Raw genomic sequence first — 115,343 nt, 5'->3', positions numbered from 1 at the left:
ATTCTGAAGCTCCTTCCCAAAATAATTTTCCTTATAATGCGGCCGAGGTTGCTCCCAGCACTGCGACGGATGTGGAGGCACCCTACACCAATGCCAGCCGCATCCACGTTGACAAGCTCAACCTCACGGTGCTGCCCTACATACCCCTCGAAGCCCGCGCGGGCTTAGCCGAGTTCTACGCCGACGACGTGACCAAATACCCTTGGGAGAATGCCGAAACCCTGGCCGTCATTGACGTGCCCAACACGTCCGAATACAAGGAAGCCATCGTGGTAGCCATCAACGGCGACAGCATGGACCCCACCATTAAAAACGGCTCGAAAGTGGTGGTAACCCCCGTGCAACGCGGCAACTGGCAGTACCTCAACCCCGGTGTTTACTGCATCATCTTCCTCAACAACTTCGTGGTGAAGCGGGTGAAGGATAACACGCTACTCGAAAATGGCCTGTTGCGCCTGCACTCCGACAATCCGGCCGGGGGCACTTTCCAGATTAAAGGCGAAGACATTCGCGCCGTGTGGCGGGTGCGGTGGGCTGCCTATACTCCTATAGAATAGAAGGACTCACGAATCCATTCTTCCACCTTAGCAATCAGCATATGCGCAAACTCTTACTACTTGCCTTACTGCCATTGTTTTCGGCCTGCGCCGTTTCCCAGCAACCGCAGTTTGACGAACAAGAAGCGTTTTTTATTCAGAATAGCCAGTCTATTAATCAGGAGTACACGTTTCGTGAAGCACCGCGCTACTACGCACGGATGGACTCCACAGGAGCACCCGAAGCGGTGGAACAGCCGCGCGATGCAGGCTACAAACCGGAGCCGTTTGATTACAAAGTGCGCACCGCCTACGTGTTGGGCCGGGTGGGGCCTTGGTACCGCGTACGCCGCCTGCACTACCGCTCGTATTATGTGCTGGCCTCGTCCATGTGGCCAGCAGGCCGAACTGGGCCAATCACTGCACCCACCCTTGATTCAAGCACCCCCGCTTCGCATAATTATCAGACCGGCCCGCGTGGCGGGGTGTACTACATTAATAAGAACGGAAACAAGACCTATCGAAAGCGTTAGCCTAATCTCATGCCCGCCACCTTCAAGCTCACCTTGGCGCCCCGTGCCGACAGCGACGGCCTGCACGACGTGTATCATTAAGTAACGCAGCGTATACCCCATGGCCAACGAGTCCATCCGCTTCTACCTGCACAACAAAGCCAACGCCGAAGGCCGCCAGCCCATCAACATGGAGGTGCGCTGGGCCAAGCACGTGGCCGCGCCCGCCGGTACCACGCCGGCCGTGCGGCTGAGCACGGGCAAGGTGTGCCACCCCAAGCACTGGAAAAACGAGCAGGCCACCAGCAAAGAGCCCGGCAGCACCGGCATCAACGACCGCCTGGCCGCGATGCGAAAGGCCGCGGGCAAGCTGCTCGACAAAGCCGCGAACGAGGAAACCACCGTCACGCCCGACCAGATGAAGGCCGAGCTGCTTGCCGTCACCCAGCGCAAGCCCGCGGCCCCCGCCGGCGCCGCGAAGAAGCCCAAGGCCGTCACCATCGCCGGCGTCGCTGCCGAATACGAGGCCTACCACACGCCCCGGCGCGGGGAGTTTGCGCTGCGCAAGTACAAATCGTTCGTGGCCAGCTGGGAGGCCTACCGGCCCGGCACCCTGCTGGCCGACCTGCTGCCCGACGAAGACGGCCAAACCGAAATCGTGGAGGGCTGGCTGGCCTATCTTTCCAATGAGCACGTGCTGCCCAACGGCCAAATCGGCATGAGCGACAACAGCGTGGGCAGCCACATCAGCCGGCTCAAGCAGCTGCTCAAGTTTCGCGGGCTGCGCACCGACTGGCTCACCAACGACTACAGCTACGAGCCCGACATCGAGCCGCTGCTTTTCGAGGAGGTGTTGCAGCTGGCTCAGCAGTGGTTGCCCGACCCGTACCCGCCCATCCGCGACTGCTTCGTCTTCAACTGCCTGACCGGGCCCCGCTACGCCAACCTGAGCCGCCTGGCCCGCGAAGCCGTGCGGCAGGACAGCAACGGCACCTGGATTATGGAGTACGCCCCCGTCAAGGCCAGCCGCAACACCAAAAACGTGCGCGTGGCCTTGGACCCGCTGGCCGTGGAAATCTGGCAGCGCTACGAGGGCCAGCTGCCCGTGCCCGCCAACCAGACGATGAACGACTACATCAAGGAAGCGGGCCGCCTGGCGGGGCTGAACCGCTCGGTGCTGAAGGTGGTGCGCAAAAACCGCATCAGCCACGAAGTGCGCGGCCCGCTCTGGCAGTTTTTGACCTGCCACGTGGCCCGCCACACCTTCGGCACGCTGCTGCTCGACGGCGGGGCCGCCCTCACCGACGCCCAGGACGGGCTCGGGCACGTCAACATTCAGAACACCCGCCGCTACGCCAAGACCCGGGACGCGCGCCGCCACGGGACCACGCTCACCGCCTTCAGCAACCTGCGCGGCACCTCCACGGCCGAATCCGGTTCGCACACTTCGCCCGAAGATTCGCACACTCAGCCCGAAAGTGTGCGAGAAACGGCGGCAGTACCCGGCACTTTACGGCAAGCCAAACGCATCAAACCTGCCACCTGAGGCTTGCGGCGGCACTTCGCCCGCCGTAAAGCGCCGTAAATAATCAGAACGATGGGTACAAGTGGGCCCACGAAAAACCTCCCTGCCTTGTGCGGAGAGGTTTTTTTATTGCCGAACTACAAAAGGCAACTATACTGAATCAGCCAAACGCCAAGTCTGCTCGGCGGAGCCTTTCTTGCCCATTTCTTCTTTGCGTTCCTGAAATCTGATTACTGCCGGTAATAGCGCCTGTGGCTAAACGGCTTTTCGGATTGCCTCCCTGGCGGTGGCAGTCCCGGGGCCACACTATCTTGCGGCCATGTCCACCAACCGCATTCTCGCCCTCGGCGCCGTGGCCCTGCTGCTCTATCTTGGCTTTTCTTACGGCCTGCGGGCTGCCTTCCCCTGCACCGAAGTGGGGTGTGATACGGCAGTTTCGGGCCGCATAACCGGTGCCTTTCAGCGAAAAAAATCCCGCACGTTTTTCCTGGACGGGAAACTCGACCGCCGTTACGACTTCGATGCCTTTGCACCCGCCACCGGGCCCGCAGAAGAAGACAACCCCCTCAGCCAGTACCTGCGCAAAGGCGACCTTGTCAGCAAGTCGGGCCGGGCCGCTCTGCTTACGGTGCAACGCGGCGACACCCTCACCCGGTGGGTGTGTTCTCCATCGCCGGCTGTTCCTTAGCTGCCGATACACGTAGCAGAAGAGTAGCGGCCGGGGCTAACGCCGCTTGCGCAAAATGCTGCGGGTAGGCCGGGCTCCGGGCTGGGCCTGGTTGGCGCGGGGCTGGTCGGCGCGGCTGGTGCCGTTATCGAGGTTGCGCTCGGGCAGGCCGTTGGGGAAGGTGGGACTGGTAGTGCCGCCCAAATGCTTGTCGGTGTAGCCCTTGGGGTAGGCGGGCACGGCCGCCGCGGGCGCGGCCCCGGATTGTGCGGGCAGGCCGGTGGTTTGCGGCACGGGCGCCGGGGCGGTTCGGCGGGGCACCTGCGCGCCAGCGGAGCCGGCTGTTAGGGCAAACAGGGAAGCGAGCAGCAGGAGGGGGCGCATTGGGAAGGCGTGAGGAGTGTGGGGATTGCGCTTGTACGGCAAAAGGGCCACGACGGCCACCGGGGCCCCAGTAAGAGAAAGCCCAAAATGAGCTTAACCGTCATAGAAAAGGTGGCCCTGGCTTACCAGACCATACTCCTCAGCTACGTTCAAAACGACAGGCAGGCGCCGGGAAAGGCACTAATGAGCAGGTCGCTATTTTTAGGCGTCTTTTTACCTTGCTTTTCACTGCTTCAGCCCCACCTAAGCGTATGCAAGACCACCGCCCCACCGAAACGCCGGTGTTAGATGCCGGCCCCTTTTACCACGGCACAAAAGCAGATTTGCCCGTGGGGGCCCTGCTACGGGCCGGCTTCCGGTCGAACTACCACCCCGAGGTGGTGATGAACCACATTTACTTCACGGCCTTGCCCAACGGGGCGGGCCTGGCAGCGGCCCTGGCCCCTGGCACCGGCCCGGAGCGAGTGTACCGCGTGGAGCCAACAGGCCCCTACGAAAACGACCCGAACGTGACAGACAAAAAGTTTCCGGGCAACCCGACACGCTCCTATCGCAGCCGGGCCCCCTTAAAAATAGTGGGCGAAGTAACCGATTGGGTGCGCCAAACGCCGGAGCAAATCCAGCAGTGGCGCGAACGGCTGGAGGCCATGCGAAGGGATTCCGGCGCGAAGATTATCAACTAGCGTTTCGATGGAGGCACTAGACTAGGGTTTGCTCACGGCCCAGCTACATAGGTTGGCGGAAATGAAACCGAGAGGGCCTTGCCCGAGGGCAGCACGCACCGGAAAGACCCGCTCACCATGCGCGAACCGGGGTCGTACACCGACCGGCCCGTGGCCTGGGTGGCGTCTCCGGCCTCAGTGCTCACCGTCACTGTGTTGGTTTCGTTGGGGGTAGCAAAGCCGGGGCTGGCCGCAAAACGGGCCCGTAGCCGGCCCTCCACCGATAAGTCGCCCGATACCACCAGCCGGGGGGCTGCGTCGTAGCTAGCCTCCTCGATGCGGCCGCGGCCCAGCCGAAACGGTTGGATGCCAGGCTCCTGTGCCATGAGTTGAATAGGGGGCTGGTGGCGCTCGGTTTCGGCTTCCTGCTGGGCATGCTCCCGCCGATGGCCCCGCCAGCCGAAGGCGCCCGCGAGCAGCAGCGCCAGCACGCCCAGCGTCCAGCCCACTACTTCCTTAAGCTCGCGCGGAACCCAAGTGCTGCGAAAGAACAGCCGCAGAAACAAGCCGGGGACAACCACATACTGCATCAATAACACGGCTGCCACCACCGCCATGATTAGCAGAATGAAAAACCAGTAGAGCAGTCCTATCACGAAAGCTGCGGAATAAGTGGAGCCGAAATGGACGGCAAACTACGACAAAGCTCGTCGCGGTTTCCGCTGCCTTGCCACCAGTGAAACGGCGGCTCATCACAGTCAAGTCCTTGTTGTCCCGGTTAGCACTGGCCGTTGCACCGGGCGCCGTTGGCCCGGTTGCCGCTGGGGTTCGTCATCACGCTGGCTTTCCACACTCGCTCAAGAAATAGCCTGCGAGAGGGGCAGAGGAGGGCAAAGTTGCTATTCTGGTTAGCCGACGATTAATTTAGCTAAAAAATTTGCTAAGCTGTCGCTATGCCCACCGCCCCCAAGGTCTACTACGAAGCCGAAGAGCCGGCCACTGAATTCACCCCCGACGCCCCATCTGAGGCCCAGGAACAGCATCCGGAATACGGCGAGGTGTTCAGCCAGGACGAAGAAACCGCCCCCGTTATTGTAGTAGCCGCCCCGGCCGCCACGTTTGCTTACGCCGTGGGCCACCGGGTGCAACCCGCGCCTGAGGCGCCGGCGCGCGAAATCATTTGGCGGGGGCAACTGCGAGAACGCCGACCCGAAACCGGGCTCATCCACCGCACCAACGTGTATCGGCTCAACGACGGCTTCTGGGACTGCTACCGCGAAGACGAGCTGCGGGCCGCCTAGGGCAGCAGGCGAAATTTATGGCTCGGGTGGCCCGCCTTTTTGGCGTAATTGCCCCTGTTCCGGGTGCATCCTTTGCTTCACCTTTGTGCCCGCGCCCACCCATTCGCATCGCACATGAGAAAGCTCCGCATCATCGAACACACCTCGCTGGACGGCGTCATTCAGCACGACAACAGCGACGGCTTCGCCCACGGCAACTGGACGACTCCCTACCGCACCCCCGCGGGCCTGGCGGCCGTGGTCGAAATCTACGGTAGCCGCTTCGACTTGCTGCTGGGCCGCCGCACCTACGACGCCTGGGCCACGTTCTGGCCGCAGGCGGGCGACAGCCCGATGGCCAACGGCCTAAACGCGGCCACCAAATACGTGGCCACCCACCGGCCCGAGAGCCTCGACTGGGGGCCGGCCCAGGACTTGGGCACCGACGTTCTGGCCCACATTCGCCTCCTCAAAGCCACCGCCGGGCCCGACCTGCTGGTGTGCGGGAGCTCCACGCTTACGACCCTGCTCCTGGAGCAGGGCTTGGCCGACGAGCTGGTGCTGCTGGTGTACCCGGTGTTGCTGGGGCAGGGCAAGCGCTTTTTTGCGAACCAGGCCACTCCCTGCGAGCTGGCGTTCGTCAGCTCGCAAGCCACGTCCACGGGCGTGCTCCTGAACACTTACCGCTACGTGGGGCCGCTACGGGCTTGAGGAGGCCGTTGAAGAACAACAAACACGCGGCCTTACAGCCCCAGCATGTGGTGTTTCCACAAGGCCCACACGAGGCCCACGACGGCGGCCAGCCCCATCAGCACGTACACCACCCGCGCCTGCCGCGAGCGGAGGTATTCGATACGGGGGCGGAGGGTGGCAAAGCGCATGGCAGGAGGGTGTATTTCAGCCCAATACTCCAATAAGCCCCAGGAAGTTGCGGCAACATCATTACTTAATTGTTGCATTTGTAGCCATGCAATACGCAAGGTGCGCGAAGTTCACCCGCGGCGCGCAAGGGGCATGAGGCGGCTGGACCACAGGAAAGGGTAAGACCCGGTGAAGGCGGCCCGGAAAAGTAACAATTGACGGCCTGGGTGTATGAATACATGCATGTTGGGCTATCTTTGGTCGTACTTCATAATTTGCTGCCCATGGCCTTAAACTTTGATGAATTCCAGAAAGTCGTAGAAACGGCTCAACAAGCTGACGCGGTAAAAGCCGATTTGAAACGCGCCCTGCGCAAAGTGACCACCACGCTGGGGGCCCTGCAAGCGGCTCTGAGCGAGATGGAAACCGTGCTGGCCGACGACTACGTATCGGCGCCCCGCACGCGCAAGCCCCGCACTCCCCGCGCTGAGCAGGAAGGTGGCGCCCCAGCAAAGAAGCCCGGCCGACCCAAGAAAAACGCATAACGGTTCGGCCATTTCGCACTGCCTGAAGGGCGCTTACCCACCGGTAAGCGCCCTTTTTTATGTGGCGGCGCCTTCCTTGCCGTAATTTAGTCTCATGGAATTTCAGAAGAGAAAATATGTATTCCGGGGCATGGACGGCTTTGCCGGTTTTCGCAACGGGCAGGAGTACGAATTAGAAATTCGGGCCACCGAGGCCACCGACGAGCAACCTAGTGAAATCGTGATAATTAACCCGGTTTCGCGGCTGCACACCTACTGCAGCAAGCAGGAGTTCAGCCAGCGCTGGGAGAAAGCCTAACGCTTGGGCGGTGGCAATGCAGCCCCCGCCGGGCTACCTTTGCGGCCGCTATGGCGCTTGGTAAACTTCGCGTACACTTTCGGAATGCCGCCGGGCAGGTGCTGGAACAGCCCACCGGCCGCTACATCATCATCCGCTACACCAATGGGCCGCGCCGCTTTGCCGACCTGCAAACGCTGCTCGGGCACGGCAAGCAGCTGCTGGCGCTGCGGCAGTGGCACAAGGTGGTGGGCGACCACCGGCGTATGACGCCCTTCACGCCGGCCGAGTCGGCCTGGGTCACCGACTGCTGGCTGAGTATGCCCCGCACGCGCATGCGCGAGTTCTTCGGCGCGGTGCTGCTGCCCGCCGACGTGCTGGGCCGCATCCCAACTGAGCAAGCCGAAGGCGAAGCTATAGCTAATGCATTGACTTACCGTTTGTTTGCTGAGGAGTCCGAAGCAGCGGCGTGGCTGGAGCAGCTGCCATAACGGCGGCCTCTATTGTTGCTTCCGGTATACGGGTAACGGCTGATTATATCTTCTCCGACGGCCTCACCCTGTGCCCGAGGCTGGCCCTATGCCGCTGCTCGACGGTGAAGCAGGCCCCGCTGTTCACGCCCGTCAACTGGCTGATGATTCAAGTATAATCAGCCTAAAGGCAGCTTTTTATTTACTTCCGGTATGGAAGCCGTTGGCTGGGGATTGGTAAGCGCAGTGGAAAGGTATTGGCCTTCATAATCAGTGTTAACTCAACTGTTGAGCCGGAATAATGGATGCTGATGCAGCGCGCTGCCGGACTCTTTGCGGCTAGTGCCAGGCACTAAAAAGCACTTTTTTCATCGACCAAACATGTCACTTTGCGTAGTTTGGCGGTATGAATACGCAACTACTGACCAAATACCGCATCTTCAAGCTGCAACACGAAACCCCCATGCCGGGCCACAGCGCTACCTGGACGTTTAAGTCTCTGGCCGGCGAGGAAAGCCACGAGTTTGACTCCGAAGCCCAAGCCCACGAGTGGGTGGCTGAAAACCCTGAAATCATGATTAGGTGCCGGGAATTCGTCATCGTGCCCGTGTACCATCTGGTGCTGGCTTAGCTTCTTCGTCAAAAGCAAATCAAAACGGGTAGTTAAAAAGCACGTCCTGCTGAGCGCCGTCGAAGCCTCTCTACTGCATTAGTAAATGATTACTTAAGTGGTAGAGAGGCTTCGACGGCGCTCAGCAGGACGTGCACTTGTGCCTGACTGCTTGGTATTGAGCTATTCCACGCGCCGCAGTCCTAATACTCCAATGATAATCAGGCTGGTGAAGAAAATACTTTGCCAGGAAAGCGGCTGCTTGAGGTACACGGTATCGACCAGCTTAATGCCGACTACGGCCAGCGCCATCCAGGCCGAATAGGCCGTGGCAGTGGGGATGTCTTTCATTGCCAGCGAGAGGAAATACACGTTGGCCAGCCCAAAGCCCACGTAGGCCAGCAGCGGCAGCACCGGCAGCAGCAGCGTGGGCTGGACCACACTGTGCGCCCAGGCTATTTCCTTGATGCGCTGCATGCTCAGCGCCTTGAGGCTATACGTCCAGCATACCTCCATGAAGGAGGCCAAAAACAGCGAAAACCAGGGATTAATCAACGGGACGAAACGGCAGTGGGGGTGTGAGAAGAGGCAGCCGGAGCCGGAATTTGGCCAAAATTACCGCCTGGGCGCTGCGCTGGAATGGTTTCGGAATAGGGTTCGGGCACGGGCCAGCCGTGTAGGGGCTTCAAGGCCGGCACCCGGTCCGTCAGCTTGGTGAGCAGGCGCCCGCGGATGCCGTGGTAGGCCCGAAAAAGGCGCGACCGTTTGGCCAGTTCCTCCTCGCTGAACCGGGCCACCGAAAAAACGTGCTGGCTGAAATAATCCTTTGGGAAAACGTAGGGCAAGCCCCACTTCTGCGGCTTGCGGCCGTCGGGCAGATAGGCGGTGCCAAAAATCCAGTCCCAGAAGGCGAATTTGGTGGAGAAGTTGGCGTAAAACACTTCCTCGTGGTCGGCGTGGTGCCAGAGGTGCATCTCGGGGCCGTTGATGAAATATTGCAGGCGGCCCGAGCGCACGTCCACGTTGCAGTGAATCCAGATGCCCCACACGGCGTCGATGCAGGCCTTGATGGGCACCACCATGGGGTCGGCTCCGAGCAGGACGATGGGCGCAAACTCGATGGTCTGGTTAATCAGAATCTCGACGGCGTGGGAGCGGGAGCCCGCCAGCCAGTCTACCTGCTTGCCCGAGTGGTGCGCCTCGTGGGTGCGCCAGAAAAACGGGCTGCTGTGCTGAAACCGGTGAAACCAGTAGATGTAAAAGTCGTGCGTAATCACGAAAAACAGCACCTGCACCCAGATTGGCCAGCCCGTCACAAAATGCAGCTTCGAGAACCCAAAATGCTGGTCGAGCGGCTGAATGATGTAGTCGAAAATAATAATTTTCAGGGCGTAGCTCTGCACGAAAGTGTAGAGCACGAGGTCCGTCCAGAAGCCTTCGCGGAAAAACGGCAGCCCCTTGCGGTAGGGGATGACGCGTTCCAGCGTAATCACGATGGCCACCCAAATCAGCAGAATGGCCGTGGTGATGAGTTCGACGTGGTGCATGGGTATTGGGGTTGTATAAGAACGTCATGCTGAGCGAAGTCGAAGTATCTCGCGTGCAGCAGTAAACCAATTGTTAGGATTTACTACGGCACGCAAGATGCCTCGGCTACGCTCGGCATGACGTTCTATAATCAGCTCAGTGTTACTAACCCGAACTGCTTACGCGTTGTTCGGCGTCAGCTCGCGGCGCAGGCGGGCACGGGGCTCCAACTCGGAGTCGTACACGCGCTTCACGCCGTCGCCGAGGCCCTCTTCTACGTCGCGGATGTCGCGCACGAGCTTGGCCATGCCACCGGGCTCAACGGAGGCGGCGTGGTCGGAGCCCCACATGGCGCGGTCGAGGGTGAAGTGGCGCTCCACGAAGGAGGCGCCCAGCGTCACGGCGGCCACGGTGGTGGCCAGGCCGGTTTCGTGGCCTGAGTAGCCGATGGGCGTGTTCGGGAACATGCCTTGCAGCACGGGCACCATGCGCAGGTTCAGCTCGGCCGGCGGGCAGGGGTAGGAGGAAGTGGAGTGCGCAATCATGAGCTTGTCGAGCCCTACCCACTTCACGGCCTGGTGGATTTCGTCCAGGGTGCTCATGCCGGTGCTCAGCATCAGCGGGCGGCCGGTGGCGCGCACGCGGTCGAGCAGGGGCTTGTCGGTAAGCGAGGCCGAGGCCATTTTGTACATCACGGGCTCAAATTGCTCCATGAAATCTACCGACGGCTCGTCCCAGCACGAGGCAAACCAATCGATGCCCAGTGCGCGGCAATAGTCGTCGATGGCCGTGTATTCGACCTGGCCGAACTCGGTTTTGCGTTTGTAATCGATGTAGCTCATGCGGCCCCAGGGGGTGTCGCGCTGCTTTTCCCACTGGTCTTTGGGCACGCACAGCTCGGGCGTGCGCTTCTGAAACTTCACGGCATCGCAGCCGGCCTTGGCGGCTTCTGAAATGAGCTGCTTGGCCAGGTCGAGCGAGCCATTGTGGTTGATGCCGATTTCGGCAATGATGTAGGCCGGGTGGCCCGCGCCAATGAATCGGTTTTTGCGAATTTCAACAGCTTGCATAAGATGAAGCGTTAAGTTGGTAATCAGTAAGAAAAAACACAGGCAGCCGATCGATTGACAGCTGAAAAAAGTGTTGGATTAAATAGCCGTCCAGCCGCCATCTACCACCAGGTTGGCCCCGGTCATGTAGGCCGACGCATCGGAGGCCAGAAAGACCACCGCGCCCTGGTAATCAGTAGCGGCTGCCATGCGGCCCAGCGGCGTTTTGGCGCTGTATTGCTTGATGAAAAACTCGTCCTGGCTGTTCTCGACGCCGCCCGGCGAGAGGGTGTTTACGCGCACGCCGTCCTTGCCCCAGTAGGCGGCCAGGTAGCGGGTGAAGTTCACCACCGCGCCCTTGGTCATGGGGTAGGAGGGCGATTTGTAAAAGGTTTGCTCGCCGGCCTCGTTGCGGTAGATGCTCTGGTCGGGGCCCACGAGGCCGTAGGTGCTGGCCACGTTAATGATGGAGCCGTGGCCCTGCTGCGCCATGGGCGTGCCAAACACCTGTGCCGCCAGAAACACCCCCGTCACGTTCACCTCCAGCACTTGCTGAAACGTGGCCAATGGGAAGTTCTCGAACTTGCTGAGGTCGGCCGCCAGGGCCGGGTTCTCAAACATGTCGTTGATGGCCGCGTTGTTCACCAGCACGTCGATGTGGCCGAATTGGGCCAGAATCTGGTCGCGCGCCGAGGCCAGCGAAGCCGGGTCGGTCACGTTCACGGCCAGCGGCAGGTGAATGCCACCGGGAAGCTCCGCAGCTACAGCGGCGCAAGCTTCGGCGTTGAGGTCGGCCACCACCACGTTGGCGCCGGCCTGGGCCAGCGCCTCGCAATGCTTGCGGCCGATGAGTCCGCAGGCGCCCGTGACGATGGCAGTTTTGCCAGTCAAATCAAATAAGCTCATCTACGTTACTTGGCTTTGACCGGCGCGGCGTTGGTTACTTTGCGGAATACGGCTTCCACCGGCTCGCCCAGCAGGCGCGAGGCCACGTCGCCGGCTTTGATGGCTTCTTTGAGCAGCGGCAGCACTTCGCGGTAAGCCGACAGGGTGTAGGCCACGTCCTCATCCGTGTGCGAGAAGCACATGTTGTGGAAGCCGCCCCACATGATGCCGCGCTTAAACATTTCCTGCTGCACGAAAGCCTTAATCTCCATGCCGTTGCCGGCCGAAGGGTCGAAGGTTACGATGGTGCGGCAGTCGTAGCCGTAGCACTTGGTGTATTGGCCGATGCCCAGCCCGGTGGCAATTTCGTTGTAGCCGTCCTTGAGCTTCTTGCCCTGCTCGGCGAGGCGGGCGGGCACGTTCTTCTCGCGCATCTCCGTAATGGTGGCCACGGCCGCGGCTAGGCTCAGCGCTTCGCCGCCGAAGGTGGTGAAGAAAAACACGTCCTGCTCAAAGAGTTGCATCACGTCGCGCCGGCCGGTGAGCAGCGCGATGGGCATGCCGTTGGCGAAAGCCTTGGAATACACCGCCAAATCGGGCGTGATGCCGAAGTACTCCTGCGCCCCGCCCACGGCCACGCGGAAGCCGGTCCACATTTCGTCAAAAATCAGTAGCGTGCCGTTCTCTTGGCACAGGCGGGCCACTTCGTGCAGGAAGTTGTCCTTGGGCGCGTCGAAAATGAAGGGCTCCAGGATGACGCAGGCCACGTCGTCATCGAGCAGCGCTTTCAGCGAATCGATGTTGTTGTACTCGAAAGCGGCCACCAGGTCCTTGCTTTCCTGCGGGATGCCCTTGTCGCGGCTGGTGGTGCCGATGTACCAGTCGTGCCAGCCGTGGTAGCCGCAGCACAGCACCTTGTTGCGCCCCGTGAAGGCCCGCGACACGCGCACCGCCGCCGAGCACACGTCGGCCCCGGTCTTGCTGATGCGGATGCTCTCGGCGTTCGGAATAATCTCGTGAATCAGCTCAGCCAGCTCCACTTCCAGCTCGTGCATCATCGAGAAGGTGATGCCGTCTTCGAGCTGGGCTTTGATGGCTTCGTCAACTTTCGGGTAAGCATAGCCCAGCGAGATGGGGCCAATACCCATCTGGAAATCAATGTACTCGTTGCCATCCGCGTCCCAGATGTGGGAGCCTTTGGCACGCTTCACATACTTGGGGCTCACGCCTTTGGTGTACTGGCCCGGGCCCTTGGCAAGGGTCTGGGTCACGGGCGTCATGATGCGCTGGGCGCGGGCGTAGAGCTCGTCCGACTTCGAGATGTCGGGATAGTTTTCGTTAGAAGAAACGGTGTTGGGCATGGGGTTTTGTGTCATCCTGAGCGCAGCGAAGGACCTTATCACGTCCTTGCCGCATGTGTTAGTGATTCTGACGAAAGCCAACGTGATAAGATGCTTCCTTCGTCAGCATGACAGGCGATTTAGTTACTCCGCAAACTCGTTTTCGAGCACGGCCGGGCCTTCGGCAATGGCCTGGGCCGACTCGCCCAGGTGCTCCGTGATGCGACGGGCAATGTGGTGGCCGGTGAAGCCTTCGTATTCCAGCACCGCGCTCAGGCAGCCGGGGCGGTACCAACGTTCCTCCAGTGCCAGCGGCAGCACGCGGGCCGTGAGCTGGTGGCGCAGCAGGATTTCGGCCAGAATGGAATACAAGCCGCCGGTGATGAAATGGTCCTCCACCGTGACGATGAGCGAGCCGCGGCGCACTACGTCGAGCAGGGCCGCCTCGTCGATGGGCTTGAGGCTGCGCAGGTTGATGAGGCCCACCGACTTGCCTTGGGCCTGCAGCAGCTCGCGGGCCACCAGCGTTTGCTCGAAGAGCATGCCGTAGGTGATGATGGTGATATCGGTGCCCTCTGCCACAATTTCGGCTTTGCCGATTTCAAACGGGGCATGCTCGTAGGTGCCGGGCCGGGTGTTCACGCGCAGGTAGGCCGGCTGGGGCGAGGCCCAGATGGCGGGCAGCATGGCCACCATGTCGGCCTCGTCGGCCGGGGCGAAAACCGTCATGCCCGGAATGCCGCGCATGAGGCTCACGTCCTCAATGGCTTGGTGCGTGGGTCCGTTGCCATCGGATAGAAAGCCGGGCACGAAGCCGCTGAGCTTCACCGGCAGCTTGCCAATGCCCACATCGGTGCGGATGAATTCGAACGCCCGCAGCGTGAGGAAGGTGGCCAGCGCGTGCACCACCGGCACCCGGCCGCGCAGGGCCAGCCCGGCAGCGGCGCCGATGAGCGTTTGTTCGGTGATGCCCGTGTCGATGAAGCGGGGGCCGAGCACGGCGGGCAGGTTGCGGATGAGGGCGCGGTTTTCGGCCGTCATCACCACGATGCGCTCATCGGCGAGGGCAGTTTGCTTGATTAATTCTTCGTAGTTCATAGTCTGGTTTGCCTGAGTTGTCAAACGGTCATGCAGAGCGCAGCGAAGCATCTCGCGGGCTTCGTTGCATTCATTATTGATTACTGCCACAAGCGAGATGCTTCGCTGCGCTCTGCATGACGTGCTTGAGTATTATCGTACCGTCAGCGTTTCGCTCGTGAGCGTGGTGGCTACCTGGCTGTGCAGCTCCTTCAACAACTCTTCAATCTCGTCCGCCGAGAAGTTGCAGAACCAACGGTCGGCGCGGGCTTCGATGCTGGGCAGGCCGCGGCCGCGCACCGTGTCGCAGATGATGACTGAGGGCTTCGAGTCGGAGAAGGGGAGGGCGGCGAAGGCGTCTTCCAGCTGCGCGAAATCGTGGCCGTCGATGCGGCGCACTTCGCAGCCAAAGGCTTCGAACTTGGGCGCCATGGGTTCCAGCGGAATCAGGTCTTCGGTGGCCACGTTGGCCTGGAAGTGGTTGCGGTCGACTACCAGCGTGAGGTTGTTGATTTTGTGGGCGCTGGCTACCAGCAGGCTTTCCCACACGGTGCCCTCGTTCAGCTCGCCGTCGCCGGTGATGACAATGATTTTATTGTCCTGGCCCCGCATCTTGCAATCCATGGCCACGCCCAGGGCCACACTGGGCAGGTGGCCCAGCGAGCCCGAATGGAACTCCACGCCCGGTACGTTGCGGTTGGGGTGCCAGTAGATGTGGTCGTCGGTGCTCAGGTGCTGGTCGAGGCGCGCTTTGTCGATAAAGCCCAGCTCCACGAAGGTGCCGTAGAGGGCCGGCACGTCGTGGCCCTTGCTCAGAAACAGGTAGTCACGGTTGGGGTCCTGCAGGTTGTCGGGCCGCACGTTCAGCAGCTCGCTGTAGAGGTACACCAGCAAATCGGCGCAGCTCAGCGAGGCGCCGGTGAAGCAGCCGCCGTCGGTGCTCAGGCGCACGATGTGCTCGCGCACCTTCAGGGCCATTTTTTCTAGTTTCTGTTGGTTCTCTGAGGTCATGAAGGGCTTGGTTTTTCGTTTTTGGTCGTTGGTTTTTGGTTGCTTGTTTTCAGAAGCCAAAAACAAGCAACCAAAAACTAAAAACCAGTTTTGGTTTGCGACGAATCCACAGTTTTAAGTTCGTCAAGGTGGTTGCGGTACCAGTTCACGCCGGCCAGGTGGGCATTGAGTTGGGCAATGTCGGGCCGCTCCGCGGTCAGGCGTAGGATGTCGTTGATGCCGAAAGCAGGGTTTTGGTGGTACAGCGCGTCATAAACGGCGCTGATGAATTGATAGTCTTCGGGGTAGTCGATGGTCCAGCGGTGGCTCATCGAAAAGTCCTTGCAAGTGTCCCAGGTCACGTTGCCGATGGCAAACCGCTCGGGATTTTCCCAGAAAAAGGGCGTGGTGTGCTCGCGCTCCAGCGGCCGCTTCGCCTCGCGCCAAGCTGTTTCCAACAGCGCGAAGGGCATTACCTCCACGTCGTTGCCATCGGGGAAGGTGGCAGGGTGCAGGTTGCTCACGAAGTCGTAACGCTCGGCGAAGTCGAGGTAGAAACGCACCACTTCATCAATGATGGCTGGGTCGATGAGCGGGCAGTCGGAGGGGATTTTCAGCACCACATCGGCAGCGTAGTGGCGGGCGGCTTGGTAGTGGCGGTCCAGCAGGTCCAGCGCGTCGCCACGGAAGCAGTTCAGGCCGTGGGTGGCGCACAGTTCCGCAATGGCGTCATCGGCGGGGTCAGTGGTGGTGGCTACTACCACGGTGCCGGCCAGCGGGGCGCGCTGCACCCGCTCCACCATGCGCACCAGCAGTGGCTGGCCCGCCAGCGGCAGCAGCACCTTGCCCGGCAGGCGCGAGGAGCCCATGCGGGCCTGCACAACGGTCAGAATCTTGGGAACGGCCATAGGGGGCGGTTGGCAATATCCGGAAGTCGAAGACCGGCCCGGAATACTCTTAAATATTAGGAAAATGCCCTGAAATAAACGGTATCTCCCTTACAGCGAACAACAAAAAATGCGCTAGTGCACGGCCAGCGGGCCGCCCACCGGCTCGGTTTGGGCGAAGGTTTCCGGGTCGTACTGCTTCAGGAAGGCCGGTCCGCTGCCTTCGAAGTGGCTGAACTCCCGGCACACCGCCGCAATGCGCCGGGCCGAGGTGCCGCCGTTCTGCCAGGGCAGCTTGCGCTTGAGGTCGTCCACGTCGAAATAGGAGTGCACCGGCTTGCCCAGCGCCAGACCCACGTAGACCACGGTGGAGTATTGGGTGATGAGCTCCACGCAGTTGGCAATCATGTGGTCGGTGTTGCCTTCGGTGAAAATGAGGGTATCGGCCGGGGCGTTGGCCCGGATTTCGTCCACCGCCCGGGGCAGGGTTTCGTTGGGGTGCAGCTTGAAGGCCAGCGGACGGCCGTTGGCAATGCGCACGCACTCCCGGATGAACTTGGGCCGGTTTTCGGGCGTGAAGGTTTCGCGTAGGTCCGAAGTGGCCACCAGCACGTAGCCACGGTGCGGGAAGTCGTTGTGGCGCACCTGCTCGATGTTGTCGAAGTTGGGAATGCCCGTCACCAGCAGCTTGTCGGCATCCACGCCCACGCGGGCGAAGTGCTCGGCGTAGCCTTTCGAGGCCACGCAGTAGATGTCGCAGCAGTTGTTCATGCCATTGAGGGCCGTGCCGATGGCCAGGATGGGGTAGCGCGTGAAGCGCTTCACCATGCGGGCCCAAAGGTTGAGCGGGTCGGTCATGCCCTCCTGCACAAACACGGTTTTGGTGCTTCTAACCAGGGGCCAGGGCACAATCACGTCGGAGCAGCATACGATGAGGTCGTAGGTGTTGCCGTAGACGCGGGCCTCAAAGTCGTTTTTCAGGTTGTGCTCGGCCAGGTACTTGTCGGCTTTCTGCTTGATTTTGCCGGTGACGATGGTTTTGTCGAGCCCGCCCGTCCAGACCAGAAACTCGTAGAATTTGCGCTGCCAGCCGTCGTAGTAAAGCTGGCTGAAATATGGCTCGAACTCGTCTTCCAGCAGCTGCGCAATCTGGTGCATCTGCGTGGTTTGATTGGGCGAGCCGATGAGAAACAAGGCCTTTTTGCGGGACATGCAGAAGAATAAGTTGAAGCTGGCAAACCACAGGCAGCGGGCCCGTTTTCGTCTCAACTGCCGAGGCAGGTAAAGGTTGGCGGCCCCGCGGCGGGGCACCCACCCGAAAACGGGGCTTGGGGCAAGGTACAGCACAAAGGGCGAAGTAAAGAATGGCGCCAGTGGCTACTGTTAGGCTTGGGTTTGCTTATTGTGAAGGTTTCCCGAAGCAGGCTCAGCCGTGGGCGCTCGGCGGCAGAATAATACTGCCGGACCTTGCGGCTCTGGCCGCCAGGAGGCATCAGGTGGCGGATAAGGTGGGCTGCCGAAACTGCCGGGCCGCGAAAAGCACCGCCACGGCAAACACGGCCGCCGCCACCACAAACTCCAACCGGTTGCCTAAGTGATAAAAGAACGTGCCCACCATGGGCCCGGCCGCCATGCCCAGAAAGCGGAAGAAATTGTAGAGGCCCATGGCCGTGGCCCGGTTCTGCGGAAAGTCGTTGGCCAGCAGCGTGGTTTGGACCGGCAGCGACAGTCCCAGGCACAGCCCAAACAGCGCCATGCACGCCAGCAGCACCGGCAGCCCCACCGGTACCGCCGCCGCAAAAGCCAGCGTAGCCCCCACGTTCAGCGAAGCCGCCACCACCAGAAATTGCCGGGCCGAAAACCGCTCCTGCACCCGGCCGCCCACCAGGCTGCCCAGCACCACGCCCAGCGACAGCGGCAAGAAAGCCAGCCCGTTCTGGCTGGGCGTCAGCTGATAATAGGCCACCAGCAAGGCCGGCAAAAACACCAGAAACGTGTAGAACGTGAAGTACTGAAAGAAGCCCAGCGCGATGACGGCCCGCCCCACCGGCTGCGCCAGAATGGCTCCGAAATCGCGCAGGCTGAACCGCCGCCCCGGCGCCTCGGGCCGCGTTTCCACTACGTACACCCAACTCAGCAGGAGCAGCAGCAAGCCAGCCGAAGCCAGCACCCAGAACACCCCACGTAAGCCAAAATACTGCCCCACAAACCCGCCTATCACCGGTCCCACCGCCGGCCCCAGCGCCACCAGCATCTGAAACGTGCCCATGGCCCGGCCCCGCTCGGCGCCCCCAAACAAGTCGCCAATAACCGTAGTGGCCACCACCGACCCCACTGCAATGCCACCGGCCTGCAACACCCGCAGGGCCAGCAGCACCGGCATGGTAGTGGCATAGGCGGCACCCACCGAGGCCAGCACGTACAGCAGCACGCCCGGCAGCAGCATCTTCTTGCGGCCCACATTGTCGACCAGCGGGCCATACACCACCTGCATCAGGGCCATTACCACCGTGAAAATGGAAATGGTGAGGTTGACCAGGTATTCCGAGGCCTGAAACTGCTGCTTCACCTGGGGCAGCAGCGGCGTATAGATGGACTGCGTAAACGGCCCAAAAAAGGCCGCAAACGACACCAGATAAGTAATAAGCTTCTTGTTTATTTTCATGGAGGGAGTAGGGTAGGTGAGGCCACGACCTGGCCAGCGCTTTACGGCTTCCCGCCGGCAGGGGTATTGTGCCAGCTTACTTTTTGCTTCCCTGCCCGCTTTTGCAAAAGCAACCTCGTGGGTAAGGCTGGACCCTGCAAAGGCGCTCCGCCAGCGTACCAAAATGCCACCTCGGCAAGTATTTTTTTGCTGGTTCGAAACCTGCAAAGCAGGGATGGAGCGTTACTTTTGGGGTTGCCATGAACGACCCGGAAATCCGTGCCCTGCTCTACCCATTGCTAGCGGGCGGTGTGCACATCAACGAGTTGCCCACCGGCACCACGCGGGCCGACGTGGTGCACATCACCGAGCACTTCATGCACGGCTACGAGGTGAAGGGCGACGGCGACACCCTGCAGCGCGTGGCCAACCAGCTGCGCTGCTACGGCGAGGTCTACGACTTCGTCACCTTCGTCGTGACGGAAAAGCACCTGACCAAGCTCCTGCCGCTGCTGCCGGAGTGGGTGGGCGTGCAAGTGGCCTCGGCCGAGGGCCTGCGCCTGCACCGAGCCGCGGCTTACAACGCTACGGTGGCCCCTGCGCCCCTGTCCCGACTGATTTTGCTGGAAGAAGTGAAGCAGTTTTTGCTGGCGCGGGGCCTGGCCGGGGCCAGCACGCTGCGCGGGGCCGAAATCGGCCGCTTCCTGCGCACCACCAACGTGGTGCCGCTGTCGGCGCTGGCGCAGTTTGTGCGCGAGCGCCTCATTGCCCGCCTGCCCGAGCGCCTGCTTGTGCGCGCCGAGCGCAAGGCCGAGCGCGAGCGCCTGCCGCCCCGCCGCAAAAAGGCCCGGCCGAAAGCGAAGAAGAAACCGGCCGTTCGTAAAAAAGCCCGCGCCGTGTAGCAGCGCAGGCTTTTTTAGCGGCGTACATTTCTAGTTACTTCCTTTTGAGAGCAGCGGCCACGGCCTGGTTCAGCAAGGGTTCCATCACGCGGTAGCCGGCCAGGTTGGGGTGCACGCCGTCTTCGCCGTAAGCTTTGCGTAGGCCGTTTTGCTCGTCTTTGAGGGCGGTGTGCATGTCGTAGTAGGCAAAGTGCTGCCGGTTGGCGTAGGCCTGTAGCTGCTGGTTGAGGGCCAGGATTTTGGGGGCCGGGTGCAGGCCCTTGCGCCACCAAAAATCCGTGGCCGGTGCTATCGAGCCCAGCACCACCCGCACGCCGTGCGCCTGCGCCAGCTCGCACATGCTCATAACGTTGTTCAGGGTGGTTTGTGGGTTGAAGGGGCCGCTGTTTTCGGCAATGTCGTTAGTGCCGGCCAGGATGACTACCACGGCCGGGTGCAAGTCCAGCACATCGGCGCGGAAGCGTACCAGCATCTTGCCCGAGGTTTGCCCGCTGATGCCACGCCCCACATATTCGTAAGCTTTGCCCCGGAAAAAGGCCGAATCGGCCTTCACCCAGCCCTCGGTGATGGAATTGCCGATGATGACCACGCGGGGCCGCCCGGGCTGGGGCGCGGGCAGGCGCTGGTTGGCGGCAGCGTAGCGTTCGAGGTAGGCCCAGTCGTTGTGCAGCAGGTATTCCTGGCGCTGGCGGTAGGCGTCGTCGGCCGCTTTCTTGGCAGCTTCGGCTTCGGCCGAGGTGGGCTGCTGGGCGCGGGCGGCAGGGCTTAGCAGCAACGCCGCGGCCAGCAGGGCAAAGGCAGTGTTCATGCGGCCAATTTACGTCAGCACCAGGGGTTAGAAGTAAGGTGGTGTGGTCGCAGTTTTAGCGCTCCGACCGCCCTTGGTCAAGCCGCTTGGCTAAAATCTGGCTTTTCCTGAAGACGGGTGTGAATACAAGCCTTTTGCGTCTGGGTAACCGTAGTTCATCCTGAACCAAAGCAGCCAAGCCAAGTATCCCCGGCGGCATAGGGAATTCTTTAGGTAGCAGTCAGTTTTCGGCGTTTTCTTCAAACGTTTGCGGTCATTCTTTGCAAACGTTTGGTATAATTCACCCAAGCCAATCGATACCTCAATTGTTTCAACTTATAGAATCAAAAAATATGCCCTCAGACGCTGTAATCTGCGGAAATGCTTGGTCTCAGCCTGCTTACACAGGTAGCTGAAAACGCAATAGGGGCGGGGAGAAAACCTATTTCACACCGTAGTCAGCTAATTTATAATTATTCCTTGTTTTAGGGATTTGAATAGGGGCGCTGATTTGCAAGAAGGAGCGGTAATTGTTTTCGATGCGGGCCAATGCTGTACGACTCCTGCAGCGCCCGGAAAAGGGTTTCTAAAAGTTCACAAACGTTTCCGGAAATAAAGGGAGCGTACTCGTAGCTATTTTCGCTGGATATTCCAAGCGCTCTGGTAGTCAGCTTTTAAACTGTTAAAACCCCCTTAGCTTGAAACAAACAAAAGCAAAAAATCCCGGCCGCAGGAGCAGTCGGGATTTATGCTGTAGAGAGAGGACTCGAACCTCTAATTGTACTAGCGAGATAGGCTAGCGCGTCTGCCAATTCCGCCACCCCACATAGTTTGGTAACTCAAAAATACGTAATAGAATTATGAATAAAAAGAGAATGGTTGAAAAAGTTGCTCAGCTGACGCTTCTAAGATGTGGCAGGCCGGTGTGCGAAAACGAATGGCTGAGAATGACAACTCTGCTCTAAGCGCTGCAAACAAAGATTTAGACCTCTTGGGGCTGCATTTATCTTTGTTGGAATAAAGAATAAACACAGTGGCGCCCGATTCCATCCGCAAAATCATCCATTTAGATATGGATGCATTTTATGCTTCTGTCGAGCAGCGCGACAATCCTGAGCTGCGCGGGCGGCCCGTAGCGGTGGGGGGCGCCCGGGAGCGGGGCGTGGTGGCAGCGGCCAGCTACGAAGCCCGGGAGTACGGAGTGCGCTCGGCCATGCCGTCGGTGACGGCCTTGCGCAAGTGCCCGGAGCTGGTGTTTGTGCCGCCGCGCTTTGCCGTGTACAAGGAAATATCGCGGCAAATTCGGGCCATTTTTGCCGAGTATACGCCGCTGATTGAGCCGCTGTCGCTGGATGAGGCCTACCTCGACGTGACGCACAACCTCAAGCAGTTGGAGTCGGCCACTCAGATTGCGCGGGAAATCCGGGCTAAAATCCTGCAAGAAACCCAGCTCACGGCCTCGGCGGGCATTTCCTACAATAAGTTTTTGGCCAAGCTGGCGTCGGACTACCGCAAGCCCAACGGGCAGTTTGTGGTGCGGCCCGAGCATGGACTGGCCTTTGTGGCAGGGCTGGCGGTGGGGCAGTTCCACGGCATCGGGCCCGTGACGGCGGCGCGCATGAACCAACTGGGCATCTTCACCGGGGCCGATTTGCGGGACCAGCCGGTGGAGTTTTTGCAGCAGCACTTTGGCAAAGCGGGGCGCTACTACCACGCCATTGCCCGGGCCGAAGACCACCGACCCGTGGAGGCCGACCGCCTGCGCAAGTCGGTGGGTTCCGAAACCACGTTTGCGCAGGACTTAACGGCTTTTACCGACTTGCTCGACGGGCTGCGGCCGTCCATTGAAGAGGTGTGGGAGTATTGCCAGCGCTCCGGCATCCTGGGCCGCACCGTGACGGTGAAAGTGAAATTTGCCGACTTCCAGCAGATTACGCGCAGCCGCAGCAGCGTGGGGGCCATTCCGAGTCAGGCGGTGCTGGAGCGCCTCTGCCGGGAGCTGGTGGAGGGGCTGTTTCCGCTGGAAAAGGGCGTCCGCCTGCTGGGCGTCACCCTTTCGAACCTGAATACGGGGCAGCCGATGGCGGGCCGGCAGCTGACGCTGGGCTTTTGAGGTAGGGGAGGGTACTCAGGAAGCGTAGCAGAACGTCATGCAGCGCGCAGCGAAGCATCTTGCGTGCTTCAACTAATCAATGACTGCAAGCGAGATGCTACGCTGCGCTCGGCAGGACGTTCAATAGACCACTTTGCGACTGCGCCAAAAACGTTGCAAAAACTGACCTAAAACTGCCAAAAAATTGTAGTGGAAAATATAGCCAGCCTTTCGTGGGTCGGCGTGCAGATTTCCGCAACCCCAGCCGTTACCTTGCCGACTTTAAACGGAATTTTTGGCAAGGTTCTGGCCAACCTTCCCGCTCGGGGCCGGTATAAAACCCGGGCCAGGCAACCGTTCCTGACTTCTAATCATCTTCCTCGCATGAAATTTTCCCGCATTAAGCTGGGGGTGACCTCGGCCTCCTTGCTGGCCCTGCTGGGGCTGGCGTCGTTTTCGGTGTACCAGGGCACGCCCCCGCGCGACCAAGTGGTGCTGGGCGTGATGCTGCAAGGCTTGTCGCAGCTGCACTACCAGCCCGAGAAAATTGACGACCAGTTTTCGCAGCGCGTGTACGACCTGTACCTCAAGCGCGTCGACGTGAACAAGCAGCTGCTGCTGGCGCCCGAAGTGGCCGCCCTGCAGCCCTACCGCACCAAGATTGACGACGAGCTGCGCGGCGGCACCCACGAGTTTCTGGACGTAACGAGCCAGTTGCTGAGCAAGCGCATGCTCGAAATCCAGGCGCTCTACCGCCAGATTCTGGCCCAGCCCTTCGACTTTTCGGTGCAGGAAAGCTGGGAAACCGACCCCGCCAAGGCCGCTTACGCCGCCACGCCGGCCGAGCAGCGCGAGCAGTGGCGCAAGATGCTGAAGTACCAGACGCTGGCCCGCATGTCGGAAATCATGGACGACGAGGCCAAGAAGAAGGACAAGCCGCTGGCCGCCGCCAAGGTGGGCGCCTCGCCCGTCACCACCTCCGACGCGCTGCGCACGCCCGCCCAGATTGAGGCCGAGGCCCGCAAGCGCGTGCTTAAGTACTACGACGAGGCCTTTGCCGACCGTCTGAAAATCGACGACAACGACCGGCTGGCCGACTTTGCCGAGGCCATTGCCAACAGCTACGACCCGCACACCGACTACTTTGCCCCCATTGCCCGCGACAATTTCGACATTGCCATGTCGGGCCGGCTGGAGGGCACCGGCGCGCTGCTGCAGGAAGAGGAGGGCCACTTGAAGGTGGCCGACATCACGCCCGGTTCGGCCTCGGCCCGGCAGGGCGAGCTGAAAGTGGGCGACATCATCCTGCGCGTGGCCCAGGGCGCCGCCGAGCCGGTGAGCGTGGAAGGCATGCGCTTCGACAAGGCGGTGAAGCTGATTCGCGGCCCCAAGGGCACGGAAGTGCGCCTGACCGTGCGCAAGCCCGATGGCGCAACGCTGGTGATTCCCATCATCCGCGACGTGGTGGTGATTGAGGAAACCTACGCGCAGTCGGCCGTCATCAAGCAAAACGGCAAGAACTACGGCTACATCCACCTGCCCAGCTTCTACGCCGACTTCAGCGGCAAGGGCGGCCGCAACAGCGGGGCCGACGTGAAGGCCGAGCTGGCCAAGCTGGCCAAGGAAAACGTGGCCGGCGTGGTGCTCGACCTGCGCTACAACGGCGGCGGCTCGCTGCGCGACGCCGTGGACATGGGCGGCCTGTTTGTGCCCAGCGGCCCCATGGTGCAGGTGAAAACCAACCGCGGCAAGCCCCAGCCCGTGGCCGACGAAGACCCGCAGGTGCAGTACGCCGGCCCGCTGGTGGTGCTGGTGAACAAGTACAGCGCCTCGGCCTCCGAGATTCTGGCCGCCGCCATGCAGGACTACGGCCGCGCCGTGGTGATGGGCAGCACCACCTACGGCAAGGGCACGGTGCAACAGGTGTTCGACCTGGACAACGCCGTGTCGCCGGAAGTGGCGGCGCTCAAGCCGCTGGGCTCGGTGAAGCTCACCATCCAGAAATTCTACCGCGTGAACGGCGGCTCGACGCAGTTTAAGGGCGTGACGCCTGACATTACGCTGCCCGACGCGCTGACTTCCTACGCCAAGGGCGAGAAGGACGCCGACTACGCCCTGCAGTGGGACGAGATTGCGCCCGCCACCTACCAGCCCACCAACTCGGTGCCGAAGCTGGAGCAGCTGCGCGCCGCCAGCGCTGCCCGCGTGGCTGCCAGCCCCGGCTTCCGCCTCATTACCGATGCCGCTCAGCGCGCCACCGAGCAGCGCAAGAAAACCAACCTCTCGCTGAATCTGGCCGCTTACCGCGCCCAGCAGCAACAGGCCCGCGACATTAACAAGCAGCAAACCACGGCCCAGAACGCGCTGCCCTCGCTCGACGTGGCCGCCCTGGCCGCCGACGCCCGCCCGGCCAGCGACTCGACCGCTGCCAAGCGCGTGGCCCGCTTCCTGAAGCCGCTGCGCAAAGACGCTGCCCTGGCCGAAGCCGTGGCCGTGCTCGGCGACGAGGCGAAGTAGGGTTTAGGTCATTATTAATAATTGAAACGCCCCCGTTGCTAGCGAGCAGCGGGGGCGTTTTTATGAGAACGGTAAGTAGGTGTTGCTCGCTTAGAAATAAGCGTTGCTGAAAGTACCGCTGAAGGATTTGCTTACGCCCGTGGCGCGGGAAGTGGCCGTGAAGCTGTAAGTACCCGAAATGGAACGCGGAAAGGGTGCAGTGTTTTCGACTGCGGTGATGGTGAGCGTGCCGCCCGAGGGAACCGTGGCGGGATTAAGGCGAGAATCAAAGGTTTCATTGTTGGCGTTCGCAAAAACGGCGTAGGTCTGAGCTGCGTTTAAGGGGTAGGTGCCAACCGTCACGGAATAGGGCATGGTCAGGTAAAGCGAAAAAGTGGGGCTGATTTGTTTTTCGCTCAGAACCAGGGAAAAGGTCTGGCTACCAATGTTTACATCGACGTAACCAGGCGCGAAAGGCACCCCATCGGCCGTGAAGGAAGCGGTGGAACGCGCCGCAGTGAGAAGCGGTATGACGGTGGTTTGTCCGGCCACGACGGTGGCCGTTTGCTGGCGGGGCGGAATGTAGTTGTTGTTTCGCTGGTAGAGCAATTCGTATGCTCCGGCCGGAACCGCATCGAAACGATATGCGCCCTGGGCGTCCACCGCGGCGTAAGTAATGGCTTGGTGGGTGTTTTTATCGGACAAGGTGACGGCCCGAACGGCATCGGCCGGCTGAATGGAACCGATGATGGCGGGCCCGGTCACGACGGGTGTGGGTGCCGGAACGGGCGTATCGGCAGACTTTTTGGTGCAGGAACCACCCGCTAACGTGGCGCATAGAGCCATCAGGTACAGCTTGTTATTCATGGCGCGGGAAGGAGGTGAAAGAATTAATACCTAATGTACACCAAAGAGCTGGCATTTTTGCAGGCCTTTTCACAAGACATCAACGCAAGCATGACAGCTTTTATTTTCGACCTCAACGGGACCATGATTCACGACATGGACTACCACACCCGCGCCTGGCAGCACCTGTTCAACCACGACATTGGCGGTGAATTCACCTACGAGCAAGTGAAGCCCCAGATGTACGGCAAAAACCAGGAGGTGCTGGTGCGCGTGTTCGGCCCCGACCGGTTCAGCAGCGAGGAGATGGACCGCCTTTCATTGGAAAAGGAGCGGCGCTACCAGCAGGAATACCGGCCCAGCCTGGCCCTGCTGCCCGGACTGCCGGAGTTTCTGGAAGCCGCCTATCAGGCCGGCATTCCCATGGCCATTGGCTCGGCAGCCATTCCGTTCAACATCGATTTTGTGCTCGACAACCTGAACATCCGGCACTACTTCCAGGCTATCGTGAGTGCCGACGACGTGACGCTGAGCAAGCCCCACCCAGAAACATTCCTCAAAGCCGCCGCCCAACTCGGCGCAGCGCCGGCCGACTGCCTCGTGTTCGAGGACGTGCCCAAGGGTGCCGAAGCGGCCCTGAACGCGGGCATGAAGGCCATGGTGCTCACCACCACGCACGAAGTAGCCGAGTTTGCTCACCTGCCCAACGTGCTGCACTTCGCGCCGGACTTTACCGATGCCTTTGTGCGCGGGCTGGTGGAGGCTTAGGCGTGACTGCGTACAAATAAAAACGCCTGTCATCCTGAGCGCAGCGAAGGACCTTGTCAAGTTAGAACAATTAGTTCGGGCGTGATAAGGTCCTTCGCTGCGCTCAGGACGACAGACGGTGCGGTGTAGCCGCTTAGGCCTACATCTTCATCTTCGACTTGCCTTTTTCGGCGCGCTTGGCCTCGCGGTGGGCACGTTTCTCGGCGTCGGTGCGGGTGCGGACGGGGGTGCCGGTGCCGGGCGACAGCACGTCGCGGTTGTTGGCGATGTTGGAGCCGTCCATGGCCGTGCCCACGCGGGGTTGGTTGTTGGAAGGTGCGGTGGGGTTAGTGTTGTTGTCGGCTGGGGCGTTGCTGGCCGGGGTGGTTTGGGCGAAAGCGGTGGTGCTGAGGCCCAGCGCGAGCAGCAAGGTGAGGAGTTTCATAAAGCAGTGGAAAGCGGGTGGATGATGGCCTTCCTACGTGCTACGGTTGGGCTGGGGTTGCGCGCGGGCCTGCTAGGGCAGTACCGGCACCCGCAGCGCCGACGGGTGCGAAGCGTCGTGGTAGAGGCGGATGGTAGCCTTCTGGAAGTCCTTAGCGTCGGCCTGCGCAATGTTGACAAAGGTCTGCGGGTTGCGGTCGACGAGCGGAAACCAGGTGCTTTGCACCTGCACCATGAGGCGATGCCCTTTTTGGAAGGTGTGGAGCACGTCGGGCAACTCGTATTTCACCTCGGTGGGCTGGTTGGGCTTGAAGGCTTCAGGATTGGAGAAACTGTTGCGGAAGCGGCCACGCATCACCTCGGCGCGCACCAAGCGCTGGGTGCCATCGGGCAGTTCATCGATGACTTTCACCACAAAATCGGCGTCGGTGCCGGAGGTGCTCACCCACAAATCGGCGTTGATGGGGCCGGCCACGGTGAGGTCCTGGGGCAGCGCCTCGGTGCGGAAGCTGAGCACATCGGGCCGCTTGGCGGCGAAGCGCTGGTCTTCTATCATGTACTCGTTGTTGCGGTCGCCGCGCACGCCGGCGGTGTAGGGTACGGGGTTGGCCGGGTCGCTGAGGTACTGGCTTGGGGGAACTAGTTTATTGACTGTCGGCAACCGGGTGATATGCGGATTATTTGAATCCTTGAGGGCCTTGGATACTTTGGTTTCAACTGCTGGCTCGATGACAGCCAAGTGGCCGTTTTCCTGAATAAGTATGGTGCGTGCCTCCGTAGCCACCGGCGGCCAAGCCGCATACGTTTTCCACTCATTCGTGCCGGTATTGAACACCGTGGCCTCGGCCGGGTTGAAGCTGCCTTTGTCTTTCAGGTAGAAGTTGAAAAACGGCGTTTCCAGCGTTTGGTGGAAGGTTTCGGCGGTGTTGCTGCCGAAGCTGAGGGGGCCGAAGCGGCTCCAGTCGGGGCGCGCCCAGGCGCCGTGGGTCCAGGGCCCCATCACGAGGCGGTTGGTGGCGCCGGGGTTCTGCTTCTCGATGACCTTGTAGGTGTTCAGGGCGCCGTACAGGTCTTCGGCGTCGAACCAGCCGCCCACCACCAGCACGGCCGGCTTCACGCCGGTGAGGGCGGGGCGAATGTTGCGCTGCTGCCAGTAGGCATCGTAGGTATCGTGCTGCTGGTACTCGTTCCAGATGCGGGCGCGGTTGTTGAAATACTTGGGCCCGTTGGCATTTTTGAGCGGGCCCAGCTCGAGGAAAAACTTGTAGGCGTCCTTGGTTTCGAAGTCAAACAGTGGCTTGTAGTTGGCCACAGGCTGGGGCCGGGGCACGTCGAAATAATTGGTGAAGCTGAAGTTGTCGAGCAGAAAGAACGCGCCCTTGTGCCGCGCGTCGTCCCCGATGAATTCATCCGTGACGGGCGCCTGGGGCGATACTGCTTTCAGGGCGGGGTGGGCGTTGGGGAGTGCCGCCGAGGCATAGAAACCGGGGTAGCTGATGCCCACCATGCCCACGCGGCCGTTGTTGCCCGGCACGTTTTTCAGCAGCCACTCAATGGTGTCGTAGGTGTCGGTGCTTTCGTCGTGGGCCGTGGGCTGGGCTTTGCTGGCGGGCAGGGCTGGCGTCATTTCCTCAAACTGGCCCTCGCTCATGTAGCGCCCGCGCACGTCCTGGTACACAAAAATGTATTTCTCTTCCGACAACTCCCGGCTGGGTCCCGGCCCCCGTTGGCGGTACTTATTCTCCCCGTACGGCCCGGCCGAGTAGGGCGTGCGCGTCATCAAAAACGGGTAGGGCGTGGCCGCCGAGGCCTCCTTAGGTACGTAAATGGTAGTGTAAAGCTTCACCCCATCGCGCATAGTTATCTGGCGGTCGAGCTTAGTGTAATGCTGCCGCACAAAAGCGGAGTCCTGCGCGCGGGTTTGGGCCTGGGCGAACGGTGCGGCGGCAAGTAGGAGGATGGCGGTAAGGTAGTGGCGCGTCATAGGTAATTGAATGGTAGGCAAAGGAACGGCCCAAAAGACCGTCATGCAGAGCGCAGCGAAGCATCTCGCTTGGGGGAGTAACTTATTCGATGGGGTTGCGCTGCGCAAGCGAGATGCTTCGCTGCGCTCTGCATGACGGTTTGCTTTCCGGAATTAAGAGCAGCTTACCGCAGTAGCCGCACCGTTGTATCGAGGCGCTGGGTGGTGAGGTAGTCTCGGTATTGCTGGCGCAGTCGCGTCATGGCCTCGCGCTGCTCGTCGCGCTGAAACAAGCGGACTTTGTATTTCTCTTTCGGGGCGGTGCGGCGCAAGTTCACGTAGGTGAGCTTGCCGTTATCGGAGTGGCTTACCTGCTCGCCGCGCTGAATGCGCTCGATGCGCTTGTCGTTGTTGCCGAAGAGCGCCTGCAGGGGCTTAAGGCCGATAAACAGGTTGGTAGCGCCTTCCAAGCCGTAATGCCCGCTGATTTCGAGGTTACTTAGGTTGCTATCCAGCCGCAGGCCGGGGATGATGAGCTGGCCCTGCGTAAGCAAGAACTCGCCCGTCACGGGCTCAAAGTAGAGGTGGCCCGTGCGCTCGGCTTTCATAAATTTCAGGGCCTCCATCAGCGCCTCCACGTTGATGAGCTCCAGGTTGCGGAAATCCACCTTCAGGTAGCCGTCCGTCTTCATAAAATTGGGCAGAAACTTCCGGCCGAGGTCGGTGCGAATGTCGGCCACGCCGCGCAGGCTGCCCCGGATATTTTCGCCATTTAATACGTTCAGACCCATGCTGCTGGCCCCGGCAAACAGGGCCGGCAGCTCCACGTCCTGGAGGCGCATTTGCAGTTGGGTGGGGTGGTGGCCGCGGTTAGCCGTGCTGCGCATGGAGCCGCTGAGCTGAATGTTGCCCTGCAATACCTCCACCGAGCAATTATCGAGCTTGGCCTCGCCCTCGAGCAGGTGCGACACCAACCGGAACCGGCTGCCGCGCAGCGGGCCGTAGTGCACCTCGTCGGCTTCCACGCGCAGCACGGCACTCAGCAGGCCGTTAGAGAGCAGCGAATAGTTGCCGCCGGCTTGCTGGCGCTGGGCGCGGCGCGTGGCCTTGCGCTCGATGCGGGCCAGGCTGCGGGCCGTGGGCACGGTATCGGGGGGCGTGGTGAGGCTGGAAATGAGGCCCAGCAGGCGCGTCACGTCCAGGGTGGCGTAGCGCAGGGTTACGTCGGCGTCGGCCGCCGTCAGGCGGAAGCCTTCGGTCTCGGCCGTGGCCTGGGCTTCGCCGTAGCCGCCCTCGGGCGTGCGGAAGCGCAGGTAGGGGAGGCGCAGCAGGGAGCCGGTTTTCACCAACTGCAGGCTCACGTGGCCCATGCTCTCGTCTTCGGGCAGCTGCACGTGGTCAATGTCGAGGGTCAGGTGGCCGTTGGCGGCCAGCAGCAGGTCACGCAGGGCCGGCGTGCGCTCGCCCGACTGGTCTTCCTGGGTTTTCGCCCGGGCTTTGGCCTTGCGCGCGGCATTGGGCGCGGGCCGGGTGAAGCGCTCCACAAACTGCCGGTAGTTGAAGGTGGCAAAATGCACGGCCAGGTTATAGTCTACCGGCGCCACACGGTTGTCGGGGTCGGTGGGCCAGTGCACGTTGCCGCGCACATCGCCGCCCCACACGCGGCCGGCCAGGTTCCGCAGCTGCACCTGCTGGCCGTCGTGGCGCACGGTCACGGCTAGGTTTTCGAGCGTGTCGGTGGCCAGTAGCAGCCGCTGGCAGCGCAGGTTGGCATCGAGCAACAGGCCGGGCGGAATTAGCTCGCTGCCCAGCGTGGCGGCCAGCTGGGCCCGGTCGCGGGCATTGCGGGCGCGCTTGGGCAGGCTGGTGGGCGAGAAGCCCGGCCCGGCCTCCCGGGGCAGGGGGCGCAGCAGGCGGCGCAGCGTGAGCACCCGCAGCTCGTCCACCGCAAAGTTGCCGCTGATGCGGGCCGTGGGGTGTTGCCCGGTCAGGTAGTCCAGCAAATGCACCGTGGTGGCCGAGGCCTGAAAGCGCATGCCATTGAGCACGCCCGCGGCGTTGGAAAGCCGCCACAGGCTGTCTCGCAGCCCCACCTTCACGTCGAGGGCCGAAATGTCGGCGCCGCGCAGGGGCAAGCGGAAAGACGCCTGGTGCAGGTTCACGGTGCCGTTGAGCGTCAGGTTTTTGCGCGTACCCAGGTCGGGCCGGTTGGGCGGGGGCGGCAGCAGGCCCCGCACCCGCACGTCGAGGTCGGCCACGCCGCCGCGGGCCCGCCAACGGCCCGGCGACACCACGGCCGCCAGCTCGGCCAGCCCGGCGCGGCCCCGGAACCGGCCGTCAACGAAGGGCCGCTTGAAGTCGCGCAGCGTCAGGGCCGCGTCGAGCTGCCCGGCGGCCGAGTAAATGCGGCAGCGCTTGAGGGTAAGCACCGTGGAGCGGATGTTGTGCCGGGGGCCGTTGTCGTAGGTGCCGGCCAGGTCCCAGCGGGTGATGTGGCGGCCCTCGCCGGGCCATTTCAGGCTGGCGGCCTGCAGGTTGAAGCGCAACACGTTGTGGGGCGTCACTTTGGGCCCGCTAAGGCCCGTGATGCGGTAGTGGATGTGGGCCTTGCTGGGACTGGTGGCCCCGGCCAGGTAGGGCTCGAGGCGCGGGGGCAGGGCAGCGTGCAGCACGTCCACGAGCGGCTGGTTGCCCACGAAGCGCAGGTTCAGCAGCGTGCCGGCCGGCTCGTCGGGGTCCACGGTGTGGGTGCCGCTCACGCGAATGGTGTCGCCGTTGAGGGTGGCGCGGGTGCGGTACAGCAGCCCCTTCCGGTTCTCGAAGGTGTATTTGTAGTGCACCCAGGCCTGCACCGGCTCTTGCTCGAACAGCGTGCCGGCGCGGGTGCGCAGGTAGCTCAGCTGCCCGTTGAGGGTACCGGTCACATGCATCACCCCGCCCTTCAGGCGCACCGACAACCGGGCTGCGTCGGCGTGAGCACCGAAGGCCGTGCGCAGGTAGCCGTTGTGTGAGCTGAAATTGAAATTGTTAACCAGCAGCTCATCTAGCTTGAGATTGAGGGCCGGCGCCTGGCCGGTACCGCGCTTGCGCTTGCCGCGCAGCCCCCAGGAGCGGCCCAGCGAGTCGACCCGCTCCCGAAAGTCCACGTCGGTCAGGGCCAGCCGCTCCACCCGCACCTGGCGGCGCAGCAGCGGCAGCAGCTCCAGGCGCAGGTCGGCGCGGCCCATGCGCAGCACCGGCATGCGCCGCCGAAACGAGGTATCGGTAAGGGCAATGTGGTGGATGGAGGCCGTGAGGTGCGGGAAATCGCGCCAGGGCGAAAACTCCACTTCAAACGGCTCCAGCACCAGCTCCGAGTCGTGGGTGAGGGCGAAGCGCACTTTTTGCGCTACCAAGCGCCGTCCGTATTCGCTGCCCACCAGCCACACCACCGCCACTCCGCCCACCACCACCAGCAGAAGTACTGCCGCTAGTATGCGCCGGAAGGAGAGTAATTTCATAGGAGCCGTCGTTGCTGCTGGCGCGGCAGCTCGCCGCACACAATTCAGCCAAAGTAGCCCAAATACGGGAAATGCGCCATCGGGGCTGGTCGCGCTGCGGCTAGCGGCCCCACATTAAGTCTCAGCGGCGCATTTTTAGAGCTTGCAACCTTCAGTTTTTGGCGGGGCAAGGAAGGTGCTTAGAAGCTAGGTTTCGTGCCGGAAAACGCCTAGCTTTCGGCATCTGATTTTGGCGCCGCCGCATTTGGCCAAGCGAGTCACCCTGCGCACGAAAGAATAGCGCTATTAAGCAGTGCGTTTTTGTGCCTAATAGTTAAATCTAAAACTTTTTTTGTGCGGGTTTAAGCTGAAATTGGGAGGGTAAAAAGGAATCGGCTGCCCTTTTGTGGCTGGCTTTCAACCCATAGCTGCCCGCCCTGCGCGTGGATGAATTCCCGCGAAATACTCAGCCCCAAGCCCGAGCTGCTGCCCTTGGCCGTCTGGCCCGGCACGCCGGCAAAGCGCTGAAAGATGCGCTTATGGTACTCAGCCGGAATGCCGGGGCCGCAGTCTTCCACGCTCACGCGCACCATCTCGCCCCAGGGCAACACGCGCACTACCAGCGGTGCCGCCGGAGGCGAGTAGCGGATGGCGTTGGACAGCAGGTTGATGAGCACCCAGGTGGTTTTTTCCACGTCGCCCTGCACGGCGGGCAATGCTTCGGGCACCTGCACGTCGAGCTGCAATTCCTTATCGGCCAGCTGGGGGCGCACGGTCTGGGTGGCGTAGCCGATGACCTCGCCCAGGCGCATGGGCTGCACGTCGAGCTTGATGCCGGCGCCCGCGTCGAGGCGCGCCACGTCAATGAGCTGGCCCACCATGCTCAGCAGGCGCTGGGTTTCTTCGCCGATGCCGGCGGCCAGGCGCTGGCGCTCGGCGGCGTCGGTGCGGTCGTTTTGCAGCAGCATGAGGCTAAGCTTGATGCTGGCCAGGGGCGTTTTGAGCTCGTGCGAAATGGTAGCCAAAAAGGTCGATTTCACCTCGTCGAGCTTCTTGAAATCGGACACATTGCGCAGGCAGAAGATGTGGCCGCCGGGCGTGGGCTTGGCGGGCGGCCCACCGTTGGTCATCTCGATGGGGCTGATGCTGAGCTGGTAGTGCGGTGCGTCGCCCTTGTGCGGAAACGTGAACACGGGGTCGGGCACGTCGTCGCCGGCCAGGTTGTGGGCGGCCAGGGGGGCCAGCAGCTCACGCAGCAGCTCGTTGGTTTCGGCTACCGCGGCGGCGGACCGGCCTTCGAGCTCGGCCGGGCGGAGGCCCAGCAGGTCGCAGGCCACGGGGTTGGCCAGGATGATGGTTTGATGCTCATCGAGCAGCAGCAGGCCCTCGTCTAGGCTTCTCACCAGGCTGTCCATGCGGTTGCGCTCGGTGAAAAGCTCGGCCAGGGTGGCGCGCAGCTCGGTTTGAGCCTGGCTGAGCACCCGGTTCACGGCGGTGGCCACCGAGCCCACTTCGTCGCGCCGGCCCACGCCCACGCGGGTGGCGGGGCCGGGGCCGGCCACCTTCTCCACGTCCACGGTGAGGCGGCGCAGCGGGCGCACCACCACGCGCGGCAGCCGCACCATCATGGTGACGCCCACGGCCGTGCCCGCCACCAGAAACAGCAGCACCGTGGAGCGGGCCATGTTAAAATCGTGCTGCTCGATGCCGTGGGCTCCGTTTTCGAGGTAGCTGATGGTAAAAAAAGCGTAGCCGCCCAGCCCCAGCAGCAGCAATAGCAGCAGAAACACGCTGAGGCGGATTTTGAGTTTGAGGGACATGTGCGAAGGAAAAGCTGCCGCCCGCGCGGCCCGCGCCCGGCGGGCGCGGTGTGCAAACAAGGAAATGCAAAACAACCCACCCGGCGCCGCTTTGCGCGTACCTGCGCGCAAATGCCAGCTCGCAGGCAAGGCCGCTGCGTTGAAGCAGCAGGAGCGGGAAAGGGAGCAAGAGGGGGTTACATATCGAAGAAAAAATGGCCGATAAATGGGGATGAAGCGGCTTTTGATAGGAGGAACCGCCCGGGTGGCGTACTTTGGAGGGCGGTTGAGCTTTGCTTTATTCGCCAGTAGGCAAACATCATTACGACTGCTGGCCGGCTTAACAAGCAACTCATGCGCTGCACCCGGCTATGAACCCCGTTTCTACTTTCTCTGATGCCGAATGGGCCGCGCAGCTGCGTGCGGAGCAGGACCGCCGCGCGCAGGCCGAAGCCGCACTGGCCGAGGCGCAGGCCCGCCTAACCGCCCTCGAAAACCAGCTGGCCCACACCGCCAGCAGCGCCCAGCACCAGCACACCCAGCTCACGGCCCTGGTGCAAAACCTGCAGGCCGGCCTGGTGCTGGTCGACCAGGCCGGGCAGATTCAGTTCGTGAACCAGCACTTCTGGGAGCTGTTTGGGCTGCCGCCCGTGGCAGGGCCGGCCGAAGGTGGCCCGCCCATTCCCTACGCCGCGGTGCACATCGACGAGGCCTTTGCCGACCCCGCCGCCTTCATGGCGCGGGCGCGGGCGCTGCACGCCGCCGGGCAAACGGTGCTGCAGGAAGAATTTACGCTGGCAGATGGCCGCGTGGTGGAGCTGGACTACCTGGTGCTGGATACCGTGGGGGCGGGCCGCCTGATTTGCTACCGCGACGTGACCGAGCGCCACCGCCGCGACGAAGAGCTACGCACGCTCTCCTACATCCCGGCCCAAAGCCCCAACGCCATCCTGCGGCTCACGGCTGCCGGCGAAGTCGACTATGCCAACCCGGCGGCCCGGCTGCTGCTCGATGCCCTGGCCGCCGAAGCGCCGGGCACCGTGCCGCAGCGCCTGCAGGCCTTGGCGGAGGAGGCGTTGCACGCGCCCTTGGCGTCCCGGCGGACGCTGGACGTGGCGGGGCAGCACTACCAGTTTTCGGCCGTGGCCGTGCCGGAGCAGCCCTTCGTGTCGCTCTACCTCACCAACGTGACCGAGCGCCACCTGGCCGAGCAGCGCCTGGCCGAGCAGCGGGCCTTTTACGAGGGGGTGCTGGAGCAAGTGCCCTCGGCGGTGGCCGTGTTCGACGCCGAGCACCGCTACCTGTTTGTGAACCCGGCCGTGGAACCCGACCCCGCCGTGCGCGCCTGGATGCTGGGCAAAACCAGCTCCGAAACCGGCCCCCCGCGGCAGCGGCCCGAGGCCATTATGCAGGCCCGCCAGGCCGCCTTTGCCGAGGCAGTGAAAACCGAGGGCGAGGTGGTGTGGGAGGAAATGCGCCCCGGCCCCGACGGGCCCGTCCACTTTTTGCTTCGCTACCGCTCCGCCCGCGATGCCGACGGTGCCCTGCGGGTCATCAGCTCGGGCTTCGAAATTACGGCGCGCAAGCAAGCCGAGGAAAAGCTGGCCCGGCAGCGGGAGTTCTACGAATCCATTCTCAACCTGCTGCCCGTCGACGTGGCCGTGTTCGACGCCAAGCACCGGTTCTTGTTTGTGAACCCCTCGTCGATTTCGGACCCCCAAATCCGGCAACAGGCCATCGGGCTCACCAATGCGGAATACTTTGCCCTGCGCGGGGACCGGCAGCCGGCCGGCATCGCCGAGCAGCGGGAGCAGTACTTCGACCTGGCCGTGCGCACCCGCACCGACGTGACCTGGGAGGAAATGCGCACCGACCGCAAGCAGCGCCCCCAGCTGATAGTGCGGCACCTGCGGCCCGTGTTCGACGCCGACGGCCAGCTGCGCATGGTGGTAGGGGCGGGCATCGACATCACGGCGCGCTACACGGCCGAAAAGCTGCAGCACGAGGTGCAGCAAATGCTGCAGGTGCAGCAAAACTTCGTGCGCCAGATTCTCGACGCCCTGCCCAACGTGCTCTACCTGGTAGACCCCAGCGGCGCGGTGTCGTTTGCCAACCCCGCCTACGAAACCATGATTGGGCACGGCAGCCACTGGCAGCCGGAGGGAGCGTCCGAGCCGGTGCGCGAGGAAATGCGGCAGATGCAGGCCCTCAACCAACTGGTGCGCACCACCCAGCAGCCGCAGGTGAAGGAAATGCCGTTCACGCTGAAAACCGGCGAAACCCGCTACTTCAACGTGCACAAGCGCCCCCTGCGGCGCCTGGACGGCCAGTTCGACATCCTGACCATCAGCACCGACGTGACCGCCGTGAAGCAGGCCCGCCAGGCCCTGGAACGCCGCGAAAAGCAGTACCACGACCTGGTGTACTACTCCCAGGCCCTAATCTGCACCCACGACCTGGCCGGCGTGGTGCTGTCGGTGAACCCAGCCATTGAGCGCCTCATGGGCCTGCCTGCGGCCCAGCTGGTGGGCCGCTCGCTGCAGCAGGCCATTCCGGCCGAGCACCACGCGGCCGTGCAGGCTTACTTGGGCGATACGCAGCAGGTGCAATCCGGCGTGGTGCAGGTGCTGGCCGGTGGCGGCGAGCGGCGCTACCTGCAGTATTACACCTACGAAGTGCGCGAGGAAGGCTACCCCACCTACGTGGTGGCCTCGGGCTACGACGTGACGGAGGGCATTCTGGCCCAGAAGGCCCTGCAGCAAGCCAAGTGGGAAGCCGAGGAAAACGCGCAGGCCAAGGAAGACTTCCTGGCCCGCATGAGCCACGAAATCCGCACCCCCCTCAACGGCGTGCTGGGCATGGCCTCGCTGCTGCAGAAAACCGAGCTCACGCCCGCCCAGCGTGACTACCTGGCCACCATGCAGCACGCCGGCCAGCACCTGCTGGCCCTGCTCAACGACGTGCTCGACATGGCCAAAATCACCACCCAGCACGCCCCGCTCAACCGGGCGCCCTTCGACCTGCGCATGGCCCTGCAGGGGGCCGGCCAGACGGTGGCCGCCCTGGCCGCCGCCAAAGGCCTGGCCCTGGTGGTAGAACCCTTGGCCGCGGCCGTGCCCCGCGTGGTGGGCGACGCCTACCGCCTGCACCAGGTGCTGCTCAACCTGCTTTCCAACGCCATCAAATTCACGGAAAAAGGGCAGGTTCGCCTCGGGGCTGATGTGATAGAGGAGAATGCCGAAGCCCTGACGGTGCACTTCCGCGTCGAAGACACCGGCATCGGTATTTCGGTGAAAGAGCAGATACACATCTTCGACGCTTTTGCCCAGGCCTCGGCCGACACCAGCCGCCGCTACGGGGGCACCGGCCTGGGCCTGGCCATCAGCCAGCAGCTGGTGGCACAAATGGGCGGTGCCCTGCGCCTGAGCAGCCGGCCCGGCCAGGGCACCGTTTTCATGTTCCTGCTCACCCTGCCGCGGGCCCAGGAGGCTGCTGAGGCACCTGCGCCCGCCCCCGCGCGCCTGGCCTGCGAAAACCTGCGCGGCCTGCGCGTGCTGCTGGCCGAAGACAATGTGGTAAACCAGCGCATTGCCATGGCCGTGCTCGAGCACTGGGGCGTGCAGGTGACGCCCGTGAGCAACGGGCGCGATGCCCTAGCCGAGCTGCTCAAGCAGCCTTTCGATGCGGCCCTGCTCGACATCCGCATGCCCGGCCTGACCGGCGTGCAAGTAACCGAGGCCATCCGCCGCCACCCCGAAATGGCACGGGCCCGCGTGCCCATCATTGCCCTCACCGCCAATGCCTTCGAGGCCGACCGCGCCGCCTACCTGGCCGCCGGCATGAACGCCTGCCTCACCAAGCCCTACGAGGAAGCCGACCTCTGCCAGCTGCTGCTGGAGCTGACGGAGCAGAATTAGGTTGAGAAAAACCTAAGAACGGTCATGCCGAGCGCAGCCGAGGCATCTCGCGTGCCGAAGTAATTAGTCTTCCGCGGCGAGATGCCTCGGCTACGCTCGGCATGACCGTCTCTCCTGGTTCTAGCCTAAAGCGTACTCTTCCAGCTTGCGGTACAGCGTAGTCAGCCCGATGCCCAGGCGTTTGGCTACCTCGGGCTTGTTGCCGTCTAGCTCGCCCATCAGCTTGCCGATGTGCCGGGCTTCGAGGGCCCGCAGGCTGTCGTCGGCGGCATCGGCGCCGGGGCGAGCGGGCCGGCCCAGCGCGTGAAACTCGTCGGGCAGGTAGTCGGCCGTCAGCAGCTCGCCGGTGGGGGCGAGGATGGCGGCGCGTTCGAGCACGTTTTTCAGCTCGCGCACATTGCCGGGCCAGGGGTAGCGCTGCAGCAAGGCCAGGGCCTCGGGCGCGAGGCCGGGCAGGCGCTTGCCGAGCTTGGCGGCGAAGTGCTGCAAGAAGTGCTGGGCCAGCGGGGGCACATCGGCGGGCCGGTCTTTGAGGGGCGGCACCTGAATGGTGAACACCGAGAGGCGGTAGTATAAATCGGGGCGGAAACGGCCTTCGTCGGCTTCCTGCTTGAGGTTGCGGTTGGTGGCGGCCACCAGGCGGATGTTCACCTTGGTGGGCTTGGTGTCGCCGAGCTTGGTGAAGGTCTGGCTTTCGAGCACGCGCAGGAACTTAGCCTGCACGTTGAGCTCCAACTCGCCGATTTCGTCCAGAAACAGGGTGCCGCCGTTGGCTTCTTCCAGCAGGCCCTTCTTGTCGGCCAGCGCCCCGGTGAAGGCCCCTTTCTTGTAGCCAAATAGCTCCGATTCGAGCAAATCCTTGGGGAAGGCGCTGCAATTGACGGCCACGAAGGCCTTGCCCCGCCGCCCGCTGGCCTGATGAATGGCCTGGGCAAACAGCTCCTTGCCGCTGCCGGTGGGCCCTTCGAGCAGCACGGTGCTATCGGTGGGCGCCACCTGCCGGGCCAGCTGCTGCACCCGTTTCAGCTCGGCCGAGGCCCCAATCATCGACTCGAAGCGGTACTGCTCGCCCACGCGGCGCTCCAACTCGGCCACGCGCTGGCGCAGGCGGGCTTTTTCGGCGGCGCGCTCCACCACCACCACCAGCTGCTGCTCAAAGTCGCCCTTGGTGAGGTAGTCGAAGGCGCCGAGCTTCATGGCCTTCACCCCGTCGGCGATGGTGCCGAAGGCGGTAAGCAGCACCACTTCGGCGTCGGGGGCGGCGGCTTTGTAGCGGGGCAGCAGGTCGACGCCGTGGCCGTCGGGCAGCTTCACGTCACTGAGCACCAGTAGCACCTCGGCGGCGTGTTGCTGGAGCAGCTCGAGGCCGCGGCGGGCGTCGGGGGCTTGCAGCACGGTGTAGCCTTCGAGCTCCAGCACCTGGGCCAGCAGCTGGCGCAAGCGCGCTTCGTCGTCGATGATGAGGAGGGTACCGGTGGGCATGTTTGAAGTGGAAGGTTGCAACTACAAAGAACGGTCAGCTTGGGCAGCTACTTTTGAAGCCGTTTACCAAAAAATCATTCGATGAGCGAAGAAAGCAAACGCGTGGAATGCTGCACGCATGGCGACCGATACCCGGCTTACGTTTGCCAACATCTGAACCTGAAAACGCCCGTGGGCTTTTATGAGCCCTTTGCTTCTGACCCAAGCGTGGTTTATTCGGATGACGAACTCAACGCTTGGTGCGATGCCTGCGATGAAGTGCTAACCAGAGTTGGCGAGTGGAACGAAGAATCTGAAAGCTTCGCGGGGATTAAACTTGTTTGCGATGTGTGTTTCTTCGATATGAAGGAGTTAAATACTGGTAGTAGATTAGGATGAATCTATTATGAGAAAAATTATTACAGTTGCGTGTTTGCTTTTCCTTATGGGAATGAGTTTTACGGGATGTTCTCAAAGCAGAAAAGAGCATTCAATGCATGGAATAGAATATGCAAAGAAGGAATTGCAAGAGTCGCTTAAAAATAAGTCTCTGCACAATGTCGTCTCTACAAATAAGCTATTAGTTTCTGATAGTTCTACTGCTGTTCAAGTGCTTGAGCCTATTATATTTCACATCTATGGCAAGGAGGACATTGTTAAGCAGCGGCCTTACGAAATTAATTTGATTGACAACTATTGGGTAATGTCTGGAACACTGCCTAAAGGCTGGCTAGGAGGTGTATTTATGATTATTATGGATGCCCACAATTGCCAAATTATTCGGATAACACACGGCAAATAGATTACTCAGGCACTAATTCGAATTTCCTGCTTGATGTGCTCCACGAACTGGGCGAACTCGGGTTCGGCTTCAACGTTTTCGTGCCAGGCGAGGCCCATTTCGGCCAGGTTGTATTGGTGCTGGGGGCTGATGGTGGCGCCCGGCACGAGGGCGCCGGCCGCGTCGCGCTCGTAGCCCAGCAGCCAGAGGCGGTCGGCCAGGGCGGTGGTGGTCACGATGTCGTGCGAGACGATGATGACGGTGTTCAGCTCGTCCATCGTCGTCACTTCCACTATTATTCGTTTCACCTCGTCAATCATGGCCACGTCGAGGCCGGAGAAGGGCTCGTCGAGCAGGATGAGGTGGTCGGAGCAGAGCAACTGCTGGGCAATGGCCGCCCGCTGGCGCTGCCCGCCCGAGAGGTGGGCCGGGTACTTGCGGGCGTGCGGCGCCAGGCAAAACCGCTCCAGGTAGGTCTCCACGTGCTGGCGGGCGGCCTCGGGGGCGTGCTTGCGCTGGGCAGCCACCAGCAGGTTGTCGCGCAGGGTTCGGTGGTCGAACAGCGGGTAGCGCTGCTGCACAAAGCCCACCATGCCGGGCTGCACGGGCTGCTGGGCCTGGCCCACCTCCACGGTGCCGCTACTGGGCCGGATGAGCCCCGCCATGATGCGGCAAAGGACCGACTTGCCGATGCCCGAGCGGCCGTAGAAGCCCACCACCTGGCCCTGCTTCATGTTGGGCCGCGTCACGTCGAGCACTTGGGCGTTGATGTCGCGCAAAATGGGTTCGCCGTTGAAGGCGATGGAGACGTTCTCCAGGGTGAGAATGGGGTCCTTGTAAGCGAAGGTGTGGGCAGTCATGGCGGTTTCGTTTGCCCGCGTTCACCTCACCCCCGGCCCCCTCTCCTTGTGGAGAAGGGGAGCCGAGGCGGCGCGGTTGGCAACAGGCTAATTTTTAGTATGAATTGAAAATGCTGCTGTAGCTCCCCCTCTCCTCATGGAGAGGGGGCCGGGGGGTGAGGTTAGGCGGATGCGCCCAGCTGCGAGTAGGGAAAAAACACGCGCCGTAGCAGCACAAACACGTAGTCCTGGGCAGCCCCAGTAGCCAGAATCACCAGTTGAATGGCTAGCACGCCGTCGAGGTGCAGGTAGCGGTTTTGTTTGTAGAGTAGCAGGCCGATGCCGCCCTCGGACTGGTAGAGCGTTTCCACCAGCGTAATCATGGTCCAGATGATGGCGAAGTTCTGGCGCACCACTTCGAGCATGTCGTCGAGCTTGCCCAGCACCACCACTTCGTAGAAGCTGCGCCACTCGCTCATGCCCAGGGTGCGGGCGTGGTCCATTTCCTCCTGCGTGGTGGTCAGAATTACGCTCGTCATGCCCGTAACCAGGTACACCGTGGCGCCGAAAATGAGCACCGACAGCTTAACCTGGTGGCCCGAGCTTACCATCAGGGCCATGAAGAAGGTGAGGCCGGTGAGGGTGAGGTAGCGCATCTTGCTAGCTGCGAAGGCAATGGGCCGGAAGAAAGGCAGCGCCGTGAGGTAGGAAATGAGCAGCGCCAGCACCGTGGCTACGGCCAGCGCCTCCAGGGCCGTAGTCATGCTGGCCCACAGCTCTTGGATGAGGCCCTGCGAGGTGATGAGGTCGCCGAGCGAGCGAACGACCTCGCCCAGGCTGGGGAAGAGCTGCATGGGGTAGAAGAGCCACAGCAGCAGCAGCAGGGCCACCTGGCCGGCTACCATCGTGGTGAACACAAGGCGGGCGGGCTGGGCATTGGGGGCGAAAAGAGATTTCATTGCGTTGTTTGATTTGTCATTGCGAGCGCAGCGAAGCAATCCGTCCTGTTCTCAGCGACCAGCTTGCTGATGTGATGAAACCTCTTTTTAAGGCGGTGTCAATTCTCAAGGCTGGGTCGCGGTTGAGAGGACGGATTGCCGCGTTTCGCTGCGCTCGCAATGGCAGGGGAGGGGTTAGTTGCCCAGCACTACTTCCACGCGGCGGTTTTTGGCTTTGCCGTCGGGGGTGGCGTTGCTGGCTACCGGCTCGGTGGCGCCGTGGGCGTACACCTGGATGCGGCCGTCGGGGAAGGCGCTGTGGCTTTTGGCTTCGAGCCAGTGCTCCACGGCCATGGCGCGGTCTTCGCTGAGCTGCTGGTTGCGGCTGGGGTCGCCGGAGTTGTCGGTGTGGCCGTGCACGGCCACTTTCAGGCGGCCAGCCACCACTAGGTCGTCGAAGAGCTGGTTCAGCTCGCGGGTGGCCTGGGGCGTGAAGCTGCTCTGGCCGCTGTTGAACTCGATGTTCCAGGCGCGCTTGCTCACGCTCTGGCGGATTTCGTCGCCGGCGGCAAACTGCTGGGTTTCGGCCGGGGCCACGGTCTTGCCTTTGTATTGGGCTTGCAGCTGTTGCAGGGGCTTCAGGTCGAGCATCTGGTCGAGGGGCACGTAGGTAGGCAGTTCCTTGGGGTAAAGCTTTTTCTGCACGTCGCCGAAGGTTTTGTACACCGAGGCGTAGATGTTGGTGCCGCCCTCGTCGAGGCCGAACAAGGTCAGGTTGTCGCTGAAGTTGAATGCCTTGCTGCCGCCCAGCTCCACCACGTCGCCGTTACGGTCGGCTTCGCTCACGCCCTTGTAGTACTTCAGCCAGTAGGCGCCGGGCTTGTCCTGGTCGCCGTACACGGTGGCGGCGATGTCGGCGGCGCGGGTCAGGGCTTCGGGGTGGGCTTTCACCTGGTCGCCGGCCACGGCGAAGGCCGTCATCAGGCCCAGTACTTCCTTGGGGTGGGCGTCGTACCAGCGCTTGGTCGTCACCATGATGTTGGGCATCTGGTTGGAGTAGTCCTTCGTGCTCACGATGTTGACGAGGCCGCCGCGCTGCTTGGCAATGTTCACGTCGCCGGGCGTCCAGGTAGCCACGGCGTCAGCCACCACGTCTACTTTCACGCCGGTGTTCTTGCCGTTCACCACTTTGGTGCGGGCTTCCGGCTTGCCGAGGATGTATTTCTCGGCGGCCACCAGGAAGTCGGAGGCGGCCATGAAGTTCACCGCTTCGGGGTCGTAGGTGGTTTCGTCGGGGTTCACTTTCAGGCCGTTGTCGGCGCACCACTTCAGGGCAATGTTCTGGTCACCGTCGCGCAGGTAGCAGGCAATGGTTTTGCCCAGGGCCGTTTTCGGGTTATCGAGCCACTCTTTCGGTCCCATCAGCTTGTCTTCGCCGAAGCTTTTGCCCACCGAGTAAGGAATGATTTGCAGCTGGGTGCCAGCTTTCTGCAGCTCGCCTTGCACGGCCGAGAAGCCGGGCAGGCCGTCGCCCATGATGCTCACAATCAGGCCCGGTGTTTCGGGCTTGCTTTGCAGGTCAAGGGCGTTTTTCACCAGGTCGGCCTGCATCTTGCTCACGTCGTCCTGACGCACAATCTGCATATCCAGCCCATTAGCGGCTGCGGCCGAGCCGGTGGTGGTGCGGGGGCCGCCGTTGGCCAGCATGCCAGCCATCTGGCTGTTCCAGGCCATCACCTCCCACACCACGGGCGTGCCCTTGTCAGCCGGCGCGGTGCCGGGCAGCGGGGCCAGCGGCACCACAATGGTGGCCCGGTTGCCGCCGCTGGCCGCGGGCAGCTCAATGGAGTTCAGCAGCACCGACTGCGTGTCGGCTTTCTTGAAGACGGCACCGCTGGCTATCAGCTTGTTGATGCCGAAGTAAAGGGCAGCTACGATGAGCAGACCAATTACGAATTTACCACGTGTTGTCATTTTAGTAAAGGCAAAAGAGGGGTGGGGCGCCCGGTTGGGGCGCATTGTTATTGATTGGTTTTGAATGGGTTGATTAGCGGCTGGCCGTAATGCTATCGGCTACTTTGGCCGTGATGCGGAGCGTGGCGGCAGCTGCGCTCCCTTTCCGTTGGGCCGACTGCATCACGCGGGTAGCCGAGATGCTCGGGCTATGCGCCGCCTCATGTTCAGTCGGGGCAGCGTGACCCAGCAGGCCTACCAGGCCGCAGGCCAGCAAAAAGCTAATCAAGCAGGCTAGCGTAGGCATCGTCGGAGGCTTTTTTGGTGGCGGAAAAGGATTGGGGGGCTTGGGGCTTTTCGTTGAGCACGGCGTTGAAATCGCCCTTCTGGTACTTGGTGAGCAGAGCCTGGCCTTTCTCGCTCATCACGCCGTTCTGGATGTCCATCTCCTTCACGAACTCCTGCGAGTAGCGCATGGCCTGCTTAATCTGACCCAGCTGCTGGGCCATGTCCTGGGCCACACGGTCGGTGGCCAGGTCAAAGAAGTACTTCTTGTCGGGGTCGCCGCGCAGAATGTTCATGGCGGCGCGCATGCCGGAGCTAGTGCGTTTCACCAAGGCGTATTCGTCTTTCAACAGATTGACCTTGAACTTGCTGCCGTCAATCTGGCGCAGGGCGGCTTTGAGAATCTGGCGCATCACCACGCTCACGTTGGCCGTGGTAGTGGCCATGGGCTGCAGGCGCTGGTTGTAGTCCTGAATCTGGGCGGCGCGGCTGGCATAGCTCTCGGCCATGTCCTTTTCGCCTTGGCGCGAAGCTGAGCTAGCCAGCGCGAGGTACTCCTTCATCTGGGCGTCGTTGGCGGCCAGCTTGCGCTTCACCAGCTCGTGGGCGCCTTCGATGTTGGTTACCTCGGCGTCCATCTTGCGGGCCTCCTTCTCGGTGTTGCGGATGTAGTCTTCCATCACGCCAATGGGGTCGGTGTTCACGAAAATCCCGGCGGCAGTTCGCAAAATTCGCTGCCCAGCGTACCACAGTCCGGCCTGAATGCGCTTGTTGGTAGCCAGCAAAAACAGCACGAACAGCGAGCCGAGGCCAATGCCCAGCTTCACAGTGTCGAACACCATGTCGACCAGGAAGGGCAGAATCACGCCCCAGTAGTACACGGCCGCGCCGGCCAGGCCCAGGAGCACCACGCGCCCGGCCATCTTTTCCGGCTTCTGCCACTTGGGGAGGCCGGTGTCGGTATCAGAAGTAGTTGTGAGCAAAGTGTTCATCGGTTTAGGCGTTTGAAGAAGGGGTGGAAGGGGAGGGGTTGAGGAAATTCTGGGCGGCCTGGCGGTGGGCCTGCAGGTCGGCCGCGGCCGCAGCGTTGGCCAGTTCGTAGGAGGCGAGGGCGGCCTGCGTTTTCTGCTTCTCGGCCTGCGCCTGCTGCTGGATTTCGCGCAGCTGCTGGCTCTTTTGGGCGAGTTGCTCGGTGAGGGCCGCCACTTCGGTTTGCAGCTGGGTTTCGCGTTGGTGCAGCAGGGCCAGCGGGCCGGGCGGAGCTTTGCTATCAGCGGTTTCGCCCATTTTCTCGCGGTGGCGCTGCAGCACGCGGGCCCGATCGTCGGCCAGCTTGGTGGCCAGCTGCTCGGCCGAGGCCAGCAGCGCCGTCTGGTTGGTGCCGGTGAGGGCGGCGAAGGCATTGAAAGCCGTCTGGTAGAGCAGCGGGCCAGTGAGGCCGCTGCCGGCCATGCTTTTCACCATCTTGGTGTAGGCCCCAAAGTCCTTGCCATCGCCCGCCAGCAGGCTGGCAATGTGGTCGAGGTGGCGCTGCTCGGCCTGGGTGACGGCGGGCGCCGGGCCGGCCGGCTGCGGAGCGGCCTGACTGGGCTGCGCGGTGGCCGGGGCCGGAGCGGAGGCTTCGCGGGCTGCTCCATCGTCTTCGATGAAGAAGTCTTTGGCGGCTTTGGTGAGGTTATCAAGAATGGCCATGGCGGCAAGTGTGGTTGGTGACCTCCACCTAATGCCAAGACCAGTGCCGAATCAGAAAATAATTTGTGGTATTAATCTCTTCATATTGATTGACAATGCATTAAATAAAATTGCCCCGCCGGGCGCGAGGCTCGGCAGGGCAATATTTTTTCAAAATGAAAAGGCTATTTTTTCAAATTCAAAAATGAAAGTGGTAGGCAAGACCTATGCCTGAACAACGCAATACAGCAAACCCGCCCTCCTTATATACTCAACCGAAACAAGTCGCCTTCGCCTTTCAGCGACGACTGCCGGATTTTTAAATCGCCGGAAATCACGAAGGTGCGTGGCTGGAAGTTCTCCTTCTGTTGCACCTGTTCCAGAAACAGGCGGGCGGCCTGCTGGCCGATGCGGTAGGGGTGGAGGTCGACGGTGGTGAGGCCGGGCTCAATCATTTCGGCCATAAACTCATCGCCGAAACCGACCACGGCCATCTGCTGGGGGACGCGTACGCCGCGCTTTTTCAGGGCCACCAACAAGTCGAAAGCGTTGGTGTAGTTGATGCAGAAAATGGCATCGGGCGGCTCCGGCAGGGCCAGCCAGGCGTCGAGGGCCGCTTCGGCTTCCTCAGGCTTGAACTCGATGTGCACCTCATACTCCGGGCGCAGGGCCATGTGGTTGCGCTTGAGGGCGTGCTGGTAGCCAGCCAGGCGGTTGCGGCTGATGAGCAGCGACTCGGGCCCGGCCAGAATGGCAATGCGCTGCGCGCCCTGCTGAATGAGATGCTCGGTCACGTTGTAGGCCCCGTTCCAGTCATCGAGGATGACCTTGGCGCTGTCTACCTCGTTGCTTACGCGGTCGAAATGCACCACCGGAATGCCCCGGCAGGCGCTGGGCTTCACGTGGTCGAAATTCTCGGTTTCGCGCGAATGGCAAATGAGCAGGCCGTCGACCTGGCTGGCCACCAAGGCTTGCACGTTGCTCACTTCGGTGCGGTACGATTCCTTTGACTGACAAATCATTACCCGGTAGCCTGCCTCGGTGGCTACCTCTTGGATGCCGCTCACAGCCGTGGCAAAAAATGGCCGCTCCAGGTCCGGAATCAGCACGCCCAGGGTGTGGGTTTCGCGGCTCTTGAGGCTTTGGGCCAAGAGGTTGGGCTGGTAGTCGAGCTGGCGGGCGGCATCGAGAATGGCCTGGCGGGTGACGGGGCTGATGTCGGTGTGCCCATTCAGCGCCCGCGACACCGTGGAGGATGCTACCCCCACAGCCTTGGCCACGTCTCCGATGGTGGTTTGGGCGCGCCGCCGGTCCGGCGTGACTCCCTTTTTCTCCTCGGTGAAATGGTAATCGCAACTCTTGCACAGGTAGCGCTGCCGGCCCCGAACGAAACCCGCCTTCAACACCGAATCTGAAAGCTTACATTTTACGCAGGTTATCATTGGTAATTGGACTGGGTTTAGAAATGGGGCGTTGGGTGCCTGGCTAAAGACTCATCACGTGAGTACTCACTCAAATATAGAGCGCAAAAATATTTTTTCTGCAGCGGAGCACAAAGTTAACTATCGGCATCGTTTCCGGAAACGATGCCGATAGTTTTGATGCGAATTCTTTTAAATTTGGCCGTTTTTGGGAGAATCAAAATGGTGAGTGCATACATACATTCGATGAAAAATAGGCCGAGCTACCTATCTGCCGCTTTTACGGTAATCCACTGGTCAAAAAGGTCAGGATATAACACAAATTGAATTTTTCCTAACTGCTGTATGCTGCACACCATGCGTTGGTTCGGTCTTCACGACCCGGTTTCGCTCTTCGACATCCGCCAGGCGGGGTGTGCCGGTGTGGTGACCGCGCTGCACCAACTGCCAGTGGGTGCCGTGTGGCCGGTTAGCGAAATCCAAGCCCGCCAGCAGCTGATTGAAGCCGACAACGCCACGCACGCCCCCCTGCACTGGGCCGTGGTGGAAAGCCTGCCGGTGCACGAGGCCATTAAAAAAGGCTTGCCCGCGCGCGAGCAATACATAGAGAACTACAAAGAGTCGCTGCGCAACCTGGCGGCCTGCGGCATCCGCACGGTGTGCTACAACTTCATGCCGGTGCTGGATTGGTCGCGCACCAACCTGAGCTACGAGATGCCCGACGGCTCGCGGGCCCTGCGCTTCGTGTGGCAGGACTTCGCCGTGTTCGACCTCTGCATTCTGCAGCGCCCCGGTGCGGCGGCCGACTACGAGCCCGCCGTGGCCGAAGCCGCCCGGCAGCAGTTCGCCGCCATGAGCGCCGAGGAAGTGGCCGCCCTCACCAACACCGTGCTGCTGGGTTTGCCCGGCTCGGAAGAGGCGTTTGAGCTGGCCAATTTCCAAAGCCTGCTGAACGAGTACGCTGCCATTGACGCGGCCGCGCTGCGCGCCAACCTGCACTACTTCATTCAGCAAGTGGCGCCGGTGGCCGAGGAACTGGGCATCGGCCTCTGCATTCACCCCGACGACCCGCCCTATCCGCTGCTGGGCCTGCCCCGCGTGGTGAGCACGGCCGCCGACCTGGCGGCGCTGTTTGCCGCCTGCGACGTGCCGGCCAACGGCCTCACGTTCTGCACGGGCTCGCTGGGCGTGCGGGCTGACAACGACCTGCCGGCCATTGCCCGGCAGTTTGCCTCCCGCATTCACTTCATCCACCTGCGGGCTACCAAGCACGAGGAAAACCCGCGCAACTTCCACGAAGCTGACCACCTCGAGGGCGACGTGGACATGTACGCCGTGGTGCGCGAACTGGTGCTGGAAGAGCAGCGCCGCGCCGCCAGCGGCGAAGGGGCCAGCGCCATCCCCATGCGCCCCGACCACGGCCACCAGATGCTCGACGACCTCAAGAAGAAAACTTACCCCGGCTACTCCGCCATCGGCCGCCTGCGCGGCCTGGCCGAGCTGAGGGGGCTGGAATACGGCATCCGGCGCAGCCTGGAAGCCGAAGCGGGGCCACCAGCGGCTCACCTCACCGAAACCGCCGCCTTCGCCTAACCCTCCCTCCCCAATCCCACCCATGCTGCTCCGGTCACTGCTGCTTTTGTTGGTAATCGTTGGCGCCGCGCCCCTCTGCCGGGCCGACGACGGCTACCGGCTGTGGCTGAAGTATGACCTGGTGGCCGACGCCGCGCAGCGCACGCAGTACCGCGCGGCTGCGCAGTTCATCAGCAGCAATGGCTCGGATGTGGTGCTCAAGACCGCCGCCGCGGAATTGCAGCGCGGCTTGCAGGGGCTTTTGGGGCAGCCGGTACCGCTGGTGGCAAAAGCCGAAGGCGCCAAGCGCGGTATTCTGCTCGCAATTGACCCCTCCGCTAACATTTCAGGAGGCGCCGCCAGCAAAGACGGCTACCGCATCTCGATGCAGGGCCGCAACCTCGTGGTGACGGGTAGGAGCGGGGCCGGCGTGCTCTACGGTGTGTATGCGCTGCTGCGGCAGGTGCAAACCGGGCAGCCGCTGGCGGGCCTGAACCTGACTAGCAGCCCGCGCATCCAGTACCGCCTGCTCAACCATTGGGACAACCCCAACGGCACGGTAGAGCGCGGCTACGCGGGCAGCAGCATCTGGAAATGGTACGAGCTGCCCCAGCTGCTCGACCCGCGCTATACCGACTATGCCCGCGCCAATGCCTCCATCGGCATCAACGGCGTGGCCATCAACAACGTGAACGCCAGCGCCCGCTACCTCACGGCCGAATACATTCAAAAGATAAAGGCGCTGGCCGGCGTCATGCGGCCCTACGGCATCCGGGTGTACTTATCGGTGTTCTGGGCGGCGCCCAAGGTGATTGGCGGCCTGAAAACCTCTGACCCGCTCGACGCGCAGGTGAAGCAGTGGTGGGCCGCCAAGTCGGACGATCTTTACAAGGAGATTCCCGATTTTGGCGGCTTTCTGGTGAAGGCCAACTCGGAGGGCGAGCCCGGCCCGCAGGACTACGGCCGCACCCACGCCGACGGCGCCAACATGTTGGCCACGGCCCTCGGTGCACACGATGGCATTGTGATGTGGCGCGCTTTCGTGTACAAGGCCGGCAGCGCCGACCGGTTCAAGCAGGCTTATGAAGAGTTTAAGCCGCTCGACGGCACGTTTGCGCCCAAAGTGCTGGTGCAGGTGAAAAACGGCCCGATTGACTTTCAGGCCCGCGAGCCCTTCCATCCACTGTTTGGGGCCATGCCCAAGACGCCGCTGGTGCTCGAAGTTCAGATTACGCAGGAGTATCTCGGCTTCGCCTCGCACCTGGTGTACTTGGCGCCGATGTTCAAAGAGTGCCTCGATTCGGACACGCAAACCAAGGGCCCCGGCTCTACGGTGGCGAAGGTGGTGGACGGCAGCCTCGACCAGCACCGCATCAGCGGCATCGCGGGCGTGGCCAACATTGGCTCCGACCGCAACTGGACCGGCCACCCCATGGGCCAGGCCAACTGGTACGCCTTCGGCCGCCTGGCCTGGGACTACACGCTGACTTCGAAAGCCATTGCCACGGAGTGGACCCGGATGACCCTGACCCGCGAGCCCCAGGCCGTGGCCACCATTGTGGACGTGATGGACCGCTCGCGCGATATCTATGTGCGCTACACCACGCCGCTGGGTTTGCACCACATCATGGGCCAGAACATTCACTACGGCCCCGAGCCTTGGCTGGCCGAGGCCGGCCGCCCCGATTGGACTGCTGTGTATTACCACAAGGCCGACTCCGTGGGCCTGGGCTTCGACCGCACCGCTCGCGGCTCCAACGCCCTCAGCCTCTACTCGCCCGGCGTGCAGCAGCAGTGGGGCGACCCGAAAACCTGCCCGCTCAACTACCTGCTCTGGTTCCACCACGTGGGCTGGCGGCAGCCGCTCAGCACCGGCCGCACCCTCTGGAACGAGCTGGCCACCCGCTACTACACCGGCGCCGACTCCGTGACCTGGATGCAGCAGCGCTGGGCCAGCGTGAAGCCCCAGGTAGACGCAGCCCTGCACGCCGATGTGACGGCCCGGCTCGACATCCAGCGGCGCGAGGCCTTGTGGTGGCGCGATGCCTGCGTGCTCTACTTCCAGACATTTTCCAAGCAACCCATTCCGGCCCCTTTTGCGCCGCCCACGCGCACCCTGGCCGACATCAAGACGCTGGTCAACCTCTACCAGCTCAAATAAGCAAGCCCTGTAAACCTTCCCTTCGATATGAAAAGTATATTCTCCTCCAACGGCCAGAACGGCCACGCTGAAGCTGTCGTTACCGAAGCGCAGCAGCGGCACGCCGATGTCTTTTCGCTCGACGGCAAGCTGGCCTTGATTACGGGCGGTGGCACGGGCATTGGGCTGGCCATTGCGCAGTGCATGGCCGAGGCCGGGGCCACGGTGGTCATCACGGGGCGGCGGGAGGCGGTGCTGCAAGAGGCCGTGGCTGCCATCGGCGAGTCGGCTGAGTACATCGTGAACGACGTGACCGATTTGTCGGCCATCGACGCACTGGTGGCCGAGGTGGAGGCCACGTATGGCCCGCTCGACATCTTGGTGAACAACGCTGGCATCAACCTCAAAAAGCCCGCGCTGGAAGTGACGGACGAGGATTTCAACCGCATTCTGCACACCAACCTGCATTCGGTATTTGCCCTCACCCGCGCCTGCGCTGCGCGCATGGTGGCCCGGCAGAAGGGGGTAATTTTGATGATTTCTTCGATGGCGGCCTACTACGGCATCGACCGGGTGGTGGCCTACGCGGCTTCCAAATCGGCGGTGGAGGGCATGGTGAAGGTGCTGGCTTCGGAGTTTTCGGGCCACGGCGTGCGGGTGAATGCCATCGCGCCGGGCTTCATCGAAACGGCCATGAGCCGCACGGCCATGAATTCGGACCCCGACCGCCGCGACCGTGCCATGCGCCGCACGCCCATGGGCAAGTTCGGCCAGCCCGAAGACATCGGCAACGCCGCCGTGTTCCTGGCCTCCGACGCGGCCCGCTACATCACCGGCGCCTCGCTGCCCGTGGACGGCGGCAACTCCATCGGTTTTTAATCCTGCTTACTTCTCGGATTCACTCACTCAAAAACCTTTAAACCAATCATCAACAAAATTCCCACCAACATGAAATCACCCATACAAAAATCGGCCTTGCGCTTGAGCTGGCCCTTTCTGCTTGCTACGGGGCTCCCGGTGGCAGGCAGCTTGCTAACACCGGTGGTGGCCCAGGCCCAGGCCACCCAAACCGTGTCGGGCCGCGTGCTGGGCACCGACGGGGCTGGCATTCCTGGTGTGAACGTGGTTGTGAAAGGCTCCACCGTGGGCACCGTGACCGACGTGGAAGGCAAGTACTCGGTAGCCGCCGCGCCGGGCAGCACGCTGGTTATCTCGTTCGTGGGCTTTCTGGCGCAGGAAGTGCCGGTGGGGCGCGATGCCACCGTGAGCACCGTGACGCTGACCACCGACACCAAAGCCCTGGACGAAGTGGTGGTGGTGGGCTACGGCACCCAGCGCGCCGAAGCCGTGACGGGTTCGGTGGCGTCCATCAGCGGTGAAGCGCTGCGCGAAGTGCCCGCGGCCAACATCACGCAGGCCCTGCAAGGCCGCCTGCCGGGCGTGCAGCTCTCGCAAACCTCGTCGCAGCCCGGCGCGGCCACGCAAATCCGCATCCGCGGCACCCGCTCCCTGACGGCCGACAACAACCCCCTGATTGTGCTGGACGGCATTCCGTTCCCGGGTGCTATCAGCGACATCAACCCCAACGACATTGCCTCGGTTGACATTCTGAAGGATGCCTCGGCCACGGCCATCTATGGCTCGCGCGGGGCCAACGGCGTGGTGCTCGTGACCACCAAAGGCGGCAAGAAAGGGCAGAAGGCCCAGGTAGTGTACGATGGCTTTGTGGGCGCCAAGACGCTGTTCTCGCGCTTCCCCATGATGAACGGGCAGCAGTTTGCGCAGCTGCGCAAGGACGCGGGCATCTACAAAAACACCCTCGACGAGTCTGACGACGTCAACACCGACTGGCAGAAGCTGCTGTACCGCACCGGCTTTCAAACCAACCAAAACGTGGGCCTGAACGGCGGCACGGAGAACGGCCGCTACAATTTCAACGCAGGCTACTACCAGGAGCAGGGCGTTATCCCGACCCAGCAATACACCCGCTACTCGGTGCGGGGCACGCTCGACCAGGGCGTGGGCAAGTACGTGCGCTTGGGCTTCACCACCAACAACACCTACAGCCTGAACGAGGGCTCTAACGTGGGTGTGTACAGCTCCCTGACCTCGTCGCCCATCGCCAATCCGTACAACGCGGACGGGTCGCTGAAGCGGGTCATTAAAATGCCGCTAGACGACCAGTGGGTGACCACCAAGGACGTCATCGAAGCCAACAAAGACAAGTGGCTGAGCCAGACGCGGGCCTTTGCCAGCTACAACGCCCTGTTCGGCGAGTTCAAGATGCCGGGCGTGGACGGGCTGAAATACCGCGTGAACCTGGGCGTGAACTACCGCCAGAGCCAGGGTGGCAGCTACACGGGCGCCGGCATCAACAGCGCCGTGGCCACCACGCCTTCCTCGGCTGCCGTCAGCAATGCCCTGACCACCGACTACACCATCGAGAACATTCTTACTTACGACCGCACCTTCGGCGGCAAGCACAACATCAACGCGTTGGCCTTGTATTCGGCCTCGAATAACATCTACAACCAGTCGCGGATTACGGGCCGGGACATTCCGTCCGACGCTTTCCAGTTCTACAACCTCGGGCTGGCGGCCACCGACATTGTGGTGGACCCCAACGCCCAGATTTACTCGAAGTTCGGGCTGCTGTCGTACATGGGCCGCGTGATGTATTCCTACGACGACCGGTACCTGCTGTCGGCTACGCTTCGTTCGGACGGCTCTTCGCGCCTAGCCCCCGGCCATAAGTGGAACACCTACCCGGCCGTGTCGGTGGGCTGGAACATCGCCAAGGAAGGCTTCATGCAGAGCGTTTCGGCCGTGAACATGCTGAAGCTGCGGGCCGGCTACGGCGTTACCTCGAACCAGGCGGTGAACCCCTATTCCACCCTGGGCCGCTTACAAACCCGCCCCTATAACTTCGGCCCCAGCAACTACCAGACGGGCCTGTACGTGACCGAACTGCCCAACCCCGCCCTGGGCTGGGAATACTCGAAGACCTGGAACTACGCCGTGGACTTCGCCTTGCTGAAAAACCGCCTGTCGGGTACGGTGGAATACTACATCACCAACACCGAAAACCTGCTGCTCGGCTTGCCGCTGCCTCCCACCTCGGGCGTGAGCAGCTACACGGCCAACATCGGCGCCACCCAGAACAAAGGCATTGAGCTGTCGCTGAACGGCGTGATTCTGGAAAACCTCAACGGCTGGACCTGGGAAGCGGGCGTGAACCTGTACGCCAACCGCAACCGCATTACCTCGCTGGCCGGTGAGCAGCAGCGTGACGAAGGCAACTGGTGGTTTGTGGGCAAGCCCATCAACGTGGTGTACGACTACGAGAAAATCGGCCTGTGGCAGCAAGACGACCCCTATCTGAACGTGCTGGAGCCCGGCGGAAACGTGGGTATGATTAAAGTGAAATACACCGGCGGCTACAAGCCCGACGGTACGCCCGAGCGGCCCATTGGCGTGCTCGACCGCCAGATTCTGGACGTGAACCCCAATTTCCTGGGCGGCTTCAACACCCGCGTGGCCTACAAGGGCTTCGACCTGTCGGTGGTGGGTGCCTTCCAGAACGGCGGCCTGCTCAACAGTACCATCTACGGTTCGGGTGGCTACCTGAACCTGCTGAACGGCCGGCGCGGCAACGTGGCCGTGGACTACTGGACGCCCACCAACACCGGCGCCAAGTACCCCAAGCCGGGCGGCATCACCAGCGGCGACAACCCCAAATACGGCTCGACGCTGGGCTACTTTGATGCGTCTTACCTGAAAGTGCGCACCATTTCGCTGGGCTATAATTTCGACAACATGGCGTTCCTGCGGAATGCCGGCATTAGCCGCCTGCGCCTCTACGCCACGGCCCAGAACCCCTTCGTGTTCTTCTCGCCCTACAAGAAAGAGTCGGGCATGGACCCCGAAACCAACTCCTTCGGCGACGAAAACGCGGCCGTGCCCCTGGGCCAGAACCTGCGCCGCATCCTGACGCTGGGCACCAACGCCCCGGCCACCCGCACCTACATCGTGGGCCTCAACCTCACTTTCTAAGCATTCCCACCCATGAAATCTTTGCATATCAAATTATTGGCGGGTGCCGCCGTTCTTTCGCTGGCTTCCACCAGCTGCTCGAAACTGCTGGATGAAGAGCCCCGCAGCATTTATGAGCCCGGCTTCTTCTCCACCGAACGCGGTGTAAACGGCGGCCTGACCTCCATGTACGCGCACTTGCGCTACATCTACGGCAACGCCTACTACTACAACGCCACCCAGACTGGCACCGACGAAGCCACCTGGGGCCGCGACGCCGACGAGAACTTCCTGGCCATGGACCTCTCGGGCCGTGCCGCGCTCAACGCCAACAACAGCCGGGCCGACGTGCTGTGGGTGAATGCTTTCCCCAACATCAACACGGCCAGCGGTATCATCAAGAATGCCACCGCCGTGGGCATTTCGCCGGCTCTGGTGGCCGAGGCCCGGTTCTTCCGCGCCTTCGACTACTTTATGCTGGTGCAAACCTTTGGCGGCGTACCCCTGGACCTGGGAGCGGGCGAGCTGCAGTTCAACACCAACCCCGTCCGGACTTCGACGCGCAACACGGTGCCCGAGGTGTACACCAAAGCCGTATTCCCGGACTTGCTGCAAGCCATCAACGACTTGCCGGCGGCCCCGCGGGTAATTGGTGGCGCCACCAAAACGGCCGCCCGCCTGTACCTGGCCAAGGCCTACCTCACCTACGCCTGGTGGCTCGAAAACCCGAACAACATTCCTACCTACCCGGCTGCGCCGCGCACCGACCCGGCCGGCCGCACCGCCCAGTACTACTACCAGCAGGCGTATGACGTGGCCACGGCCGCCATTGCCGACCCGGGCCCGTTCAAGTTGCAGGCCACCTACTACGACGTGAACGTGGCCACCAACGACCGCAACCCGGAGATGCTGCTGTTTGCCGACCACACCGAAAGCAGCGAGCTGTACAACGGCGGTAGCCTGACCTTCGGCAGCGGCGGCTCGCCCGACAACTTCGCCGGGTGGATGATGACCTGGAACTACACCAACCTGCGCAGCGCCGCCAACCCCGACGGCTCCGGGCCGATATCGTCGGTGCAGCGGGAAGCTGAGCAGCACCTGGGCCGCCCCTGGAACCGCATGGCGCCCACCGTCGACGTGTTGGAAAACACCTTTGCTGACAAGACGAACGACTCGCGCTACGACGGCACCTTTACCACCGTGTACCGCGGCAACTGGCCCAAGGCCAACGTACCAAACGCGGTGCTGTACAACGCCAACAACCTGCCCGTGACCCCGGGTAGTGCCATCCTGACCTTCCTGGATTCCGAGCCCGCGACGGCCATTACCTACCCCAGCAGCACCGGTGCAAACAACGTGGGTGCCGGCGTGCTGCCCGGCCGGGCCGATTACGTGATTTCGCCCCGCGGCATCAGCCGCATTGTGTACCCCGGCCTCTGGAAGCTCGGCCCCTACCGCACCGACAACGGCACGGGCCTGGGCCAGCCCAACGCAGGCAGCACCCGTCCGTTCAACATCGCCAAGTTCTCGGAGCTGTACTTCGTAGCGGCGGAGGCTGCTGTGAAGGGCGCCACCACCAAGCCCAACCAAAGCGCCCGCGAGCTGATTAACGTGATTCGCGCCCGCGCTGGCAAGTGGCGTTTCGACAACAACGGCAACGTGGCCAAGGTGCAGGACAACAGCGCGGCCATGATGGCGGCCACCCCGGCCACCATCACCATCAACTACATCCTGGCCGAGCGTTCGCGCGAGTACTACGCCGAAGGCTACCGCTGGTTCGACCTGGTGCGCACGCAGAAGTGGAACGAGCTGGCCACCACCTACCGCATTGCGGGCACGGCCTACGGCGACCACACGCCGGCTACGGTGACGCGCAGCATCCAGCCCTTCCACTACCTGCGCCCCATTCCGCAGGTGCAGCTCGACCGGATGGATGTATCGCCGGATGTGAAAGCGACTTACCAAAACCCCAGCTATAACTAGCCGGGAAGGAGTGAAAAGACTGGCTAGCGATGTACGATTAGCCAGACTTTTCAACCTTTTTACCCTCTCATAAATAAGCCCCGGTTTCGCCTCGAAACCGGGGCTTATTTATGAGAGGGTACTGGTTTTGGCTCTTTCGCCTTCTGTTCTGTCGCTATGTCTATGAAAGTTAATGCGTTTGCTGTTGCACTGCTGCTGAGCACGCCCCTCGCCCATAATGCCGCCGCCCAGGTGCGCCTGCCGCGCCTTGTGAGCGACGGCATGGTGCTGCAGCGCGAGGCTGACGTACGCATCTGGGGCTGGGCTAAGGCCGGCGAGGCCGTGGCGGTAAGTTTCCTGGGCAAAACATATAAGGCTACCACCGGCGCCGACGGCAAGTGGGCTGTTCAGCTGCCTCACCTGAAAGCGGGCGGCCCGTACGAAATGGACATCAAGGCCAGCAACCAGGTGGCGGTGAAAGACATCATGGTGGGCGACGTGTGGCTGTGTTCGGGCCAGTCGAACATGGAAACGCCCATGAGCCGCCTGCGCGACAAGTACCCCGACGTGGTGGCCCAAGCCGCCAACCCCAAGATTCGTCAGTACGAAGTGCCGCTGACCTACAACTTCCAGCGCCCCCAGCAGGACCTGACGGGTGGCAAGTGGATAGCGGCCGACCCGCAAACAGTGCTGAAGTTTTCGGCCGTGGCCTACTTCTTCGCCATGGAAATCAACGCCAAGTATCAGGTGCCGGTAGGCATCATTAAAGACGCCGTGGGCGGCTCGCCGGCCGAGGCCTGGCTGAGCGCCGACGGCCTGAAACAATTCCCCAACTACGAGCAGCAGCTCGCCAAGTACAAAGACAGCACGGTGGTGCTCGGCATCCGGCAGCACGAGGGCGCCGCGGTGGCCAACTGGTACCAAACCCTGTATAAAACCGACCAGGGAGAGGCCCGGGGCCAGCAGAAATGGTCGGCGCCCGACTACGACGCCAGCAGCTGGCCCACCATGTCGGTGCCTGGCTTCTGGAGCAAACAAACCCCGTTGGGGGCCGTGAACGGCGTGGTGTGGTTCCGCAAAGAAGTGGATGTGCCTGCCGCCATGGTGGGCCAGCCCGCCCGCTTGGAGCTGGGCACGCTCGTCGACGCCGACTCCACCTACATCAACGGCCAGCTGGTGGGCAGCACCGGCTACCAGTACCCGCCCCGCAAATACGATGTGAAGCCCGGCGTGCTGAAAGCCGGCAAGAATGTGGTGGTGGTGCGCCTCATCAGCAACGGTGGGCCCGGTGGGGGCTTCACGATGGATAAGAAATACGAACTTTCGGCCGGCGGCCAGACCATCGACCTGCGCGGGCCCTGGCAGTACAAGCAGGGCGCCACCATGCCGTCCACGCCCGGCACCACCACGTTTCAATACACACCGGGCGGCTTGTTTAACGGCATGATTGCGCCGGTGTTGCCCTACGCCATCAAGGGCGTGCTGTGGTACCAGGGTGAGAGCAATGCCGGCCGCACCGGCGACTACCAGGCCCTGTTCAACGGTATGATAGTCGACTGGCGCAAGCAGTTCAAGCAGCCCAACCTGCCGTTCCTCTACGCGCAGCTGCCCAACTTCATGGCCGCCCGCAAGGAGCCGTCGGAAAGCGGATGGGCCCAGGTGCGCGACGTGCAGCGCCGCGGGCTGGCCCTGCCCCACACCGGCATGGCCGTAATTCTGGACGCCGGCGAGTGGAACGACATTCACCCCCTCGACAAGCAGACGCCCGGCCATCGCCTGGCCCTGGCCGCCCAAAAAGTGGCCTACGGTGACAGTAAACTGGTTTCGTCTGGCCCCCTCTACCAGTCCATGCAAACCAACGGCAACAAGGTGACGCTGAGCTTCAGCAGCATCGGTAGTGGCCTGGTGGCGAAGGGTGGGGGTGAGCTGAAAGGCTTCGCCATCGCCGGGCCCGACAAGAAATTCGTGTGGGCCCAGGCTAAGATTGAAGGCAACAAAGTGGTGGTGTGGAGCGACCAGGTGCCCAACCCCACCGTGGTGCGCTACGCCTGGGCCGACAACCCCGAAGGCGTGAACCTGTACAACAAGGAAGGCCTGCCGGCGTCCACCTTCACCACCGAAGCGGAGGTGCCCGGCGCTACCAGCCGGCTGTAATTATCGTTCGACTATAGCAAGTCGCGTTGCTTATCCTATTCCCATGAAATACCTCCTCGGCTACGACATCGGTAGCTCTTCTATCAAAGTTTCGCTGCTCGACATTGCCACCGGCCAGGCCGTGGCGGCCGTCACCTCGCCCAAGCAGGAGATGGAAATCAGCGTGCCCCAGGCCGACTGGGCTGAGCAGCGCCCTGAGCGCTGGTGGCAGGAATGCGTGAACGCCACCACCGAACTCAAGGCCCGCTACGGCTTCGATACCTCGCTGGTGGCCGGCATCGGCATCACCTACCAGATGCACGGCCTCGTGCTGGTGGATGAGGCCGGTAAGGTGCTGCGCCCGGCCATCATCTGGTGCGACAGCCGCGCCGTGGACCTCGGCAACCAGGCCTTCGCTGAAATGGGCGAGGAATATTGCCTCGAAAACTTCCTGAACTCGCCCGGCAACTTTACCGCTTCCAAGCTTAAATGGGTGCGCGAGAACGAGCCGGAGGTGTACGCCCAAATCCACAAGATTCAGCTGCCCGGCGACTACATCGCCTTCAAGATGAGCGGCCAGCTGCAAACCACCGTGTCGGGCTTGTCGGAAGGCGTGTTCTGGAATTTCAAGCAACAGGTCATTGCCCAGGAGTTGCTCGACTACTACGGCATCAGCGCTGACCTGCTGCCTGAAGTGGTGGATACCTTCTCGGTGCAGGGCCAGCTGAGCGCCGAAGCTGCGCAAGAACTGGGCCTCACGGCCGGCACGCCCATCAGCTACCGGGCCGGCGACCAGCCCAACAACGCCTTCTCCCTCAACGTGCTGAACCCCGGCGAAATCGCGGCCACGGCCGGCACCTCGGGCGTGGTCTACGGCATCACCGACGCCCCGGCCTCGGACCCGGCCTCGCGCGTGAACGCCTTCGTGCACGTCAACCACACAACCGAACAGCCCCGCAACGGCGTGCTGATGTGCATGAACGGCACGGGCATCCTGAACAGCTGGCTGCGCAAAATGGTGGGCGAGCTGCCCTACGACGAGATGAACCGCCGCGCCGCCCAGGCGCCGATAGGAGCGGAGGGCCTGGTGTTCCTGCCCTTCGGCAACGGCGCCGAGCGCATCCTCGAAAACCGCCCCACCGACGCCGAGCTGCGCGGCCTCAACTTCAACGTGCACTCGCAAAACCACCTGTTGCGCGCCGCCCAGGAGGGCATCGTCTTCGCCCTGATTTACGGCATGAACATCATGCGGCAGATGGGCGTGCAGGTGCGCACCGTACGCGCCGGCAACGCCAACATGTTCCTGAGCCCGGTGTTCCGCGAGGCCTTCGTGAACGCCGGCGACGTGACCCTGGAGCTATACAACACCGACGCGGCCCAGGGAGCAGCGCGCGGCGCCGGCATCGGCGCCGGCGTATACGCCAGCGCGGCCGAAGCCTTCGGCGGCCTCGAACGCATTCTTACCGTGGAGCCCACCGACCAGCTCCGCGAACAGTACCAGGCGGCCTATGGCCGCTGGCAAGACGCTTTGTCCACTATCATTCCCCAACCAATTTCTCTAGCACATGTCTAGCATCACCCTCTCGAAAACGGAATTTTTCACGGGTATCGACACCATCCGGTTCGAAGGCCGCGAGTCGGACAACCCGCTGTCCTTTAAATGGTACGACGAAAACCGCGTAGTGGCCGGCAAGACCATGAAGGAGCACCTGCGCTTCGCCACGGCCTACTGGCACACCTTCACCGGCACCGGTGGCGACCCGTTCGGCCCCGGCACCAAGAACTTTGCCTGGGACTCGCACCACGAAATCATCGGCCGCGCCAAGGACAAGGCCGACGCTGCGTTTGAGTTCTTTACCAAGCTCGGCACGCCCTACTACTGCTTCCACGACATCGACCTGGTGGACGAAGGCAACTCCCTGGCCGAGTACGAGCGCAACCTCGCTACCATCGTGGACTACGTGAAGCAGCACCAGCAGGAAAGCGGCGTGAAGCTGCTCTGGGGCACGGCCAACGTATTTTCGAACCCGCGCTACATGAATGGCGCCAGCACCAACCCCGATTTCCAGGTGGTGGCCCACGCCGGCACGCAGGTCCTCAATGCCATTGATGCGACTATCGCGCTGGGCGGCGAGAACTACGTGTTCTGGGGCGGCCGCGAGGGCTACATGACCCTGCTGAACACCGACATGAAACGCGAGCAGGAGCACATGGCCCGCTTCCTGACCATGGCCCGCGATTATGCTCGTAAGCAGGGCTTCACCGGGAAGTTCTTCATCGAGCCCAAGCCGGCCGAGCCCACCAAGCACCAATACGACTTCGACGCCGCCACCGTCATTGGTTTCCTGAAGGGGCACGGCCTGCAGGACGACTTCCAGCTGAACCTGGAGGTGAACCACGCCACCCTGGCCGGCCACACCTTCCAGCACGAGCTGCAGGTAGCTGCCGACGCCGGCATGCTGGGCAGCATGGACGCCAACCGCGGCGACTACCAGAACGGCTGGGACACCGACCAGTTCCCCAACAACCTCAACGAGCTGACCGAGAGCATGCTCATCATCCTGGAGGCCGGCGGCATCACCCAGGGCGGCATCAACTTCGACGCCAAAACCCGCCGCAACTCGACCGACCTGGAAGATATTTTCATTGCCCACATCGCCGGCATGGATGCCTTCGCCCGCTCGCTCGTCATCGCCAACGACATCCTGGAGAAGTCGCCCTACCGCAAGTTCCGCAAGGACCGTTACGCCTCGTTCGATTCGGGTGAAGGCAAGGCTTTCGCCGCCGGCCAATTGACGCTGGAAGACCTGCGCACCATTGCCCACAAATCGGGCGAGCCCACGCCCCGCAGCGGTAAGCAGGAGTGGCTGGAAGCTATTATCAACCAGTACATCTAATACAAAAAACGGAACTGGCCAGCCGCTGAAATGGTGGGAACAGTGAGACGGCTGGCCAGGGAAGTTTTTGGTTTTGAGTAAGCGGAGGCTTGCGGTCTGCTGCAACAGGCACGCAAGTTCAAGAGGCGTTTTGGTAAGCATGTCGGCCTGAGGTGAGCGGGCCGCCAGTGCGAAACGGATAAGTTATCCGGCTGCCGAAACGCCTCTCCGTTTGCTCGGGAGGCGTTCCATAGGTCGCCTGCGGGTTCTCATATTAAAACACTGGGGAGACTTATTTCCTCGACTTCTGGCGGGCTCGATAGAGTTGCTATCAGTCCGCATAGGGCGCAGTGCGCCCGCCACACAAACACATTTGATGTCCGCTGGCAGGGTCCAATTCCTCTTTTTAGGAGCGTAGGAGTCGTTGGCTGCTGCGGAAAGACAGGCCCCTAATTGACGCCATTGCTGGCGTCGGACAACTACGCAAGTCGGTAGTTGGGCTGGCAACCAACTTAGAAAAAGCGGGGCAGCGCTGGACGCTCGACCCTTTTGCAATACATCCTGCTATGAAAGCTCAGAAGTTTTTTATCTACAGCGCGCTAGCGGGCATTGGCCTTGGCTTCGTGCAAAAGTCTGAAGTGCCTTTGAAGGACGCCTTCAAGAAAGACTTCTACGTGGGGGCGGCCCTCAGCTACCGCGTGACGAGCGGCCGCGACGCCAAGACTACCGCCTTGGTGAAGCAGCAGTTCAATACCATCAGCCCCGAGAACCTGCTGAAGTGGGAAGCCGTGCACCCGCAGCCCGACCAGTACAACTTCAAGCCCGCCGACGACTACGTGGCCTTTGGACAGGCAAACAAGATGTTCACCATCGGCCACACCTTGATGTGGCACCAGCAAACCCCGAAGTGGGTGTTTGAGGACGGCGCCGGCAAGCCTGCCAGCCGCGAACTGCTGCTCAAGCGCCTGGAGGAGCACATCAACACCGTGGTGGGCCGCTACAAGGGCAAAATCGCCGGTTGGGACGTGGTGAACGAAGCCATTGACGACCAGCAGGGCGACCTGCGTAAAACCAAGTGGCTGGAAATCCTGGGCGAAGACTTTGCCGCCAAAGCCTTTGAGTACGCCCACAAGGCCGACCCCAAAGCCGAGCTTTACTACAATGACTACAGCCTCTACCGCCCCGAAAAGCGGGCCGGTGTCATCAAGCTGGTGAAGAGCCTGCAGGCCAAAGGCATCAAGGTAACGGCCATTGGGATGCAGGGCCATTACGGCCTCACCAAGCCAACCATTGACCAGGTGGAAGCCAGCATCGTGGCCTTCTCGAAGCTGGGCGTACACGTCAATTTCACTGAGCTGGACATCGACGTATTGCCGAACCCGAGCCGCCGCCAAGGCGCCGACATCGCCGAGACTTTCGGGGCCGACCCAAAATACAACGTGTACACCACAGGCCTGCCCGATTCGGTGCAGCAAAAGTTGACCAAGCGCTATGCCGACCTGTTTGCGCTGTTTCACAAGCACCGCGACGTTATCGACCGAATTACGCTCTGGGGCGTGACGGATGCAGACTCCTGGCTAAACGACTGGCCCATCCGGGGCCGCACGAGCTACCCCTTGCTGTTCGACCGCAATTTCCAGCCGAAGCCGGCAGTGCAGGCGGTGCTGCAGGCCGCGAAATAGAGGGAAGGTAGCGTGGACTCCGCGAGTCCGCGCTCTGGCGAACATTCTGGTATGCGCGGACTCGCAGAGTCCACGCTACATCATTACGGCATTTCTATGAAAACCATATCCTTCCGCCTATTCCTTCTGCCTTTAGTGGTATTGTTCACCATTATCAGTTCACAGGCTCAAACTGTAGGCAAGGCCACCGCACCGGCTACCAAGAGCAATGGTGATTTCACCCTGGCCGCTGCCGGCAAAACGGCGCCCATCTACGCCAACGCCAGCGACTGGCCGGGCGTACTGCGCGCCGCCAAAGACCTGCAGGCCGACGTGGAGCGCGTGACGAAAATTTCGCCCCGCTTCAGCACCGAAAAGCCGGCCGGGGCGGAAGTCGTGCTCGTCGGCACCATCGGCAAAAGCCCGCTGATTGATGGGCTGGTGAAGGCCGGCAAGCTCAGCACCGCCGGCGTGGCGGGCAAGTGGGAAACCTTCGTGCGGCAGGTGGTGACGGACCCCATGCCCGGCGTGAAGCAGGCGCTGGTGATTGCCGGCAGCGACAAGCGCGGCACCATTTACGGCATCTACGACCTCTCGCAGCAGATTGGGGTATCGCCCTGGTACTGGTGGGCCGATGTGCCGGTGAAGCCGCAGACGACGCTGCGCATTCCGGTCGCGCGACACACACTGGGCGAACCGGCGGTGAAATACCGCGGCATTTTCCTGAACGACGAGGCGCCCGCACTCACGGGCTGGAGCAAGGAGAAGTTCGGCGGCATCAATTCCAAGATGTACGTGCACGTGTTTGAGCTGATTTTGCGGCTCAAGGGCAACTACCTGTGGCCCGCTATGTGGGGCAACGCCTTCAACGACGACGACAAGCTGAGCCCGGTGCTGGCCGATGAATACGGCATCGTGATGGGCACCTCGCACCACGAGCCCATGCAGCGCGCCCAGCAGGAGTGGAAGCGCTACGGCCACGGCCCCTGGAACTACCAGACCAACGACACCACCCTGCGCCGTTTCTGGCGCCAGGGCATCCGCAACATGGGCACTAAGGAAAGCATCGTGACCATGGCCATGCGCGGCGACGGCGACGAGCCCATGAGCGAGGGCAGCAACATTGCCCTGCTCGAAAAAATAGTGGCTGACCAACGGAAAATTCTGGCCGAGGAAACCCATAAGCCCGCCGACCAGACGCCCCAGCTCTGGGCGCTCTATAAAGAAGTGCAGGACTACTACGACAAGGGCATGCGCGTGCCCGATGACATGACCCTGCTGCTCTGCGACGACAACTGGGGCAACCTGCGCAAGCTGCCCAAGCCCGGCGATGCGCCCCGCCGGGGCGGCTACGGTATCTACTACCACTTCGACTACGTGGGCGGCCCGCGCAGCTACCGCTGGCTGAATACCAACCCGCTGCCGCGCGTGCGGGAGCAGATGCACCTGGCCTACGAGCACGGCGTGAAGCAGATTTGGATTGTGAACGTAGGCGACCTCAAGCCCATGGAATTGCCCATCTCGTTCTTCCTCGACTACGCCTGGAACCCGGATAAAATCAAGGCCGACCAGGTGGCGGCATATACGCAACGCTGGGCCAGCCAGCAGTTTGGCCCGAAACACGCGGCCGATATTGCCGACATTCTGGCTAAGTACGCCAAGTACAACGGCCGCCGCAAACCCGAGCTGCTTGATGCCAATACTTACAGCCTGGCCACCGGCGAGTGGGCCAAAGTAGTAACCGACTACAACCAGCTGCTAACCCGCGCCGAGGCCATCAACCAGCAGCTACCCGCGGCTGACCGCGACGCCTTCTACGAGCTGGTGCTGCACCCCGTGCAGGCCTGCGCCAACCTCAACGAGCTGTACTACACCGTGGCGCAGAACCGCGAGGCCGCCAAAACCAACCAGTCGAACACCAACGCGCTGGCGGAGAAAGCCCAAGCGCTATTCGCCAAAGACGCCGAAATCAAAAACCGTTACCACGCCCTGGCCGGCGGCAAATGGAACCATATGATGGACCAGATGCACATCGGCTACACCTCCTGGCACGACGAGAAGGCGGACATCTTGCCGCAGGTGGTGACGCTGCCCGCCGGCGCCGTGCCGATGGCCACTGCCGCTCCGGCCGCGCCCGCCGCTGGCGCCTATGTGTCGCTGGAGGCGGAGCAGTACACCAAGGCCGTGAACGCCGGCCCCTTGAGCTGGCAGCGCCTGCCCGACCTAGGCCGCACGCTGGGCGCCGTGAGTACCTACCCCACGACGGTGGCGCCCACTGAGACCCCGGGCGGCAACAGCCCGCACCTGGAGTACCGCATCAATCTGGCCCAGGCCGGTCCCGTGACGGTGAGCGCCTACCTGGCCCCGACCCTCGACTTCACTAACACCACCGGCCTTCGCTACGCCGTGTCGCTGGATGACGAAGCGCCGCAAATCATCAATCTGCACACGGGCATGAAGTCTGGCGAAGGCAACCGGTCCTGGGAGCGTATCGTGGCCAACAGCATCAACCTGAAAACCTCGCAGCACAACGTGGCCGCGGCCGGCGCGCACACGCTAAAGTTCTGGCGCGTGGACCCCGGCGTGGTGCTCGAAAAGCTGGTGGTGAGTGCGGGCGAACTGCCCGTCACCTACCTGGGCCCGCCCGCCAATGCCACCAGTGCTGCCGAGCCTAAAAATGGGAAAGGCAGCGTGGGGCAACGTTAGGTTTTGAGCAAGCACTTCATGCAAACGATGTTGACGAACAAAGGGAAATTCCTGCTTTTAACGCTCTCAACACTGCCCACATTGGTCTCGGGGCAGGGGGCGAAGCTGCAAAGCTTCCCCGTCTCTGATGTGCGCCTGTTGGCCAGCCCGTTCCGCGAGGCCCAGCAGACGGACCTGGCCTACCTGCTGGCGCTAAACCCCGACCGGCTGCTGGCCCCCTATCTGGCCTCGGCGGGCCTGCCGCCCAAAGCCGAGCGCTATGGCAACTGGGAAAACACGGGCCTCGATGGCCACATGGGCGGCCACTACCTCTCGGCCTTGGCTTACATGTACGCCGCCACCGGCGATGCGCAGGTGCAGCAGCGCCTCAATTACATGATTGACCAGCTGGACGCTTGCCAGCAAAAAAGCGCCAATGGCTACCTGGGTGGCGTGCCCGATGGCCCGGCCATGTGGGCGGAGGTGAAAGCCGGTAACATCAAGGCCAACAGCTTCGGGCTGAACAACAAATGGGTACCGCTCTACAACCTGCACAAAACCTTCGCCGGCCTGCGCGACGCCTACGCCGTAGCCGGCAATGCCAAGGCCCGCGGCATGCTTATCAAGCTGACCGACTGGTTTTTGGACATGACGGCTAACATCAGCGATGCGCAGCTGCAGGACATGATGCGCAGCGAGCACGGCGGCCTGAACGAGATATTCGCTGACGTAGCCGACCTCACCCACGACCGAAAATACCTGACGCTGGCCCAGCGCTTCTCGCACCAGGCCGTTCTGCAGCCCCTGCTGGCCGGCAAGGACGCGCTAAACGGCATGCACGCCAACACCCAGATTCCGAAAGTCATCGGTTTCGAGCGGGTGGCCGAAGTAGGTGGCGACCCGACCTGGGGCGGGGCCGCCGCTTTTTTCTGGAAGACGGTGGTGGAGAACCGAACGGTTTCCATTGGGGGCAACAGCGTGAGCGAGCACTTCAACCCGGCCAGCAATTTCACTTCCATGCTGGAAAGCACCGAGGGGCCGGAGACCTGCAACACTTACAACATGCTCAAGCTCAGCAAGGAGCTGTATCTGGCCGGCGGTGAGACGAAATACCTGGACTACTACGAGCGAGCGACTTACAACCACATTCTGTCGAGCCAGCACCCGGGGCAGGGGGGCTTTGTCTATTTCACGCCCATGCGGCCCCGGCACTACCGCGTGTATTCGCAGCCGCAGGAAGGCTTCTGGTGCTGCGTGGGCTCGGGCCTGGAAAACCACGGCAAATACGGCGAGTTGGTGTACGCGCATCGCGGGACGCAGGAGCTGCTTGTGAACCTGTTCATGCCCTCTACGCTCACCTGGGCCGAGCAGGGGCTGACCCTGACGCAGGAAACGACCTTTCCCAACGAGGAGCGCACGCAGTTGAAGCTGAGCCTGAAAAAGCCACGCACCTTTGCGCTCAGCATCCGGCAACCAAAATGGGTGCCGGCAGGCCAGCTGCAGGTGCAGGTGAATGGCCAGCCAGCAGCCACCAGCGCGGCCGGGCCGGGCTACGTCACGCTGAGCCGCAAGTGGCGCTCGGGCGACGTGGTGACAGTGGCCCTGCCCATGACCACCACGGCCGAGTATATGCCCGACAAATCCTCCTGGGTGTCATTCGTTCACGGCCCGGTGGTGCTGGCCGCCGTCACGGACAGCACCGATTTGAAAGGCCTGCGGGCCGACGGCGCGCGAATGTCGCACGTGCCCAGCGGTAAGCTTTATCCCATTGAGGAAGCGCCTGTGCTTGTGTCGGCCAGCGCCAATGTGGCCGAGGGCGTGAAGCCCGTGGCGGGCCGGCCACTCACCTTTACGGCCGCCGGGCTAATTGATTCTGAGAAGTACCGCAACGTGCAGCTGGTGCCGTTTTACCAGATTCACGACGCCCGCTACATGGTGTACTGGCCCGTGACAACGCCCGCCGGCCTGCTGGCCCGCAAGGAGGAGCTGCGCCGCAAAGACGCGGAAAAACGGGCCCTCGAAGCCCGCACCGTGGACCAGGTGACGCCCGGCGAGCAGCAGCCCGAGTCCGACCACGGCTTCCGGGGCGAACAAACCGAAACCGGCACCCACCGCGACCGGCACTGGCGGCACGCCAAAGGCTGGTTCAGCTACGACCTGCGCAACCCGAAACGCAACGCCCGCACCCTCCGCGTGACCTACGCGGGCGGCGACAAGAACCGGCAGTTCAGTATACTGGTGAATGGCCGGCCCCTGGCGCAGGTGCAGCTGGCCGGCAATGAGAGCGGTGATTTTTACGACGTGGAATACGCTCTGCCCGAAGTCTTCCGGCAGCCCAACGCGCCCACGGCGCTTACTGTGAGATTCCAAGCAGGCGCGGAGTCCACGGCGGGCGGCGTGTACGATGTGCGGCTGCTGAAATAGCGCCGCCCTTGCTGGCTCGGGCAAATTCGCACTGACTCAAAAACCAATAGAAACACTTAGAAAAGCATTTTTCTTCTCCGCATGAAATCCAAGCTACTGCAAGCAATTCTGCCCACGGCACTCGCGCTGCTGCCTTTTTCGGGTGCATTTGCACAATCGATTGAGTTGGTAAATCCCATCCTCAGCGGCTTTTATCCGGACCCTAGCATCGTGAAGGTGGGGCCGGATTATTATCTGGTTAATTCCACGTTTTCCTATTACCCGGGCATCCCCGTGATGCACAGCCGCGACCTGAAAAACTGGAAGCAGGTGGGCAACGTCATCAGCCGGCCCTCGCAGATGAACTTTATGGGCGACCGGATGACGCGGGGCCTGTTTGCGCCCGCCATCGAGTACCACAACGGCACGTACTACGTCACCTGCACGCAGATTGACCACAAGGGCAACTTTGTGGTGACGGCCAAGAACCCCGCCGGGCCGTGGAGCGACCCCACCTTCCTGCCGCAGGTGCGCGGCATCGACCCTTCCCTGTATTTCGAGGGCGACAAGGCCTACGTCATCTACAACAGCGACCCGCCCGACAACAAGCCGCTCTACGACGGCCACCGCTCCATCAAAATCATCGAGCTGAACCCGCAGACGCTGCAAACCGTGGGCGAGGCGAAAATCGTGGTGAACGGGGGCGTGGACCTGAGCAAAAAGCCGGTCTGGATAGAAGGTCCGCACCTGATGAAGCGGGGCGACTGGTACTACCTCTACGCGGCCGAGGGCGGTACCTCGGTGAACCACACGGAGGTGGTGTTCCGCAGCAAGGCGGCGCTGGGCCCGTTCGTGCCCTACGAGAAGAACCCCATCCTCTCGCAGCGTGAGCTGCCGAAGGACCGCAAAGACCCCATCACCTCGGCCGGGCACGCCCAGTTTGTGGAAGGGCCCGATGGCAAGACCTACGCCATTTTCCTGGCTGTGCGGCCCTACGAAGACAATTTCTACAACACCGGCCGCGAAACCTTCATCGTGCCCGTGGACTGGAAAGACGAGTGGCCGGTGATGAACCCCGGCCCCAACGGCGTGCAGTACAGCTACAAAGCCAACTTCCCCGAGGTGAAGCAGCCCGGCGCGCGGCCCCAGAGCGGCAACTTCGGCTACACCCTCACCTTCGAAAAGCAGTTGGACCCGGCGCTGCTGTTTCTGCGCACCGTGGACAGCGCCAGCTTCTCGCTGAGCAAGGCCAAAGGCCTCACCCTGAAACTCAAGCCCGAAACCTGCGCCGAAAACGGCAACCCGTCCTTCATCGGCAAGCGCCAACAGCACCTCTACTGCACCGCCGAAACCGAGCTAACCTTCGCGCCGAAAGCGGCGAATGAGAAGGCCGGCCTGGCCATCTTCCAAGACGAGAAGCATTTCTACTACCTCTGCAAGTCGGTGGACGGCGGCAAGCCCATGCTCCAGTTGTTCAAAAGCACCGCCGATGTGAAGCAGCCGGAGCTGCTGGCCCAGGCGCCGCTGAAGTCGGCCACGGGCGGCGTGCAACTGCGCATTCAGGCCCAAGCCGATAAGTACAGCTTTCAGTTCTCGGAGAATGGCAAGGCCTGGACCACGCTCAAAGACCAAGTAGATGGCAAGTTCTTGAGCACGCAGGTGGCGGGCGGCTTCATCGGCTGCACGTTCGGGATGTACGCCACATCCTCGGGCCAGCCCACCACCAACACGGCCTCTTTCAAGTGGCTGAAATACGAGGGCAACGACCCCATGTACAAGAAATAAGGCCTTCTCGGAGCTACTTCACTTCGCTTTCCTTTCACCGATTTTCATGCGCTTCTCTTTCCTTTTTTGCACCCTAATGCTGGCCGCTTCCATTTCTCACGCCGCCGGGCCCGTAGTGGTCGGCAGCCCTGACGGGGACGTGCAGGTGAGCGTGGACGTGGACGGCCAGGGCCGGCCCACCTACGCCGTGCGCTACCGCGCCGCCGAGCTGCTGCGCCCCTCGCGTCTGGGCCTGCAGCTGACCAGCGCTGACCTGTCGCAGGGCCTCAAGCTGGCCAGCGCCGACAAGGTGACGGCCGTGGCCGACGACTACCAACTGGCCACCGACAAGCGGGCAAACTGCCGCTACCGGGCCAACCGCCGCGTGGTACACTTCGCCGGCCCGGCCGGGGCACCCACGCTGAGCGTGGTGTTTCAGGTGTCGAACGACGGGGTGGCGTTTCAGTACCTCATCGAAGGGAAAGGCACTGAGGTGCAGCGCATCACGGCGGAGCAAACCAGCTTCCACCTGCCGGCCGACGCCAAAGGCTGGCTGCACCCGCACGCCAAGGCCCAGACCGGCTTTGCCAACACCCAGCCCTCGTACGAGGAGAATTACCAGCGCGGCATCGCGGCGGGCACGCCGTCCACAATCGGGCAGGGGTGGTCTTTTCCGGCGTTGTTTGAAGCCGGGGGGCGCTGGGTGCTGCTGACGGAGGCGGGCATGGGCCGCAGCTACTGCGGCAGCCACCTGGCCCATGAGTCGCCCGATGCCAACTATACCGTGGCCTTCCCGCAAGCGCCCGAGCGGACTACGCCCGACTCGCCGCTGCTGCCCGAAAGCCGCCTGCCCTGGCGCTCACCCTGGCGCGTGGTGGTGCTGGGTAGCTCGCTGGCACCCATCATAGAATCGACGCTGACCACCGACCTGAGCGCGCCCGCTACCACGCCCGTGAACATGGACGCGCCCGGCAAGTCGTCGTGGTCGTGGGTGCTGATGGGGGACAAGAACACGACCTACGACGTGCAGCGTCGCTTCATTGACTACTCGGCCGCCATGGGCTGGCGCTACTGCTTGGTGGATGCGCTGTGGGACACGCAAATTGGCTACGAGAAGGTGGCCGAACTGGCGCAGTACGCCCGCTCCAAAAACGTGGGCCTGCTGGTGTGGTACAACTCCAACGGCAGCTGGAACCAAGCCCCCCAAACGCCCACCAAGGTGCTGTTCGACGCCGAGAGCCGCCGCAAGGAGTTTGCCCGCATCAAGCAGATGGGCGTGGCGGGCGTGAAAATTGATTTTTTCGGCGGGGACGGGCAGTCGTTTATGAACTACTACCAGGACCTCATGACCGACGCCGCCCAGGCCGGGCTGCTGGTGAACTTCCACGGCGCCACCCTGCCGCGGGGCTGGAACCGCACCTACCCCAACCTGATGACGATGGAGGCCGTGAAGGGCTTCGAGTTCCTGACCTTCGACCAGCGCAACACCGACCAGGAAGCCACGCACTGCGCCACGCTGCCTTTCACCCGCAACGCCGTGGGGCCCATGGACTTCACGCCTATGGCCTTTTCGGAGATTCGAGGCAAGGAGCGCCGCACCTCCAACGCCTTTGAGCTGGCGCTGGCAGTGCTGTTTCAGTCGGGCATTCAGCACTACGCCGAGGTGCCCGAGGGCATGGCCGCGCAGCCCGCCTACGTGCAGGATTTCGTGAAAAAGCTGCCGCCGCGCTGGGCTGATGTTCGGTTCGTGGCGGGCTTCCCCGGCGAATACGCGGTGCTGGCCCGCCAGGCGCCCAACGGCAAGTGGTACCTGGCCGGCATCAACGCTACAGATGCACCCAAAACCCTGCAGCTCGACTTGAGCAAGCTCAATCTGGCCGGCGGCACCCTCATCACCGACGGCGCCACCAACCGCAGCTTCAGCACCCGGGCGGCGGGCGGCAAAACGCTGAGCCTGACGCTGCCGGCCCGCGGCGGCTTCGTGGTGCAGCCTTAGCACCTAATTGCTTTCGTCACCCAACACCTCACTATTGGCTGCCGCACGTCATGCTGGCAGTCACTTTCTGCTAATCAGCCGATGAATATATCTGCTACCGTCCGAAACGCCTCTGCAATCCTGCTGAGCTTCGCCTTGGCAAACAATACCTTCGCCCAGAAGCCGGAGATGGAAGCACCCAAGGGTTTCGACAAGCCCACGGCGGGCATTGCGACCGGCCGGATTGACAGCATCAGCTACGATTCGAAAACCGTGGGAACGGTGCGTAAGGCGCTGGTGTACACGCCGCCGGGCTACTCCAAAAAGAAGAAGTACCCGGTGCTGTACCTGCTGCACGGCATCGGCGGCGATGAGAAGGAATGGCTGAAAGGCGGGCGCCCGCAGGTGATTTTGGATAATCTGTACGCAGCCGGCAAGCTGAAGCCCATGCTGGTGGTGATGCCCAACGGCCGCGCTATGAAGGACGACCGCGCCGTGGGCAATATATACGGGCCGGACAAGGTTGCCGCATTTGCCAACTTCGAAAAAGACCTGCTCACCGACCTTATTCCCTACGTCGAAAAGCACTTCCCAGCCCTCACCAACCGCGAAAACCGGGCGCTGGCCGGGCTGTCGATGGGCGGGGGGCAGTCGCTGAACTTCGGGCTGGGCAACCTAGATAAGTTTGCCTGGGTGGGCGGCTTTTCGTCGGCCCCCAATACCAAGCAGCCCGAGCAGCTGGTGCCCGACCCGGCCAAGGCCAAAAAGCTGCTCAAACTGCTCTGGATTTCGTGCGGCGACCAGGACGGCCTGCTGGCCGTCAGCCAGCGCACCCACGACTACCTCTACCAGAACAACGTGCCGCACGTGTACTACCTCGAAGCGGGTGGGCACGATTTCAAGGTCTGGAAAAACGGGCTGTACATGTTTTCTCAGCAGCTATTCAAGCCCGTGGACGTGTCCGCGCTGCCTACTTATACCGTGCTGGGCACGCCGGCCGCCACCAACGTGCGCAACGCCAAGTACCCGCAGATTCTGCCCGACAACCGCGCCGTGTTCCGCCTCAAAGCGCCCGGCGTGCAAAAGGCGCAACTGGACCTGGGCCGCAAATACGACATGGTGAAGGACAGCACCGGCACCTGGACCGTGACCACCGACACGCTGAGCCGCGGCCTGCACTACTATTCGCTGCTGCTCGACGGCCTGCCCATTGCCGACCCCGCCAGCGACACCTTCTACGGCATGGGGCGCATGGCCAGTGGCATCGAGGTTCCCGGCCGCGGCACGGGCTATTATGCCGTGCGCGACGTGCCCCACGGCGAGGTGCGCGAGCGGCGGTTCTACTCGAAAGTGACCAATTCGTGGCGCCGGTTTTTCGTGTATACGCCGCCGGGCTACGACGCCAACGCCGCCACCAAGTACCCGGTGCTGTACCTGCTGCACGGCGGCGGCGAAGACGAAACTGGCTGGGCCAAGCAGGGCAAAACCAACCTGATTCTGGACAACCTCATTGCCGATAAAAAGGCCAGGCCCATGCTCGTGGTGATGCTGGATGGCAACATGGGCGGCTCCGGCGGTCTGGCCGGCTTCGGCGAGCCCACGCTGAAGCGCTTCGAGGACGAGCTGAAGCAAACCGTGCTGTCGGTGGTAGAAACCAGCTACCGCGTAGCTCCCGGCGCCAACAACCGAGCCCTGGCCGGCCTGTCGATGGGCGGCCTGCAAACGCTTTATGCGGGCATGAAAAATACCGACCTGTTCCAGTACCTCGGGGTGTTCAGCTCGGGCTTTTTTGCCAACAACACGGCCCTGTCGGACCCGCAGTACGCTTTCATGAAAGCCAATGCCGGCACCATTAACACCAACCTCAAGCAGCTGTGGCTCTCGATGGGCGGGCCCGAAGACATTGCCTACGCCAACAACAAGGTGATGCGGGCCAAGATGGACGAGCTAGGCATCAAGTACGCCTACAGCGAGTACCCCGGCGGCCACACCTGGCCCGTGTGGCGGCACGATTTGTACCTGTTTGCCCAGAAGCTGTTTTAGGCCGCCTCCGCACTTGCTCTTCCTAACCCATCCCACCTAATGAAAAATACCTTACTCGCCGCCCTGCTCGCCCTTGGGGCCTTCCTGCCTGCGCGGGCGCAAAACCCCATCATCCGCGACGTATTCACGGCCGACCCGGCGCCGCTGGTGTACCACGACACGCTGTTTCTCTACACCGGCCACGATACGGCTTCGGTGAGCGAAACGAACTACAAGATGCCCGACTGGCGCGTGTACTCCACCACCGACATGAAGCACTGGAAAGACTACGGCACGCGCCTCTCCGTCAAGAGCTTTGCCTGGGCCACCGGCGATGCCTACGCGGCGCAGTGCGTGTACCGCAACGGCAAGTTCTACTGGTTTGTGGCCACGTTTCAGCGCAACGCCGACCCCAATAACAAGGTCGGCAACCGGGGCGCGGCCATTGGGGTGGCCGTGGCGGACCGGCCCACCGGGCCGTTCAAGGACGCCATCGGCAAGCCGCTGATTTCAAACGACATGACCTTGGACCAGAAGCACGGCTGGGACGACATCGACCCCACGGTGTTCATTGACGACGACAAGCAGGCCTACCTGTACTGGGGCAACGGCAGCTGCCGCTGGGTGAAGCTCAAGGACAACATGACCGAGGTGGCCAGCCCCATCACCGTCTTCAAGCCCAAAAACTACATCGAAGGCCCTTGGGTGTACAAGCGCAAGAAGCTCTATTACCTGGTGTACGCCAGCGCCGGCACCAAGCCCGAAATGATAGAGTACTGCACGGCGCCCACCGCCACCGGGCCGTGGACCTACCAGGGCATCATCCAGGGCAACGTGCCCAACAGCGGCACCACGCACCCCGGCATCGTCGACTACAAGGGCAAAAGCTACTTTTTCTATCACAACGGCTCCCTGCCCACCGGCGGCAATTTCCGCCGCTCCGTGTGCGTGGACTATATGTACTACAACCCGGATGGCACCATCAAGCCCATCGTGCAGACCACCCAGGGCGTGGCCCCGGTGAAGTAGTGCGACCAACACTCACCAACGCTTTCTACCAGTAGCCGCTGGTCATTTTCTCCAGCCGATTAGCCATGTATTCGTGCCGTTCTCTGTTTCTCAAGCTGCATCTGATGCTGACGATGTTGGTGGGTTTGAGTGCCTGCACGCAGTCGAAAAAAACGGCAGCGTCCGTAGGCGCCGCTGGGGGCCGACACAAGTTCAGCTACACCAACCCCATCACGCGCGATACGGCCATTTCCATGCGCGACCATTTTATCATTAAGGTGGGGCGGCAGTGGTTTTGCACGGGCACGTCGATGCCGGTATGGTCGGGGCCCAACCCCGGGGTGCGCCTACTGGTGTCGGATGACTTGATTCACTGGCGGCAGCACTCCTGGCTGATTGACGGCAAGAAGCTACCCGCCAACTGCCCCTACAACGGTCGGTTTTGGGCCCCGGAAATCCATTACATCCAGAAGAAGTTCTGGCTCACCGTGAACAGCGGCCAGGTAACGGCGGAGGACCCCAAGGGCATGAAAACCCACAGCGTCTGGCTGTTTTCCAGCGATAAAGTCACCGGGCCCTACAAGCTGGTAAACGGTCCGCTGACGCCGCACTACAACAACGACGCGACCCTGTTTGAAGACGAGGACGGCCAGACCTACCTGTATTGCAGCGGCAACGGGCTGTGGCAAGCCAAAATTGACCTGCCCACGGGCAAGCTGGTGGGCGAGGTACAACAGTTTCGTGGCGCCAAGGACGCCAACAACCCCGGCTGGATGGTGGGCGGCATCGAAGGGCCCTTCGTGCTCAAGCGCGACGGCACCTACTTCATGTTCTTCTCGACCTGGACGCGGGGCTACGAGGTGGGCCTGCTACGCTCGAAAAGCCCCCTGGGCCCCTGGGAGCTGGCCGCCCCCGAGCCCATCTTTGGCACCCGTAAGCGGGAGTACCGCGCCGAAATGGCCCGTAACGGCGGCTACAGCAACCTGCAGTTCACCGATACCCCCGACCCCTACCAGGAAACTGGCCACAATGCCATTTTCGAAGGGCCCGACGGCCAGCTGTGGAGCTCCTGTCACTACTTCTTCGACCAACGCATTCCGGGGCTGGCCGACTGGCAGAAAGTGCCCCAAATGGGGTTCGAACCCCTGCACTTCCGCAACGGCATTTTCGCCATCGACGGCCCCACCTGGACCGAGCAGACCGTGCGCTACTAACCCTTTGGCCAGGCAGGTCAGCTGGTCCTCCTGCCTGACATGGCAGGCACTTACTCTCTACACCAAATGAAAAACATTCTTCTTAGCTTCTGCTTTCTCGGCACCGTTTCGGGGCTACGCGCCGAGGACGGCCACCAGCTGTGGCTGCGCCCGCACGCTGCTACGCCTGTCACGGTAGTGGCACCCGCCAAAAACTCTGTCCTGCTCGCCACTGCCCGGCAGGAGCTGCAACAGGGCTGGCAGGGGAGGGCAGGGGCCACCGTGACGCTGGCGCTGAAGAAGGACAAGGCCATTAGGTACGACGGCTTTCGGCTGAGTACGCAGAGCGTGCAGGCTAACACCGAGCGCGGGATTCTGTACGGAGTGTATGAGTTGCTGCGGCGCCAGCAAACCGGCCAGGCGTTGGCCGATGGTATTTCGAACCCCTCGTATGAGCACCGTTTGCTGAACCACTGGGACAATCCCGACGGTTCGGTGGAGCGCGGCTATGCCGGGCAGTCCATCTTCTGGCGTAAGGACAGCGCTTTGGTGGTGACGAAGCGCGACCAGAAGCTATGGCAGGAATACGCCCGCGCCAATGCCTCCATCGGCATCAATGGCAGCGTGCTTAACAACGTGAATGCCTCGCCGTTGATACTCTCGGCCGAGTACCTGGGCCGCGTGAAAGCCATTGCTGACGCGCTGCGGCCGTACGGGGTGAAGACCTACCTCTCGGTGAAATTCTCGTCGCCGGTGCTGCTGGGGGGGCTGAAAACCGCCGACCCGTTGGACCCCGCCGTTATCAAATGGTGGCAGAGTAAGGCCAAGGAAATCTACCAGCAGGTGCCCGATTTTGGCGGCTTCCTAGTGAAAGCAAGCAGCGAAGGACAGCCCGGCCCGCAGGACTACGGCCGTACCCATGCCGATGGCGCCAATATGCTGGCCGACGTTGTGCGGCCCTACGGCGGCCTGGTGATGTGGCGCGCCTTCGTGTATAGCCCTTCCGATAAGGACCGCGCCAAGCAGGCCTACAACGAGTTTGTGCCCCTCGACGGCAAGTTCCGCGACAACGTTATCGTGCAGGTGAAAAACGGACCGGTGGATTTTCAGCCCCGCGAGCCGTTCAGCCCGCTGTTTGGGGCGCTGAAAAAAACGGCCGTGATGCCGGAGTTTCAGATTACTCAGGAGTACCTCGGCCACGAAATCGACCTGGCCTACCTGGCGCCCATGTGGGAGGAGTGCCTGCAAAGCGACACCTACCAGGCCGGCCCCGGCAGCACGGTGGCCCGCTGCACCGATGGCAGCGTGTACCGCCAGGCCCACTCGGCCATGGCCGGCGTGTCCAACGTGGGCCTCGACACCAATTGGACCGGCCACGACTTCGCACAGGCCAACTGGTACGCCTTTGGCCGCTTGGCCTGGAACAGCAGCACGAAAAGCGCTCAAATAGCAGAGGAATGGTTGAAGCTGACTTTTCAGAACGCTGCTGCCCAGCCTGCTGCATCTGCTGCCGACTGGAATGCCAAGTTCCTGACGCCCGTGACGCAGCTGATGCTGGCCAGCCGCGAAGCCATTGTTGACTATTCCATGCCGATGGGATTGCACCATATTATGTCGGCCACCCACGGGCACTACGGACCCGGCCCCTGGTGGGGCCCGCCCGGCATGCGCGCCGATTGGACGCCGCCCTACTACCACCAGGCCGCCGCCAACGGCGTGGGCTTCGACCGCACCAAAACCGGCAGCGACGCCGTGAGCCAGTACCACGAGCCGCTGGCGTCGCAGTTCAACGACCCCGCCACCTGCCCCGACCAGTACCTGCTCTGGTTCCATCACCTGCCCTGGGATTTCAAGATGAAAAGCGGCCGCACCCTGTGGGACGAGCTGGCCCTGCACTACGACCGCGGCGTGCAGCAGGTGCGGCAGTTTCAGCGCACCTGGGACCAGGCCCAGCCCTACGTGGATGCCGAGCGGTTTGGGGCCGTGCAAAACAAGCTGCGCACCCAAAGCGGCAACGCCGTGATGTGGAAAGACGCCTGCTTGCTCTACTTCCAGCAATTCAGCCGCATGCCCATTCCGGCCGCCGTGGAGCCGCCCATGCACACGCTGGAAGCCCTCATCATCTACGACACGCCGCCCCGGCCACCGCGTCCGGCCCGTCAGCCCTAAGCGTTTTGCTTGTTTCATTGGCCACTAGCGAGCCGCCTGTTTTGCCCTTTCTACTCTTCGGACTTATGCCTAAATTTCTTCTCTATGTAGCCTTGGTAACGGCGGTTGCGCTAGTCGCTCCGGTCCCGCGCAGCTACGGCCAGACCAACCCCAAGCCAGGCGAAAATCCCATCCTGCGTGACGTTTTTACCGCCGACCCAGCTCCGCTGGTGTACAAGGATAGGGTGTACCTGTACGTGGGCCACGACGAAGCCAAGGAGGGCCAGATGTTCAACATGAACGACTGGCGCTGCTACTCGTCGTCGGACATGAAGAACTGGACCGCGCACGGCTCCATCATGGACGTGCGCGACTTCAAGTGGGCCACGAAAGATGCCTGGGCCTCGCAGGTAGTGGCCCGCAACGGCAAATTCTACTTCTACGCGGCGGTGCAGGAAGGCGCGCCGGCCAACGCCAAGGCCATTGGCGTGGCCGTGTCGGACAGTCCCACCGGGCCTTTTGTGGATGCCCGCGGCTCGGCCCTCGTTTCTGATAAAACCACACCTGGCCCCAACGGCTGGGACGACATCGACCCCACCGTGTTTGTGGACGACGACGGCACGGCCTGGCTGGCCTGGGGCAACCCCAACTGCTACCTGGCCAAGCTCAAGCCCAACATGACCGAGCTGGACGGCCCCATCCAGCGCATCGAGGTACCCAACTACACCGAAGGCCCCTGGCTGCACAAGCGCGGCAGCACCTACTACCTCACCTACGCCGCCTTTGCCCACCAGGGCATGTGGGAGAAGCTCTGCTACGCCACCGCGCCCCGCGTGACGGGCCCCTGGACCTACCAGGGCATCCTCACCGAGCAGGCTAAAAACAGCTACACCATTCACCCCGGCATCGTCGAGTTCAAGAAGCAGTGGTACCTGTTTTACCACAACGCCACCCTCACGCTGCCCACCGGCGAAAGCGGCGCCCTGGGCCGGCGCAGCGTGTGCGCCGAGTACCTCTACTACAACCCCGACGGCACCATTCAGCCCATTGCCCACACGGTGGCCGGCCTGAGTGTGCCGCCCCACTCGGGCGCACAGCCGGCCCCGCCCAAGCGTCCGCCAGGCGCCCCGAAACCGGCCCCGTCGTTGCCGGCCAGCCCAGGCGTGACGCTTACCGAAAACACCCAGCCCCGGCCCGCGCAGTGGCCCGGCAGTCCCGTGTTCAGCACCATGCCCGACCCATCTACATTGGCGCTCGATAATCTGAGCTTCAACCATAAGCAGGGGGTTGCCAGTCTCGGCCAGACCTTTGAGGTGAAAGCTGATTGCCGTCTGACGCGCCTCGACCTGTTCGGGGGCGACGGCTTCGGTACTGATGCCAAGCAGCCCGTAACCCTGGCCCTCTACGACCTTGGAACAACCACTAGTCTTGCTGCTGATGCGCCTACTTACTCGACCAGCAACAACCTGCTAGGCGCGGCCAATGGTTTGGATATAAGCTATACGCCACAGGCGGCAGGCATTTTGCAATTCGACTTTGCCGGTGTCAACCAGGTGACGCTGAAAGCCGGGCACCGCTACGCGCTGGAGCTACAGGGCGTGGCGAAGTCGGCGCCGCTGTTTTGGCGGGTGAGCCGGCAGGACACCTACCCCGGCGGCAGCGCTTACCAGAACCGCCAGCCCGTGCTCCTGAACGACAAGCGCGGCTACGACTTTGCCCTGGCCGTGTACGGGGTGCCGCTCAAAGGCTAAGCTATTTCCCAGAACCACAGCAGCTTCATGAAGACCTGTCTGGCCCTTGTGCGCCGTAGCAAACCCGTCATCCTGGCCGCGGCCTGCCTGCTTTTAGCGGGCGTCAGGCCCAGCTACGGACAGCGCCCTCATAACCAGAAAAAGGCAGCCAGCCCGGCGGCTTTTTACACCAACAAGTATCCCAACCTGCTGCGGGAGGCAGGCTACGGCCAGGCCGACATTGACCGGAAAGTAGCTCAAGCCTACCACGACGTGTTTGAGGGCCCGAACAAGGTGTACTTCGCGGTGGGCGACTCCCTGGCCTACGTGTCGGATGTGAAAAACGAGGACGCCCGCACGGAGGGCATGTCTTACGGCATGATGGTAGCGGTGCAGATGGATAAAAAGGAGGTGTTCGACCGGTTGTGGCGCTGGTCGAAGAAGTATTTGCAGCACCATAGCGGCCCGCTGGAAGGCTATTTTGCCTGGAGCATCAACCCCGCTACCCTGAAGCGCAACGCCGAAGGGCCGGCTTCGGACGGGGAGTTGTACTTCGTAACCAGCCTCTTGTTTGCCTCGAACCGCTGGGGCAACAACACCGGCATCAACTACTACCAGGAAGCCCGCCGCATTCTGGATGCCTCCTGGAAAAAAGACGGCACCGGCGGCGTGTACAACCTCTTCAATACCCAGCACAAGCAAATCAGCTTCGTACCGGTGGGGGATATGTACAACTGGACTGACCCCTCGTACTACGTGCCGGCGTTTCTGGAAGTGTGGGCCGAATACGCCAAGGACGGGCACGAGCAGTTTTACCGCGACTGTGCCGATACGGCACGCGTGTTTTTGCACCGCGCCTGCGCTGCGCCCACCGGTCTCAACTACGACTACACCGAGTTCAGCGGGCAGCCCCACGCCACCCGGTGGGCGCCGCCCGCCTTTCGCTACGATTCCTGGCGCGTGCCCATGAACATCGCCATGGACTACGTGTGGTTTGGCAAAGACCGCGCCTGGCAGCAGCGGTACGCGCAACGCTTCCAGGGCTTCCTGCGCGGCAAGGGCCTCAATACCTTCGAGGACCAGTTCAACGTGGACGGCTCGCGGCCCGACTTCATTCTGCCGGCCGGCAAGGTGAAAAAGCTTCGCCACTCCCTGGGCCTAGTGGCCACGTCGGCCGCGGCTTCGCTGATGAGCCCCGACGCCAACCGCCTCGATTTTGTGCACGCCCTCTGGAATGCTAGGCTGGCGCCATACGACGACGGCTATTTCGACCCCTATTACGACGGGCTGCTTTACCTCTTCAGTCTCATGCACCTGAGCGGCAAATACCAGGTGATTAAGCCCCAAACGCACTAAACGCGCAGACCTGCGATGAAAAACTACTTACTGCTGCTAGCCGGCATCACGTTGTGGGCGCCGGTGGCACGCGCCCAGGCCCCGCTTGCCCATAACCCCGTGGTGCACGCCGACGTGCCCGACTTGTCTATGATTCGGGTGGGCAAGACCTACTACATGAGCAGCACCACCATGCACATGAGCCCCGGGGTGCCCATGATGAAGTCGACTGACTTGGTGAACTGGAAGCTGGTGAGCTACGCCTACGACACCCTGACCAGCAACGACGCCATGAGCCTCGCCAACGGCAAAAGCACCTACGGGCGCGGTTCATGGGCCAGCAGCTTGCGCTACCACCAAGGCACCTACTACGTGAGCACATTCGCCCAGACTTCGGGCAAGACCCACATTTATTCCACCAAAAACATCGAGAAAGGTCCTTGGAAAGCCGTTTCCTTTCGGCCGAGCATGCACGACCATTCGCTGTTTTTCGACGACGATGGCCGCGTGTACATGCTTTTCGGCGCGGGCAAAATTCAACTGGCCGAGCTCACGGCCGATGTGTCGGGGCTGAAGCCAGGCACCAGTCCGCAGGTCATCATCGAGAATGCCAGCGCCCCGGCCGGGCCCAACCTCGGCCTGCCGGCCGAAGGCTCGCAACTGTTCAAGGTGAACGGCAAGTATTACCTCTTCAACATCACCTGGCCCAAGGGCGGCATGCGGACAGTAGTAGTGCACCGGGCCGACAAGATAACCGGGCCCTACGAAGGCCGGGTGGCCCTCCAGGACCTCGGCGTGGCCCAGGGTGGCCTCATCGACACGCCCGACGGCCAGTGGTATTCCTACTTATTCCGTGATTACGGGGCCGTGGGTCGCATCCCATACCTGGTGCCGGTGCGGTGGGAGGGGGGCTGGCCGGTGCTGGGCAACCCCGCTGGCAAAGTGCCCGAAACGCTACTGCTACCCGCCAACAAAAGCTTGATTCCGGGCATCGTTGATTCTGATGAATTCACTCGAAGCAAGGGCGAGCCGGCCCTGCCGCTGGTGTGGCAATGGAACCACAACCCCGCCAACAAATTGTGGTCGGTAAGCCAGCGCCCCGGCTACCTACGCCTCACCACCGGCCAGGTCGATACGTCCTTCGTGATGGCTCGCAACACCCTCACGCAGCGCACCATCGGCCCGGTGTGCGCCGGCACCACGGCCTTGGATATCTCGCACCTGCAGGCCGGTGATTTTGCCGGGCTGGGAGTGCTGCAGCGGCGCTACGGCCTGGTGGGCGTGCAGGCCAGTGCGGGCGGCAAAGCCATTGTGATGGTCAGTGCCGAGTCGGAGAAGCCGGTGGAGCTGCAGCGCCTGCCGCTGCGCCAGGACAAGGTGTATTTCAAAATTGAGTGCGACTTCCAGGACCGCAAGGACGTAGCCACCTTCTTCTATAGCCTCGATGGCAAGGCCTGGCAGCCGGTAGGCAAGCCGCTCAAGATGGCCTATACGCTGCCGCACTTCATGGGCTACCGCTTCGCCCTCTTCAACTACGCCACCCAAACGCCGGGCGGCTACGCCGACTTTGACTATTTCCGCATCACCGATAAGCTGACCAAGTAACCGTTTAGGCGGTGCGCTCATCTATGCTACAAAACGTAAAACCTTGGCTGCTCACGGCGCTAGCCCTATCAGCCCTGCCGTCAGCTCACGCCCAAAATCCATTCATTACCAACCAATTCACGGCCGACCCCACGGCCCGCGTGTTCGGAGGCCGGGTGTACGTGTATCCTTCGCACGATATTCCCGCCGCCCCAGGCCGGGGGCGGGCCGGCTGGTTTGTGATGGAGGACTACCACGTGTTTTCCTCAGCCAACCTCACCGACTGGACCGACCACGGCGTCATCGTCACCCAAAACAAAGTGCCCTGGGTGAAGCCCGACAGCTACAGCATGTGGGCGCCCGACTGCATTCAGCGCAACGGCAAGTATTACTTCTACTTCCCCTCCGCGCCCCGCGATACGGCCATCAGCAAGGGCTTCACCATCGGCGTGGCCGTGGCCGACAAGCCCACGGGCCCGTTTGTTCCGCAGCCGCTGCCCATCAAAAATGTGCGCGGCATCGACCCCAACGTGTTTATCGACAAGGACGGCCAGGCCTACCTCTACTGGTCGCAGGGCAACATCTACGGGGCCCGGCTGAAGCCGAACATGCTGGAGCTGGCCGAAGAGCCCAAAACCCTCGGCGAACTGCCCACCAAAGGCCTGAAGGAGGGCCCGTACGTATTTGAGCGCAAGGGCATTTACTACCTCACGTATCCGCACGTCGCGAACAAGACTGAGCGCCTCGAATACGCCACCAGCACCAGCCCGCTGGGCCCCTTCACGGTGAAGGGTGTGATTATGGACGAGTCGCCAACGGGCTGCTGGACCAACCACCATTCCCTGCTGCAGTTCAACAACCAGTGGTACTTGTTCTACCATCACAACGACTTGTCGCCGAAATTCGACAAGAACCGCTCAATTCGAATCGATAGCCTGTCCTTCGCCGCCGATGGCTCCATTCGGAAGGTGACGCCCACCCTGCGCGGCGTGGGCCTAACCGATGCCCGCCAGAAAATTCAGCTCGACCGCTACAGCCGCCTGAGCCCGCAGGGGGCCGCCATCGCCTTCCTCGACACGGCCAACACCTTCCAGGGCTGGAAAACCGTCTTCACTGATGCCGAAGGATGGGTGCAATACAATGGCGTCGCGTTTGGTCCGCAAAAGGTGAAAACCATTGTGCTCCGGAGCGCATCGGCTGCCGGCGCCACCCTGCTAATCCGGCTGGACAACCCGACAGGGCCTGTAGTAGCCGAAGTGACCGTGCCCAAGGGTAGCGCCTGGCAGGAAGTGAAAGCGCCGGTGGGAGCCATCCGGCCCGGTACTCACACGTTGTTCGTGGCGCCCAAATCCGCGGCAGGCATGGAGGTGGACTGGGTGCGCTTTGAGTAACCCTTGCGCATGAAGTCGCTGCTCACTGCCTGAAACCTAGCAGCCGAGCGGCCTTCGAAAATGATAGACATTTCAGCCTCATTACTATGAAACTCGCTACTGCTTTACTCGGCCTGTTCCTGCTTACCAGCGGGGCGCAGCCGTCGGCTCCTCCGGCCTCAAAGCCGACCGCCGAATTCCCTTTTCAGAACCCCGACCTGCCCATCGACCAGCGCGTGGATGACCTGGTGGGCCGCCTGACCTTGCCCGAAAAGGTGTCGCAGATGCTGAACGCCTCGCCGGCCATCGACCGGCTGGGCATTCCGGCCTACAACTGGTGGAACGAAGCCCTGCACGGCGTGGCCCGCACCAGCATGAAAACCACGGTGTTTCCGCAGGCCATCGGTATGGCCGCCACGTTCGACAAGGACGCCATGCTCACCATGGCCACCATGACCTCGGACGAGGCCCGGGCCGTGCATCAGGAGTACGTGCGGCGCGGTGAGCGGGGCATCTACCAGGGCCTCACGTTCTGGACGCCCAACATCAACATCTTCCGCGACCCGCGCTGGGGCCGCGGCCAGGAAACTTACGGCGAAGACCCCTACCTGACCGGCCAGCTGGGCTCGGCATTGGTGAAAGGCTTTCAGGGCGACGACCCCAAGTATTTGAAAATCACAGCCTGCGCCAAGCACTTTGCCGTGCACAGCGGCCCCGAGCCTTCGCGTCACGAGTTCAACGCCCAAATTAGCGACTACGACCTGTGGGATACTTACTTGCCGGCCTTTCGCGACCTGATTGTGGACGCTAAGGTGGCCGGCGTGATGTGCGCCTACAATGCCTACGCCGGCCAGCCCTGCTGCGGTAGTGACAAGCTAATGAACGACATTCTCTACGGCCAGTGGAAGTTCAAGGGCTACGTGACCTCCGACTGCGACGGCCTGAACGACTTCTGGCAGCACCACAAAACCGACCCCGACGCCGCCACCGCGGCAGCCAACGCCGTGCTGCACGGCACCGACCTGGAGTGCGCCACCGGCAAGCTGTTCACCTACAACTCGCTGCTGGAATCGGTGCAGAAAAAGCTCATCAGCGAGCAGCAACTCACCACCTCGGTGAAGCGCCTGTTCAAAATCCGTTTCCAGCTGGGCATGTTCGACCCGGTGGAGCGCGTGAAGTACGCCCAAATTCCTATGAGCGTGGTGGAAAGCACCCCGCACCAGGCCCACGCCCTGCGCATGGCCCGCGAATCGGTGGTGCTGCTCAAGAATGAGAAAAACACCCTGCCGCTTCGCAAAAACCTGAAGAAAATTGCCGTACTCGGCCCCAATGCCGACCGCGAGGACGTGCAGCTGGGCAACTACAACGGCTTCGCCACCAACATTGTGACGCCGCTGGAAGGCATCCGGGCCAAGGTGGGCCAGGGCACGGAGGTGGTGTACATCCAGGGCGTAGACTACGCCAGCAACACCGTGTACGAGCCGCTTGACCTCACCAAAAACCTGGCGTACGACGGGCAACCGGGCTTTAAGGCCGAATACTTCAAGGGCACCAACCTGGAAGGCCCGGCCGTGGTCACCCGCCAGGAAGCCGGCCTCGACCGCTACCTGGCCAACGTGAAGATGGAAGTGGCGCCGGGCCTGCCCGCCGAGAATTTCTCGGCCCGCTACCAAGCCACCTTTACCCCAGCCGCCACCGAGGAACTGGCCCTGCAAATCAGCGGTGACGACGCCTACCGTCTGTTTGTGGACGATAAGCTGGTGATTGACGTCTGGAAGGGCCGCGGCTTCAGCACCAACCAGCACGTGCTGAATGTGACGGCCGGCCAGAAACTGAACTTGCGCCTGGAGTACTACCAGGTCGACCGCCGCACCATTCTCAAGTTTACGGGGGCCAAGGTGGTGCCCATGAACGCGGCCAACATCCTTGCCAAGGTGGGTGATGCCGACGCCATTGTGTTTGTGGGTGGCATTTCGCCCAAGCTGGAAGGGGAGGAGATGAATGTGAAAGTGCCCGGCTTCAGCGGCGGCGACCGCACCACCATCGGCCTGCCCCAGGTGCAAACCGACCTGCTGAAGGTGCTGCACAGCTCGGGCCGCCCCGTGGTGCTAGCCTTGATGACGGGCAGCGCCCTAGCCACGCCCTGGGAGGCCCAAAACCTACCGGCCATCCTCAACACCTGGTACGGTGGGCAGGCGGCCGGCACCGCGCTGGCCGACGTGCTCTTCGGCGACTACAACCCCGCCGGCCGCCTGCCGGTCACGTTCTACAAGTCGGAAACCCAGCTGCCGGCCTTCGACAACTACAGCATGGACGGCCGCACCTACCGCTACTTCACCGGCGAGCCCCTGTTCCCCTTCGGCCACGGCCTGAGCTATACCACCTTCAAATACAGCAACCTGAAAGTGCTGAGCAAGCCCGTTACCGGCCAGCCCATTCGGGTAAGTGTCGACGTGCAGAACACCGGCACTCGCGCCGGCGACGAGGTGGTGCAGCTCTACGTGCGCCACTCCGGGGGCGCTCAGGCCCGCGTGGCGCGCCACGCGCTGGAAGGCTTCCGCCGCATCAACCTGGCGCCGGGCGCCAAGCAAACGGTGGCCTTCACGCTCACGCCGCGCCAGCTCTCCCGCCTCAATGCCCAGGCCAAGCGAGTGGAAATGCCCGGCACCGTGCAGGTATTCGTGGGCGGCGGCCAGCCCCTGGCGCCTGCCGTAGCCGCCGGCCGCGTGCAGAAAACCAACCTGGCCCTGACGGGCGCGCAAGTGGCTATCAACTAACAAAGCCGTTAAGCAGTCGTGCAGAGCTGGTCCTAGCAAAAAGACCGTCATGCAGAGCGCAGCGAAGCATCTTTACCGCAGCAGTAAATAATTACATCCGAGGTAAAGATGCTTCGCTGCGCTCTGCATGACGTGCTGAAATCAAGTACGCTTACTTCTGTACACATATTTAAGTAACCCACGGAGCTGTTGGCTTCTGCGGGCTACTGCCGAATCAGAATCATGGCCGAGCTGCCGGGTACCTGCACGCCGCTCATGACCTCCAGCACGTCAAATCCTTCCTGGTTGATTTGGTCGCCGCGGAGCACCACCGTGTAGGTGCCGCGGGGCAGGGCCACGCTGTCGGCCGAGGTGTTGCCGTTGAAAATCACCACGATGTTCTGCCATGCGTCGCCCCCGGCGTTGTCTTTCAGTTGGTAAGCAATGGTGCCGGGGTGGGTGTTGGGGAAGAATTCGAGGTGGCGTTGCACCAGTTCGGCGGTGGGCAGGCGGAAGGCGGGGTGGGCCCGGCGCAAGGCAATGAGCTGGCGATAGAACTCGTACACCGGCCGGTACTTGGCCTTGCGGGCCCAGTCTAGCTGGTTCACGCTGTCGGGCAGGTTGTAGGAGTTGTGGGCGCGGCCCTTGGTGCGCAGAAACTCATCGCCCACCGGCAGGAAGGGGAGGCCTTGCGAAGTGAAAACGATGGTGTTGCTTAGCAAGTCCATCTTCAGGCGCTGAGCTTCCGAGGCGTTGGGGTTCGACACGGCCAGCTTGTCCCAGAGCACCATATCGTCGTGGCAGGCCACGTAGTTGATGGCCTGGGCGGGCGAGTTGGCCCAGGGCGCCTTCGAATAATTGACCTTGTTATAATCGAGCTGGGGGTGCCGGGTGGCGCCCACAATGCCAAACTTCACGCTCTCCTCCAGGCCGGGCTGGCCGCTGGCGAAGCCGGGCTCGGTCTGGCGGGCGTAGTGGCCCTTCACGCCGTCGCGCAGCTCGTCGCCGAAGGCCGCGATGCGGTCCAGTTTGGGCATGTTGGCTTTCACGGCGCGGCTGGCTTCGGGCAGGGGGGAGGGGCCGGCGGTCCAGCCCTCGCCGTACATCAGGATGCTGTGGTCCTGCTGGTCGAGGGCCACGCGGATGGCGCGCATCGTCTCGATATCGAGCACGCCCATCAGGTCGAAGCGGAAACCGTCGGCGTGGTATTCGCGGGCCCAGTAGGCCACCGATTCCACGATGAGCTTGCGTACCATGGGGCGCTCAGAGGCCACTTCGTTGCCGCAGGCGGTGGCGTTGCTCAGGGTGCCATCGGGGTTGTGGCGGTAGTAGTAGCCGGGCACCAGCTGCTCAAAGTTGCTGCGTTTGGCGTCAGCGGTGTGGTTGTACACCACGTCGAGCACCACGCGCAGGCCCTGGCCGTGCAGGTTTTCCACCATTTGCTTGAACTCGCTGATGCGGGTGCTGGGGTTGGCGGCATTGGTCGAATACGAGCCTTCGGGCACGGAGTAGTGCAGCGGGTCGTAGCCCCAGTTGTAGCGGTTGGTACGGGCGGGCGCGGCTTCGTCGATGCTGGCGAAGTCGTTGGTGGGCAACAGGTGCACGTGGGTCAAACCCAGCTCCACCAAGTGCTCCAGACCGGTGGTCACGTTTTCAGGCCCGCGGGTGCCAAGTTGGGCCACACCCAGGTACTTGCCCTTGCGCGTGATGCCCGACTGCGGGTGCATGCTCAGGTCGCGCATATGCATTTCGCCAATGACGGCATCCGTGGTCTGTTTCAGGGCCGGGCGCAGGTCCTCAGCCCAGCCGGGAGGGCTCACGGCGGCGGGGTTGAGCACGGCCCCACGCAGGCCATTGATACCCACGGCGTGCGCATACGGGTCGGCCACTTCGGCCATTTTCGCCCCGGCAATGGTGGCCTGTACGGTGTAGAAGCCGGTGCTGCCGGCGGGCAAGGCGTAGGTCCAGGTGCCGTCTTCGGCTTTGGTCATGGCATAGTCGGCGGTGGGCTGGCCGCCGATGCCTTCCTTATACAGCCGCAGGTGCAGGGCCTGCGCGGTGGGCGCCCACACGCGCAGGGTGGCCTGCGGGCCGCGCCAGGTCAGGCCCAGGTCGGGGCCGTGGTACACGGGGTAGCTGCCAAAATCGGGCAGCGCCGGGGCTGCGTGAGTGTTGGGGGTGGTAGAAAGCAGCACGAGGGACAGGAGCAGCGGGCGAATCATGGCGCAAAGGTCGGGAGTACGGCGGGCATTGCGAGGCATAACTGTCATTGCGAGCGCAGCGAAGCAATCCGTCCTCTCATGAGCGACCAGCCCTGAGAAGTGACAAGCCTTTTTTACAACCGAATAGTCCCTGTGCAATGTGATAACAGAGCTTTCTGGTAAAAGAATGTGTCTGGTGCTGCCAGGACGGATTGCCACGCTGCGCTCGCAATGACAGTTCCGCTCGGCCCATCGTCAACCAGTGCCCCGCCCCACATCAATCCTGCCCATCCCGGCCGATGAAACGCCCCCCGCCGTCGATACAATCCCGGTTACGGTCGGTTTGGCCAGGTTTTGGAAATCAGGGCCGGTATGTTTGTTTCGCTTTCCTCCTTGTCTATGGCCGTTCTCACCCCCCGGCGCTACCTCACCCCGCTCATTCACGTGCTGGTGTGGGGGCTGTTCGGACTCACTTTCCTGTTGTTTCAGCCGCTCACCGGGCGGCTCACCATGCCGCCACAGTTCTGGCTAAAACAGGGGCTGCTGTTCTGCGTGTGGGTGAGCACGTTCTACTTCACGGGCAAGGTGCTGGTGCCGCGGCTGCTGTTTCCGGGCCGCACGGGCTGGTTCATTCTGGCCTTGTTCGTCACCACGGTGGCCATCTTGTTGTTTAGCAAGTTTCTGGAATCGGCCCTGAACCTGCCCGCGCTCATGGACAAGGCCTTTGAGGCGGCGGCCGGGCGGCCCCGCGCCTTCCAACGCAAAGGGCCGCACATCGACACCATGGGCCTGCTCACCACCATGTTTGTGCTGGGCATCAGCACCTGCATCACGGTGGTGCAGAAGTGGCAGAAAGACGCCCAGCTGCGCCAGACGCTGGAACAACAGCGCGTCAGCTCCGAGCTCTCCATGCTCAAGGCCCAAATCAACCCGCACTTCTTCTTCAACACCCTCAACAACATCTACGCCCTCACGCTGCTTGATGGCGAGCAGGCGCGCACGGCCATCCACCGCCTCTCGCGCATGATGCGCTACGTGCTCTATGATACGGCTGGCGGTATGACGTTGCTCAGCCAGGAAATTGCCTTCGTGCAGGACTACATCACCCTCATGCAGCTGCGGCTCGATGAGCGGGTGACCGTGACGTTTGAGCGCCCCGAGCCGGTGCACGACGTGCCCGTGGCGCCCATGCTGCTGCTGCCCTTCCTCGAGAACGCCTTCAAGCACGGCGTGGCCGCCACCGAATCGAGCAAAATCTACGTGTCCATCCGCCAGCCGCGGGTCGATGTGGTAGAGCTGGAAGTGCGCAACAGCCGCCTTACGCTGCCCTCCACCGACCTGGCCGGCAGCAACGGCATCGGCCTGGCCAACACCCGCCGCCGCCTCGATTTGCTCTACCCCGGCCGCTACCACTTGGTGGTGGACGACCACACGCCCGCCAACGAATTTGTGGTTTACCTCACCCTGCAAATAGGAGCCGAAGCCACTGCCGCCGGGCTGGCTTCCGCCCCCGCCATTCCCCAGCACGCATGAGCCAACCTGCCCTGCCGCCCCTGCGCACCATTGCCGTCGACGACGAGCCCCTGGCCTTGGGCCTGGTGGTGTCATTTATTCAAAAAACGCCTTTCCTGGAGCTGGTGGGCAAGTTCGGCAGCGCCGTAGAGGCCCTCAAGTACCTGCACGAACACCCCGGCGCCGTCGATTTGGCCTTCCTCGACATCCAGATGCAGGAACTCAACGGTCTGGAGCTGGCCCGGGTACTGGGTCCCACCGGCCCGCGCGTCATCTTCACCACCGCCTTCAGCCAGTATGCGCTGGAGGGCTACCGCGTCGACGCCCTCGACTACCTGGTGAAGCCCTTCAACTACGAGGAGTTTTTGCGCGCTGCCGGCAAGGCCCGCGCCTACGCCGAACTCACCGCGCAGCACAGCACGGCCCCCGCCACCAGCCCCGAGGAAGACGAATACCTATTCCTGAAAGCCGAATACCAACTGGTGCGCGTCGCCCTAAACGACATTCTCTACGTGGAAGGGCTGAAAGACTACGTGAAAGTGCACCTCAAAAGCACGCCCCGCGCCCTGCTTAGCCTTATGAGCCTCAAGGCGATGGAGGAAAAGCTGCCGCCCCGCCGCTTCATGCGCATCCACCGCTCCTTCATAGTGGCGCTCGACAAGATTGAGGCCGTGCGCCGCCTCACCGTCCAGATTGGTGCCATCACCATCCCGGTGGGCGACCAGTACAAGGACGCCTTCCTGCAGTTTCTCAGCCGCTGGACTTAAACCTCACCCCCGGCCCCACTCCTCGGGAGAGGGGTGCCAGACGACAGCACCCGTTTGCTCGCGTTCGGCTCTTTTTTCCCCAAGTCTTCGCGCTTCAAGCGAATCGGGGTCGGGGGTGAGGTAACCCGCCTGAACGCCGCCCTGCCCGCTTTCTACCGCCACACCTCTCTCTTTCTGAGCCATGAAACCTTACTACACCACCGGGAGCTTTGCTCCCGAACGGAACTCCCATGCCCGGGAGGTGCAGCCCCAATTAGCGGTGCTGTGCCTCTCAGGCAGCTTGGGCGGCCTGGAGTTGAACAGCCTGAAATTTGCCGGCTGGATGCAGGAGCGGGGCTGGCGGGTCACGTTTTTTGCCCCGCCGGCCTCGCCGCTGGCTCATTGGGCCGAGGAATGGTTTGTGCCCCTCGAAACCCTGGCCGTGCGCCGTGGCCTGGCCATGCCGCTGGCCGCTTGGGACCTGAAGCAGCAACTGGAGCGGCTGCAGGTGGACGTGCTGGTGGTGACGCAAAACAAAGACCTGGCCCTGGCCACGCTGGTCAAAACCCTGCTGGGCGGGCGCCTGCGCATCATCTACCAGCAACACATGCAGCTGGGGCGGCCCAAGCGCAGCTTGGTGCACACGCTGCGCTTCCGGCTGGTCGATGCCTGGCTGACGCCGCTGCCCGGCCTGGGCCGCGAGGTAACCCGCCGCACCCATTTCGACCCCGCGAAGCTGCACGTAGTGCCGCTGGGCCTGCCACTGGAGCAGTTTGCGCCCGCTACCCGCACCCGCGCCCAGGCCCGGCAGGAGCTGGACTTGCCTTTGGAACAACCCTTGCTCGGCATCCTGGGCCGGTTTGATGCGGGCAAAGGGCAAGACTTTGTGATACGGGCCCTGCACCATCTGCGCCGGGAGTTTGGCCACGATGCCGGGCTGGTTATCATGGGCGAGCTCACCCGCAACGAGGGCGACGCCTATCTGCACGAACTGCAAGCCTTGGTGCAGCAACTGGGCCTGGAGCAGCAGGTGCACTTCCGCGGCTTCCGCGCCAATCCGGCCGTGTTCTATCAGGCCATTGATGTGTTTGTGCTGGCCTCCGAAAACGAAACCTACGGCATGGTGACCCTCGAAGCCATGGCTGCCGGTGTTCCCGTGGTGGCCGCCGCCACCGGCGGCACGGTGGAACTGGCGCAGCACAGCCACACTGGCCTGCTCTACCTGCACCGCGACGTGGCCGCCTGCGCCCGCTGCGTGCGCCGCACCCTCAACGACCCCGCCGCCACCCAAGCGCGCGTGGCGCGAGCCCAAATGGACCGCTGGCGCTACTCGCACCACCGCCAGTGCGCCCTCACCGAAGACGTGATTCAGTCCCTGTGCCCCGTGCCGGCCGAACAGGCGCGGCCGGTGCGCCCCCGGCGCGTTCTGGCCGTCAATTCTGCGTTTGCAGCGGCCATGGTTCCGTTGGGTAATCAGGCTTGAATCGGGGGATTTATCGATACAGTTGAGCTACTGGCCGATACTACAAGGCAGTTCCATCTCATTTAGGCATTTTTGAGCGTTACTAAGCTGCCCAGCACCCCATGCTGCTGCTTAGTTCAGGTTAAGAGCATCCGAGTTAAGTCCTGTCATTCGTACCCGGCCCGGCGGCCTGGTCGTGGCCACCCACCCAGCAGTTTGCGGCTGCTGGCAGCAGCGCCCAGCCCCGCCCCCGGCACAGAATGGCAGGCACCACTTGCCCCGAAGGCCTGCTTGCTCAGCAAGCGGGCCTTTTTGGCTTAGTCAGGTTTCCTACAAAAGGAGTTGCGGCGCAATATTTCATTCGTCTAGACGGCCACCGAAAAATGACGACTGCTGAGCGCTGATGCCCATATGCGCGGCCATTTCCTGGCTGATAGCGAGGGCACTGGGGCCGCAATATTCGGGCGCGGCCGGTTCGGTCTCGCCCTTCAGCCTGGGCGGCGACATCACGCGCATGGGCAAGAATTTCGGTGGCCCGGCCCACGGCCGTATCGTCTTAACAACCCTCAACACCACCGCGACACAGGCGCTCAGCCGAGCGGACAATCCCATCAAGTTGTTCAAGTCGACCTTGACCACGGGGTAGGCTAGTGTGAGCTTTGCCAACGGCAGTAGCAACCTTGCGTCCGCAACTGGCCGGCCAGTGTTGGCGGGAACTGCGCAACACTAGCGGCCCCCACATGCGCCGTTTCATAGTGAGCGACCAAGCCCGGTTGGGGCCAGTTGCGAACCTACCCCAAAGCCCCCGTATTGGCACAGCCATTTGGGTGGGCTTCACTTTTGCTGCATTCTAAACTGGATTTTGCCCCGACGACACTTTGCTACTGGCGGCCTGCGCGCCTGCGGGTTTGCACTGCGGGCTTTTATAACGTTTTGGTAACCCTAGGCATGAAGTCAGTCCTATAGTGTCGTGCTAATTTTACAATCCGTGCGCCTTGCAAAAGGCAATTTATTAACCCGTTTAACACTCGTTACTTATGCACCCAACCCGTACCGTTTTACCCATTTCATTCAGCCGCGGCGTGGCGCTGCTGATGATGCTAATGTTACCACTGGTAGGGTGGGGGCAGCAAAGCCTATCAGGTTCTGCGGTTTCACAGGATTTTGACGCTCTCACTAGTGGTACATGGGCTAACAATACTACACTGACTGGTTGGTATGCTCAAACGGACCTAACCAGCAGCGTTACGGCCTATGGGGCAAATACGGGCACCACTTCTACCGCTGGTTTATATGCATTCGGGGTGGCCGGAACGAATCAGCTATCTGACCGAGCCCTAGGGTATGCTCCCAGCAATTCCTATACAGGTGCAAGTGGCACTGGCAAAGGGTACATCGGCTGGCGACTTAAGAATAATACTGGTAGCAGCATCAATACATTTACGGTTACCTATTCAGGTGAACAATGGCGCCGTGATAACACTGTTGTACAAAGCCTTACTTTCGATTACTTAGTTGGTTCAACAGTAACCTCCGTTACAGCATCTGGATATACCGCTGTAAGCGGGTTAACATTTAGCAGCCCTAATAATACCGGTACAGCCGGTGCACTCGATGGCAACACGGCGGGGAATAGAACAGCAAACATTAGCGCGACAATTACTTTAAGCACTCCACTTGCCGATGGTAGCGAAATCATGTTGCGCTGGGTCGATTTAAATGACTCTGGTAACGACCACCTTCTAGCAATTGACGATGTATCTGTTTCCTATACAACAGGTACACCTCCTGTTGTTGTGGTTCCAACTGTCAATACCAGCACTGCTACCGCCACTGGTGCCAATACGGCTACAGCTGATGGCGACGTAACTGCTGCAGGTAATGGTACCATCACAGACCGGGGCGTTTACTACAGCACCACCTCTGGCGTAGTCGCCACGGGCGGGGGCACCAAGCAAGCGGCCACCACGGCCACCGGCACCGGTTCCTTTTCCGCTTCGCTCACCGGCCTTGCTCCAGCCACTACCTATTACGTGGCCGCCTACGCTACCAACTCGGCCGGAACGGGCTATGGTGCCGAGCAGTCGTTTACCACCACTGCGCCATCGGTTCCGAGCGTAACGACAGCTGCCCCGAGTTTGCTCACCAGCACCGGCGCCACCTTGGGCGGAACCATTAGCAGCAACGGCGGCTCGGCCGTGATGGAAAACGGCGTGGTGTACAGCACCAGCACCAACCCGCCTACCATTGCCGACACCAAAGTGGTAATGACCACCGGCACGCCCTTTAGCCAAGCTGTAGCTCTGTCCGCTGGCACTTATTACATCCGCGCCTACGCCACCAACGCCACTGGTACCGGCTACGGCTCTTTGCAGACGCTGACGGTAAACCCTGCCCCAACCATCAGCAGCCTAAGCCCGTCGTCCATTGTGTATGCCAGCGGTGCAACCACGCTCACGATTAATGGCACTGGTTTCATTAGCGGGGTCACCACAGCTACTTATAACACCGTCGGTCGTGCGGTAACCTTCATTAGCTCAACCCAAATTAGCATCAACGTTACCGTGACCGATGCCAACACCGTGGGCACTGTGCCCGTGGCCGTGACCAACCCCACGGCTGGTGGAGGCTCTGCATCCGCCAACTTTACGGTAGCTGCGCAGGCGCCCACTGTCAGCACTACTGCTGTCACCACATTTAGCTACACGACTGCCACCGCACCAGGCAATATTTCCAGCAACAACGGCGCGTCCATCACCGAGCGGGGCGTGTACTACAGCACCACCCCGGGCATCGTTGCCACGGGCGGCGGCACCAAACAAGCGGCCGGAACAGCCGCCTCTGGCACTTATTCAGTTTCGCTTACTGGCCTCACCCCCGGCACCACTTACTACGTGGCGGCTTATGCCATCAATAGCGTGGGCACCAGCTTCGGCGGGGAGGTGTCCTTCACCACTCCGGCCTTAACCTCGCCTACTCTCACCACCGCCGCTGTATCCAGCATTACGCAAACTACGGCCACCGCGGGCGGCAACGTCACGGCCGACGGCGGCGCTTCCGTCACCGACCGCGGTGTGGTGTATAGCACCACCACCGGCCCGACTACCGCCACCGGCGTGACGGTAGCCGCCGGCACCCCCACGGGTACCGGTTCCTTCACCGCTTCGCTCACGGGCCTCACGGCTGCCACCACTTACTTCGTGCGGGCATATGCTACCAACTCGGTGGGCACCAGCTACGGCCCCGAGGTGACGTTCACCACGCTGGCCCCGACCGCCACCATTACCACCGGCACGGTATCGCCGACGCCCGTGTGCGCCACTACCGCGTCCAACGTCACGGTGGCCTTCACCACCACCAACAACCCCACCGGTACCTTCACCGCGCAGCTTTCCAACGCGAGCGGCACATTTGCCACCACGCCGCCCACCCTGGCCACGGTCAGCTCCACGGCTTCGTCGCTGACGGTAACTATTCCGGCCGGCACCGCTAGCGGCACCGGCTATCGAATCCGCGTGGTGACCCCCTCGACAACGGGGGCCGCTTCGACCGCCTTCACCATCGTGAACAACCCCACGGTAACCATTGCCCCGAGCACGAACCAATCCTACGTAGTGGGCAGTGCCGGCAGCGTGCTGACGGCGACCGAAACCCCCAGCGCGACTGCCAATACGCGGGTGTGGCAGGTATCGACGACCAGCAGCAGCACGGGTTTCGCCGACGTAGTGCCCACTCAAACCGGTACCACCTACACGCCCACTTTTGGCACCGTTGGCGTGTACTACGTGCGTGCAGTGAGCACTTTTGCCGCCTGCGCCGCTGCCACCAGCAACGCTGTGACAGTGACCGTGAACAACCCTCCGACGCCCACCATCACTACCGTGACCCCCAGTTCGGGTTTCGCGGGAAGCACCGTTTCCTCGTTGGTGGTCGCGGGTTCTAACTACACCAATGCCTCGGTCATTTATTTCAATGGAGTGGCTCAGACTACCACGTACGCCACTGCCAGCAGCCTGAGCGTGCCCAACTTTGTGCTGCCCACCACGGCTGGCAACTACAACGTTACTGTAGTGAACAGCAACGGCGCGACCTCGAATGCGGTGCAGTTTCAGGTGATGCCAGCTCCGCTGGTTACCTATAAAACGACCGGTCTCACAGGCTCGACCATTGCCGTTTCGCCCACCAATGTGGCCGCGAACAGCTCCGCCAGCACCCTCACGCGCAGCGGTGTTACGGCTGCCTCGGGCTCCGATGTGTATTCCAGCAGCGGTTTTGATGCGACCAGCGCAACGGCTCCGGACTTAAGTAAATATTTGACCTTCAACTACACCGTAGCTCCCGGCTACCGAGTTTCGTTCGACAATGTCATTGTAAGCATTTCGCGCAGCGGCACTACTTCGCCCCAAAACGTGGAATTGCGCGTCAGCACCGACGGCACTAATTTCACAAACCCGATTTCGCTGGGTGTGAAGACGTTGACGAACACCAGCAGCCCCGTGCAGTCCACCTTTGCGGTTCCGTCCGGAACCCTGCAGGGGGTTACGTCGCCCTTATACTTCCGCCTGTATGCCTTCAATGGCACCAATTCGGGCGCGACTTTCCGCCTGGATGACTTTACTCCCAGCATTCCGGCAGTAATTGCCAACGGTACAGTAACACAAAGCGCTCCAGTTCCGGAAATTAACTTGGCCCAGGGCAGCACTAACATTGCCAGTGGCACAGGCAGTTTCGCTTTTGCCACCACCATTGTGGGGAGCAGCACCGCTAACACGTCCTTCTCCATTCAGAATACCGGTAATAACGTGTTAAATCTTACCGCTAATCCCATTGTGGGTGTTGTTAGTGGCGATGCGGCAGATTTCAACCTGACCCAGCCGTCTGCCGCTGTTGTAGCCGCCGGCAGCAGCTTGCCGTTCACCATCGCCTTCGCACCAACTTCGACTGGTGCGAAGACGCTTACGCTCTCCATCTACAACGACGACAGCGACGAAAACCCCTACACCTTCACAGTGACAGGCAATGGCGTTGTGGCGCCCGTTGTCACTTCATTCACGCCCACTTCGGGGCCGGTAGGCACGGTTGTTACAATTACGGGCACCGACTTCACGGCTGCCAGTACTGTTTCCTTCAACGGCACAGCGGCCACAGCCGTCACGTTCAACTCTACCACCAGCCTCACGGCCACGGTGCCCACCGGTGCCACCACCGGCCCCATCACCGTGGCTACGGCTTATGGCAGCAGCACCAGCACCACCAGCTTCACCGTGACGGTGACGCCCACGGCGGGCCAACTTCTGCTGGAAGACAATTTTGCCTATGCCGCTGGCGAAAACCTGACGGACCATGGCTGGACGGGCTTCAGCACCACCACGAGTGCGCCGCCCGTCACCATTGCCAATAACCTGACCATGGCCCAGTATCCCCGGGGCTTCGACCAGAACGAGCTGGCTACGTTTGCTGGGTCTTCCACGGCCCGTCTCAGCAACGTAAACAATCAGGACGTCAGCCGCGCCTTCGGAGCAACAACCAGCTCCACGCTCTATGCGTCAGCAGTTATCAGCGTAACGGCCACGGCCTCCGGCGGTGACTACTTTCTGGCTTTCGCCGATGCTGCCAATGCCGTCCCCCGGGGCCGGATATACATTGCACGCACTGGTACCGCTGCTTCGGGTACATTCCAGTTTGGGGTAGGAACTGGCTCCGCTGGTACTTACACCACGGGCACTCCTTACAACAGCAATACCTCTTACTTGGTAGTACTGAAGTACACTGTTAACAACACCAACAATACCCAAACCGCCAGCCTGTTTGTGTATACCGGCGCAGCCGACCCTAACGAACCTTCTCAACCCCTCGTCTCGACAAGTGGCCCGCTCAGTTCAGGACTGGGGGCGCTGGCCAACATCATTCTGCGTCAGGCCGACAACGCCGTCAACTTAGACGGTGTGCGCGTGGCTAGCAACTGGGGCACCGTCATTGGCCGGCCGGTCTATGTGGATGAAACCACCACTCTGCAGCCCGGCAGCTACTACAACGTAGCTGTGAGCGGCAATTCCAGCCTCACGACCACCGGCGCGGCCAGTGTTGAAGGCACCTTGAACTTGGGTGGCGGCAAAATCAACACCGACGCCACCAACCTGCTTTCCCTCACTGCCACCGCCACCTTTACCGGCGGCAGCGCCTCCAGCTTCGTGAATGGCCCGCTGGCCCGCGCCACGGCCGCCGGGGTCCGCACCACGGTGTTCCCCATTGGCAGCGGCACTTTCTACCGTCCGCTCACGCTGAATGTAGCCACGCAAACCAACACCGTGACCTACACTGCTTCGCAGACTGAAGGCAACGCCGGCCAAAGCCTTTCGGCCAGCAATGGCCTGGGCACGGCTCCGCTCCAGCGGGTGTCCTACAAGCGCTTCTACACCGTGACGCCCAACGTGGCGCCCACCGGTTTCAGCGGCACCATCACCCTAAGCTTCGGCGCCGAAGACTACGTGAATACCCCCGCCGACCCCGGCTTCGTAGTAGCCAAGCGCGACGCCGTAGCCACCGACCCTAACGACAACGGTAAATGGACGAACCTGGGCCACTCAGCTGAGTCGGGCACTGCTTCCGGCCCCGGTGGCGCTTCCGTGGTGGGTACCATCACCTCGGCCACGTTCACAGGCTTCTCCGACTTCGCCCTCGGCGCCACCAATGACCTCACTAACGTGAACGGCATCAACGCCGTCAACCCGCTGCCCGTGCAGCTGAGCAGCTTTGGCGCCCAGCGCCAGGCCCAGCAGGGCGTGGCCGTGAAGTGGACCACCGCCACGGAGAAAAACGCCGCCTACTTTGAAGTGCAGCGCAGCCTCAATACCCGGGATTTCGTGACGGTGGCCACCGCCAAGGCCCAGGGCACCAGTAGCCGCGCCACCGCCTACACCGTGCTCGACCAAACGGCCCCTGCCGCGGCTCTCTACTACCGCCTGCGCCAGGTCGATGCCGACGGCACGGTGGCCTTCTCGCCCGTGGTTGTCGTAGCCGGCACCGGCGAAGTGGCCAAGGTGCTCTTGTATCCCAACCCGACCCGCGGCACCATCCACTTCATCACCGAGGCTGCTACGCCCTACCGTGTGCTCAACCAGCTGGGCCAGGCTCTGCTGCAAGGCACCACCGAAGCCGGCACCGCCACGGTGGATGCCAGCACCCTGCCCGCCGGCCTCTACTTCCTGGAGCTGCAAACGCCGAACGGCCGCAACGTGCAGAAATTCGAGAAGCAATAGACCACGGATTCATCCAGATTTATCAGATTTCGCGGATTTTGTGGATGTGCTGAAAACGAAAAAGGCCACCCCATCGGGTGGCCTTTTTTAATGTTAACTCTTGTCCAATCGTAGGAGCTATTAGGATAGAATGCCCTTCGTGTCAAACTATTCCAAAACAGAAAGGCCACCCATTCAGGCGGCCTTTCTGTTTTAATGCCGGCCATTAGCGGCCAGCTACAAAATCCGTGGAATCCGCAAAATCCGGATGAATTCGCGGTTTAGACGGAGAAGCTTTCGCCGCATCCGCACTCACGCGAGGCGTTAGGGTTGTTGAACTGGAAGCCTTTGCCGTTGAGGCCGTCGGAGAAGTCCAGCTCGGTCCCGGCCAGGTAAAGGAAACTCTTCATGTCGACCACCACGCGGATGCCCTTGTCCTCAAACTCCTGGTCCATGGGCCGCACCTCGTTGTCGAAGTCCAGCTTGTAGCTCAGGCCCGAGCAGCCGCCACCGGCCACCGAGGCGCGCAGGCGGTAAGTGTCATCCAGATGCGCGTCGTGCATCAGGCGCGAAACTTTCTCTTTGGCTTTTTCCGAAACGGTAATCATGGCAGTGGGAGAGGGGTGAGCCCGCTCAAATAGTTAAATCAAGGTGCAATTTAGATAGATTATAAACAAGCTAGCCCAAGGCTTTGTTCACCAATTCCCTTCAATCCGTCTAAAAGCTTAAGAGCTAGGGTTCAGCACCACGCTGAAAACCGTAATGGCATTGAGGTCGCGCCCGAAGTAGAGCTTGTCCAGCGCCTCGTAGGCGTTGTGGGCCCGGAAGTAGGACGTGTGCAGCTCCCGGTCGCCGGGGCTGCGCCATTGCACGGTGTAAGAGCTTTCGGTATCGCGGAAGCGCTTCACGTAGTCCAGCATCTTCTGCAGGCATTCCACTTGGTCGCGCCCGGTTTCGTAGCGAAACAGAAAGCTCTGCTGGTGCCGCGGGTTCACCGTAATCAGGTCCAACCGCGTCAGGCCATCCAGCTGCCGAAACTCAAACCGCAGCTGTTCGGCCGTCAGCCCCAGGTACTGCTGAATCTCGCGCTGCAGGCGGGCAATTTCAAATTCATCCATCGGGTGACTGAATAAAAAACGTCATCCTGAGCGTAGCGAAGGACCTTATCCAGTCAGAACTTTTTTTGTTCCGGGTGACAAGGTCCTTCGCTGCGCTCAGGATGACAGGGGGAAACCAGATTAGTGGTGCGTCAGCTCCAGCGCGGGCAGGCCGTTTTTCACGCGGTAGTCCGAGATGGCCGACTTGATGGCGTCTTCGGCCAGCACCGAGCAGTGAATTTTCACGGGCGGCAGAGCCAGCTCTTCCACAATCTCCATGTTGTCGATGGCCAGAGCCTCGTCCACGGTCTTGCCTTTCAGCCACTCCGTCGCCAGCGACGACGAGGCGATGGCCGAGCCGCAGCCGAAGGTCTTAAACTTGGCGTCGGTAATGGTATTGGTGGCTTCGTCCACCTCAATTTGCAGGCGCATCACGTCGCCGCACTCAGGGGCGCCCACGAGGCCGGTGCCTACGTTCTTTTTGCTTTTGTCCAGCGTGCCCACGTTGCGGGGGTTGCTGTAGTGGTCGATTACTTTATCGGAGTAAGCCATTTTATTTTCAGTTAACAGTTTGCAGTGAACAGTGAGCAGTTATTCAAATGAGCATATAAGAACGATATTGTTCACTGCTCAGTGATAACTGTTCACTGAATTAATGTTCCGCCCACTCAATCTTGCTGAGGTCGACGCCTTCCTTGAACATCTCCCACAGGGGCGACATTTCGCGGAGCTTGGTCACGGCTTCTTTTACGTGGTTGATGGCGTAATCGATTTGCTCGTCGGTGGTGAAGCGGCTCAGGCCGAAGCGCAGGCTGCTGTGGGCCAGGTCGTCGCTCAGGCCCAGGGCCTTGAGCACGTAGCTGGGCTCGAGGCTGGCGCTGGTGCAGGCCGAGCCAGAGGATACGGCCAGGTCCTTCACACCCATCATCAGGCCTTCGCCTTCCACGTACTTGAAGCTGATGTTCGTGACGTGGGGCAGTCGGTGCTCACGCGAGCCGTTCACGTAGCTTTCCTCCAGGGTCAGCAGCTCGCGCTCCAGGCGGTCGCGCATGGCCGAGAGGCGGGCGGTGTCGGCTTCCATGTCCTGCATGGCCACTTCGCAGGCCTTGCCCAGGCCCACGATGCCGGGTACGTTGAGGGTGCCCGAGCGCATGCCGCGCTCGTGGCCGCCGCCGTCCATCTGGGCGGTCACTTTCACCCGGGGGTTCTTGCGACGCACGTAGAGGGCGCCCACGCCTTTGGGGCCGTAGATTTTGTGACCCGAGAAAGCCATGATGTCGATACCGTCGGCAATCACATCAACCGGGATTTTGCCCACGGCCTGGGTGGCATCCGTCATGAACAGGGCGCCGTGCGCGTGGGCGATTTTGGCGATTTCGCGGATGGGCTGGATGGTGCCCGTCTCGTTGTTGCCATACATGATGGTCACCAGAATGGTCTGGGGCGTCATGGCGGCTTCCAGCTCTTCGAGGCTGATGAGGCCCTGCTCGTTCACGGGCAGGTAGGTCACCTTGCCGCCAAGCTTCTCAATGTGCTTGCAGGTGTCGAGCACCGCTTTGTGCTCGGTGGTGGCGGTGATGATGTGGTTGCCCTTCTGGCTGTACATCTCAAACACGCCCTTGATGCCGAGGTTATCCGACTCGGTAGCGCCCGAGGTGAAGATGATTTCCTTGGCGTCGCAGTTGATGAGCTTGGCGATTTGCTCGCGGGCGTAGTCCACGGCCTCCTCCGCGGCCCAGCCGAAGGGGTGGTTGCGCGAAGCGGCGTTGCCGAACACGTCGGTCAGGTAAGGCATCATGGCCTCCAGCACCCGCGGGTCGAGGGGGGTGGTGGCGTTGTTGTCGAGGTAAATAGGAAGCTTGAGCATGGAGCGCAGCAGTAGTGACAAATGGGAAGCCAATCGAAAGGCTGATACCCCGCTAGAACATGGTTTGGGGGCAATCAGTTTTCTTTGGTCCCACAAAAGTAGATACAATCTAAATAAGGAAATGCGCTGACTTTAGGCGTGGGCCCGAATTACTCGGCAAAACCGGGTTTTTTCGGTACCAGCAGCCTTTGTGCAGCCATTTTTCAGTTATTCAGCCATGCTCACCAACCTCGAACACCTCGGCCTGGCCGTGCACGACCTCGAAGCCGCCACCGCTCTCTACACCACGCTGCTGGGCGCGGCACCTTATAAGAAGGAGCACGTGGCTAGCGAAGCCGTCGACACCGTTTTCTTTCAGGTGGGTGGCTCTAAGATTGAGCTGCTGGCCGGCACCTCGCCCGATAGCGCCATCACGAAATTCCTGAGCAAAAAGCCCGAAGGCATTCACCACGTGGCCTTTGAGGTGGATGACATCCGGACCGAGATGGCGCGACTGCGCGGGGAGGGCTTCGTGCTGCTGAACGAGGAGCCCAAGCGCGGGGCCGATAATAAGCTGGTGTGTTTTGTGCACCCGAAAAGCGCGGCTGGCGTACTGGTAGAGCTGTGCCAGAGCATCAAGTAGCGCGGACTCTGCGAGTCCGCGCATCATCCGGACATTGTTCTGAATCCTTAACAATGCGCGGACTCGCAGAGTCCGCGCTACACTTCCTATGAACCGTTTACAACAAGAAGTAGAAGCCACCATCGATGCCCTGTTGTTGCAGCAGGTCATCCTTTACCCCACCGATACCGTGTGGGGCCTGGGCTGCGACGCCGAGGCACCCCCGGCCGTGAAAAAGCTGTACCAGCTAAAGGGCCGCGAAGCCGGCAAGCCCAGCATCGTGCTGGTGGCCGACTGGGCCATGCTCAAGCGCTACACCACCAACGTGCCCGATGAGTTGGAGGCAATGATGGCCGCCGATACCCGGCCCACCACCTACATCCTGCCCGCCAGCCGCGCCCTCGCGCCCGACCTAATAGGGCCCGATGGCACCGTGGGCCTGCGCCTGCCTAAGGATGAGTTTTGCCACAAAGTGGTGCGGCGGCTGGGCCACGGCTTGGTTTCCACCTCAGCTAATAAGGCTGGAGAGCCCACGCCCGCTGTCTATACGGAAGTTGACCCCTACATCGTGCGCGGGGTGGATTACGTGGCGAACTGGCGGCAGGACGACGACACGCGGGTAGCGCCCTCGCGGGTAGTGCGGCTGGGAACTGGCGGCAAGCTGGAAGTGGTGCGGGAGTAAAGCGCCTGTCATTGCGAGCATTCCGCGAATCAAGCGGAGACGAAGCAATCCGTCCTGTTCTCGGCGACCAGCATAATGTTGTAACAAAGGCAAAAAAAGCCCCGGTACTGCGCAGTACCGGGGCTTTCTGGTATAAGAAAGTGTCTGGTATCGAGAGGACGGATTGCCGCGTTTCGCTGCGCTTCACTCGCAATGACAAGTGGTGCGGACGACGCGTTTTGCCGTCAGCCCCGACCTTTGCGCCCATGAACACGCCCCGACTGCCCGAATTGCCCATTTTTCGAACCATCGCCGAAGCCGCGGCTGAATTGAACCAGCCTGCCTACGTCATCGGCGGCTACGTGCGGGATTTGGCGCTGAGGCGCGATAGCAAGGACATTGACGTGGTGACGGTGGGCGACGGCATTGCGCTGGCCCAGGCCGTGGGCGCCAAGCTGAAAGGCCGCGGCCGGGTGCAGGTGTTCAAAAACTTCGGCACGGCCATGCTGCCCACCAAGGAGGCCGGCGACATTGAATTTGTGGGGGCCCGCAAGGAGAGCTACCGCGCCGAAAGCCGCAAGCCCGAGGTGGAAGCCGGCACGCTGGAAGAAGACCTGGCCCGCCGCGACTTCACCATCAACGCCCTTGGCATCAGCCTCAACCCCGAGAACTTCGGCGAGCTGGTGGACCGCTACGAGGGCATGAAGGACCTGGCCGGCAAAACCATCCGCACGCCGCTGGGGCCCGATGTTACCTTCTCCGACGACCCGTTGCGCATGATGCGCGCCATACGTTTTGCAAGTCAGCTCAACTTTGATATCGAGCCCGACACCTTCGACGCCATCATTCGGAATAAGGAACGAATCAAGATTGTGTCGCAGGAACGCATCACCGTGGAGCTGAACAAGATTATTGAGTCGCCCACGCCGAGCTACGGCTTCAAGCTGCTGTTTCAGACGGGGCTGCTGCAGCTCATCTTCCCCAAGATGGCGCTGCTGCACGGGGTGGAAAAAGTGGGCAACCACGCCCACAAGGACAATTTCTACCACACCCTGCAGGTGCTCGACAACGTGGCCAACGCCGGCGGTGACCTGTGGCTGCGCTGGGCCGCCGTGCTGCACGACATCGCCAAGCCCGCCACCAAGCGCTACTTCCCCAAGGTGGGCTGGACATTCCACGGCCACGAGGACAAGGGCGCGCGCTGGGTGCCCGGCATCTTCACCGACCTAAAACTGCCGCTGGGCGAGGAGATGCGCATGGTACAGAAGCTGGTGCGGCTGCACCTGCGCCCCATCGCGCTGGTGAAGGAAACCGTGACGGACTCGGCCGTGCGCCGCCTGTTGTTCGAAGCCGGCGATGACATTGACCGCCTGATGCTCCTGTGCCGGGCCGACATCACCAGCAAAGACCACACGAAGAAGGAGCGCTACCTGCGCAACTTCACGCAGGTGGAAGAGAAGCTGAAGGAGGTGGAAGAAAAAGACCACCTGCGCAACTTCAAGCCCGTCATCACCGGCGAAATCATCATGCAAACCTTCGGGCTGAAACCCTCGCGCGCTGTGGGCGAACTGAAGGAAGCCGTGATGGAAGCCATTCTGGAAGGAACCATCAAAAACGAAATGGAGCCAGCCTTGGCCTTCCTGTTGCAGCAGGGGGCGGCCAAAGGGCTGGCTCCGGAAGGAGGCGTCGTTCACTCACCAAACTAAGCCTGACTTCTTGGTTTCGGGAGGATAGATGTTGTTTACGAGGGGAGGGTTGCCTGCGATTAAATTCTTAACCTAGAAAATTTTGGCTTAAAGGCGTTTCACGCTGGAAGCGCCCACCGTTTCCACTTTTACGTTTTTCGGGTTGCCGCTGTAAGCAATGGAGCTGGCCCCCACGGCGTTGCCTTTCAAGGATTCGGTCACGTTCACGCGGGCTTTGCAGGCAGCGGCCAGGTCGATGTCGGCGTTGCGGGCCTGCAGGTTGGCGGCGGCCAGTTCGCAGGCCATGGCGGCGTCCAGCGACAGCTCGTCGGCGTGGCCCGTGGCGGTGGTGCGGCAGGCGCCGGCTTGCCCAATCTTGAGCGTGCCGTAGTCGCCGTTCAGGTTCAGGGCGGTGGCGCCGGCCTGGGTGATGTCGAGCCGGTCCTGGCGCTCGAAGCCGCCGAGGTCGGCCGTGATGCCGCCGGCCAGCTCCAGGCGCTCCACCGCGGGCATCTCGATGCGGATGAGGGCTTTGCGCTCGTTGTGGTTCCAGTTGCGGCCCAGGAAGGAGCCGCTGGTGGTGCGGGGCTTGATTTGCAACTCGTTGCCTTCCAGCTCCACGCGCAGGTCGTTCAGCACGTCCTTGTCGCCGCCGGCTTCGATTTTGAAGCTGTCGCCGCGCCGAATCACCACGCGGTAGCCACCCACGGCGCTCACCCGGGTGAAGCCGGTTTCCTGGAACGTGCGGCGGTCGGGGCCGTAGCTGTTCAGGTCGGTGCTGAAGGCCGTGGCCCCGCGGTTGTTGTCCTCGTCGTTGTTGTCGCCTTCGTCGTTATCAGCGTCAATGTTGATGTTCACGTCGGAGTCGTCCTCGTCTTCGTCGCGGCCGAGTTGCTCGTCGGTGCAGGCAATGCACTCCAGCTTGTTGCCGCGCAGGCGGTAGCGGTGCGTTTCGGGGTCTTCGGGGCGTCGGTCGTTCACGAAGTCCTCGTCGCCCAGCAGGTCGTAAGCAAAGTCGCGGCTCAGGCGGAAGGTGCGGTCGCGGGGCAAGCGCAGGGTCACGGTGAGCTCCTGGCGGCGGTACTTGGCGTCGGGCAGGAAGGAGAAATGGTCGTCGAGCACCAGCGAAGAGTCGCCGCTGGTCCGGATGGTGTAGTCGATGGTGGTGAGGGCGTTGCGACGGGCCACTTCTTCGGTGGCGCCGTGGGCGCCCATGGTGCGCAGCACTTCTACGGTCTTGCCGCTATCCACACCCACGATGCGCAGGCCCACGTGCTGTTCCCACTGCCGGTCCACATGGCGGCGGTCCAGCATAATCACCGGGGTGGTAATCTGGGGGTAGCGCTCCGACTGTTCTACCGTGGTTTCGTACTGGAATTCACGGCTTTGCTGGGCAATAACGGACACCAGGCCCACCACGCTCAGCAGCCACAGCCCCAGCAAGGACAAGCTCACGGTGCGGGGCATGATGGAAATGCGGAACAGCAGGTTCAGGCCGCTCAGCAGCAAGGACAGCGCCGGAATGGCCAGCACCAGGAATCCGGCCAGCAGGCCCCAGCCGGGCACGCCGTTCAGCATCACGTGCGCCGGGGCATCGCCCACCACAATGCTTTGCGACTGCGGCAGCAGGCCGATGCCGGCGCCCAAGGCAATGGCCAGCGCCACCAAGCAGCCGAACCCAACCATGGTGAGCAGGATGCCGGCGATGATGCGGATGGACGAGCCCACGAAGTTCACGGCAGGGCGCAGGTTGCGGGCGGCGTCTTCCACGAAGGCGCCCACGGGGCGGTTCGTCGTCGCAGTGCCATCGGCGAAGGCGTTGTTGCGGGCGCTGCTGTCGAAGCTTTCCAGCGTAATGTCGTCGCCCCGCATGCGCAGCTTGTCCGAGACCGTTTTGGCCTCGGGCAAGACTATCCACAAGATGATGTAGAGCATGAGCGTGAAGCCCCCGGCAAACAAGCCGGCCAGTAGCAGCACGCGCACCAGCGTCACGTCGATGTTGAAGTAGGCGCCCAGGCCCGCAGCCACGCCGGCAATTTTAGCGCTACCGGTGTCGCGAAACAGCTTGCGGCCGGCCAGGGGGCCCTGGTTCAGCATGGCATCGGTAGGAGCAGGAGCGTCGTAGCGCTTGGGCAGCAAAATCCAGAGGATGACGTAGGCCAGGAAGGCCCAGCCGCCGAAATGAATGTGGTTGTCGCCACGGGTGAAGTTGAGGGCACCGAACAAGCCGGGCAGGATGAACACCAGGGCAATCCAGCCCAGGCGCACCCACACCGGGTTCACGGCGAAGTACTGGGCCATGCCTGCGGCCACGCCGGCAATTTTGCGGTGGGCCATGTCGCGGTACAGGCGCTTGGGCTCAGCAGGGGCGGCATCGGCAGCCGCGGCGCCGGGGCCGAAAGCACCCTCAGGGCCGAAAGGACCCTTGCGGCCAAACGTACCTTCGGGGCCAAAGGGGCCTTTGGTGCCAAACGCACCCTCGGGGCCAAAGGCGCTGGCGCGGCCGGCGGTGGCGGTTTCCTCTACGTCTTCGGCGTCGAGGTCGTCGGTGGCGAAGTCGCTCACGCGGCCCATCTTGGCCACCATGGCGTTCACGTCATCAATCGTAATGACCTGCTGCATGGGCGAAAGGCGCACCGAAAACAGCTCGGCAATGCGGCCCTCGATGTCGGACACGATGTCTTCGTGGCCGCGGTAGTTGGCGAAGTGCGCCTTCACCTCGGCCAGGTAGCGGCTGAGCACCTCAAAACCGTCTTCCTCGATGTGGAAGATGATGCCTTGGAGGTTGATGCTGATGTTCTTTTTCATGATAAAGGGCTGAAAAACGGCCGTTTAATGCGGTGAGTGGGAAGGAAAAAGAAGGTGAAATCAGGCGGCGGACTTAGGGGGTGCCGTATGCCGGATGATACCGACCGAGGTGGCCATTTCCTCCCAGGTGTCGCGCAGTTCGTCGAGGAACTGGCGGCCGGTGTCGGTCAGGGTGTAGTATTTGCGGGGCGGGCCGCTGGTGCTTTCCTTCCACACATAGTCGAGCAGGGCGGCGTTTTTGAGGCGGGTGAGCAGCGGGTAGAGCGTGCCCTCCACCACTATCATGCGGGCCGAAGTCAGCTCCTCCAGCATGTCGGAGGCGTAGGCTTCGCCGCGGGCGATGATTTCCAGGATGCAGAACTCAAGGATTCCCTTGCGCATCTGAACCTGGGTGTTCTCGAGTTTCATGGGCGTTGCGAATTACTAGTGGGTGAGAAACAGTACAAATGTATGGTAGGTACTTTGTAACGCAAGGTACTGGATGAATAATTTATCACTTTGGCTAATAAAATTTTATTAGCCATTGATTATCAGTAATAAAATTTTTGTTAAATTTTGATGTCGCAATGTTTGCCGGGCCCGTATGAGGGGGAATTATGGGCGGCGGAGCGCGGCGTTTGCATGAGAGCAAGGCGTTGGCCTAGTCAACTCGTTGCCATTGCCGCGCCACCGGGAGCCCCGGCCGGCGCAAACGGGTAATTGGCCCGAAATTCGCGGGCCTCCGGCGCACTATAATGGAGTAACTTGCGTTGCCACGGCGCCAAACCTTCACTTTCGCTTTTTATATGCCCCAACTTTCCTCTGCCGCCCGCGGGCTGCTGGTACTCGGAGCCACGGTGGCGCTGGCGCTACCCGCCACCGCCCAAACCAAAACGCCCAAATACAGCAACGAATTTCTCAACCTCGGCGTGGGCGCGCGCGCACTGGGCATGGGCAAAGTGCAGGTGAGCCTGGCCAACGACGCCACCGCCGGCTACTGGAACCCCGCCGGCCTCACCAACCAAACCCACAAGTACGACGGCGTGCTGATGCACTCCGAGCTGTTTTCGGGGGTGGTGAAAAACGACTACGCTGCCTTCGCCATGCCGCTGGACAGCAAGAGTGCCATCGGCGTGAGCATCATGCGCCTGGGCGTGGACAACATTGCCGATACCCGCTCCCTGGTGGACGAGTACGGCGGCATCAACTACGACAAAATTACCTACTTCTCGGTGGCCGACTACGCTTTGCTGCTGTCGTACGCCCGCAAGATTGAGAAGGTGGAAGGGCTGAGTGTAGGGGCCAACGCCAAGGTCATTTACCGCAACATCGGCAGCTTTGCCAACGGCTATGGCTTCGGCATCGACGCCGGCGTGCAGTACAACCATAAGGGCTGGAACCTGGGTTTGATGGCGCGCGACATCACCACCACCTTCACGCAGTGGAGCATCAACGCCGCCGAGTACCAGAAGGGCATCAACAACTCGACGGCCAACGGCGTGGACGCCATCCCGACCAACAGCTCTGAAATCACCCTGCCGCGCTTTGTGCTGGGCGTGGGACGGCGCATCGAACTGCCCAAGCAGTTCTCGGCCCTGGTGGCCGCCGATTTGGAAACGACCACCGACGGCCAGCGCAACACCGTGATTTCGAGCAAAGCCGTGAGTGTGGACCCGCGCCTGGGCCTGGAGCTGGGCTACAAAAACCTGGTGTTTTTGCGGGGCGGCGTGGGCAACTACCAGAAAATTCAAAGCTTCACCAAAAACGCCAACGGCGACTACGAAAGCAGCTGGAAAGGCCAGTACAGCCTGGGCGCCGGCGCGGCTATCAGCGGCCTGCGCGTCGATTTGGCCCTTTCGCGCCTGGCAGTGGAAAAGCTGGGCAGCACCTCCCAAACCAACTCACTGATTGTGTCGCTGGGCTATGGCTTCAAATAAGTCGGCTGGGCAGCACCCAGGCCCTGCCATTTGCGTAGGGTCCGATAGAATAAATATCTACCATTCAACTATTAGTATGCTTAAAAACTACTTGCTGTCGTTGCGGCAGCTGTCCCTGGGGCTGCTGGTGCTGTGTATGGGGCTGGGCATGGCCCCGGCGCGGGCCCAGTCGGGCCCAGTGGGGAACGAGTGGATTGTGCCTGGCCAGACCTATTACAAGGTAAAAATTGTGAAGGACGGCTTATACAAGCTCGACTACCAGTACCTGACGCAAGCCGGCATTGCGGGCGTGGCCCCCAATCAGCTGCAAATTTGGCGTCGTGGCCGCGAAATAGCTACCTACGTGGGCGGCAACCAGACCACGCTCGACGCTACGTCGTTTGTGGAGTTCTACGCCATCCACAACGACGGCCGGCTCGATGCCGAGCTCTACAAGAATGCGGTTGACCAGCCCCATCCTTATTATAGCTTTTATACCGACACGGCCAGCTACTTCATCACTTGGCGGCCCGGTGTGCAGGGGCGCCATATGGCCCAGCCCGCTGCGGCCGGCGGTGCAGTGCATGCGAACCGAATTCAGAATGAGCTAAAGCTGAGGACGTACTATTTCATTGAAACGCCAGTTACGCAGCGAAACTACTTGCCGTGGCTGGAACCCGGCGAGGGTTTCTTCGGCGGCGGCACTACCGACGAGCGTACCGATTCGCTGGTGCAGGTGCTGCCCGCCACTGGCCAGAACCCAAGGGTGGAAATTGCCTTGTTCGCGCCCGATGCCAACGCGCACGCGGCGGAAATCCGGGTGAAAACCTCGGCTACCACCTACCGCACGTTGGGCGTGATGCGCTGGTCGGGGCGCGGCCGGTACCGGCAAAGCTTTACCCTGCAACGCTCCGATGTCATGAACGGAGCCGTCACGGTAGCGCATCGGCTAGATGCGTCGGCGGTGCCCCGCGACAACTACTACATGTGCTACGCGCGCTTCATCACGCCGCAGCCCAACCGGTGGCTTCGTAACCGCCGCAGCGTCACCTTCCAAAACGACTCGACCTTAACCGGCCCGGCTACCTACGAATTCGAAACCGACTCCATTCCGACCACTACGGTAGGTTTCGACGTGCAAGACCTGTACAACGTGCAGCGCGTGCTGAGCACCACCACTGGCACGCGGCGCCGCTTCGTGTTTCCAGATGCAAACGCCAGTGCCACCCACACCCTGCTACTGGCGGAGGAAGCTGCCGCTGCCCAGCCGCCGGTGCGGGCGCGGCGCGTCAATTTCCGCGTCATCAGCCCCGGGCAGCCCAACTTCATCATCGTTACCCATCCGCAGCTGATGAAGCCGGCCGGCGGCTTCGCCAACGCGGCTTTGGAATACGCCAAGTACCGCGCCAACCCCGGCACGGCTGGCGTGCCCCGCTACGACACGCTGATGGTAACCGCCCCCCAACTCTACGACCAGTTCACTTACGGCGACCGGTCGTGGCTGGCCTTGCGCCACTTTGGACGTTGGATAGCGGCGGCCAACACGCCGGGCCGTCCCCGTTATTTGCTGCTGCTGGGCAAGGGCCTGCAACCCTCTGCGTATGGCAGGGCCTACATTTCCGATGCTACCCTTGTGCCCCGGGGAACCGGGGAGCGGGGCCTGGACCTGGTACCTACTTCGTCGCGGTCGGTGTCGGACAACATGATAACGGCTGATTACCTAAACAACAACTTCACGGCCCAGCTTAGCACGGGCCGCCTCACGGTCACCACCCCCGCGCAGGTCATTGCCTACCTCAACAAGCTGCGCGAGTACGAACAGGCGGGCGACCAGCCTTGGCGCAAAAACGTGTTGCACCTGGGAGGCGGAACCCAGCCTGGTGAATTCCCACTCTTCCGCTCGTACCTGGACAAGTACAAGCAGTACGTGGAGCGACCGCTGTTTGGCGGGCGCGTGGTGGCCACCATCGAGCGGACCACCGTGAACCCAGTGGGCAGCCCTTCGCTGCTGGTTCCAGCCGACATTTCGCCTTACCTCAATTCTGGCCTGGGACTCATTAGCTACTTTGGGCACGGCTCGCCCACGGCGTTTAGCCTGGATTTTGGCACCCCCGATTCGAACCCGAACTACAACAACCCAGGCAAGTATCCGATAATAATGGTTGACGGCTGTGCGTCAGCCAGTCTATTTTACGACAATAGCCCAACGTACTTTGAAAGCTGGCTTTTTGCCGCCAACAAAGGGGCCATCGGGTGCCTGGGTACCTCTGGAGAAGGCTATGATGCTTACCTAGACGTCGCAAAAGACCAACTCAGCCAGTTGCTTTTCAACGATGCCAACTGGTATGGCAAATCTATTCCGACCGTGTACAACGAAGCAGTGCGCCGTCTGCAAAACAACGGTGGCCTGTTCAACCCCAACGACCCAATTTCGGTGGAGCAGCTTCTCAGCACCATGTGGCACGGCGACCCGGCCGTGGCGCTATACGCGCCGCAACTGCCCGACCTGCAGGTGAGTAACTCCACGCTGTCTATCCGGCCGGTGGCCCCGGCCACGACCGTCACGGCTTCGTCGGCCAGTTTCTCGCTGATGATTGGCGTGAGCAACCCGCTGAAAGTAACAACCGATTCGGTCGAAATTCGGGTAACCCGAACAATCAACGGAACGATTGTCGGCTCGCCGGTTACCCGCACCTTTGCACAGGGCCCCCAGGGAAGCGCTACGTATGACTTCCGGTTGACTAATCCGACGGGCATCAATGTGTTCGGGGTGAATACTTTCCGGGTTGAAATTGACTACCGCAACCGGGTGGCCGAAGCCAACGAAACCAACAACACGGCTACTCTCAACTACACCTTCCTGCGCGGGGGCATCACCCCGCTAAACCCGGTGGAGTTTGCCATTGTGGGCAACAACCGGCCGCGCCTGGTGGCCCAAACTAACGACCCCCAAGGCCCTTCGCGCGGCTATGAATTCGAAGCCGATACCAGCGCCTCCTTCAACAGCGGCCCGGCCATCAAGCAGACTTCAGGAGTAATTACAGCCACGCTTACGCCTAGCTGGCGGCCCACGCTGCCCTCGGTGGGGGGCCGCGACAGCGTGGTGTGGTACTGGCGCGTGCGCTTCCAAACGCCGGCCGGCGACGAAGATGCTAACTGGGTGGTGAGCTCGTTCCGCATCATTCAGGGCCGCACGGCGGGCGGATGGTCGCAGAGCCACTATGCTCAATTCCGCCGAGACCAGCGCCAGGGCGTGGAAGTGGCGCCATCGGGCCGCTGGGATTTCAGTACCCAGAACCAGCCGTTGGTGCTGCGCACCAACGGGGGCGGGCTGCCCGGCGCGGCCGCTACGTTCACCAGCACAGGTCTGGGCATTTTTACTAATGTGCTAACACCGCCTTACGTGGCCAACTGCGCCACCAGCACGCCCAACCTGCTGATTGCCGTGTATGACCAGCGCACCATGCTGCCCGTGAGCGGGTTGCCAGCTCCGGCCACATGCGGCCAAGGCGCGCAGAGCTTCTACACGTTTGGTACCGACCCCACTACGACGGCTGATACCTTGAATACGCTGAACAATAGTGCCGCCCGCCAAGCGCAACTGGCCACTTTCCTGGCAGCCGTTCCCGATGGGGCCTACGTAGCGGTGGTGAGCATGAACCGATTGCGCTG

The 115,343-nt window shown here is 62.0% G+C and carries 84 protein-coding genes and 1 tRNA gene (1 of these 85 only partly in view); 49 read left to right on the top strand and 36 right to left on the bottom strand.

Annotation, left to right across the window (positions count from 1 at the left end; all coding sequences use genetic code 11):
• Positions 1 to 71: 71 nt before the first annotated feature.
• The 4 genes from I2I01_RS04125 (at position 72) to I2I01_RS04110 (ending at position 3,261) form a co-directional block, all read left to right on the top strand.
• Positions 72 to 557 (top strand): S24 family peptidase, encoded by a 486-nt coding sequence (locus tag I2I01_RS04125; protein WP_317196852.1) that lies wholly within the window; start codon positions 72 to 74, stop codon positions 555 to 557.
• 41 nt (positions 558 to 598) lie between these two features.
• On the top strand, positions 599 to 1,069 hold the full coding sequence (locus tag I2I01_RS04120; protein ID WP_196285141.1) for a hypothetical protein: 471 nt from the start codon (positions 599 to 601) through the stop codon (positions 1,067 to 1,069).
• 100 nt (positions 1,070 to 1,169) lie between these two features.
• Complete coding sequence (locus I2I01_RS04115) at positions 1,170 to 2,594, top strand: tyrosine-type recombinase/integrase (protein ID WP_196285140.1); 1,425 nt, start codon at positions 1,170 to 1,172, stop codon at positions 2,592 to 2,594.
• A 298-nt stretch (positions 2,595 to 2,892) separates the two neighbouring features.
• Positions 2,893 to 3,261, top strand: coding sequence for a hypothetical protein (locus tag I2I01_RS04110; RefSeq protein WP_196285139.1), 369 nt, complete (start codon positions 2,893 to 2,895; stop codon positions 3,259 to 3,261).
• A 36-nt stretch (positions 3,262 to 3,297) separates the two neighbouring features.
• Here the strand turns inward: I2I01_RS04110 and I2I01_RS04105 are convergent, their stop codons facing one another.
• On the bottom strand, positions 3,298 to 3,624 hold the full coding sequence (locus tag I2I01_RS04105; protein ID WP_196285138.1) for a hypothetical protein: 327 nt from the start codon (positions 3,622 to 3,624) through the stop codon (positions 3,298 to 3,300).
• 251 nt (positions 3,625 to 3,875) lie between these two features.
• Between I2I01_RS04105 and arr the strand changes: the two genes are divergently transcribed.
• Complete coding sequence (gene arr / locus I2I01_RS04100) at positions 3,876 to 4,307, top strand: NAD(+)--rifampin ADP-ribosyltransferase (RefSeq protein ID WP_196285137.1); 432 nt, start codon at positions 3,876 to 3,878, stop codon at positions 4,305 to 4,307.
• 32 nt (positions 4,308 to 4,339) lie between these two features.
• Here the strand turns inward: arr and I2I01_RS04095 are convergent, their stop codons facing one another.
• Positions 4,340 to 4,942 carry a hypothetical protein gene (locus I2I01_RS04095; RefSeq protein WP_196285136.1) on the bottom strand — a complete coding sequence of 201 codons (603 nt, stop codon included), beginning with the start codon at positions 4,940 to 4,942 and terminating at the stop codon, positions 4,340 to 4,342.
• Positions 4,943 to 5,239: 297 nt separating this feature from the next.
• On the opposite strand from I2I01_RS04095, the gene I2I01_RS04090 reads away from it, so the two are divergent.
• Positions 5,240 to 5,587, top strand: coding sequence for a hypothetical protein (locus I2I01_RS04090; RefSeq protein WP_196285135.1), 348 nt, complete (start codon positions 5,240 to 5,242; stop codon positions 5,585 to 5,587).
• Between the two features lie 114 nt (positions 5,588 to 5,701).
• Positions 5,702 to 6,277 carry a dihydrofolate reductase family protein gene (locus I2I01_RS04085; protein ID WP_196285134.1) on the top strand — a complete coding sequence of 192 codons (576 nt, stop codon included), beginning with the start codon at positions 5,702 to 5,704 and terminating at the stop codon, positions 6,275 to 6,277.
• Positions 6,278 to 6,309: 32 nt separating this feature from the next.
• On the opposite strand, the gene I2I01_RS04080 is transcribed toward I2I01_RS04085, so the two are convergent.
• Entirely contained in the window at positions 6,310 to 6,447 is a 138-nt protein-coding gene (locus tag I2I01_RS04080; protein ID WP_196285133.1) for a hypothetical protein, read from the bottom strand.
• A 264-nt stretch (positions 6,448 to 6,711) separates the two neighbouring features.
• On the opposite strand from I2I01_RS04080, the gene I2I01_RS04075 reads away from it, so the two are divergent.
• The 4 genes from I2I01_RS04075 (at position 6,712) to I2I01_RS04060 (ending at position 8,350) form a co-directional block, all read left to right on the top strand.
• A complete protein-coding gene (locus tag I2I01_RS04075) occupies positions 6,712 to 6,972 on the top strand; it encodes a hypothetical protein (RefSeq protein WP_196285132.1) in 261 nt (86 codons plus the stop codon).
• A 94-nt stretch (positions 6,973 to 7,066) separates the two neighbouring features.
• Positions 7,067 to 7,270 carry a hypothetical protein gene (locus I2I01_RS04070; protein ID WP_196285131.1) on the top strand — a complete coding sequence of 68 codons (204 nt, stop codon included), beginning with the start codon at positions 7,067 to 7,069 and terminating at the stop codon, positions 7,268 to 7,270.
• Positions 7,271 to 7,320: 50 nt separating this feature from the next.
• Positions 7,321 to 7,740 carry a hypothetical protein gene (locus I2I01_RS04065; RefSeq protein ID WP_196285130.1) on the top strand — a complete coding sequence of 140 codons (420 nt, stop codon included), beginning with the start codon at positions 7,321 to 7,323 and terminating at the stop codon, positions 7,738 to 7,740.
• A 385-nt stretch (positions 7,741 to 8,125) separates the two neighbouring features.
• Entirely contained in the window at positions 8,126 to 8,350 is a 225-nt protein-coding gene (locus I2I01_RS04060) for a hypothetical protein (protein WP_196285129.1), read from the top strand.
• Positions 8,351 to 8,512: 162 nt separating this feature from the next.
• Here the strand turns inward: I2I01_RS04060 and I2I01_RS04055 are convergent, their stop codons facing one another.
• The 10 genes from I2I01_RS04055 to I2I01_RS04010 form a co-directional block, all read right to left on the bottom strand.
• Positions 8,513 to 8,884: a DMT family transporter gene (locus I2I01_RS04055; RefSeq protein ID WP_196285128.1), complete on the bottom strand. Its 372-nt coding sequence runs from the start codon at positions 8,882 to 8,884 to the stop codon at positions 8,513 to 8,515.
• Positions 8,881 to 9,876, bottom strand: a complete 996-nt coding sequence (locus I2I01_RS04050) for a sterol desaturase family protein (RefSeq protein WP_196285127.1) — start codon at positions 9,874 to 9,876, stop codon at positions 8,881 to 8,883. The genes I2I01_RS04055 and I2I01_RS04050 overlap by 4 nt, the downstream gene beginning before the upstream one ends.
• 159 nt (positions 9,877 to 10,035) lie before the next feature.
• The gene (locus tag I2I01_RS04045; RefSeq protein ID WP_196285126.1) at positions 10,036 to 10,926 is read right to left on the bottom strand and encodes an N-acetylneuraminate synthase family protein; all 891 of its coding nucleotides are present in this window, start codon (positions 10,924 to 10,926) and stop codon (positions 10,036 to 10,038) included.
• Between the two features lie 78 nt (positions 10,927 to 11,004).
• Positions 11,005 to 11,796 carry an SDR family oxidoreductase gene (locus tag I2I01_RS04040; RefSeq protein ID WP_211537805.1) on the bottom strand — a complete coding sequence of 264 codons (792 nt, stop codon included), beginning with the start codon at positions 11,794 to 11,796 and terminating at the stop codon, positions 11,005 to 11,007.
• A 20-nt stretch (positions 11,797 to 11,816) separates the two neighbouring features.
• The gene (locus I2I01_RS04035; RefSeq protein WP_230678864.1) at positions 11,817 to 13,166 is read right to left on the bottom strand and encodes an aminotransferase class III-fold pyridoxal phosphate-dependent enzyme; all 1,350 of its coding nucleotides are present in this window, start codon (positions 13,164 to 13,166) and stop codon (positions 11,817 to 11,819) included.
• A gap of 108 nt (positions 13,167 to 13,274) precedes the next feature.
• On the bottom strand, positions 13,275 to 14,228 hold the full coding sequence (locus I2I01_RS04030) for a transketolase family protein (RefSeq protein WP_196285124.1): 954 nt from the start codon (positions 14,226 to 14,228) through the stop codon (positions 13,275 to 13,277).
• Between the two features lie 132 nt (positions 14,229 to 14,360).
• A complete protein-coding gene (locus I2I01_RS04025; RefSeq protein ID WP_196285123.1) occupies positions 14,361 to 15,218 on the bottom strand; it encodes a transketolase in 858 nt (285 codons plus the stop codon).
• Between the two features lie 77 nt (positions 15,219 to 15,295).
• On the bottom strand, positions 15,296 to 16,105 hold the full coding sequence (locus I2I01_RS04020) for a cytidylyltransferase domain-containing protein (RefSeq protein ID WP_196285122.1): 810 nt from the start codon (positions 16,103 to 16,105) through the stop codon (positions 15,296 to 15,298).
• Positions 16,106 to 16,219: 114 nt separating this feature from the next.
• Positions 16,220 to 17,296: a glycosyltransferase family protein gene (locus tag I2I01_RS04015; RefSeq protein WP_196285121.1), complete on the bottom strand. Its 1,077-nt coding sequence runs from the start codon at positions 17,294 to 17,296 to the stop codon at positions 16,220 to 16,222.
• A 280-nt stretch (positions 17,297 to 17,576) separates the two neighbouring features.
• Positions 17,577 to 18,749 carry an MFS transporter gene (locus I2I01_RS04010; protein WP_211537804.1) on the bottom strand — a complete coding sequence of 391 codons (1,173 nt, stop codon included), beginning with the start codon at positions 18,747 to 18,749 and terminating at the stop codon, positions 17,577 to 17,579.
• Positions 18,750 to 18,988: 239 nt separating this feature from the next.
• Here I2I01_RS04010 and I2I01_RS04005 point away from each other — a divergent pair, with 239 nt between their 5' ends.
• Positions 18,989 to 19,630: a sce7726 family protein gene (locus tag I2I01_RS04005; RefSeq protein ID WP_196285120.1), complete on the top strand. Its 642-nt coding sequence runs from the start codon at positions 18,989 to 18,991 to the stop codon at positions 19,628 to 19,630.
• A gap of 34 nt (positions 19,631 to 19,664) precedes the next feature.
• Here the strand turns inward: I2I01_RS04005 and I2I01_RS04000 are convergent, their stop codons facing one another.
• Together I2I01_RS04000 and I2I01_RS03995 are read right to left on the bottom strand one after the other, a co-directional pair.
• Entirely contained in the window at positions 19,665 to 20,438 is a 774-nt protein-coding gene (locus I2I01_RS04000) for a GDSL-type esterase/lipase family protein (protein ID WP_196285119.1), read from the bottom strand.
• Between the two features lie 730 nt (positions 20,439 to 21,168).
• Positions 21,169 to 21,244, bottom strand: a tRNA-Asp gene (locus tag I2I01_RS03995).
• Positions 21,245 to 21,450: 206 nt separating this feature from the next.
• Here I2I01_RS03995 and dinB point away from each other — a divergent pair.
• Together dinB and I2I01_RS03985 are read left to right on the top strand one after the other, a co-directional pair.
• Complete coding sequence (gene dinB / locus I2I01_RS03990) at positions 21,451 to 22,530, top strand: DNA polymerase IV (RefSeq protein WP_196285118.1); 1,080 nt, start codon at positions 21,451 to 21,453, stop codon at positions 22,528 to 22,530.
• Between the two features lie 363 nt (positions 22,531 to 22,893).
• Positions 22,894 to 25,026, top strand: a complete 2,133-nt coding sequence (locus tag I2I01_RS03985) for a carboxy terminal-processing peptidase (RefSeq protein WP_196285117.1) — start codon at positions 22,894 to 22,896, stop codon at positions 25,024 to 25,026.
• Between the two features lie 90 nt (positions 25,027 to 25,116).
• Here I2I01_RS03985 and I2I01_RS03980 read toward each other — a convergent pair whose 3' ends face one another.
• The gene (locus I2I01_RS03980) at positions 25,117 to 25,872 is read right to left on the bottom strand and encodes a DUF6252 family protein (protein ID WP_196285116.1); all 756 of its coding nucleotides are present in this window, start codon (positions 25,870 to 25,872) and stop codon (positions 25,117 to 25,119) included.
• Between the two features lie 90 nt (positions 25,873 to 25,962).
• Here I2I01_RS03980 and I2I01_RS03975 point away from each other — a divergent pair, with 90 nt between their 5' ends.
• Positions 25,963 to 26,619: an HAD family hydrolase gene (locus I2I01_RS03975; protein WP_196285115.1), complete on the top strand. Its 657-nt coding sequence runs from the start codon at positions 25,963 to 25,965 to the stop codon at positions 26,617 to 26,619.
• Positions 26,620 to 26,758: 139 nt separating this feature from the next.
• On the opposite strand, the gene I2I01_RS03970 is transcribed toward I2I01_RS03975, so the two are convergent.
• The 4 genes from I2I01_RS03970 to I2I01_RS03955 all read right to left on the bottom strand — a co-directional run bounded on the left by I2I01_RS03970 (position 26,759) and on the right by I2I01_RS03955 (position 34,304).
• Entirely contained in the window at positions 26,759 to 27,043 is a 285-nt protein-coding gene (locus I2I01_RS03970) for a hypothetical protein (protein WP_196285114.1), read from the bottom strand.
• Between the two features lie 72 nt (positions 27,044 to 27,115).
• Complete coding sequence (locus tag I2I01_RS03965) at positions 27,116 to 29,026, bottom strand: CocE/NonD family hydrolase (protein WP_196285113.1); 1,911 nt, start codon at positions 29,024 to 29,026, stop codon at positions 27,116 to 27,118.
• Positions 29,027 to 29,190: 164 nt separating this feature from the next.
• On the bottom strand, positions 29,191 to 32,505 hold the full coding sequence (locus tag I2I01_RS03960; RefSeq protein ID WP_196285112.1) for an AsmA family protein: 3,315 nt from the start codon (positions 32,503 to 32,505) through the stop codon (positions 29,191 to 29,193).
• A gap of 341 nt (positions 32,506 to 32,846) precedes the next feature.
• Positions 32,847 to 34,304 (bottom strand): sensor histidine kinase, encoded by a 1,458-nt coding sequence (locus tag I2I01_RS03955; RefSeq protein ID WP_196285111.1) that lies wholly within the window; start codon positions 34,302 to 34,304, stop codon positions 32,847 to 32,849.
• Between the two features lie 350 nt (positions 34,305 to 34,654).
• On the opposite strand from I2I01_RS03955, the gene I2I01_RS03950 reads away from it, so the two are divergent.
• Positions 34,655 to 38,200, top strand: coding sequence for a PAS domain S-box protein (locus I2I01_RS03950; protein WP_196285110.1), 3,546 nt, complete (start codon positions 34,655 to 34,657; stop codon positions 38,198 to 38,200).
• 120 nt (positions 38,201 to 38,320) lie between these two features.
• Here the strand turns inward: I2I01_RS03950 and I2I01_RS03945 are convergent, their stop codons facing one another.
• Positions 38,321 to 39,682 carry a sigma-54-dependent transcriptional regulator gene (locus I2I01_RS03945; protein WP_196285109.1) on the bottom strand — a complete coding sequence of 454 codons (1,362 nt, stop codon included), beginning with the start codon at positions 39,680 to 39,682 and terminating at the stop codon, positions 38,321 to 38,323.
• 81 nt (positions 39,683 to 39,763) lie between these two features.
• Between I2I01_RS03945 and I2I01_RS03940 the strand changes: the two genes are divergently transcribed.
• Positions 39,764 to 40,060: a hypothetical protein gene (locus I2I01_RS03940; protein ID WP_196285108.1), complete on the top strand. Its 297-nt coding sequence runs from the start codon at positions 39,764 to 39,766 to the stop codon at positions 40,058 to 40,060.
• A 7-nt stretch (positions 40,061 to 40,067) separates the two neighbouring features.
• Entirely contained in the window at positions 40,068 to 40,463 is a 396-nt protein-coding gene (locus tag I2I01_RS03935) for a YbbC/YhhH family protein (RefSeq protein ID WP_196285107.1), read from the top strand.
• A 5-nt stretch (positions 40,464 to 40,468) separates the two neighbouring features.
• On the opposite strand, the gene I2I01_RS03930 is transcribed toward I2I01_RS03935, so the two are convergent.
• From I2I01_RS03930 to I2I01_RS03900, 7 genes are all read right to left on the bottom strand, one after another.
• Entirely contained in the window at positions 40,469 to 41,302 is an 834-nt protein-coding gene (locus I2I01_RS03930) for an ATP-binding cassette domain-containing protein (protein ID WP_196285106.1), read from the bottom strand.
• 161 nt (positions 41,303 to 41,463) lie between these two features.
• A complete protein-coding gene (locus I2I01_RS03925; RefSeq protein WP_196285105.1) occupies positions 41,464 to 42,240 on the bottom strand; it encodes an ABC transporter permease in 777 nt (258 codons plus the stop codon).
• A 174-nt stretch (positions 42,241 to 42,414) separates the two neighbouring features.
• Positions 42,415 to 44,193, bottom strand: coding sequence for an OmpA family protein (locus I2I01_RS03920; protein ID WP_196285104.1), 1,779 nt, complete (start codon positions 44,191 to 44,193; stop codon positions 42,415 to 42,417).
• A 73-nt stretch (positions 44,194 to 44,266) separates the two neighbouring features.
• A complete protein-coding gene (locus I2I01_RS03915; protein WP_196285103.1) occupies positions 44,267 to 44,461 on the bottom strand; it encodes a hypothetical protein in 195 nt (64 codons plus the stop codon).
• Positions 44,454 to 45,449, bottom strand: coding sequence for a PspA/IM30 family protein (locus I2I01_RS03910; protein WP_196285102.1), 996 nt, complete (start codon positions 45,447 to 45,449; stop codon positions 44,454 to 44,456). The genes I2I01_RS03915 and I2I01_RS03910 overlap by 8 nt, the downstream gene beginning before the upstream one ends.
• Positions 45,450 to 45,453: 4 nt before the next feature.
• Complete coding sequence (locus I2I01_RS03905) at positions 45,454 to 46,149, bottom strand: hypothetical protein (protein ID WP_196285101.1); 696 nt, start codon at positions 46,147 to 46,149, stop codon at positions 45,454 to 45,456.
• A 242-nt stretch (positions 46,150 to 46,391) separates the two neighbouring features.
• Positions 46,392 to 47,570, bottom strand: a complete 1,179-nt coding sequence (locus I2I01_RS03900) for a substrate-binding domain-containing protein (RefSeq protein ID WP_196285100.1) — start codon at positions 47,568 to 47,570, stop codon at positions 46,392 to 46,394.
• A gap of 324 nt (positions 47,571 to 47,894) precedes the next feature.
• Between I2I01_RS03900 and uxuA the strand changes: the two genes are divergently transcribed.
• The 22 genes from uxuA (at position 47,895) to I2I01_RS03790 (ending at position 87,919) form a co-directional block, all read left to right on the top strand.
• Positions 47,895 to 49,142: a mannonate dehydratase gene (gene uxuA / locus I2I01_RS03895; RefSeq protein WP_196285099.1), complete on the top strand. Its 1,248-nt coding sequence runs from the start codon at positions 47,895 to 47,897 to the stop codon at positions 49,140 to 49,142.
• 22 nt (positions 49,143 to 49,164) lie between these two features.
• Complete coding sequence (locus I2I01_RS03890) at positions 49,165 to 51,282, top strand: alpha-glucuronidase family glycosyl hydrolase (RefSeq protein ID WP_196285098.1); 2,118 nt, start codon at positions 49,165 to 49,167, stop codon at positions 51,280 to 51,282.
• A 27-nt stretch (positions 51,283 to 51,309) separates the two neighbouring features.
• Positions 51,310 to 52,140, top strand: coding sequence for an SDR family NAD(P)-dependent oxidoreductase (locus I2I01_RS03885; protein WP_196285097.1), 831 nt, complete (start codon positions 51,310 to 51,312; stop codon positions 52,138 to 52,140).
• 69 nt (positions 52,141 to 52,209) lie between these two features.
• Positions 52,210 to 55,314, top strand: a complete 3,105-nt coding sequence (locus tag I2I01_RS03880; protein ID WP_196285096.1) for a SusC/RagA family TonB-linked outer membrane protein — start codon at positions 52,210 to 52,212, stop codon at positions 55,312 to 55,314.
• A gap of 12 nt (positions 55,315 to 55,326) precedes the next feature.
• Entirely contained in the window at positions 55,327 to 57,276 is a 1,950-nt protein-coding gene (locus tag I2I01_RS03875) for a RagB/SusD family nutrient uptake outer membrane protein (RefSeq protein ID WP_196285095.1), read from the top strand.
• 156 nt (positions 57,277 to 57,432) lie between these two features.
• A complete protein-coding gene (locus I2I01_RS03870) occupies positions 57,433 to 59,409 on the top strand; it encodes a sialate O-acetylesterase (protein ID WP_211537801.1) in 1,977 nt (658 codons plus the stop codon).
• A 43-nt stretch (positions 59,410 to 59,452) separates the two neighbouring features.
• Positions 59,453 to 60,961, top strand: a complete 1,509-nt coding sequence (locus I2I01_RS03865; RefSeq protein ID WP_196285094.1) for a xylulokinase — start codon at positions 59,453 to 59,455, stop codon at positions 60,959 to 60,961.
• The gene (gene xylA / locus I2I01_RS03860) at positions 60,954 to 62,285 is read left to right on the top strand and encodes a xylose isomerase (RefSeq protein ID WP_196285093.1); all 1,332 of its coding nucleotides are present in this window, start codon (positions 60,954 to 60,956) and stop codon (positions 62,283 to 62,285) included. Before I2I01_RS03865 ends, xylA begins: the two co-directional genes overlap by 8 nt.
• A gap of 545 nt (positions 62,286 to 62,830) precedes the next feature.
• Positions 62,831 to 63,946 (top strand): endo-1,4-beta-xylanase, encoded by a 1,116-nt coding sequence (locus I2I01_RS03855; protein ID WP_196285092.1) that lies wholly within the window; start codon positions 62,831 to 62,833, stop codon positions 63,944 to 63,946.
• Positions 63,947 to 64,042: 96 nt separating this feature from the next.
• On the top strand, positions 64,043 to 66,631 hold the full coding sequence (locus tag I2I01_RS03850; RefSeq protein WP_196285091.1) for a glycosyl hydrolase 115 family protein: 2,589 nt from the start codon (positions 64,043 to 64,045) through the stop codon (positions 66,629 to 66,631).
• A gap of 81 nt (positions 66,632 to 66,712) precedes the next feature.
• Positions 66,713 to 69,034 carry a glycoside hydrolase family 127 protein gene (locus I2I01_RS03845; RefSeq protein ID WP_211537800.1) on the top strand — a complete coding sequence of 774 codons (2,322 nt, stop codon included), beginning with the start codon at positions 66,713 to 66,715 and terminating at the stop codon, positions 69,032 to 69,034.
• 81 nt (positions 69,035 to 69,115) lie between these two features.
• Entirely contained in the window at positions 69,116 to 70,798 is a 1,683-nt protein-coding gene (locus tag I2I01_RS03840; protein WP_196285090.1) for a glycoside hydrolase family 43 protein, read from the top strand.
• A gap of 46 nt (positions 70,799 to 70,844) precedes the next feature.
• Positions 70,845 to 72,773 (top strand): glycoside hydrolase family 97 protein, encoded by a 1,929-nt coding sequence (locus tag I2I01_RS03835; protein WP_196285089.1) that lies wholly within the window; start codon positions 70,845 to 70,847, stop codon positions 72,771 to 72,773.
• A 168-nt stretch (positions 72,774 to 72,941) separates the two neighbouring features.
• On the top strand, positions 72,942 to 74,795 hold the full coding sequence (locus I2I01_RS03830; RefSeq protein WP_230678910.1) for an alpha/beta hydrolase-fold protein: 1,854 nt from the start codon (positions 72,942 to 72,944) through the stop codon (positions 74,793 to 74,795).
• 39 nt (positions 74,796 to 74,834) lie between these two features.
• The gene (locus tag I2I01_RS03825; protein WP_196285087.1) at positions 74,835 to 75,803 is read left to right on the top strand and encodes a glycoside hydrolase family 43 protein; all 969 of its coding nucleotides are present in this window, start codon (positions 74,835 to 74,837) and stop codon (positions 75,801 to 75,803) included.
• Between the two features lie 104 nt (positions 75,804 to 75,907).
• Positions 75,908 to 76,996, top strand: coding sequence for a glycoside hydrolase family 43 protein (locus I2I01_RS03820; protein WP_196285086.1), 1,089 nt, complete (start codon positions 75,908 to 75,910; stop codon positions 76,994 to 76,996).
• A 66-nt stretch (positions 76,997 to 77,062) separates the two neighbouring features.
• Positions 77,063 to 79,144 carry an alpha-glucuronidase gene (locus I2I01_RS03815; protein WP_196285085.1) on the top strand — a complete coding sequence of 694 codons (2,082 nt, stop codon included), beginning with the start codon at positions 77,063 to 77,065 and terminating at the stop codon, positions 79,142 to 79,144.
• 65 nt (positions 79,145 to 79,209) lie between these two features.
• Positions 79,210 to 80,874, top strand: a complete 1,665-nt coding sequence (locus I2I01_RS23115; protein ID WP_211537798.1) for a family 43 glycosylhydrolase — start codon at positions 79,210 to 79,212, stop codon at positions 80,872 to 80,874.
• 27 nt (positions 80,875 to 80,901) lie between these two features.
• On the top strand, positions 80,902 to 82,209 hold the full coding sequence (locus I2I01_RS03805) for a glycosyl hydrolase family 8 (RefSeq protein ID WP_196285084.1): 1,308 nt from the start codon (positions 80,902 to 80,904) through the stop codon (positions 82,207 to 82,209).
• A gap of 15 nt (positions 82,210 to 82,224) precedes the next feature.
• A complete protein-coding gene (locus I2I01_RS03800; RefSeq protein ID WP_196285083.1) occupies positions 82,225 to 83,793 on the top strand; it encodes a glycoside hydrolase family 43 protein in 1,569 nt (522 codons plus the stop codon).
• 23 nt (positions 83,794 to 83,816) lie between these two features.
• Positions 83,817 to 85,163 (top strand): family 43 glycosylhydrolase, encoded by a 1,347-nt coding sequence (locus tag I2I01_RS03795; protein WP_196285082.1) that lies wholly within the window; start codon positions 83,817 to 83,819, stop codon positions 85,161 to 85,163.
• An 86-nt stretch (positions 85,164 to 85,249) separates the two neighbouring features.
• Complete coding sequence (locus tag I2I01_RS03790) at positions 85,250 to 87,919, top strand: glycoside hydrolase family 3 C-terminal domain-containing protein (RefSeq protein WP_196285081.1); 2,670 nt, start codon at positions 85,250 to 85,252, stop codon at positions 87,917 to 87,919.
• Between the two features lie 203 nt (positions 87,920 to 88,122).
• On the opposite strand, the gene pulA is transcribed toward I2I01_RS03790, so the two are convergent.
• Positions 88,123 to 90,120: a type I pullulanase gene (gene pulA, locus I2I01_RS03785; RefSeq protein ID WP_196285080.1), complete on the bottom strand. Its 1,998-nt coding sequence runs from the start codon at positions 90,118 to 90,120 to the stop codon at positions 88,123 to 88,125.
• A 378-nt stretch (positions 90,121 to 90,498) separates the two neighbouring features.
• Here pulA and I2I01_RS03780 point away from each other — a divergent pair, with 378 nt between their 5' ends.
• The 3 genes from I2I01_RS03780 (at position 90,499) to I2I01_RS03770 (ending at position 93,840) form a co-directional block, all read left to right on the top strand.
• A complete protein-coding gene (locus tag I2I01_RS03780) occupies positions 90,499 to 91,632 on the top strand; it encodes a sensor histidine kinase (protein ID WP_196285079.1) in 1,134 nt (377 codons plus the stop codon).
• Positions 91,629 to 92,378: a LytR/AlgR family response regulator transcription factor gene (locus I2I01_RS03775; protein WP_196285078.1), complete on the top strand. Its 750-nt coding sequence runs from the start codon at positions 91,629 to 91,631 to the stop codon at positions 92,376 to 92,378. Before I2I01_RS03780 ends, I2I01_RS03775 begins: the two co-directional genes overlap by 4 nt.
• A 181-nt stretch (positions 92,379 to 92,559) precedes the next feature.
• Entirely contained in the window at positions 92,560 to 93,840 is a 1,281-nt protein-coding gene (locus I2I01_RS03770) for a glycosyltransferase family 4 protein (protein ID WP_196285077.1), read from the top strand.
• A 336-nt stretch (positions 93,841 to 94,176) separates the two neighbouring features.
• On the opposite strand, the gene I2I01_RS03765 is transcribed toward I2I01_RS03770, so the two are convergent.
• The gene (locus I2I01_RS03765; RefSeq protein WP_196285076.1) at positions 94,177 to 94,458 is read right to left on the bottom strand and encodes a hypothetical protein; all 282 of its coding nucleotides are present in this window, start codon (positions 94,456 to 94,458) and stop codon (positions 94,177 to 94,179) included.
• Positions 94,459 to 95,615: 1,157 nt separating this feature from the next.
• On the opposite strand from I2I01_RS03765, the gene I2I01_RS03760 reads away from it, so the two are divergent.
• Positions 95,616 to 101,078: a T9SS type A sorting domain-containing protein gene (locus tag I2I01_RS03760; RefSeq protein WP_196285075.1), complete on the top strand. Its 5,463-nt coding sequence runs from the start codon at positions 95,616 to 95,618 to the stop codon at positions 101,076 to 101,078.
• A 260-nt stretch (positions 101,079 to 101,338) separates the two neighbouring features.
• Here I2I01_RS03760 and I2I01_RS03755 read toward each other — a convergent pair whose 3' ends face one another.
• From I2I01_RS03755 to I2I01_RS03740, 4 genes are all read right to left on the bottom strand, one after another.
• The gene (locus I2I01_RS03755; RefSeq protein ID WP_196285074.1) at positions 101,339 to 101,665 is read right to left on the bottom strand and encodes a HesB/IscA family protein; all 327 of its coding nucleotides are present in this window, start codon (positions 101,663 to 101,665) and stop codon (positions 101,339 to 101,341) included.
• 117 nt (positions 101,666 to 101,782) lie between these two features.
• Entirely contained in the window at positions 101,783 to 102,175 is a 393-nt protein-coding gene (locus tag I2I01_RS03750; protein ID WP_196285073.1) for a hypothetical protein, read from the bottom strand.
• 120 nt (positions 102,176 to 102,295) lie between these two features.
• Complete coding sequence (iscU, locus tag I2I01_RS03745) at positions 102,296 to 102,706, bottom strand: Fe-S cluster assembly scaffold IscU (RefSeq protein WP_196285072.1); 411 nt, start codon at positions 102,704 to 102,706, stop codon at positions 102,296 to 102,298.
• A gap of 100 nt (positions 102,707 to 102,806) precedes the next feature.
• Positions 102,807 to 104,021, bottom strand: a complete 1,215-nt coding sequence (locus tag I2I01_RS03740; protein ID WP_196285071.1) for an IscS subfamily cysteine desulfurase — start codon at positions 104,019 to 104,021, stop codon at positions 102,807 to 102,809.
• A 217-nt stretch (positions 104,022 to 104,238) separates the two neighbouring features.
• On the opposite strand from I2I01_RS03740, the gene mce reads away from it, so the two are divergent.
• The 3 genes from mce to I2I01_RS03725 all read left to right on the top strand — a co-directional run bounded on the left by mce (position 104,239) and on the right by I2I01_RS03725 (position 106,989).
• Positions 104,239 to 104,643 (top strand): methylmalonyl-CoA epimerase, encoded by a 405-nt coding sequence (gene mce / locus I2I01_RS03735; protein WP_196285070.1) that lies wholly within the window; start codon positions 104,239 to 104,241, stop codon positions 104,641 to 104,643.
• An 88-nt stretch (positions 104,644 to 104,731) separates the two neighbouring features.
• Positions 104,732 to 105,304 (top strand): L-threonylcarbamoyladenylate synthase, encoded by a 573-nt coding sequence (locus I2I01_RS03730; RefSeq protein WP_196285069.1) that lies wholly within the window; start codon positions 104,732 to 104,734, stop codon positions 105,302 to 105,304.
• A 245-nt stretch (positions 105,305 to 105,549) separates the two neighbouring features.
• Positions 105,550 to 106,989, top strand: a complete 1,440-nt coding sequence (locus I2I01_RS03725; protein ID WP_196285068.1) for a CCA tRNA nucleotidyltransferase — start codon at positions 105,550 to 105,552, stop codon at positions 106,987 to 106,989.
• Between the two features lie 87 nt (positions 106,990 to 107,076).
• Here the strand turns inward: I2I01_RS03725 and I2I01_RS03720 are convergent, their stop codons facing one another.
• Both I2I01_RS03720 and I2I01_RS03715 read right to left on the bottom strand, forming a co-directional pair.
• The gene (locus tag I2I01_RS03720; RefSeq protein ID WP_196285067.1) at positions 107,077 to 109,776 is read right to left on the bottom strand and encodes a PspC domain-containing protein; all 2,700 of its coding nucleotides are present in this window, start codon (positions 109,774 to 109,776) and stop codon (positions 107,077 to 107,079) included.
• Between the two features lie 60 nt (positions 109,777 to 109,836).
• Positions 109,837 to 110,184 (bottom strand): PadR family transcriptional regulator, encoded by a 348-nt coding sequence (locus tag I2I01_RS03715; protein ID WP_196285066.1) that lies wholly within the window; start codon positions 110,182 to 110,184, stop codon positions 109,837 to 109,839.
• Positions 110,185 to 110,561: 377 nt separating this feature from the next.
• Here I2I01_RS03715 and I2I01_RS03710 point away from each other — a divergent pair, with 377 nt between their 5' ends.
• Positions 110,562 to 111,692, top strand: a complete 1,131-nt coding sequence (locus I2I01_RS03710; protein ID WP_196285065.1) for a putative type IX sorting system protein PorV2 — start codon at positions 110,562 to 110,564, stop codon at positions 111,690 to 111,692.
• 76 nt (positions 111,693 to 111,768) lie between these two features.
• On the top strand, positions 111,769 to 115,343 hold the 5' portion of the coding sequence (gene porU2, locus I2I01_RS03705; protein WP_196285064.1) for a putative type IX secretion system sortase PorU2. The gene runs 1,633 nt beyond the window's last position; the window shows 3,575 of its 5,208 coding nt (coding positions 1-3,575); the start codon lies at positions 111,769 to 111,771; its stop codon lies beyond the right edge, outside the window.

It is taken from the genome of Hymenobacter properus, from assembly GCF_015694735.1.
In the GTDB taxonomy this organism is placed as follows: domain Bacteria; phylum Bacteroidota; class Bacteroidia; order Cytophagales; family Hymenobacteraceae; genus Hymenobacter; species Hymenobacter properus.
Note: the sequence above shows the minus strand (reverse complement) of the source record. Positions and strands in the feature narration are given on the sequence as shown.

Coding starts and splice junctions, on each gene's coding strand:
- I2I01_RS04030 (WP_196285124.1), bottom strand. CDS start 14,228: ATGAACTACGAAGAATTAATCAAGCAAACTGCCCTCGCCGATGAGCGC.
- xylA (WP_196285093.1), top strand. CDS start 60,954: ATGTCTAGCATCACCCTCTCGAAAACGGAATTTTTCACGGGTATCGAC.
- I2I01_RS03725 (WP_196285068.1), top strand. CDS start 105,550: ATGAACACGCCCCGACTGCCCGAATTGCCCATTTTTCGAACCATCGCC.
- I2I01_RS03830 (WP_230678910.1), top strand. CDS start 72,942: ATGGAAGCACCCAAGGGTTTCGACAAGCCCACGGCGGGCATTGCGACC.
- uxuA (WP_196285099.1), top strand. CDS start 47,895: ATGCTGCACACCATGCGTTGGTTCGGTCTTCACGACCCGGTTTCGCTC.
- I2I01_RS03820 (WP_196285086.1), top strand. CDS start 75,908: ATGCTGACGATGTTGGTGGGTTTGAGTGCCTGCACGCAGTCGAAAAAA.
- I2I01_RS03905 (WP_196285101.1), bottom strand. CDS start 46,149: ATGGCCATTCTTGATAACCTCACCAAAGCCGCCAAAGACTTCTTCATC.
- I2I01_RS03855 (WP_196285092.1), top strand. CDS start 62,831: ATGAAAGCTCAGAAGTTTTTTATCTACAGCGCGCTAGCGGGCATTGGC.
- I2I01_RS03970 (WP_196285114.1), bottom strand. CDS start 27,043: ATGAAACTCCTCACCTTGCTGCTCGCGCTGGGCCTCAGCACCACCGCT.
- I2I01_RS03950 (WP_196285110.1), top strand. CDS start 34,655: ATGAACCCCGTTTCTACTTTCTCTGATGCCGAATGGGCCGCGCAGCTG.
- I2I01_RS03920 (WP_196285104.1), bottom strand. CDS start 44,193: ATGACAACACGTGGTAAATTCGTAATTGGTCTGCTCATCGTAGCTGCC.
- I2I01_RS04000 (WP_196285119.1), bottom strand. CDS start 20,438: ATGAACACTGCCTTTGCCCTGCTGGCCGCGGCGTTGCTGCTAAGCCCT.
- I2I01_RS04045 (WP_196285126.1), bottom strand. CDS start 10,926: ATGCAAGCTGTTGAAATTCGCAAAAACCGATTCATTGGCGCGGGCCAC.
- I2I01_RS03750 (WP_196285073.1), bottom strand. CDS start 102,175: ATGGATGAATTTGAAATTGCCCGCCTGCAGCGCGAGATTCAGCAGTAC.
- I2I01_RS03910 (WP_196285102.1), bottom strand. CDS start 45,449: ATGAACACTTTGCTCACAACTACTTCTGATACCGACACCGGCCTCCCC.
- I2I01_RS03715 (WP_196285066.1), bottom strand. CDS start 110,184: ATGAAACTCGAGAACACCCAGGTTCAGATGCGCAAGGGAATCCTTGAG.
- I2I01_RS03770 (WP_196285077.1), top strand. CDS start 92,560: ATGAAACCTTACTACACCACCGGGAGCTTTGCTCCCGAACGGAACTCC.
- I2I01_RS03780 (WP_196285079.1), top strand. CDS start 90,499: ATGGCCGTTCTCACCCCCCGGCGCTACCTCACCCCGCTCATTCACGTG.
- I2I01_RS03885 (WP_196285097.1), top strand. CDS start 51,310: ATGAAAAGTATATTCTCCTCCAACGGCCAGAACGGCCACGCTGAAGCT.
- I2I01_RS03875 (WP_196285095.1), top strand. CDS start 55,327: ATGAAATCTTTGCATATCAAATTATTGGCGGGTGCCGCCGTTCTTTCG.
- mce (WP_196285070.1), top strand. CDS start 104,239: ATGCTCACCAACCTCGAACACCTCGGCCTGGCCGTGCACGACCTCGAA.
- I2I01_RS03800 (WP_196285083.1), top strand. CDS start 82,225: ATGAAAAACTACTTACTGCTGCTAGCCGGCATCACGTTGTGGGCGCCG.
- I2I01_RS03815 (WP_196285085.1), top strand. CDS start 77,063: ATGAAAAACATTCTTCTTAGCTTCTGCTTTCTCGGCACCGTTTCGGGG.
- I2I01_RS03975 (WP_196285115.1), top strand. CDS start 25,963: ATGACAGCTTTTATTTTCGACCTCAACGGGACCATGATTCACGACATG.
- I2I01_RS03720 (WP_196285067.1), bottom strand. CDS start 109,776: ATGAAAAAGAACATCAGCATCAACCTCCAAGGCATCATCTTCCACATC.
- I2I01_RS03710 (WP_196285065.1), top strand. CDS start 110,562: ATGCCCCAACTTTCCTCTGCCGCCCGCGGGCTGCTGGTACTCGGAGCC.
- I2I01_RS03755 (WP_196285074.1), bottom strand. CDS start 101,665: ATGATTACCGTTTCGGAAAAAGCCAAAGAGAAAGTTTCGCGCCTGATG.
- I2I01_RS03850 (WP_196285091.1), top strand. CDS start 64,043: ATGAAAACCATATCCTTCCGCCTATTCCTTCTGCCTTTAGTGGTATTG.
- I2I01_RS04025 (WP_196285123.1), bottom strand. CDS start 15,218: ATGACCTCAGAGAACCAACAGAAACTAGAAAAAATGGCCCTGAAGGTG.
- I2I01_RS03790 (WP_196285081.1), top strand. CDS start 85,250: ATGAAACTCGCTACTGCTTTACTCGGCCTGTTCCTGCTTACCAGCGGG.
- I2I01_RS03980 (WP_196285116.1), bottom strand. CDS start 25,872: ATGAATAACAAGCTGTACCTGATGGCTCTATGCGCCACGTTAGCGGGT.
- iscU (WP_196285072.1), bottom strand. CDS start 102,706: ATGGCTTACTCCGATAAAGTAATCGACCACTACAGCAACCCCCGCAAC.
- I2I01_RS04050 (WP_196285127.1), bottom strand. CDS start 9,876: ATGCACCACGTCGAACTCATCACCACGGCCATTCTGCTGATTTGGGTG.
- I2I01_RS04105 (WP_196285138.1), bottom strand. CDS start 3,624: ATGCGCCCCCTCCTGCTGCTCGCTTCCCTGTTTGCCCTAACAGCCGGC.
- arr (WP_196285137.1), top strand. CDS start 3,876: ATGCAAGACCACCGCCCCACCGAAACGCCGGTGTTAGATGCCGGCCCC.
- I2I01_RS03930 (WP_196285106.1), bottom strand. CDS start 41,302: ATGACTGCCCACACCTTCGCTTACAAGGACCCCATTCTCACCCTGGAG.
- I2I01_RS03935 (WP_196285107.1), top strand. CDS start 40,068: ATGAGAAAAATTATTACAGTTGCGTGTTTGCTTTTCCTTATGGGAATG.
- I2I01_RS03985 (WP_196285117.1), top strand. CDS start 22,894: ATGAAATTTTCCCGCATTAAGCTGGGGGTGACCTCGGCCTCCTTGCTG.
- I2I01_RS03945 (WP_196285109.1), bottom strand. CDS start 39,682: ATGCCCACCGGTACCCTCCTCATCATCGACGACGAAGCGCGCTTGCGC.
- I2I01_RS04080 (WP_196285133.1), bottom strand. CDS start 6,447: ATGCGCTTTGCCACCCTCCGCCCCCGTATCGAATACCTCCGCTCGCGG.
- I2I01_RS04085 (WP_196285134.1), top strand. CDS start 5,702: ATGAGAAAGCTCCGCATCATCGAACACACCTCGCTGGACGGCGTCATT.
- I2I01_RS03870 (WP_211537801.1), top strand. CDS start 57,433: ATGTCTATGAAAGTTAATGCGTTTGCTGTTGCACTGCTGCTGAGCACG.
- I2I01_RS03775 (WP_196285078.1), top strand. CDS start 91,629: ATGAGCCAACCTGCCCTGCCGCCCCTGCGCACCATTGCCGTCGACGAC.
- I2I01_RS03835 (WP_196285089.1), top strand. CDS start 70,845: ATGCGCTTCTCTTTCCTTTTTTGCACCCTAATGCTGGCCGCTTCCATT.
- I2I01_RS03940 (WP_196285108.1), top strand. CDS start 39,764: ATGAGCGAAGAAAGCAAACGCGTGGAATGCTGCACGCATGGCGACCGA.
- I2I01_RS03965 (WP_196285113.1), bottom strand. CDS start 29,026: ATGACGCGCCACTACCTTACCGCCATCCTCCTACTTGCCGCCGCACCG.
- I2I01_RS04075 (WP_196285132.1), top strand. CDS start 6,712: ATGGCCTTAAACTTTGATGAATTCCAGAAAGTCGTAGAAACGGCTCAA.
- I2I01_RS04090 (WP_196285135.1), top strand. CDS start 5,240: ATGCCCACCGCCCCCAAGGTCTACTACGAAGCCGAAGAGCCGGCCACT.
- I2I01_RS03840 (WP_196285090.1), top strand. CDS start 69,116: ATGAAATCCAAGCTACTGCAAGCAATTCTGCCCACGGCACTCGCGCTG.
- I2I01_RS03890 (WP_196285098.1), top strand. CDS start 49,165: ATGCTGCTCCGGTCACTGCTGCTTTTGTTGGTAATCGTTGGCGCCGCG.
- I2I01_RS03740 (WP_196285071.1), bottom strand. CDS start 104,021: ATGCTCAAGCTTCCTATTTACCTCGACAACAACGCCACCACCCCCCTC.
- I2I01_RS04010 (WP_211537804.1), bottom strand. CDS start 18,749: ATGAAAATAAACAAGAAGCTTATTACTTATCTGGTGTCGTTTGCGGCC.
- I2I01_RS03805 (WP_196285084.1), top strand. CDS start 80,902: ATGAAGACCTGTCTGGCCCTTGTGCGCCGTAGCAAACCCGTCATCCTG.
- I2I01_RS04035 (WP_230678864.1), bottom strand. CDS start 13,166: ATGACACAAAACCCCATGCCCAACACCGTTTCTTCTAACGAAAACTAT.
- I2I01_RS03925 (WP_196285105.1), bottom strand. CDS start 42,240: ATGAAATCTCTTTTCGCCCCCAATGCCCAGCCCGCCCGCCTTGTGTTC.
- I2I01_RS04070 (WP_196285131.1), top strand. CDS start 7,067: ATGGAATTTCAGAAGAGAAAATATGTATTCCGGGGCATGGACGGCTTT.
- I2I01_RS04065 (WP_196285130.1), top strand. CDS start 7,321: ATGGCGCTTGGTAAACTTCGCGTACACTTTCGGAATGCCGCCGGGCAG.
- I2I01_RS03880 (WP_196285096.1), top strand. CDS start 52,210: ATGAAATCACCCATACAAAAATCGGCCTTGCGCTTGAGCTGGCCCTTT.
- I2I01_RS04115 (WP_196285140.1), top strand. CDS start 1,170: ATGGCCAACGAGTCCATCCGCTTCTACCTGCACAACAAAGCCAACGCC.
- I2I01_RS23115 (WP_211537798.1), top strand. CDS start 79,210: ATGCCTAAATTTCTTCTCTATGTAGCCTTGGTAACGGCGGTTGCGCTA.
- I2I01_RS03900 (WP_196285100.1), bottom strand. CDS start 47,570: ATGATAACCTGCGTAAAATGTAAGCTTTCAGATTCGGTGTTGAAGGCG.
- I2I01_RS04005 (WP_196285120.1), top strand. CDS start 18,989: ATGAACGACCCGGAAATCCGTGCCCTGCTCTACCCATTGCTAGCGGGC.
- I2I01_RS04120 (WP_196285141.1), top strand. CDS start 599: ATGCGCAAACTCTTACTACTTGCCTTACTGCCATTGTTTTCGGCCTGC.
- I2I01_RS03955 (WP_196285111.1), bottom strand. CDS start 34,304: ATGTCCCTCAAACTCAAAATCCGCCTCAGCGTGTTTCTGCTGCTATTG.
- I2I01_RS03960 (WP_196285112.1), bottom strand. CDS start 32,505: ATGAAATTACTCTCCTTCCGGCGCATACTAGCGGCAGTACTTCTGCTG.
- I2I01_RS04110 (WP_196285139.1), top strand. CDS start 2,893: ATGTCCACCAACCGCATTCTCGCCCTCGGCGCCGTGGCCCTGCTGCTC.
- I2I01_RS03825 (WP_196285087.1), top strand. CDS start 74,835: ATGAAAAATACCTTACTCGCCGCCCTGCTCGCCCTTGGGGCCTTCCTG.
- I2I01_RS03865 (WP_196285094.1), top strand. CDS start 59,453: ATGAAATACCTCCTCGGCTACGACATCGGTAGCTCTTCTATCAAAGTT.
- I2I01_RS03795 (WP_196285082.1), top strand. CDS start 83,817: ATGCTACAAAACGTAAAACCTTGGCTGCTCACGGCGCTAGCCCTATCA.
- I2I01_RS04015 (WP_196285121.1), bottom strand. CDS start 17,296: ATGTCCCGCAAAAAGGCCTTGTTTCTCATCGGCTCGCCCAATCAAACC.
- I2I01_RS03730 (WP_196285069.1), top strand. CDS start 104,732: ATGAACCGTTTACAACAAGAAGTAGAAGCCACCATCGATGCCCTGTTG.
- I2I01_RS04060 (WP_196285129.1), top strand. CDS start 8,126: ATGAATACGCAACTACTGACCAAATACCGCATCTTCAAGCTGCAACAC.
- pulA (WP_196285080.1), bottom strand. CDS start 90,120: ATGATTCGCCCGCTGCTCCTGTCCCTCGTGCTGCTTTCTACCACCCCC.
- I2I01_RS04020 (WP_196285122.1), bottom strand. CDS start 16,105: ATGGCCGTTCCCAAGATTCTGACCGTTGTGCAGGCCCGCATGGGCTCC.